We start from the raw sequence: 115343 nt of genomic DNA, 5'->3' as shown, positions 1-115343 counted from the left end.
CTCTTTAACTGTTCCTCTTTACTTATATGGTAGAAGAACTTCCCTATTATGTAATGGTCATCTGTTAGTAGTTTTTCAAAATCATTAATCTCATCATATGCTCTCATCCACTCTTCCTTTGTAGCAAATCCTTCAACACGCTCAACTAACACACGACCGTACCATGAGCGATCAAAAATGGTGATTTGCCCGTACTGTGGAATTTTGCGCCAGAAACGTTGCAAATAATGGTAACGTTTTTCATGAGGTGCAGGCGCTCCAATTGGATCTACTTGGAACCCACGTGGGTCAAGATGTTCCGTCACCCGCTTAATTGCCCCACCTTTACCAGCCGCATCCCATCCTTCCATAACAAGCATAACCGCGATTTTTTCTTCTTTCAAAATTTGCTGTAATGCTAATAAGCGCCTTTGATATTTTTCTAATTTCTTATTGTACTTAGATTTTGATTCAATTTTTTTCGTTAAGTCTACTTTAGCAAGATGTCCATTTTCCATAAAACAAATCCCCCTTGTTGTATGACAATGTTATTTTAACATATCCATTGGGATTTTTTTCAAATCCAAATTTATTTTGACAAACAATCGCACCTCTTCTTTATATCGATAAATTAATATTACTGATATACTTTTAAGCATCCTTAAGCACATCTATTATTAATTACAAAAACAAAAAAGGAGACTATGCAAAAAATCTCTACACAGCTTCCTTTTTTTAATATATATGTCGCTTAATTAGAAAGATTAACAATAAAAAATAGGAACTCCATCAATTCACTCATACTACAAACGAATGACAGGCGGAATACCTCCTTCTGGTAAAAAATAATCGAATACTGTAAAGCCAATAATTAAAATTGAAAATAATGTTATTATAATTCCACCTGGTAGTGTTAGAAAAAGGGTATTCGGCCTTCTCTTCATAGAGAAAATCATCGAGTATACCCCCAGAAGAAGACTTATTATAGCAATAGTTACATAAGCAACTACTGCATACCATGGATTGAGTTCTAATAAAACACCAGAAATAAATATATACAAAAATAATAATTGTAAAAAAATACTACTTCCCATACTTATGAGTTCTTTCAATATATCCTCCCCTAAAATCGTATGGTATATTATCTCAAAAAGAGAAGATAATAACAAGTAAATCCATTAAAGAATGGGAGCTCTAAAAAAAATGAAACGAAAAATATTAACTCTCTTTACGCTTATATGTTTAGCACTACCAATGCAAGCTAGTGCTTACACATTTCAGTCACTGCCGATTGCGTCAAAGTCTAAACAATGGTATGTCGAAATTGATAAATCCCATAATCCAAACAAGCAAGCAATCCAGCCAAAACAAGGTGTATTTGATACGTATAGTTTACTCGTAAAAAACATCGGTCATGATGTATCAAATGTATCTGTGGAAATACTTGATAACAATCCTACCTCTAAAGCTACCTTTAAACCTTCTACACCTAATGAAAACATTTCTAAAAGTCATACAAGCTTTGACTACATGGTATTCCCATTAGACTTTAATAGTCATAATTTTAAAGTTGTGATCACTTGGGAAGAAAAGAATTTCTCTTATAACGGCCATCCGGTAAATGAAGGTAAAAAAATGAAACAAACATTTGTATTTAATGAAGAATAAGTCCTAATTTCTTTAGGGCTTATTCTTCTTTTTTGAAACCTACTTGTATCGCTTCCGTCACTTCTTTTGTGATTTCTATTTTTGTTGCTTCCATACTAATTTTTTTGTGCCAAATGTGTATGGAAGGCTTTTCATTACAAAGATGTTTTATTAATACTAGTTGATTATATGCTAAGTTATTTTCTATATAGGTCTAGCCCTCTTTTCCCATATAATCAATTAAATCGACGAATACTCGGTACAGACAATGCTATTCCAATTGTTAAAATTACTAAACTAGCTAGTGTTATAATAGTTACCTCGCCACCTATGACAGTAGCTAACCAGCCTACAACTACGTATCCTAATGGCAATAAAGCAAAAGAACCCAACATATCAAGGCTTGCCACTCTTCCGAATGCTTCTTCTGGTACAAGCTCCTGTAAACTCGTTTCCCAAATGAGTCCAAATATCATCATGCCAAATCCTTCAATTGCCATTAAGAATATTAAAGCGGGTGCCCAAGAAATGAATGGCATAATTAATAAAGCAATGCCACTCATTAAAACACCTCCATAAGCCAGTAATCCTCTCTTATGCCACAGCTCTTTCCCACCAAATATTAATGCGGCAATTACAGCCCCACCACCAGAAAAGGCCATGCCAAGTCCATACAAGTAAGCTTCAAAATGATGATGAACATTAAATAACCATGGAATTAATACGACGATAATACCGGCATAACAAATATTTATAAAAGAAAAAACTAAAATTGTAATCCACAGCCACGGATGACTTTTTAAAACTAAAACACCTTCCATAAACTCTTGTTTGTAATTAAGCTTACTCTTTTCAATGGGTTTTACTTTTTTAAACTTAATTTCTTTTAAAAATAATAAACATAAAAATGATAATAAGTACGTTGCTGCATCTAGTCCGAAACCTATCCCTGCAGATGCAACCGATACGATTAACCCACCAAGTGCTGGCCCAATTAATCGTATACCTTGATTACTCATTTGAGTGAGTGCGTTAGCTGCATTACGAATTTCAGGGACGAATACTTTCGCCCTTACAGCAGAATATGCTGGTTGGAATATCCCTTCCATAAGTCCGTATATGGCAACGAGAATATATAAAATCGTAATTGTTAATAAATCCATAAATATAAGCGATGCAAGTAATAGCATTAATATACAGCGGATTATATCCGTAAATAACATTAACCTAACCCGATCAATTCGGTCTACAATTAAACCCGCAAACGGTAAAGCAAGAATATTAGGTAGCATGTACATTGCCATCGTCATCCCCATTACAACTGTTGAACCAGTTAATGAATACACAACAACTGGAAGTATGACCATAGTTATCGAACTACCTAAGGCCGAGAGTAATTGTCCAATCCATAAAAACTTAAAGTGCGTTGATACTTTAACTGGTAATAATAATTTTCCAATATAACCTAAACTTTTCTCCTTTTGTATTTCTCCTTGCATGTCTCTCCCCTCTTTTCGAATGACTATAGAATTTATAATATATAACTGAAAATTTATAACATTCCATTTCTAATTATATAAGAAACAATTATGTTATGGTAAAATTATCAAAAAAATATAAAGGAGAATACATCATTATGCCTCCAAATTCACATAACATCGAACATCAGATCTATACAATGTGTATGATCCAACGTAACAATGAAATTTTACTCATAAAACGCCCCAGCCATCGAGGTTTCCCTGGCTACATCGCTCCTGGCGGCAAAGTAGATTTCCCCGAAAGTATCGTTCAAGCCGCTATAAGAGAAGTAAAAGAAGAAACTGGATTACTTGTTTCCAATTTAACTTTTAAAGGATTAGATGAATATGTCAATCCGAAAGATAATGTTCGATATATGGTATTTAACTATTGGACAGACTCATTTGAAGGTGAACTTCTTTTGAATCCTCCTGAGGGTGAATTATTATGGATACCAATCAATACAGCACTAAAGCTACCTGTGCAAACTTGGTTTAAAGAAAGATTCCCATTATTTTTTGAAACAGGCACTTTTGAAATTCAACGTGTTTGGGATAATGAGCTAAATAAACAAATTTCTATGACAATTACCCATACATAAAAAAGCTTGGAAACCCATCCAAGCCTTTCTTACTTCTGTGCAATTTTTTCAATCTTATAATGAATATGTAAAAATTCAAGTCCAAATAGCCACATGCTATGATGAGCTGTTAACATTTTATCCTTACCCTCTGTAATGATGAAAGTCTCTGCTAACGGTAAACGGATTGTTAAGAACCGAGTATGTAAATAAATCCCCTCATCTCCCTGGCCATTTTCTCTTAACTTACTAGTAATGATTAAATCATGATTATCATTATATAGTTTCAAAATACCAGTCATATTCGAATAAGGTAAAGGTAAGGCGATATTCATATATGTCTCATTCTTATTTGTATGCTTTGAATAAAGAGCTACAAAAATAGATTCACCTGCTTCATTTTTCCTTATCCAAGCCCTTACATTCTCTCTTCCATCTTTCTCATCTATTACACTAATGATAGAGCCATGCATCGTTTCCCAATTGCCGCCCATCCCTAAATGTATTTGTCCTACATGCTTGCTCATTTTCTCATAACAAAATGCAAATAGGCGGAACCAACGAGCCCATTTAATATTTGATTGCAACTCATACTCTGTTGTATTTTCATAAAAACGAATAATACTTAAAGGTACCTTCGTCACGTCAAATGACTCACTATGAAAATCAGTTATTTGATCAACTAAACCGTTGTATTCCTTACTGCCTACTAAATTGCCGCTATATAAAAAAGCCTCACCAATTGCCACACTTCCTCTTAATTTACTCATTGGTTTCCCATAGTATTTATAATTCGGAACACTCTTTTCGATCATCCAGCCGACAAATGCCGGTAACGCTACTCCAATTCCGTTGACAACACCGTGAATCCAAACCATTTGAGCAATTGTAATCGTCATTACATGCTTCAAATTTCCGTATGAATATATAAGTGAGAACATAATTGTAACCATGAGTGTACTAGACGAAACGATTAAAAGAATCTTTGCACTGATAGCATTAAATTTTGCTCTCCAAACGTAAAATCCATATCCATAAATGGCACATAAATATAGGAGCACTGCAAAAAATTCAAATATTCTCGAGTATGTAATTCCTATTGCAACTGTCATAGGTGAAATCATGATGATAAACATAATAGCATCATATACTTTACTTCTCTTTTCTCTTTTTCTCCCTATTAAACCAGCTGATAATGGCAATAGAAACGCCGAATAATGAAAATGCGCTGCTGTGAGTAAAACAATGTCAGAGCTAAAATGCATAATTGAAAGTTTTGCTACTGAAGCAAAAAACCAAAAACCACCTAAAAACAAATAAATAAACGCACTATCTATGGCGATCTCTTCTAACGGCTTCCATCCTCTTTCTAGCAATCTACTTACACCAAATAACGCAACAATTCCTGTATATACAAACCAAACTAGCGCAAATACATTGTAATTTGTGACGAAAGCTAGCATTGCACAAATTGCTGCGATTGGATATAAAAACGATACGAATTTATAAAATAATAAATACGATCCATCTCTTTTTCTTTTATCAATAATACAAAGTGACATTGGTATAAATAATAAAACAGATAATAATATAATTGCTTCAACAGGATTTATATTCAACCACTCATATATTAGAAAAACAACATAACAAGCAAGCCCAAATATTATATTTTTCATATCGTTTATTTCCTTTCCACAAATGTTCCCTTATATGAAAAAAGCGAGCCAATTAACGGGTTTCGTACTTGTACATGAATTCGAAAACACTGTAGTGTTGCATCATAACTTTCAACAATTTTTGCTTCACCATACAAAAATTTTGGTAACGGCATTTTTCTTCCAAACATATAAAACCATTGTTTCTTTGAAGAAATATGCATTGCCCCTAACTCATCGATATGAAAATGCAGTGTAGAAACGAGTAAATGTGGTTCGCCAAAATAATCTACAATTTCATTTTCGTTTCCATCCAATTGCATAACTGCATTAAAATATCTTTTCTTATTATGAAAATAAAAAGTACGGTTCCACCTTACTAATTCTTGTCCATATTCATCTCGCTCAGCTATGTTTTGTATCGTAAATGGAATTTCCTCTCCTCGTTCCGAGAAAAACATTCGAAACTTCGATGCAATTTTTAATATAAATTTCACGAAAAAAGAGCCACCGTAAATTTCATCCATCTTTCCTTCACCTGTAAAACTATTCTCTTCTGTAATCGCATAACGCTTCTGCAATTCAGGATGAAGATTTTTATAGGTATCCCCTAATAATCGTTCATATATATTAACCATACACTTATCCCTTTCTCGCCCTATTGCAATTTTTCGCTCTTGGTAAATCGCAACTATTTATATAACCGACAATTGATAACCCCATTAGAAGAACATTTAATGTAATCGGATTAAACGGCTCTGTAAAGCTTGCAATATTCGTAAATCCTGCCGCTAATGTTAAAACTAGTAATACAATAATATGCAGTATAAATAATTTTCGTTTTGTTATTGGCAACAGCCATACAACACCGAAAATTATTTCTAACACCCCAATTATTTTAAGTATATATACACTATTTTCATTTGAACCGATTAATACAGAAAGCATCTTTACTTCTTCTAAATGAGTAAAAAGTAGTTTTGGCACTATCCCTTGATATATCCATACAAAAGCAAATAAAAAACATACGAGCCAATACGTCATTGTTCTTCTAATTAGTAACCTAGGATGAAGCCCCTTTTCTAACCATAATTTTAAGGCATCAAAACTCCAAGCAGTCGCCCAACCTAATAACGGACGAAAAATATAGGAATCTATCACATTTCCTATACGACCAAATCTTGTATCATAATCATATTGTGTCTCAAAATGGATGTATTCTTTATTCGGCGTATACTTCCAATAACCACGTCCTATTTGAATAAGAGATAATGTATTATCCGTCCAAAATTTTAAAGAGGAAATTCTTTCACCAGTTTCTTTTCTTATTTCACCTATTGATTCCCCTTCTCCAGCTATTTCAAACCCAAATCCAATCTTTGTTTTATACAAAAACTTCTGTGGTTCTCCTTCTTTTTTCTCTAAATACGAAATTTCAGTAAAGCGAGCATCCCACTCTGTATGTATATCTGGTTCTTGCGTATATTCCCATAATTTTCCCATCGTCGTGTTCATTTTTGTCGCAACATAAATAGGCTGTTTCCTTTTCATTCTCCCACCTCCTATGCACTATAAGTTTAATGTACATGCAATGAATTTATTTTGCTACATTTTTCACAAACTTCCTCAGAAAAAAGAAAGAATTTTTAAAATATATATAAAACACTTGATTCCCCGAAAAATTTAAATTATTATAAAACAAATGTTACCAACAACTTCATAAATCAAACACTCTCGCCTAAAACGTGAGATAGAGGTTGCGATACTTATAAGTATTCTAATGGAGACACAGAGATGTCTATGAACTTAGATGAAAGGAAGTATTGCCGAAATTGATAAGTTTCTCTGCATTTATCAATTGGGGCTGTTTTCGAATAGAAACAGAACTGTCATATGTACAGACGTGTACGTATGAAGAGCTATCTACAAAAAAGAGATATCATTTTTTATGATATTCCTTTTTTGGCGGTTTTTTTATTAGCTCCGTTTTCTGTTTCCCTTTTCCTGTAACAGCACCATCCTCACTTATTTGAGATGGTGTTTTTTGTTTGTCTTTCTGGTAACTACAGGAGTATTGGGATTTATATATTTCCTAATCTATTCTTAAAAATAGACGAAAGAAGGAATCTGTAATGGAAACAATTGTTCAAAAATTCGGTGGCACTTCTGTCGGAAGCGTCGAACGCATTCAACATGTAGCAAATTTAATTATTGAAGAATATGAACGAGGTCATAGCATTGTCTCTGTCGTTTCAGCAATGGGAAAAAGCACAGATGAACTTGTCGCACTCGCTAACGCTATCACAGAAAATCCAAGTAAACGTGAAATGGATATGCTTCTATCTACAGGAGAACAAGTAACTATTTCATTATTAACAATGGCACTGCAAGCAAAAGGCTATCATGCAATTTCATTAACAGGGTGGCAAGCAGGTATTACGACAGAATCTGTACATAGTAGTGCACGGATTACTGACATTCATACAGATCGTATTCAATCTTATCTTGCTGAAGGTACGATTGTTATTGTAGCTGGTTTCCAAGGAGTCAGTGAAGATTTTGAAGTTACAACGCTTGGACGAGGCGGTTCTGATACAACTGCTGTCGCATTAGCTGCTGCACTAAACGCAAAAAAATGTGATATTTACACAGATGTGACCGGCGTATATACGACGGATCCACGAGTTGTAAAAGATGCTTATAAATTAGATGAAATTTCTTATGACGAAATGTTAGAACTTGCAAACCTCGGTGCTGGTGTATTACACCCGCGTGCTGTTGAGTTTGCTAAAAATCATAATGTCATTTTAGAAGTTCGCTCAAGTATGGAACAAGAAAACGGAACAATTGTAAAAGGAGAATGTAACATGGAACAACAATCAATCGTTAAAGGTATTGCATTTAAAGATAATATTACACGCATCACAGTGAAAGGATTAGAACAAGGTTCACTTTCAACTGTTTTCTCTACATTAGCAGCGGCACATATTAATGTAGATATCATCATTCAAAGTATTACAAATGAAGGAACTGTTCATCTCTCCTTCTCCATCCATTCTAATGATTTAAGAGAAACATTAGAAGTATTGGAACAAAATCAAGAGGCACTTCACTATGAAGCAGTAGAATATGAAAATCATTTAGCAAAAGTATCAATCGTAGGATCTGGCATGGTATCTAACCCAGGTGTCGCTGCAAATATGTTCACTACTTTAAAAGAAGAAGATATTCATATTAAAATGGTAAGTACATCAGAAATTAAAGTGTCTGTCGTTATTGACCGCCTTCATTTAGTAACAGGCGTTGAGGCGCTGCATCAATCATTTATGGCGAAAATTGAGCCTTTCGTGCAAATGAGCTAATTTGATATGTTTAGTAACGCTTATAAAAAAAACATATTAATCTACTTCCTTCCTATTAATTAAAAAGCTATTCGTTAACAAGATGCTATATGATATATTAAAAAACACCTTGTCACATTTTCCTATACTGTGACAAGGTGTTTTTGACTGAAAGGAATTTGTAACTACTTAGTAGTATAATTATGAGGATAATTAAATAATAAACTTTTATACATAAGGAGATAAGACTATGGCAAAAAACAAATTACTACGAATGGACAATGTCAGCATCGTTGTAGAATCCCTTGATAACGCAATCTCTTTCTTTGAGGAGATTGGCTTGAATCTCGAAGGTCGAGCAAATGTCGAAGGTGAATGGGCTGGTCGCGTAACTGGACTCGGTTCTCAGTGCGTAGAGATTGCTATGATGGTCACTCCAGATGGCCACAGCCGAATTGAACTTTCGCGATTTCTCACCCCTCCTACTATAGCAGATCACCGAACAGCTCCTGTAAACGCCCTCGGTTATCTACGCGTCATGTTCACTGTCGAGGATATTGACGAAATGGTATCGAGACTCACTAAGCATGGTGCAGAGCTCGTTGGCGAAGTAGTTCAGTACGAGAACTCGTATCGTCTCTGCTACATTCGTGGAGTCGAAGGAATTTTAATCGGTTTAGCAGAAGAACTCGGTAATAAATAAGTAATGTTTTATAAAAAAGAGGGAATAGCTCTATATTTAAGCTATTCCCTTACTTCTATTAAAACAGATGAATGTTTTCTTTCTTGCAAGCTTCACGTAAATCGTCAGGCCATACAGAAGATTGAACTTCACCGATATGTGCTTTACGTAAGAAGTACATGCACATTCTTGATTGTCCAATGCCACCGCCGATTGTTAATGGTAGTACGTCTTCTAGTATACCTTTATGGAAATCATACTCACGTTTGAAGTCTTCACCAGTTTTCGTTAACTGCTCATCAAGTGATTTACTATCAACACGAATTCCCATTGATGATAACTCAAATGAAGATTGTAGTACTGGGTGCCAGAATAAAATGTCACCGTTTAATTTCCAATCGTCATAATCAGCTGCGCGTCCGTCATGCTTTTCACCTGAACGAAGTGCATCACCAATTCCGATAATGAAGACTGCACCGTGTTCTTTTGCAATTGCATGTTCACGATCTTTCGGTGTTAATTCTGGATATTTATCTTCTAATTCTTGAGAAGTAACGAAAACAATTTCTTCCGGTAAATACTTTCCAAGGAACGGATATTTTTCAAATAAGTGATCTTCTAAATCTTTGAATATTCCATAAATTGTTTGTACTGTTTTTTGTAAGTATTCAACAGTACGCCATTCTTTTTGAACGATTTTTTCCCAATCCCATTGGTCAACATAAATGGAATGCGTTGCATCAAGTTCTTCATCACGACGAATCGCGTTCATGTTTGTATATAAACCTTCACCAGCTTCATATCCGTATTCATGTAATGCAAATCGTTTCCATTTCGCTAGTGAATGAACAATTTCTAATTCTTCTCCTGAATGTAACATATCAAATTCAATTGGACGTTCTACACCGTTTAGGTGATCGTTTAATCCTGATTTTTTCGTTACGAATAATGGTGCAGATACGCGGAATAGTTCAAGGCGTTTTGCTAATTGGTCCTCGAAAAATGTTTTAACTTCCTTAATTGCAATTTGAGTCTCTCTTACTGTCATTAATGATTGATACATGGTGGTTTCCTCCTAAAATGTTTGGATGTTGTGAAAAGAAGCCAACAAAAAAAGCCCTTCTTTCCCAAAAAACTGGGACGAAAGGCTTTGGTTCCGCGGTACCACCCAAATTAGCAACAGAGGTTGCTCACTTATACAATACGGAGATGAAATATCTCGATACTGTTCTTCTTGTAACGGCGAAGTTCCCGGCTAAGTCTACTTTCCTATAAAGGATTTCGGTTAGCAACTCCAGGAGGTTCTTCATAATAGGCTTCGTATCAGGCTCACACCACCCCTGACTCGCTTAAACTACGTCCTACTACTACTCGTCCTTTCATAGTCGTTTTGTTGTCACATCTCTGAAACATTTTATTAATGATTATTCTATACAAAAAATAAAGAAAGTCAACAAAAAGTTTTAAAATATTTTTCAATTCTTTATTTTACGGCTTTATTGATTGTTGTTAATTTAACATCTTTACTTTTTCTGCCTCGTCAATCCAAAAAATGTTTCACTGACCGAAACTAACGTATACACAATAATTAATGTGATCGTTCGGAATATAGAATCCGCAGTATTTCTTATTATTTTCATTTTCTTTATAATTCCTTTCAGTTTACTTGCAATTTCATGATATACTATAGCATTCAAGCAGTTTGTTTTTACTTAAAACAAACATAGTCATTTATCCAGAATATTTTTCTAAAACATTGGCTATTATTAAATAAGATTTTTTATATAACGGAGTGATCATATGAGTAAAACGAAAGCAAAACCGAAAAAAGGTGTAGGACAAGGTACAGGAAGTAAAGGATGGAACCGTTGGCAATCAAGTGCAAAGAAAAAGGCAGCTGCCAAACCCTACAAAAGTAAAGGTACAAAGAAGTAATTTAAATAACATTTGATTTCTTTACTTTGCACAAAACAAAATATAATTATTACAACAAAAAGCTATGCTTTCACATGTGAAAGCATAGCTTTTTCATATTAAATCATTAAAATATCTCTTATTTCTTCCTCCGTAATGGATGCTAATTTTTCTTCTCCTGGCTCAATCACTTCAGCAATTAAATTTTTCTTACTTTCTTGCAGTTCATGCATTTTCTCCTCAATTGTTCCGTGGGCTACTAGCTTTATAACTTGTACTGTATTTTTTTGCCCCATTCGATACGCTCTATCAGCCGCTTGTTGTTCAACAGCTGGATTCCACCATAAATCGTATAATATTACTGTATCTGCACCAGTTAAATTAAGTCCGGTACCACCAGCTTTTAAAGAAATGAGAAATAGATCCCCTTCTCCTTCGTTAAACCGATTGCACAGCTCTACACGTTCCTGTGCTGGTGTACTCCCGTCTAAATAAAAGTATGGAATTGCTTGGCGATTTAACTCACGACCAATAATGGAAAGCATCTTCGTAAATTGAGAAAAAATTAATATTCTCTTTCCTGTACTTCTACATTCCTCTAAAATCTCTAACAGTTGTTCAAATTTAGCTGAACTTCCTTTGTAATCATCAACAAATAAAGCAGGATGGCAACAAATTTGTCGCAATCTCGTTAAACCAGCTAAAATTCTAATTTTATTTTTACGTAACGTATCTTTGTCTAAATGCTTTAACGTTTCTTCCCTTAACTTCGCTAAATAAGCAGCATAAAGACTCTTTTGATCGGGTAATAACTCCGATGATTGTAAGTGCTCTATTTTCTCTGGCAACTCATTTAATACGTCCCCTTTTAATCGTCTTAATACGAATGGTTTCACTCGCTTCGCTATATCTTCACGCCTTAAATCACCGAACTCTTTTCTTCCTGGTAATAATTCTGGGAAGACGACATGGAAGATAGACCATAGCTCTTCTAATGAATTTTCTACAGGTGTACCCGTTAGCCCAAAACGGTATTCAGCTTGAATTGTTTTCACAGCTCTTGCCGTTTGCGTTGTAGGGTTTTTAAACGCCTGCGCTTCATCAAGGAATAGTGTATGAAATGGTCTTGCATACAATCTTATATCTCTTCTCAGTAATGGATATGACGTAATTACAACATCAAATTCCGTTATATCTTTCAAAATTTTCCGGCGCTCTGCTTGAATTCCATCTGCAATAACTGCTCTAATATGCGGGGCGAATTTTTTCAATTCACTAAACCAATTATAAACAAGAGATGATGGTGAAACGACTAATATTGGCAGTTTCTTTTCTCGAATCTCAGTCAAAACAGAATCTATAAAAGCAATGCTTTGCAACGTTTTTCCAAGTCCCATATCATCTGCTAAAATACCGCCAAAACGGTAATGAGCAAGTGTTTTCATCCATTCGAACCCATATACTTGATACTTTCTCATTTCTGCATTTAAAGTATTTGGCACAGCAAACTTTAATTTTTTCGGGTTTTGAATGTTTTCTACTAACTCTTGAACAGAATCATCCAAACTTAAAACATTGCCTTCATGAAGTCCGTTCATCCATTTTACACTTCGAATAAGCGGAACATTTACCTCTTCTCCATGTAAAAATTCTTTCCGAATACCTGATTCTTTTATAAACTGATTAATTTCATTAAACTCTTTACTCTCTAGCGATAAAAACGAACCATTCGCCAATCGATAATATTTACGTTTCTCTTCAAGAGCCGCTAATACACCTTTAATTTCTGCTTCTGGTATTCCTTTTATATCAAAACGAAATGACAACCAATCAATTCTTTCTTTTCTTCTCACTCTAATAAGAGGAACTGCATCCCCTTTACTAATTCGCAATTTGATTGCTGTTGTCGCATAAATATCAACTAAACCTTTTAATGTTGGCACAACGTGATATAAAAAGTTATACTCAGCTTCTTCATTATGCATAAAGTAACCGCCTTCTGTTTTTGCAAAAGCACTTTCACTCATAATGTCTAAAATCTCTTTTTCCTTTTTCTCATCACGATTAAAAACAGACGGCTGTCCATCCTCTTCTAGCGGATTAATCATGACGTTCCCATAGTGAAATTCAAGACCTGCTAATAAGCGATTTTTCACGCGGTCTAAATACAATTTCGCTTTTAGCGAAGGTGTTTCAACACGATCCGATATTACTTCATCAATGTGTACAGTTCCGAGCTTCATTAATCCTGGTACAACTTTCGCGACGAAATGTTCCATCTTACTTTCTGGAATATAAAACTGATTACTATTTGAGCGACTCATCATCTTTTGTAATTCAATAAGTCGCATACAATCTTCAATGTGTAAGTGATATAATTTCCCACTATAAAGTGCATTGTTATACATATCCATAACTTGTACACGATTTAAACCCTCTATATGAAGTGTAAATCCGCCATTATTTCCCTTCGTAAATTCAAAGTGTAACGGCAACAACCCTTTTGAAACTTGTAATCCCTGAAACAGTTGTTCATTTTGTTTCAGCTGTACATATTCAGCTTTAGAAAGTGAAAAGAGCATATCTTTCCATGAAGCTGGTGGTATAAATATCATACTTTCATCTTGTTTCGCATGTACTTCTAGCGTATTTTCATACATTTTTTCGTTATGATACATTTTAATGAGCTGCTGAATAATTGCATCCGTTTCTTGTTTAAAACTATGTACATCTGGTGTATATGTAAATTCATTTGAACAATGAAAAGACTCTCTTTTCTCCACCTTAGAAAGAAATTCTCTAATATGATTTATGAAATACACTTTGGCAAGTTTCAATTGAATTCCAAGAAGAGCCCCACCACTTCTCGTAGCAACTGGTGTACATATAAACTCAATATCTAATATTTCACGTGTATCAAAACGGTGTTGTTTACTTTTTGGCCTCAGTGGTTTGTCTGCAAACAGCTGAAACATACCACTTGTCAATTGATCATTTCTGCTACTAGTGGAGCTCATTCTACCTGTTTGTTGATTATAGTTTATTTGTATTAATACTGCTGCAACATGTTGACAGTACGTTTGAAAAGACGCTAATGAAGGACAACTACATTTTGCAACAACATCACCCTTTTTGGCTTTTGCTACTGTAACATGGAAATCCTCGTTCCCTTTTACTGTCGCCTCACAAATTTCTTTATTTTCATCGTAATGATCTATTATTACTTTATTTGATTTATAATAGGCTTCACCTCTTTTATATGAGGTCTCTCCGCACACTTCTTTAATAATCGATTTATTCAATGTGAAACTCATCGCTTTGACACTTCCTTAATATAAAACCATTTTCTCTTACTTAACATTTTACATGCTCCACGAGAAAATATAAAATGTTGATTTAACAAAAGAAGATGCTTATTTATAAGCATCTTCTTCACTCTATCTCCATCAACCTCTTCGCCTCAAAATACAACACTTGAATAAACTTTTTTGTATTAATTCGCGTATGACCAGAAGATGCGAGTTCATCTTTCGTCATTTCTGTCATCCGTTTTCTAACTACGGTAAAATCGAAAAATTTTGGAGCATAGCTTTCAAATTTTGGATTTGAAAAGTCTGTTAATCCTAAAGAAGCCAAATGATTTAACGACTGATAAATAGCTCGACGTACTCTTTGTTCAGACGCTTTTTTCTCTTTATCAATATCCGCCTCTAAAGCTAAATCCCCTAATTTTCTTATCGTAATATGATGGAAAATTTCTTTTAACGCAGGAAAGCCAAACTCAAATGTCTGTGCCTTTTCTTGACCATATAAATATTCCAGCATACTAAGTAAATCTTTACTTCCATTCTCTCCCGCAATACCGAGTTCTGATAGTAAAAAGCGCCCTAAATCCCCTATCTTTTTTCCTTCTTGCACTGGTTCAGTACGCAATTGCGGTTTTTCCCACTGAAACACGTTATTCAATGATTTTTGAATATCGTGTATAGAACGCTCCAATCTAATACGCTCCATCACTTTACGTACAACAGATACAACTTCGATTTTATTTAATGGTTTTGTAATATAATATTCTACACCAAGTGTATATGCCTCACCTATAAGCTGCTTCGATTCCACTTGAGAAATCATAATGATTTTCCCCGTGAAAGTTGACGCAATGTGACGAACTGTTTCAATTCCGTCCCTCATCGGCATCAACAAATCAATAAATAAAATATCTACTTTTTTAAAATTTAGTTGATCCGCTTCAATAAAAGCTCCGTCATCCGCCTCACCAATTACTTCTCCAAGATCTCCATCTTCAATAATTTGCGAAAGCATCGAACGGAAAACTTCATCATCGTCTACGATATAATAAAACAAATCTATTCCCCTTCCTGCTTTAAACTATCCTCTGGTAAACAAACGATAAACTTACATCCTCTTTTATTTTCTCGGTCTTCTAATTTCACTTCTCCGCCTAGCTCTGTTACCATTTCATTTATGTAAGAAAGCCCAATACCAGTTGACGGTGTTCCCGTTTGATCATACTTGGAAGTAAATCCTGGCTTAAATACTAATTTCTTATACTTTTGTGTAATACCAGGCCCATCGTCAATTACTTCAAAAAATATATGCTGATTTCTTTTATATAGCTTAATAATAACGAAACCTTTATCTTCAATTGCTTCAACTGCATTTGCAACTAAGTTATTAAAAATTGATAGCACTGTATACACGTGGTATGCAGCATGCTCACCTTCTATATGTTTAGAAAAACGTATATCCTTTTCTAGCATTTCAGCATACTTCTCGTTTATTCTAACAATCATCTCTGCTAACTCATGTCCTTCTACATATTCAGCCACATTTTTATCTAATAACAGTTTAGATAATCCTGCAAATATCCTTTGATTATCCTTTTTTATTTCATGCACTTCCCCCGCTATTTTCAATGCTGTTTTACTACTTGAATCAGCGCTTACTTGTAAATTTCGATATAGTTGATATGCTTCTTGTGTAATTAACTCCGCATTTTGTAACGTCTTTTTCAAATGAACAGATTCCACATATAAATTAGAAAGATGCATTAACATATTTTCATTTTCTTTTCGAACTTGCGATTCTTTTAATTTCGTTTCATATAAATTCATCATATTTAAAAAACCAAGTGCAAAGAAACTACGAAAAATAGCAATAATAATAAGTTTATTCACTTCAGAAATCGTTATTGTTGTACCTAGTACTAACATGTGATAAAACGCAAGTTCTGACATACTTGCAACAATTTCAATTGAAATTCCAAGGCATCCAATAATGATTGGTTTCTGATGGAATTTATTTACCCTACAAAGCGAAAAAAAACTGCCATAAATAAAATAATAGAAGAACACAGGATAACGCAAATAAAATGATTCTGTCATATGAAATGAACCTTGCATGATCCAGTCAAGACATACTCGGAATAAGACTACAGATATACCAACAAGAATACCTGCAACTCCTGCTGGTACTCTTCTTAAAAATAATAATAAAAAGAAGAATAGCGGTGTACCGAAGCTAACTCGAAACGTATCATTAAAGGGATGAAAGTTCAGCTCCCCAGCAATCGGAACAACGACCATTAATATAATTAAAAGGGACATATCTTTCTTCCATAATTGATTCCAATTCAAAGGTGACACTTCCTATACTTTTTTTCAGTAGTAAAAGTGAAAGCCCGCTTATTGTTATAAACGGGCTTTTTTTCTATATTCTAACCTTTTCTACCGCTTTTATTTGGCGATACTCTGGCTTCCACATTGCTTCTTGCACTGCCATCTTGATATCGTTATCACTTAAGTTCACTCTTGCAACACCTTCTGCAACTGCAACTTTCGCTACTTCAATTGCAACCATTTCTGAGATATTACGTAATTCTTCGACCTCTGGTAAAATAGGTGCTCCTGGCTGACTTGTATCTACCATACTTGCAACTGCTTCAGCAGCCGCTGCGAACATTCCATCCGTCATGACGCTTGCTCGTACTACAATTGTTCCAAGACCAAGCCCTGGGAAAATAAGTGCATTATTTGATTGTCCAATCACATACGTTACACCGTTATATGTAACTGGTTCAAATGGACTTCCTGTTGCAACTAACGCTCTTCCTTCTGTCCACTCGATTAAATCTGCTGGTTTTGCTTCAGCAAGTGGCGTCGGATTCGACATTGGTAAAATGATTGGTCTTTCTACGTGAGAAGCCATTTCTTTAATAATCTCTTCTTTAAATGCACCTGCAACAGTAGATGTACCAATTAAAATTGTCGGTTTTACATGTTTCACAACTTCAGCAAGTCCGATCACATCATTTTCTTTCCACTCACTTACTTCTGCTTCTTTTCTTGCGTACGGAATTTGGAAATCAAGAAGATCTTCCATATTATCTGTAACTAACCCGTTACGATCAATACACCAGAAACGCTTATATGATTCTTCTTCAGATACGCCTACGCGAACCATCGCATCTCTAACTTGATCTGCGATACCGATTCCAGCCGTACCAGCACCAAATACAACAACGCGGTGTTCACTTAGCGGTACACCAGAAGCTTTCACTGCCGATAATACTGCCGCAAGTGAAACTGCACCTGTACCTTGAATATCATCATTAAATGTACAAACATCATGACGATATTTATCTAAAATTTTTCGTGCGTTACGAGAGCTAAAGTCTTCCCAATGTAAAAGTGCTTTCGGGAATTGTTTGTTTACCGCTTGTACAAACGTATCAATAAATTCATCGTAAGCTTCACCTGTTATACGAGGGTGACGATTTCCAATATAAAATGGATTGTTTAATAGCTCCTCACGGTTTGTACCTACATCTAAAATTACTGGTAATACACGACTAGGATCGATTCCAACTGCAGCAGTGTAAACAGCTAATTTTCCGATTGCGATGTTAATACCACCAACGCCCCAGTCACCAATTCCTAATATGCCTTCTCCATCTGTTACAACGACTAAATCAATGTTCTCAGCTGTTGCACCGATATTGGTAAATGCTTCTTCGATACCTGATGAATCGTTAATTGATAAATAAACGCCACGTGGTTTACGATATTCATGACTATATCTTTGAATTGCTACACCGACAGTTGGTGTATATACAATCGGTAACATTTCACGTAAATGATCTGTTAATATACGATAAAATAATACTTCATTTCGATCATGTAACGCAGTTAAGTATACATTCTTTAATAAATCATCCGGCTGAGAACTAAATTGTTCGTATGCTCGGCGTGCCTGTTCTTCTAACGTTAAAACCGCTGGCGGTAATAACCCTTTTAAACCTAACTCTTCTCTTTCATTTTGTGTGAAAGCTACCCCTTTATTTAAAAGTGGTGTTGATAATACTTCTGCTCCTCTTAATGTTGTTTCTAATGCACCATTAGAAGCTACTGTAAACTTGCTCATAACATCCCTACCTCTATTCATATATAGCATTTCTATATTGTAAACAAAAAAGAGGGGCTTGTCCCCCCTCTTCTTTTAATTTTTCTTTAAAAGAGTTGCTCCTGCAATCCCTGGGTGTGTCATTTCGAATGGATCTAGAATTAATTCTAAGTCTTCTTGTGACAGTACACCATTTTTCACACAAAGTTCTCGAACGGATTGCCCTGTCGCGATTGCTTCTTTTGCAACGCGAGCTGCTGCTTCATAACCGATATGAGGGTTCACGGCTGTAATAATTCCTACACTCTTCTCAACATACTCTTTTAAGCGATCTTCATTCGCTTCAATTCCTTTTAAGCAATTATCTGTAAAGGCACGGAAACCGTTATTCATAATGCTAATTGATTGAAGTAAGTTGAAAACAAGTACTGGTTCCATAACGTTTAATTCTAATTGTCCTGCTTCTGAAGCAAGGCAAATTGTATGGTCGTTACCAATGACTTGGAACGCAATTTGATTAATTACTTCTGGCATAACAGGATTTACTTTCCCTGGCATAATAGATGAACCTGGTTGACGAGCTGGTAGCATAATTTCCGCTAAACCAACGCGTGGACCTGATGCCATTAAGCGAAGGTCATTCGCAATTTTAGACATATTCATCATACATACTTTAAGTGCTGCTGATACTTCTGTGTATGCATCCGTATTTTGCGTTGCATCTACTAAGTCTTCTGCACCAACAAGTGGCAGTTCACTAATTGCAGCTAAATGTTTTACAACCGCTTCAATATATTCTGGATCTGCATTTAAGCCTGTACCAACTGCAGTTGCTCCCATGTTCACTTCATATAAGTGTTGACGTGATTGCTGAATTCGTTTCATATCACGTTCAAGCACACGAGAGTATGCTTTAAATTCTTGCCCAAGACGAATTGGCACAGCGTCTTGTAAATGTGTACGACCCATTTTAATAACATGGTCAAACTGTTCTGCTTTTATTTCAAATACATCATGCATATAACCCATCGTTTGTAATAAACCTTCTAATGCGTTTAATGTAGCGATATGAATCGCCGTTGGGAATGCATCGTTTGTGGATTGCGCCATGTTTACATGACTATTTGGACTAATATAGTGATAGTCTCCCTTTTCCATTCCTAATAATTCAAGAGCACGATTGGCAATGACTTCATTTGCATTCATGTTCATTGAAGTACCTGCTCCGCCCTGAATTGGATCTACGATGAAATGATCATGCCATTTTCCATCAAGAATTTCTTGAGCAGCCTCTGCGATCGCACCACCCTTGTTCAATTCCAATCTTCCTACATCTGTATTAGCAAGCGCTGCTGCTTTTTTTACAACTGCGAACGCTTTAATTAAACCTTCATGGATTTTGTATCCTGTAATCGGGAAGTTTTCAACTGCACGCATTGTTTGTACGCCGTAGTATGCATAGTTTGGTACTTCTTTTTCACCTAAAAAATCTTTTTCAATTCGAACACCATTTTTAACTTCAGTTAATGTTGCCATGATTATTCACTCCTTAACGATTTCTTATGCTGCTTTTGTTTCTTTGACTGTTTCTACATATTGTTTTGCTTTCTCATTATCGAATTCGCCTTCCCACTTCGACATAACAATGGCCGCTAATGCATTTCCTAATACATTGACAGATGAGCGAATCATATCTAAAATGCGGTCAATTCCCGCAATTAACGCGATACCTTCTAGTGGTAACCCCATCGAACCTAACGTTGCTAATACAACAACGAACGATGCACCTGGAACTCCCGCCATACCTTTGGATGTTAACATGAGAACGAATAATAACGTTATTTGCTCCGTTAGTGACATGTGCACACCGTACATTTGTGCAACAAACAATGCCGCTAACGCTTGATAAATAGCCGATCCAGTCAAGTTAAATGTATAACCTGTCGGAATTACGAAAGAGGCAACTGCCTTTGGACAACCGAACTCTTCCATTTTTCTCATTATATTAGGTAAAACAGCTTCTGAACTTGCTGTCGTAAACGAAAGAATCAATTCTTCTTTTAAAATTTTCATTAATGTAAAAATGTTTACTCCAACCATTCGTGCATTAATACCTAATACAATCACAACGAATAGTATAACAGTTACGTATACAGCTAGCACTAGTTTTCCTAGCGGAAGTAATGTCGCTACACCAAATTTTGCAACCGTAACGGCAATTAATGCGAATACACCAAATGGTGCAAATTTCATAACTTGATTTGTAACCCAAAACATGGCTTCGAGTACGCCTTCAAAAAAGTTAAAAACAGGCTTTCCTTTTTCCCCAATTGCCGCAACTCCTAAGCCGAACAATACTGAGAAGAATATAATCGGTAATAGGTCACCTTGTGCAATCGATTCAAATACGTTTTTCGGTACAATGTGAACAATTGTCTCAGCAAAACCTTTCTTCTCTGTTGCATCTGCAGTTTGTTTATAAGAAGAAATATCACTTTGCTGTAAATTACTCATATCAACGCCAGTACCTGGTTGGAATATATTCGCTGCAAGTAATCCCATTAAAATAGCAATCGTCGTAATAATTTCGAAATAAAGAATTGTCTTACCACCCAGTTTCCCAAGCTTCTTCATATCTCCTACACCAGCTACTGCAACAATTAATGCTGAAATAACAATTGGTACTACAATCATCTTAATTAAGTGAATAAATATATCCCCAATTGGTGTGATATAAGAAATCGCCGTTTTATTGCCATAAAAGACTGCCCCTACTACAATCCCTAAAACAAGCGCGACAAAAATTTGTGTTGCCAATCCGAATTTTTTCATTTATGTTCATCCCCTTCATGCGAACGCTTTCAATTTGAATTTATAAAAGCTACTCACACATCTTATAAGCGAACCTACAAAATCATACAAAAACCTACAAGTTCGTCACAAAAAATTCAAATATTTTTCTTCTTTTTTTCATTGACACCATTTTGTTAAAAAACGATAAAATAAACTTGATAAGTAATCAGATTGTTTCGTATAATCAAAAAGATATATACTTAAAACAAATCAAAATGAAAAGGAGTGGATGTTATGAAAAACTATACAAAGCAATTCGTCCTATCTTCTTCTTTTCTTTTTCATTTTCTTAAAAAGGAACAAAGGCATTCGCCTTTGTTCCTTTTTTATTGCGATCTATATAGGGGGAATTGTTATGAGGCCATATAAACGTGTCTTAATTAAATTAAGCGGCGGTGCACTTGCCGATCAAACTGGAAATAGCTTTAACTCCAAACGATTAGAACATATCGCAAACGAAATTTTATCCATTGTTGATTTAGGTATCGAAGTATCCATCGTCATCGGTGGCGGTAACATTTTTAGGGGGCATCTAGCTGAAGAATGGGGAATCGATCGCGTAGAAGCTGATAATATCGGTACGTTAGGTACAATCATTAACAGCTTAATGCTTCGCGGTGTTTTAACAAGTAAAACAAATAGAGAAGTACGCGTTATGACGTCCATTCCATTTAATGCAGTAGCTGAACCATACATTCGCTTGCGTGCAGTCCACCATTTAGATAACGGTTATATCGTTATCTTTGGAGGCGGAAACGGGCAACCGTTCGTGACGACAGATTATCCAAGTGTACAAAGAGCCATTGAAATGAATAGTGATGCCATATTAGTCGCAAAACAAGGTGTCGATGGCGTTTTTACAAGTGATCCGAAGCATAACAAATCAGCAAAAATGTACAGCAAACTAAACTATAATGATGTCGTTAGACAAAATATACAAGTCATGGATCAAGCGGCATTACTGCTTGCCCGGGACTACAATTTACCAGCACACGTCTTTAACTTTGATGAGCCTGGTGTCATGAAGAAAATATGTTTAGGCGAACATGTGGGGACGTTGATCAATGATGATGTTACGATGCTGGTGCATGAAAAATAATGATTTCCCACCAAAAAAGGGTGCCTTTTGTAGGCACCCTTTCCTAATTCATCATCACAAATAGAAGTCAACCAATCCCGCCACTTTCTCCTTACAACGCTCCCAAAAAGATAACTTTTCAAAAAACTCTTTCGTCATTTCTTTCGAATCATGAAAATCCTCTGTTAACGCCTTATTAACTTGTCCTACAATAGGACCACCATAAATATAAAAATTCATTTCATCATTTATATTGAAGCTACGCGAAGTAAAGTTTGTTGTACCAATAACGGTTAATTCATTATCAATAAGCATTAATTTACCATGGAACATTCCTTTTTTATAACCATATACAGTAATTCCATTATTAACAGCTTGACGTATGTATGGATACGCCGCTTCTTTTATAAGAGGTAGATCCGGTTTATATGACCAAAGTATTTTTACTGTAACACCACGCTTTTGCGCCGCGATTAAAGCATTCATAGATTCTTTATTTTTCGCTATAAAATACGGTGTTGCAATTACAATGGAGTGCTGAGCTTGTTTTATGAGCTCTATATATTTTTCAGCAACGTAATGCCCATTGTAACTAGTCATAGTATGTAATGTATTCCCTTTACTAGCTTTATTCGTACTTCTCTTTATCTCTTCTTTCGTATCTCGTTTCCAGTCTAAAGCGAATTGCTGTTCTAAATCTTTTGCTCCTTCTCCTTTAAGTCGTACATGATAATCACGCCAATATCCAAATCGCTTATCTTTCCCTAAGTACTCATCTCCTATATTAAATCCGCCTGTATAGCCAATCTCCCCATCAATCGTCGTAATACGGCGATGATTACGATGATGAAGAGAATAAAAGCCGAATGGTAATTCAGGTTTTCTACTATATGTAAAATGCACACCATTTTCCTGCAATTCATTTTTCATCTTTCTTTCAAATGATAAATCATTAATGCGATCAACGGATAAATAGACGTTTACTCCTTCTTTTGCCTTCTCTTTTAATAAGTTTAAAAAAGTATGGCTACTTTTATCATCCGACAAAATGAAGAAATACGTGTAAATGGAGCTTTTCGCTTCTCTTATATCAGTAAATAATTGTTTATAAAAAGACTTCCCTTCTACATATAATTGAAAGTCACTATAATGAGGCGCATACTCTGTCGGCATGTTTTTCCCAGCTTCCATTTTCCTACCTAAGGTAACATCGATATGCATCCATATTAAAATAAAAACGAAAATAGCAATAACAATAGAAGTAACTCGCAATATTTTTTTAATCATTTTGATTTCCTTCCGATCATTTTCTTTCCACCTTTCTATTTTGTCATTCAAATTTAGATTTCATGCTTCATACAAAAAAGGATGTGACTTAACGTCACATCCTTTTCACATTAAACAAAATTTCTCGCATCATTATTTCTTCCAAACTTATAAATCGCAATTAAGAAGAATGCAATTGCGAAAGCGAATAAAATTAAAATGTTTAAATACAACTCCGAGAATGGTATTCCTTGTTGTAGTTTCGATACTGTGTCTAACAACCAGCGCTGTGGAAGAAAATTAGCTACTTTTTGTACTGCACTTGGCATAATGTCATATGGGAAATAACAACCCGCTAGTAAGCATGTTGGTACAATGACCATGTTTTGCATCGCATTTGCCGATGATGAGTTTTTTGAAAAAGCAACAATTACTAACGACATTCCAATCGCTATTAAAGCAAATATCATCAGTACACCAACCATAACGATGAAGGGCATATTGATATTCGTATGAAAAACATTCGTTAAGAATAGGATTGTAATCATAATTTGTACTGTTAATATAATCATATTTACCCCGACGTTAGATAATATAAATTTCTTTCCATCTATCGGCGTGGATAATAATCTAAAGTACGTTCTATTCTCTTTTTCTTTTAAAATATAGCCTGATAAGTTCACTGCTGAAAATAACATAAACATAATAAGATAACCCATGGTTTGGTTCGTCATATCTTTATTTTTCGAAGTATCTTCTAACGTCTCAGTCTTCACTTTAAATGAACTTTTTTGATATCCTGCGTACATCGTATCAAATACACTTTGATCTGTTCCTGCTACTTTACTTATCGCTGCTACATTATCAATATAATTGTACAAATATGACTTAATAAACGCTGTTACTTGATCACCTTTAATCGATGAAATTTCAATATTGCTTGGTTTTCCTTCTCGGACACTTTCTGAAAAACCAGACTGTAACGTAATCACTCCATCAAGTTTTTTTGAAGTGAGTTTATCTTCTACTTCAGATTCTTTCACTTTACTTACTTTTACATGATTGATTTCTTCTAAAAATTTCACCGTATCATTTGCTATCGACTCATTTTCTTTATTTATAACTCCGATATTTAACGTCCCTTGCCCCGCATTTCCATATATTGAAAAGGAGATTAACGTTCCTATTATCGGCAAGCTAATAATAATGAGTAACCCTTTTTTATTTTTCAAAAGGACTGATAATGTTTTTTGCATAAGCCATAAAATATCTTTCATACTATAGCCCCTCCCGTCTGCGTAATGCGATAATCGATATGAATAAAAAGAGTGCTGAGATTCCGATATTTAAAGAGATGACTGGTAGTGCCGCCCCTACATCATTTGCATAAATAATTTTCATAACGGCAGTGTTTGCCCACGTTAATGGTGATAAATTCGTAATGAAATTTTCTTCTACTACGAAGTATGCCCCGCCAAAAATAGAAGCTAGTTGTACGATAACTAAAATAATTGCTCTAGATGCTTCACCTGTTTTTGTAATATATCCGATGCCGAGGCCGAAGCTAGTTGCTAAAAGGACTTCTGTTAGTAAAATAAGTAAGACAACTCCAAGATGATCGCCCCAGTTAGCTTGAAAAACAAATTTACTAAATAAAACGACAAGTAGTATGCACAGTGCATTCGCCACCATATTACCCAATATTTTCCCGATAAAAATTTCCGCTTTCGTTATAGGTGCAGCAATGAGACGATCTCCTGTTTTACGTATTCGTTCTCCTCGAATTAAAGAACTCGCTCCCATCGCAGCATATAGTGCAATCATCGTTGTCATTACAACCGCATAGTAATCCATAGAACCTGGTTTTTTCGCAGCTTGTAAAGATGTTTCTTTTATATAATCATTATGATTTCCGTTTGAAATAACCGTACTAACCTTAGTAGGATCTACTTTTGCAACTTCGACCGCTACATTGTACTTATCAACAAATGTTGTAAGCATTCCTTCCACAATACTTCCCTCAATACTACTTTTGTCACTCCCATAAAATTTTGCACCATCTTTATTTAACTCTACATAAGCGGCATATTTATTTTGCTTCACTTCTTCTTTCCCATCTATACTGCCGGAAGCTTTTTTAAAATGAATACCTGATTTATCCACTTCTTTCGTAAATGCTTCAAATGATTGAGAAAACGTGCTACTCGCTTCATCTTTATATAGCACTTGTATATCTTTAATCGAATGACTATCACTATTAAATGCGTTGGTTAACGCTGTTCCTAACACAAGCATAAGCACAATCGGAAATGCTAACATAAAAACTAAAGTTCTTACGTCTCTGAAATCTCTTTTAATATGCATAATTGCAATATTGAAGATGTTCAATTGATGAACCTCCCTTTACCTTTTCTTCATTTACTTTTTATTTATCTCGTAAGTTTCTTCCTGTCAATGTAAGGAATACTGTTTCTAAGTTGGGAGCCTGCTCCTCTAATGAACGAATTTCAATATCATGATTGATACAGTGTTGAATGATTTTATTTAAATTATTTAATCCCGCATCAGAATTCACTTTAATTACGTTTTCTTCAATTTGAACTGCTTTCACACCGTTTATCTCTTTTAATTTTTCTACATCTAAATTCTCTACCGATTTCACTTCAATCCAAATATCTTTCGTGTCAGTAATAATTGCTTTTAACTGTTCTTTCGTACCTTCTGCAATTACTTTACCGTGATCTACTATCGCTATTTTCGTACAAATCTCTTCTACCTCTTCCATGTAGTGACTCGTATAAATAATTGTACTTCCCATTTCATTTAATTTACGTACTGACTGCAAAATGTAGTTTCTTGACTGTGGATCAATTCCAACTGTCGGCTCATCCATAATAATTAACTTCGGTCTATGAGCAATTGCACAAGCGATATTCAGTCTTCGCTTCATCCCACCAGAAAAGTTCTTCGGATAGCTTTTCTGTTTATCACTAAGTCCTACAAATTGAAGAGCTTCCTCTACCCTAGCTTTTAATTCGGCTCCTCGTAACCCGTACAATCCAGCAAAGAATTTCACATTTTCATAGGCAGTTAACTCTTCATAAATCGCAATATCTTGCGGAACAATACCGATATTCATTTTCGCAAATCGATTATGTTTCTTTATATTTTTTCCTAGTATGCTAATCTCACCTTCATTACTTCTTAACAAACCAGCAATCATATTTATCGTTGTACTCTTACCAGCACCATTTGATCCTAAAAAGCCAAATATTTCTCCTTCTTTAATAGATAAAGACATATTATCAACTGCGATGAAATCACCAAATTTTTTCGTTAAATTTTTAATTTCTAATGTATTCATCATTTTCACCCCTATTTCGGTTTCTCTGCTTTTAGTATAAACAAAAAGAATGAACCTGCTCAGTGCAGAAGTTCATTCTTTTCACATGAGAATATTCACTTTTTTCATATGAGATGGTTCATCCTCGTACCATTCTCTTTATATTGGCAACAACATCGTTACTGAAAAACCACTTGTCCCATCTACAATAATTTTTCCGTTTACAGACGCCGTTCGCTCCTCCATCCCCATAATACCGAGACCTTTTTTAACAAGAGCTACCCCTTTTCCGTTATCCTTCACTTGCACCTTAACCATCTTGTTAAGTACATGAATATCTATAGAAATAACTGTCGCATCAGCATATTTCATTGCATTTGTTAGTGCTTCTGTAACATTCTCACCGATAATTTTCCACTGAATGGGAGAAATCATATCTAAGTTCCCTTTGTATACAAAAGGAATATTCACATCATTCTTACCGGCAAATTCCTCTATGAATAATTTCATACGATGAATGCCAATTTGCTCAGTTGGAGGCTTCATATTTTTTAATGTAATGCGAATACTTTCAATTCCATCTTTTGAAATGTGAATTGCATTTTGTAATAACTCCGCAGATTTTTCTTTATCTATTTCCATTAACCTTTTTGCTGCTTCCATTTGAATAAGTGCACCCGTCATCGAGTGACCAATTTTATCATGAATTTCTTGCGATAACCGATTTCTCTCTTCTAGCTTAAATGTGTATTCAGATTGTCTTATGTACTCTTTATTTTCATGTAAGCTTTTCGTAAGTCGTTGCATATCTTTTCGCATCTTATCATTTTGCGATTCAAGCTTTACTACACGCGATATATATCGATCTGCTATAGTTAAAACGAGAAAAGAAAATGCAACAATTAATCCATAAGTCATTCGAATACTTTCATCTGCAATCGTAACTGGGAGCATCATAACAACAAAGCGTGGCCAATTCTTTTCTATGTAATGGAATGTAATTTCGTATAAGTTCAAAGGTAAAAACAAAATAAAAAATGGATGAACCCTCCATGTAAATAACATAATTATGCCAATTGACATACAGATTAATAATTTTTTATACGTATCTTTTTTAAATATAGAAATCATTACGTTTACAGAGAGGTAAATAAGTAAAGTAAATATAACCCAAGGTAAATTTACTACATTTGCGTAAATATAACTAAACACAATATATAAAAAGACAATTAATTTACTTACAGTTAGCCAAAATTCCATATCACTAATCTACTTTCCCTGTTAAGTAATAAATCGCAATTTGTGTGCGATGTTCAAGTCCAGTTTTCCCTAAAACTGACGTAATATAATTTGCAATTGTTCCTTCAGATATAAAAAGCTGTTTCGAAATTTCTTTATTCGAGAAACCTTTTGCAATTAATGCGATAATACTAAGCTCCCTTTCTGTGAAAAGGCTCTTATCAATTTTACATTCTTCCTCTTTACTTTCCATTAAATTAGACTTAATTTTATCGAGGACAACATCTTGCATAACAGTTTGACCGTTATATACTCCTTTTATCGCATCACGAATACGCTCCGGATCGTTATTTTTTAACAAATAACCTTTCGCTCCGTTTTTTACTGCATCCAAAATATATTCATCATCATCAAACGTCGTTAAAATAAGCGGTTTTGTTTTCGTCTCTTCACAAATGAACTTCGTCGCCTCTACCCCGTTCATATTTGGCATGCGAACATCTAAAAGAGCAATATCAACTTCATGCTTTTTACAATATGCTACAGCTTCTTCCCCATCATTTACAGTATCTACTACTTCGAACTCTTCGTATGTATTTAAAATAATTTTCATGCCCTCTCTAATAAAAGAGTTATCATCCGCTATTAATATTTTAATTTTCATGTTTGTTAGTATGGCCCTTCCCCTACTAACATTCACATCCTTTCTCCGTGTAACATTTCCTACTTGCTCATTATATACTTCTCTTTACCATTTTTTCACACCTTTTTTCATCTAGCTCTCCTGCAAAAAATATATTATTCTTTTTTTTACAATATGTGTAGGGTGACTTATCATTCTTTACGTCTATATAATAGAATGCGTCAAAAAGGAGGGAGAGACCCATTGAGGAAAAACAATTAATTGAAAAAGCACAGCAAGGAAGCGAGCATGCTTTTCGTATCCTTGTACAAACATATCGTCATTATATTTTTCAAGTTATCTTTTCTATTTTAAGACATGAAGAAGATGCGAAAGATGTTACACAAGAAGTATTCGTAAAAATTCACACCTCTCTCCCAAATTATCAATTTCGCGGATTAAAAACGTGGATGGCGCGTATTGCCACCAATCACGCTATTGATTATAAGAGGAAGAAAGCTAGAGAAAGTGAAGAACTCTCCTTATGTAAAGAAGCTGAGGAAAATATAAAGTCCTCTCATAATATTGAGGCTTTATTATTGACGAAAGAGCAGAAATTACTCATTGCTCAAAAACTGAGAGAACTTCCCGAAAATTACCGTGACGTCGTTCTCGCACATTACTTAGAAGAAAAAAGTTATCAAGAAATTGCTTTACAGGAAAACATCGAAGTAAAAACAGTCGAAATGAAACTGTATCGGGCACGAAAATGGATTAAAAAACATTGGAAGGAGGAAGAGTTTCTATGATGCATTATTCAAAAGAAGATTGGCGCAATTATACATTAGATTTTATAGAAAACAATAAACGTGAATCTATGGAAGAACATCTTTACGAATGTGATCATTGTTTAACACTTTATATGGAAAGTATTGATGAACAACATGAAAACCTTCCAATGATAAATGATGATTCATTTACGAACGAAGTTATGACGCAAATTAATTTTGAAACGCTACAACCTAATGAAAATATAAAAACAAACTCACTAAAACGCACAATTATTCACTACATAATTGCGACTGCAGCTACAATTATTTTTATGGTAAGTGGTTTATTCCAATATATTTTTACAGCGACATCAAATTTCGAGAAATCTTCAAAACATAACGATTCTTCTATCTCACAACAAATTGTAAACAAATCGGTAGATACATCAAAAAAGGACGGAGGTTTAAAGCATGAATAAAAACCCCTTTTTAGCACTTGTATTAGGGCTAATTCCTGGGCTTGGACATTTATACTTAAAAAAGCTAGGACGGTTTATTTTATATAGCGGAGGATCTTTATTTCTATTCTCCTTTGCAGTATTTTGTACCATAGTAGTAAGAGAACGTGATATTGCTTTTCTTTCTCTATTTTTACTAGCTGTTCTATGGGTAATTAACTTACTAGATTTAGTTATCACCATTATAAAACAAACGAAAAAACAAGAAGCTGGAGAATTGATAAATTCCTCTAAAGAGAGCGAACGATTTTATATCATTCTCCTATCCATCATCCCTGGACTTGGCCATTTCCAATTAGGACTTATGCAACGCGGTCTTACGTTTTTAGTCGCTTGCGCTGGCTTAGGCAGCATGATTATATTTGTGACATTATTAACATCTCAAGGAAGTTTCCTTATCTTTCTTATTACGTTACCTGTTTTATGGATTTATAATTTCTTTGACGTTGTTCAGCAACTACAGAAAAAAGAACGCGACGAGCAATTAATTGACCGTACTATTTTCGAAGATTTTGAAGAACATCGAGAGCAAGGAAAGAAAAGTAAAACATTTGCTTCTATTTTAGCGATGTTCCCTGGAGCAGGTCATATGTATTTAGGTTTACAACGCCGTGGTCTTCAGCTTATGGCAGCCTTTTTACTATCTATTTATTTACTCGACTTATTAAGACTTTCTGCGTTTTTATTTTTAGTACCAATCATTTGGTTCTATAGCTTTTTTGATGCGTTACAGCAAACAGCAAAATACGGAAAAGAACGAGTACAAGACGAACCCATTATCGATTATTTTATAAATCATCAAAGATGGATCGGTATCGGATTAATTACACTCGGTGGTTATTATTTATTAAATCAAACAGTCCTTCCTATTTTGAATGATTATTTTGTAACTATATTTAATATTCATCTTAGTGAACTATATTATCGCTATTTCCAGACATCTATCGTTGCGCTCCTTTTAATTGGCGGCGGCTTTAAATTGTTACTTGGAAATAAAGAAAACAAAGGTGGGACAAGCGAATGAGGACTTGGCGTGTTGGAACATTCTCAATGGGGCTTTCTATTATATCGTTAGGGTGCTTTTTACTATTTTCAGTCGTAAAAGGAATTCAAGTATTAGATACACTAACTGCATGGTGGCCAGTTTTACTTATCATACTTGGAGCTGAAGTTTTACTATACCTTCTATTTTCTAAGAAGGAACAATCATTTATTAAATATGATATTTTTAGTATTTTCTTTATCGGTGTTTTAGGAAGCGTCGGAATTGCTTTTTACTGTTTATTATCAACTGGATTACTAGAAGAAGTTCGTCACTCTATTAACACAACGAGGCAAACGAGTAATATTCCAGACGGACAATTTGATATACCTGAATCTATCAAAAAAATCGTAGTAGATGCAGGCCATCAACCTCTAACGATAGAGGGAAATAATACAAATCAAATTCATCTTTTGGGAACTTATGAAATGACAACGAAAGCAAATGAAAAACTCAATTTAAAACGAGATGATTTCCTTTCAGTTCAAACGGCTGGAGAAACGATGTATATCACTTTAAAATCATTACCTGTTCAGCATACGTTATTTAATTCAGCACCACAGGTGAAACCAACGCTTGTTCTTCCGCAAAATAAAAATGTGGAAATCCGTGCTTCCAATAACGAACTATCTCTTTATCCAGGTCAATTACAAAATAATTGGTTTGTACAGGAAAGCTCAAGAGTGTCTGTCCATCTTGCAAAAGAAAGTGATGTATCTTTAACAGCAGTAACGAATCAAAAAGAAACACATGGAAGTACACCTTGGGAACAAGTAGAAGATTTAACGAAAAACGAAAATACTTCTTCAGAAGAACATCCAGAATTAAACACCCAAGAACATTGGTATAAAAATTCGATTAAAACTGGAAATGGGACGTACAAGTTAAATATTGAGAAAGCTTATAATTTGAATATGAGTGTTCTCGAAAAATAAAAAACCTTCCGCAATTGCGGAAGGTTTTTCTCATATAATCGCTTTAATTCCTTCTAACACTAATCCAATCATAAATCCGCAAACCGCCCCGTTTACTCGGATCCACTGTAAATCTTTACCGACGTTATTTTCAATCATTTCGATTAACGTCTTATCATCTAACTTATCAAGATTTTCTTGTACAAGCTTACCAATTTTCGAATGGTTCTTCTCAACAAGACTTACAACTTGTTTTTGTAACCAATCTTCTATTTTTTGAACTGTCTGTTCATCTTCTTTTATTTTATTCATTTGTTTTTGTAAAAATGGAATAACATATTTATCAGCAAATTCTTCATTATTTACAAAAGCAACTGCTCTTTGCTGTACTTGCTCTAGCATCTCTTTTATTTTGTCAGTAGCATTCCAATTGGCAATCCATTTTTCTTTCCAATTTTCTAATTCTTGTAGTAACGCTTCATTTTCTTTTACATTTATAATTTCTTGACGAATTTTCGCTAATATAAGTTGTCTCGTGCTATTATCTGCATCTTGTAAGCTGTTAATATTGCTAATAATAAACTTCTGCAAAATGCCGCCAATTTTATCTTCATCTACAATATTCATAAACGATTTCAATGTAAACTGTAAGAATCCATCTACTTTTATATTTTCCATCGCCTTCATACCTAAACTACCGAGCTGGTAGCGTGCTTCATCTTGCGCTGTCCAATCTTTCACTTTTACTAAAATGTAATCAAGTGTCTTTTCATCATATTCTTGCACAACTAATTGATCAACAAGCACTTGTAAAATGTTACTTGTATTAATTGTATGCAAATATGTTTTTAATTCTTTTTCAATAATAACAGCTAACTTTTCTGTATCTATTGTAACAATTGCTTTCTCTGCAATCGTTACAATCCCCTTTTTCACAGCATCAGACTGCATTTCTCTCTCAGCAATTTGCAGTACCATTTGTGCTAACTGCATCTCTTTTACTTTATTCGTAATACTTTCTTTCGTCAGCCATTCATTTTCTAACGTATTGATGAGCCCTTTCGTTACTCGTTTACGATTTTTAGGTAACAAAGCTGTATGCGGAATTGGTATTCCCATCGGGTGACGGAATAATGCTGTAACTGCGAACCAATCTGCAAGCCCGCCAACTAACCCAGCTTCAAATCCCCCTTGTATAATCTCTCCAGCTATCGTTCCTTGAAAAGGGATAGAAGCCGCAAAGCCGACACCCATAGCCCCAAGCGAAATACCCGCTATATATTTAGTCTGTAATGACATCGTATACACATCCTCTTATTATGTAAAATAAAGCTTTTTGTTGTATTTATTCAATATTAGTTATCCTTTATATATACTATAAAGAACTATTGTGAAAATAACAAAGATTTTTATGTACATGAAAAAATGAGGCTACAACTAGCCTCATTTTTCTTATATCGTTAATTCCAAACCTTTCCTATAATATTCATCCATTATATCGTTTGGAACCATACTTCCACCCGTTCCCCACACAATATGAGTACCTTTTTTCACCTTCTCTGTTAACTGTAGCTTTTGTAAATACTCATCTTCTTTACATACTTTCACTGGCCCTATCATACCTGCTAGTGCAGAAGGCTCTAAATAAATATTCTCCGTATCAGCTAGCTCTTTTAACAATCTATATAACTCTTCATCGCTTACTGTGTAATTCCCACTCAAAAATGGTTCCATCGTTTTACCGACAAATCCAGATGGCCTTCCTACCGCAAGTCCATCCGCATCTGTTACATTATCAATTCCGATATCTTGAACGGAAATTTTGTCATGAAGGCCTGTCATTAAGCCGAGTAACATACAAGGAGAATGTGTTGGCTCTGCAAAGTAACAATGAACATTATCTTTATACAATAACTTTAAACCGAATGCTACTCCGCCAGGTCCTCCTCCTACTCCGCACGGAAGATAAACAAATAAAGGATGATTTTCATCTACTACAACCTCTAACTCTTCTAATTGCTTTTGTAATCGTGATGCTGCTACTGCGTATCCTAAAAATAAATCATGCGAGTTTTCATCGTCTACAAAATAACAGCTAGGATCCGCATCCGCTTGTCTTCTTCCTTCTTCTACTGCTTTGCTATAATCATCTTCATATTCAATAACGTTTACACCTTTACTTCTTAATAAATCTTTCTTCCATTCTTTTGCGTCTGCTGACATATGAACAGTTACATTAAAACCTAGATTCGCACTCATAATCCCTATGCTAAGTCCTAAATTCCCTGTAGAACCTACTGCAATTGAATATTTCGAGAAAAACTCTCTACATGTATCACTATCTAAAACGGAATAATTATCTTCTTCTGTTACCATTCCGTGCTGCAATGCTAGTTGCTCAGCATGTTTCAACACTTCATAAATACCGCCCCTAGCTTTAATTGATCCTGATATTGGAAGATGACTATCACATTTTAATAATAATTCTCCTAAAATAGGTTGCTCATATTTTCTCTCTAAAGCTTCTTTCATAGAAGGTATTTTCACTAAAGGTGATTCGATTATGCCGTTCGCCCCTTTCGTTTCAGGAAAAACTTTCGCAATATATGGTGCAAAACGCTTTAATCTCTCTTCCGCATCTTTTACATTCTCTTCATTAAGTGGTGAATCTTTTATTGCTGTTTCATACTTTTCTATGTTTGGATTTATCCAAAATACTTCTTCTGTTGCAATAAGCTTATTCACTAATGGATATTCTGCTTGTAATGCCCCTATTTCTTTCATTTTGTTTCCTCCTTATATCCTTGTAGCTCACCATACAATAAATTATAATTAAATTAATTTTAATATAGTTTAACACAAATAATCCCATTAAGTTAATTTTAATTTAATTTATTTAAATATAATTTAATAATTATTAAGGAGATTTTCATTATGGAAAATATAGATATTGGTAAAAAAATTGAAAAACAAAGAAAAGAAAAAGGTTTAACTAGTAAAGAACTAGCAAAAATGGCCGATATTACACCATCAATGTTAAGTCAAATTGAGCGCGGGTCCGCTAACCCTTCTATCCAAACATTAAAAGTGCTTGCTAAAGCTCTTGATGTGCCAACATTTAGCTTTTTACTTGAAGATACAAATACAGACGATTTAATTGTACGTTCCCATAAACGAAAGAAAATGATTATTGATAATTTATCATATGAAATGCTTTCACCTGATTTCACTGGAAATTTAGCAACAGCAATTATGACCGTCCCGCCTAATACAGCTTCATCAGAAAATGTGCTAGAACATAAAGGAGAAGAATTAGCATTTGTCTTAGATGGGAAAATCACATTATATTTAAATGAGGAAGAATACGTATTAGAAACTGGCGACAGTGTAAAAATACCTGCTTATTTAAAGCATAAATGGGTGAATCATTTTGAGAAAAATGCGGTAGTCTTATTTTCTGTTACTCCGCCGATTTTTTAATATATGTAATAAAAAAATAGCCATGTACGGGGAATATCCGTTAATGGCTATTTTTTATTTTTTAGGCACCAACAAAATCCCTAAACTAATAATACAAAAGCTCATTATTTGCTGTGCTGATAGACCAAACAGAACCGAATTTTGTTCACTAACAAGCGAAATAATAATATGAGCAAACCCCTCAACAATTAGAAAAATACTTATATTCTTTCCATTTCCGAGCCTTTCATTTTTCATCCATAACAAGCCCATTATACAAAGAGCAAGGATGATCTCATATACGAAAATAGGATGATATAAAAATTTAGATTCATATATATTCATTCCCCATGGTAGTGTCGTTTGTACACCTACTTCATGATGGAATAGAAAATAAAAGATAATGCACACACACAATCCAAAAGGGAGTACATCAAGTAAAATACGAAGCAAAAATTGTTCCTTTTTACTTTTCCAAACAATGTATACACTCGCAATTACGCATCCTACTACAATATGTTGCATACTTCCAATAGCTAATATTGCTTGCACCGGCGCCCCAAAAGCCCATACAGGATTTAAAATTGCTGGTGCAAACTTCCATACAAATACGATGATAAGAAAAGCATTTGTTACGGCATCCATCATTTTTTCATATGATACATTTTGATACTTCATCTTTCGTTTCATCAACATAAAACCAAATAGACTTCCAATTATAAGAGATATGGGTTGTAACCTCACAATCCACTCCATCGTCACCAAATCTCCTTTTAATTCTCAATCAATTTCTTAAATTTCTTTTCTAATTGATCTGGTGGTAATACACCTCGTACATGATCTACTATAATTCCATCTTTATTAACAAAAAATGTCGTCGGTAAAGAGAATACTTTATAATCTAGTCCAGCTACTCCGTCCATATCTAGTAGAACAGGAAACTCAAAACCATAACGATTAGCAAATGCGCTTGCTTCTTGTACTGGGTCACTAACAGTTGCATTCACCGCAAAAATTTCAACATCCTTTTTATATTTATCATACATATGAACTAAGTCAGGTGCCTCCATTTCACACGGCCCACACCATGATGCCCAAAAATTAATAATATACGGTTTTCCCTTGGCATCATTTAACGACTGTAACTTTCCGTCTAATCCTTTTAATGTGATGCTAGGTGCTTTAAAACCGACTTGTGGTAATACTTCTTTCTCCTGTAACTCTGCTTGTTTCGCTTTTCTTTCCTTCTCTTCTTTCTTTGAATTATAAAAGTTAACCCCCGCCCAAACGAGTGCCCCTACTAATATAATAGCAATTATTTTCTTCACTTTTCTTCCTCCTCATTTTTAAAAACCTGTAAATCCACCGAATAGACGAATAAAGAATGCTGTAATTTTCGTCATTTGATTTGTATACAATAAAATACCTGTTACAATCATCATTACACCGCCAATTTTCATCATGACATTGGCATATGTAACAATCCATTTTACCTTCCCAATAAAGAATGCCATCACGAAAAATGGAACCGCAAACCCAAGAGTATACGCTGTAATATAAAGAAGCGCCCCTTCAGGATTCGTCGCGCCAAGCATGAGTATAGCTGAAAATATCGGTCCAACACATGGCGTCCAACCCGCTGCATATGTCATACCGACTAAAATCGAGCGAATATATCCAGTCGATTTACTTCTATACTGCACCTTTTTCTCTGCCATAAGCCACTTAGGCTGAAACAAGCCCGTCATAAATAGCCCCATTAAAACAATAAAAATCCCACCAATTTGTTGAATCAATTTTTGGTTAGATGAAAATGTTATTCCAATCCAGCTTACCGATAAACCTAACGCGTAAAATATAACCGAAAATCCGATCATAAAAAATACTGTATGTATAATCGCTGATTTTTGCATAATCCCACGATTTTCTTTTAAATCTTGGATAGACACACCTGTAATATAAGATAAATAAGATGGATATAGCGGTAAAGAGCACGGTGATATAAATGACAATACTCCCGCCCCAGCCACAAGCCAAATTGTTAAATCTGCTGCATTCATTTTATTCCCCCTTAAACACTACGACGAGTAGTGTTTATTCTTAAAAAAAGAGGCTATATGCACTCTCCGACAATAAGTACAACCGACATACAGAATAAACCTACTGTTCCATATACCGAATTCGTATGTAACGGAATAGTAAGCTTAACAACCTTTTCATTTAACACTTGCTCGATTCGTAAATTTATTGCTGTTTTTGCAAATGAAGCTGTAACACATCGATTTTCCATTTTCTTTATTTTAATTAATTTTAATAACGCGCTACCTAACTCAAATGAAGATTCCATTTTTTGCATCGCATATTTATCAGCAGCTAGCTCCTGATACGTATGATATCGCTGTAACAACCCTTTTAATATCGGTATGTACATCATTCCTTCTGCTAATAGCGTAAAACAAAATAATTTTAGCGGATCCCAATTCTTTTGATGATATTCTTCATGGAAAATAATCGCATCAATTTCTTCATCTGAAAATGTTTGAAGCAACCCTTCCGACATGACAACTTTCGGACGAAATAGCCCAATTGTAAATGCCGCAACTTCCGTAGTCGGCAATATATATATTTGTTTTCTTTTTCGGACGAAAGGGATAAGTACTTTTTGTAATTTTTTACTATAGAAAAATTGTCGCCAAATTCTTTTGCACACGATTAATACAGTAAGTAGTAATAATCCAGCGATTATAATACGAATCAGCGATAATTCTTTCATATGTTTTTCTAACTGGAACAAGCAAAAATTTGAAAGAAGGAACATCTTATTTTGAAACAGAAATGGATATGTAACGTAATACACTAACATACTGAAAAAGAGGATACTAACAATTACTGCTAACAATACGATTTTACGCATTTGCCATTTCATTTCATTAATCCTCTCTTTTTAACTGACTCAATTTGTCTTCTAACTTTTTTATTAAAGTCGGATCAGCCTGCTCTAACTCATCTAACATATGATTTACAACTAAATCTCCAAATTCCCCCATCAATTCCTGTGTCATTTTCTTCGTTTGATTGGATAAGAATTCTTCTTTTGTTTGTACAGCACGATATATACCACTTCTTTTCACAGTCTGTTTTTCTAAGTGTAATTTCTCTACTAACCTGTTCATAACTGTCATAACAGTGTTAAAATTCACAGGTGATTCTTCACTTAATTTCTGCTGCACTTCTTTAATAGTAATACCATCGCTAGACCAAACAATCTCCATAATTTTCGCTTCAAGCGGTCCAAAGAAATGATTTAACCCGTGCTCATTTAACTTATAGTTTTGAGTAAACATTGTACAACTCCTTTCACACTACGAATTGTAGTATAAATTAAATGAAAGGTCAAACGTAAATGATATATATGAAAATTAACTACCCATAAATACATAGGCTATTCCATTCATTTTAAACCTAATTTTTCTCCAAATGTATCAAAAAGATACTGCTCTAATATTTGTACACTAAACTTCTCATTACGTCCAAGTGCAAATAATTCCCGATCTTTCGCTACGATAGTATCTAACGGAATAGCTACATTATCCACTATTTTTGTAATTTCAATTATATTACTTTTTACATTTACTTCTGTTTTAAATTCAACGTTTTCTAACACTATATGTGAACGTCTTCCTGATGCAAAAAAAGTAAAATTAGGATTTTTAACAACGCCAATTTCAGTCTCTAACGCATATAAATAGTGAAAAATTACATCTCTGTGTCCATCTTTTATTATTTTTTCATCCTTCTCATCGTCTAAGTATTCTTTCAGCTTCGTTGTAAATTCAAATCGAAAATCCACTTTTTTCACTCTCCTTCTTTGTATTTCATATTAAATAAATATATTGAAATAATTTTAACATATTGTAATACAACTTCCTATTAAAAGTAAAAACTGTTTTAAAAAATCGCTATTATTTCCGATACCCTTTTAAAATATAAGTATAAATTCAATATGAATCAATGCGTCATTATATCTATTTAAACATATTTTTTCCATATTTTGAAACATTAGTATGAAATATTATATATCAATGTATGGTTTCTAATGCATTGGTATATATAGTCAGTAGTTTCTTTACTATTCCGATATACTTAAGCTACATTTTCTAATTATTGATTACATTACGGAAGGAATGTAACTCTCTTCTATCGAATTTTTATATAACAAAAATAATTAGGTGGTGCTTTACTATGAAATTAGCTGTCATTGGTGGCGGTGATTTACAAGATTCAAATCACTTGCCTATTAATGAACGCCTTATAGAATTAACAAATAAACAGTACCCAAAAATATTGTTTATTCCAACGGCTAGTCATGATGATGAAAGCTATATAAAATTATTTTTAGACACTTTTGAAAAACAATTACATTGTGAAGTACAAATTTTACGTACTACAACAGATTCACCTTCAAAGTATGAAATAGACGAGATAATTCATTCAGCCGATTTAATTTATTTAGGTGGCGGGAACTATATTCACATGCTTACGCAATGGAAAGAACATAGACTCGATGAAAAATTATTATTGGCTCTGCAGCAAGGAACACTTATTGCTGGTTATAGCGCTGGTGCTATGTGTTGGTTCACGTCTAGTATCCGATCAGATTATGAAGGTTCTGGTTATATAGAGAGTAACGGATGGGGTATTGTTAATAAAAGATTTTGTCCACATTATAATCAATTAAACAGAATGAACGCCTTCCATTCCTTTTTACAAAATCATCAAGGGAATATAGAAGGAATTGCACTGGAGGATAATTGCGCTTTATATATTACAGAGGAATCCTTTGAGATTATCGGTGAACCGGAAAGAGCGTGGGAGTTTTATATGAGTGATAAAACACTCATTAGACAACATTTTGATATAACTTTAAAAAGCTATTTATAAACCTGAACTTACGAAAAAATGTCCCTAAGTCTAATAACTTAGGGACATTTTTCTATTTAACTAACTAATCGTGTAATTCGTTTCTTTTGCCATGAAAGCTTATAATATGCATACTGTAATATTAAGCTGACAATAAATGCTGCTGGATACCCGATCCAAATGCCTTCTATTCCAAGACTTGTATGGTAAGAAAGATAATATGCTACGGGTACTTCTACAAGCCAAATTGAAACAACTCCAATAACAGTTGGCCAAAGTACTGTACCGCTCGCTCGCATTGTCGCACTAATAATTTGTGCATGACCGAAAATTAAATAACTCCATAATGTAATCATAACTAAGCTATGAGCAATTTCAATTGTAGTTTGACTCGTTAAAAATAGTGATAAAATGTCTCTTGAGAATACGTAAATAAGAGATATTAACACACCACCGATGACGTAGTTCATAATAATTCCGGCCTTCACAACTTTCTGTAATCGATCAAATTGATTCGCACCAATCGATTGTGCCGCAAAAATGGAAACTGTAATACCAAGGCTAACTGCTGGCATTTGTACATAACTTGCAACTTGATTCACAACGCCGTAAGCAGCTGTTGCATCCGAACCGTAACGATTTACAAATGCGATTACGGCAATTTCAGATAATGAAACTAATATCATATTAATACTCGCTGGAATACCGAGCCTTAGTAATAGCTTTAATAACTCCCCATCCATTCGAAGGTATTTTCTAACCGTTCCATCTAGTTGTAATGGGTGATTTTTCTTCTTTAAATACACAAGCATGACAATAAACGTAATAACTGTAGATATAACAGATGCATAGGCCGCTCCATACACATCTAATTTCGGAGCTCCTAACCATCCAAAAATAAGAATCGGTAATAAGATCATATTTAGCGCTGTACTTACAATTAAAAAGTAAAATGGCGTTTTAGAATCTCCTGTACCTCTCATAAATGTTGTATATGCGAAATATAAAAATAATACTGGCATCGATATAAATAAAATCCGTGCATAATGTACACTTATTTCAATAATATTTTCTGGCGTTCCCATTAGACGCATAATATCCATTGCAAAAATACTGCCTATTATCGCCAACACAACTCCAATAATAAAGGTAAACGTCAACGTCGTACCAACGATAGCTTTTAAACGATCTTCGTTTTTAGCACCAAACGCCTGACCAATTAAAATAGAGCTTCCTGAACCGATACCAATTACAAATGAAACGAGCAAGAAAAATAATGGGAAGAATGCTGATATAGCCGCTAAATCATTAACTCCAAGCCATCTTCCTACTACTACCATACCAAATAATTGTCCAACTGATTGTAGTACATTACTTAATAATAACGGTACTAAAAACATCGACATCGATTTCCAAATCGGTTTACTCTCACTTTCCAACTTATGTGACTCCGCACCTTCTTTATTGTTATCTGCAGGTGGTTTCAAATTTCATTTCTCCTTTTATTAAACATCTATTTTCAATCTCTATCTCTTTGTATAGTTGTTATAATACTGTGCTTCTATTCATTTTCTTTTCGTATGATTATAACTTCACCCAATATTGACTTCCATCAGCTGTTCGATCTAAAAATCCATATTCGATTAAATATCTTCTTAAAGTTACAAAATCAGGGTATACATTTTCTATCACTGTATTTACTTCTTTTTCAGTATACTTTTTATTACTATCAAACTTCTTCACTAAATGGCGCAATATAATTAATTTACGCTTTTGTTTCTTCGGAAATTTAGAGAGAGGTCCATCTAATCCTTCTGTAAAATGAGCTTTTAATACTTCATCATTTTCTTCTTCCGTAATATTGTATCGATCATCCACCATCGTTGCTGTTCTATGAATTGGCACAAATTTCGTTTGTACTTTTGATTTTTCTTCTGATAATTCCATTAGCGCTAAAAATACTTTTGCTTGCTTCATTTTCTCTCGCAGTGTAAATCGATGATTACGAATTGTTGATGTACTTCCGCCATCCATCTCTTTTACAATTTCTTTATCATTCAGTCCCATATGGAAAAACTGAACCATTTTCTTTTGTAAATCCGTTAAACCAGTAAATTTCTTATCCATATTTAACAAATAATCAAACATAGACGTATGCTCATTTTGAATATGCAATTGGACGAACTTCTCTGCTTCATACAAAATTTGGTTATCTTGATAAATAACACCTTTAATAAATGTTTCACCACAAGCTAAGCAAATGTACTCCTCTTTTTCTTCATCAAACACATACCCTTTCTTTAATTCCTCTATTGACGCATCCCAAAACTTCTCTGAAATATCACTCATACTAAACACTCCTTCAAAATGTTTATTTAAAACCAAACAAATCAATATATCGTTTATTATCACTTCATCATCTTATCACAACACAAACAAACATTTCAACGTTTCGTTTGCCCATTTTATAAACTTTTATAAAAACATCTAACAAAAGGGTTTAATACAACGAAAAGCGAATATGTTTATACAAATTCATTTTATAGGATGTGAAATAGAACATAAATATTCTTTAAGACCCTTAGTTTACCGTTAAACAAATTGCACAGAATACATATGCGATTAGTGAATATGGAACTGGTATTCACTCATTCCAAAACTTCAGTATTCAATTTTAACTACAAAAAAGATGTTTTCGTATAAGAAAACATCCTTTACTTTTTATATATTCTATTTACAGTCTCTACTAAAACCTTACTTGCTTGTACAAATGTATGCTTTCGATTTCTATCTTCAACAAATTTATTAGCACAACTACTCATAATGATCATACAACTAATTATGACTAACGCTATCTTTCTATTCTTGTAAGTCACTTTATGCCACTCCACTATTACAAAACTTCTTTTGAATTTATCCCATCAAGAAATTTTACATGAATAATAAAACGCGCGAATATGCAATTCTGCATATTCACACGTTTTATCACAATGTTATGATTTAATTTAGTTAAAGAACAAGTATACCGAGGTGACTAACTTGAAATTTAAAGCGAAAAAAAATCCATTCCACGTCATTTTCATTACATTATTTATAATTATTTTTTTCGTTTCGTTATTCTTCCAAAATGAAAATTCTATTTTTTTCACTCTCATGATGCTATTAAATATCGTGAATCTTTCTTCATTCTATTTCTCTCACTACAACATAACGGAATCATCTCTTGTTGTAAAACACGGTTTCATTTTTCATACTGAAATTCCATTTGAAGATATTCGTCACGTTAAATACTCTGGTAAAAAACTTCATTCAAAAAAATGGACTAGACAACAATTAGAAATCCATTACAATTTATTTGACTCAGTGACCACTTTCGTACCACTAGAAGAAGAAAAATTCATTTCACTCTTAAAAGAGAACTGCCCACAGATGAAAGTAATGAATACGCCTGCTAACAAATAATATATTTTGAAGCTTGTAGTATTGCAAGTAGATGAAACATAAAAATGAACATCAAAAAAGCCAAGATTCTATACTAAGAACCTTGGCTTTCTCTATTACTCTTTTGGAGCAATCATTTTCTTTGGATCTACAATTTCATCAAATTGCTCTTCTGTTAGTAGCCCAGATTGCAATGCTGCTTCTTTTAAAGTTAACCCTTCTTTATGAGCATGCTTCGCAATTTTCGCTGCATTTTCATATCCGATATGTGGGTTTAGCGCTGTTACAAGCATTAGTGAACGATTCACATTTTCATTAATTACTTCTTCATCTGCTTCAATACCAACTGCACAATTGTCATTAAACGAAACAATTGCATCCGCTAATAAGTGAGCTGATTGTAAGAAGTTATAAGCAATAACAGGTTTAAATACATTTAACTCAAAGTTACCTTGGCTCGCAGCAAATCCGATTGTTGCATCATTCCCCATCACTTGCGCTACAACCATCGTTAATGCTTCACTTTGCGTTGGATTTACTTTCCCTGGCATAATAGAGCTTCCCGGTTCATTTGCTGGAATAATAATTTCTCCAAGACCACTACGTGGACCACTTGCAAGCCAACGTACATCGTTAGCGATTTTCATTAAATCCGCAGCTAATGCTTTTAATGCACCGTGAGTATATACAACTTCATCATGGCTCGTTAATGCATGGAACTTATTTGGTGCAGAAACAAATTGTTTACCTGTAAATTGACTAATTTCCTCTGATACCATCTCACCAAATTTAGGATGAGCATTGATACCTGTTCCAACCGCAGTTCCACCAATTGCTAACTCTTTCATATATGTATTGCTCTCTGCAATCATACGCTCTGTTTTTTCAAGCATACGGTGCCATCCGCTAATTTCTTGCCCTAAAGTTAACGGCGTTGCATCTTGTAAATGTGTACGACCAATTTTTATGATATGTTCAAATGCAGTTACTTTTTCTACTAAAGTTTCTTTTAATTTCGTAATTGCTGGTAATACGTGATTTTCTACTGCGATTACACAAGCTACATGAAGCGCCGTTGGAAATGTATCATTTGAACTTTGTGACATGTTCACATCATCATTCGGATGAATATGTACGTCAGATCCCTTCTCTTTCAAAATTTGATTCCCACGATTTGCAATTACTTCATTCACATTCATGTTTGACTGTGTACCACTACCTGTTTGCCATACGACAAGCGGAAAATGTTCATTCCATTTCCCTGCAATCACTTCATCCGCAGCTTCTACAATTGCTTCTGCTTTTTCTTCTGATAGCTTTCCTAATTTTTGATTGCTAAGCGCTGCACTCTTCTTTAAAATTGCAAATGCTTTTACAATTTCAAGTGGCATTTGCTCTGTTCCAATTGGAAAGTTTTCTTTACTACGTTGTGTTTGTGCTGCCCATAATTTATCAGCTGGAACTTTTATTTCTCCTAATGTATCTCTTTCAATTCTGTACTCCATGTTTTCATCCCCTTGAAAATATAATACCTACATCTCTTATAATAACAGACTTTCTCTTAAATGATAAGAATTCTCACTCTTATATATAGATATTCTATATTTATTTTAAAAAATTCCTCTTGACCTAAACTTAAGTTTAGGCTGTATCCTTTCCATTGTAACCTACTATAACACTACTGGAGGAATTCAATATGAAAAAATATGCTTTTATAACAGGTGCAAATAAAGGAATTGGATATGAACTTGTTCGTCAATTAGCAGAAAAAGATTATCACGTATTTTTAGGTGCTCGTAATGAACAACTTGGACAACAAGCCGTAGAATCTTTAAATGTTTCAAACGTTTCCTATATTCAAGTAGATATTTCAAATTCACAATCCATTCAAGAAGCAATAAAGAAAATTTACGAAATGACTGACCACTTACATTTATTAATTAATAACGCAGGCATAGCGCTAGACTTCAATACACTACCTAGTGAATTAAATATTGAAACTTTACGCCAAGGATTTGAAGTTAATTTTTTTGGAACTTTCCAAATGATGCAAGCCTTTTTACCATTATTAAAGAATTCAAGCAACAGTAAAATAATAAATGTAACAACTGACATGGCCTCACTAACAATGTTTGCTAATGGTGAAACACATCCAATTAATACACTAGGATATAATTCTTCCAAAACAGCTATTAATGCTTTAACATTAGCTTTTAGTAAAGAATTTGCCACTAACGGTCCAGAAGTATTTGGGGTAACTCCTGGTTTTACAACTACGGATCTTAATGGAAATTCCCCTGGTGGCCATACAACCACTGAAAGTGCTAAAATTATTATTAAATATGCATTAAGTGAAACAAACTATAATGGTAAAATACTTAACAAAGATGGCATTATACCTTGGTAATAAAAGGATGAATGATATGTATTATACAATTGGGCAAGTCGCCAAAATGCAACATTTAACTATTTCTCAAATACGTTATTACGATAAACAAGGACTGTTTCCTTTTCTGCAAAGAAACGAAAAAGGAGATCGAGTTTTTGATGAAGAAGCACTGAAATATTTAGAAATGATTTTGTGTTTAAAAAACACCAGTATGCCAATTCAAAAAATAAAACAATTTATCGACTGGTCTATGGAAGGAGAATCTACCATCCTTCAAAGGTTAGCATTAATGAAACAACAGGAGACCAATGTCTTACAGCTCATGCAAGACACTGAAAAAAACTTAAAAAAGATACAACAAAAAATTGCTAAATATGAGAATGAAATAACTTCAGCAAATGCTATTAAAAAATAAAAAAATCACCTTCTACATATTGTAGAAGGTGATTTTTATTTTATGATGCTTGCTTTCCTTTATCTGCATCATCTACATACCAGATGAATTTGCCTGTATATCCGTAAATAACTGCTAAAATTAACGATACGAAGCTTAACCACATAAACGGAACGTATGAGAACGTTGCTACACCTAAAATACCAGCCATAAAAATACCATTATCAGACCATGGAACCATACCTGAAGTTAACGTTCCACCTACTTCTGAGTTACGCGCTAATACACGACGGTCTATTTTTAATTTATCATAGCTATCTTCCATAATTTTTGGTGTTAAAATTAGTGATACATACATCGCACAACCAAATATATTAGCTAAGAATGCCACGATTAATGTAGATAATGTTACATTACCTGCAGAATTTAATTTCTTCTCAAATTTTGATACGATTACTTTTAAAACACCTAGTTTTTCAAGTAATCCACCAAATCCTAAACCGAAAATAATAACGGCTACTGAGCCAAGCATGCCGTTAATTCCACCACGGTTTAATAACTTGTCAACAAACTCAACACCAGATTGAATTGAGAATCCGTTATAAGCTGTTCCAATCGCCTCTCCAAAGTTCATCCCTTGGAAAAGAGTTGCCCAAATTGCACCAATTAAAGCTCCCATTGCAATTGTTGGCATAGACGGTTTCTTCATCGCTAATAGAACGATAACAATGACCGCCGGAACAAGCATCCATATTTTAATATCAAATTGCTTTAATAAAGCTTCTTTTAAAAATTCTACTCGATTCAAATCTACATTATCGCCGCCATACATCCAACCAGCTACAGTAAACATAATACTAGTAATAATATAAGCCGGAACATCTAATACGAGCATAGCTCGAACGTGAGCAATAACATCTACTTTCGCCATAGAAGCTGCAAGAACTGTGCTATCAGAAAGTGGTGATAATTTATCGCCGAAATAAGCTCCTGAAAGAACTGCACCAGCAACAAGCGGAAGTGGTAAACCAAGTCCTTCACCAATCGCCATCATAGCAATACCTGCTGTTCCCACTGTTCCCCAAGACGTTCCTGTTGCGATAGAAGTTATAGAACAAATAATTAATGTTGCTAATAGGAATATGCTAGGGTGAATAAATTCTAATCCATAATAGATTAATGTTGGTACTACCCCACCAGCAATCCACGTTCCAATTAAAGCACCTACTGCAACTAAAATCAGTATTGCTTCTAATCCGTTAGAAATCCCTTTCGTAATTGCATCTTGCAATTCTTGATAACGAAATCCTAATCTTAATCCAAGCGCAATTACTAAAAACCATGAAATAAATAGCGCTAATTGAATTGGGAGATCAAAAATCGTTTGGAAGGAAAAGACAACAGCAAGAAATAGTAATAAAAGAACTATGATTTCTAGCATCGATGGTAATCTTACACTTTTCATTTTTTTCTCTCCTTACAAGTCGATAACATGACGTATGTCGTCTTACATGTATGTAATATACAATTAGCGAAGACAAAACAAAATTTTCATATTATTTCGATTTATTTTTCCAGTATAATATATTCACAACCCTTTCTATTGTAAAAGTAGATTACGTTTTTCGCAATGAAAAATATAAAAAATGTTGTATTTTTATTTATCCCGATATTTTCGGCCAATAAGACCTCCGCCTTAAAATTCAGTAAGTGCAAAGCACTTAGGTAAGAAATTAACTACTGTAAAATTCCGAATCGATATGAACATATTAAAGCTTCACTTTATTTACAAGGAACAATCCCATACTAACTTTTTTAATATTTGCTGCAACAAAACTTTTTACAACTATCTTAACTTTTTAATTCACACCATTATTTTCTACGCAAAAAATAGGGCACACATCCTTAAAATGATGTATGCCCTATCTTTATTTATACATATTTTGTATTTCTTCTTTATTTTTAAGTATTTCCTCAAACTTATCACTACAACCCTTCGGAAATAACACTCCCAGTCCATATGAATGCGCAAATTGAAAATGAGGGCACTTCGCTTTTACCTCATCCCAAAACTTATACACGCCGAAATCACCACTTCTAACTTCAATATCATGAAATAATACAATACCGTTTTTCGCGACTTTCGGTAGCCATGTATTATAATCGTGAGAAACAGCTTCATACGTATGATAGCCATCAATATGCAACAGATTTATCGTTTCATCTTGAAACCGGTCTACAGCATCATCAAAAGTAGATCGAATTAAATTTCCTATATTAAGGTAGTTATCGCTCACTACTTTTTCTACTATTTGAAAAACCCCTTCTCCATATGGACCTGTATGCCCATCTCCAGCCCAAGTATCTACTGCAAAGCATTTAGTCGATAACCCTCCATCTTTTACTCCTTGACAAAAACTGAAGAAAGAAGCACCTAGATGTGTACCTAACTCAACTAAAGTTTCCGGTTTTTCAAATCGTACTAAGTCATATGCAAAATCTAAATGTCCACTCCACGCAGATTGTGACCGAATAATAGGACTAAATGTTTCAAATTCAAATGATGGTTTATGAGTAACCCAGTTCATCGCATAACTCCTTCTGCACATATTTTTAACAAACCAAATTACTCTTATCTTTATTTTTTTATTGCCATGATTATGATTCTATTTCATGAAAATATGAAGAATTTATTCTTTTCTATTGAGGTAAAGCATCATATACATATGGGTCAGTTGGCTTATTAATTTTCTCGATTTTGTTTACTTTTACAAGTGGAAAGACTGTTCCTTTATATGTCGTTTCATCTAATAATCCTGTTATTTTCACCCATGTTTCTTCTGGAATTTTTTCAATATTTTTCCCGGTAACAATCATCCCCCAGACTGATGCATCCGCAATACAACAAGTTATACCATATCGAGCCACTACTGCTTTATTACCCGTCACATCTTTATCCTTATATATAAACCCTAAGAATGTAATTTCTTTCCCTTTAAACCAATTGACATTTTGACCAATTACATTCATTGTTTGAACATAATCCTTATCCTTTACTTGTAGTTTACGCTGTCCTAACATACTTTTTACTACTTGCTCTTCCGTTTTATAAGTCGTTGCTAAATTTGATGTTTCTTCTGGATCAACTGATACTTCTCGCCCATCAAACTTAACCTGTTTCCCCTCTTTTTCGTTCCTTTCTAGACTTCTCGACTGTACACTTTGATTCATACCCCTTTTTCCTGCTAAACTTCCATCAATTGTTACACTTCCAAAGAGAAAAGCACTAACTATCGGAACGACAAATAAAACATATACAAAGAAACTTTTTATCCCTGATTTTGATGTTGTATGATGTTTACAACAATTACAATCATGCTGTTTTTCTCTTCCATCTCTCCAAACTTGTACAATACCAAAAATTAAAATTACTACAAAAGCTATATACGTAAATTTGATCATTTTTGGAGCGATAAAATTATAAATATTCCCTGTTACAAGTAGTTTAAATAAGAGCATTGCTAAACCAATTAAAATAATGCCACGAATATAGCAATGATATGCCTTCTGCTCCTCTTTCCCCATTCTTTCTCACCTCCTATAACATTATGATTTGCAGGATGGTATACACAGATATAATGACAATTCCTATCAAAAAGAATACAAATCTCTTTTGAAAATATGCAAATAGCATTAACGTATTTTTCATATCAAGCATAGGCCCAAACACAAGAAATGCGAGAAGTGCCTTTACCGAGAAAACATGTCCAAAAGATGCCGCTATAAAAGCATCGGCTGCAGAGCAAATTGATAAAACATAACCAAATCCCATCATAATAAAGGGGGCAATTACTTCGTTATGTGCTACTGCATCCAGTACATTCCGATCAAAAAACGTTTGAAATACACTTGCTAAAAAAGCACCAATCAATAAATACTTACCAGTATCAAAAAACTCATCTACAATGTGATTCATAACATCTTTCCAACTCTTTTTATTGCTTGTTTGAACTGAAACCTCTACATCTTTTAAAACATTTCTTTCGCGATAGCAATAATACACAATTAGACCTATGAATAGAGCAACTAAAATTGTTATCCCAAAGCGTGCATATACAACGTAATCATTTTTTGGAAACGCATATACAGTAGATAAAAGAACAACTGGATTCATAATGGGTGCACTCAGTAAAATAACAATGCCTACATGAAGTGGTAACCCCTTTTGAATGAGCCTTCTTACAATTGGTATAATGACACATTCACACATTGGAAAAAGAACTCCCACAAATACTGCCGGAATCATTGCAACAATCGGAGATTTCGGCAGTACTTTTTGAATCATATCTTCCGTCACAAACACTTGAATACATGAAGAAACAATTACCCCTAATAAAATAAAGGGTATTGCTTCAAAAATGATACTTAAAAATACTGTATTCACATTCAACCATTCCTGTGGCATATTTTTGTGCAAATTTGCTAGACTTGTAAAATCTACAAAAAATAATAAAAAGAGAAACATAGCGATAAGAGCTATGCCTACTAATTCTTTTGAAACTCTATTAAAGACCAAGCTTCTCGCCTCCATTTTATTTATATGTAAACATGTGCTTGTCCAAATGCTCCATACTACAGCACAAATTTTATAGTCTATTTCTATTCTTAAATCGTAATCATTATGATTTATTCTTGCTTTTTCTTTTCCTATCGTTTAACATAAAACGTAATCATTACGATTTAAAGGAGAGATCATTTCATGAAAAAAGTACCTATCACTGTATTAAGTGGTTTTTTAGGATCTGGAAAAACTACCTTACTACATCACATTTTGACTAATAAGAATAACTTAAAAGTAGCTGTTATCGTTAATGATATGAGCGAAGTAAACATTGATGCATCTCTTATAAAAAAGGGTGGTTTTTCACGTACGGAGGAAAAACTAGTAAAAATTCAAAATGGCTGTATTTGTTGTACACTACGAGAAGATTTAATGATAGAAGTGAATCGTCTTGTGGAAAATGGTGATATTGACTATATTATTATTGAATCTTCTGGTATAAGTGAGCCTATTCCAGTTGCTCAAACGTTTACTTATACAGACGAAGTTCTTAACATTGATTTAACGAAAAATTGTCGCCTCGATACGATGGTTACAGTTGTAGATGCAAACAGATTTTGGGATGATTTTGCAGATGGAGAAAGTTTATTAGACCGAAAACAAGCAATCGATGAGAATGATACCCGGGAAGTTATTGATTTATTAATAGATCAAATTGAGTTTGCAAACGTAATTATTCTTAATAAGATAGATTTGCTAGAAAAAGAAGATGTGATAGAGCTTCATCATTTACTAAAAAAATTAAATCCTAATGCAAAAGTTCTTGAATCTTCGTTTAGCAAAGTACCATTACAAGAAATTTTAAACACAAATCTATTTAATTATGAAGAAGCCAGTCAATCGGCCGGCTGGATACAAGAATTAAATAGTGACTATCATACACCGGAAACGGAAGAATACAGTATCAATTCCTTTGTTTACCGCCGCAAATATCCTTTCCATCCCGAGCGCCTTATGAATTGGCTAGAAAAATGGCCTTTAGATGTTGTAAGAGCGAAAGGATTCTTCTGGCTGGCATCTCGTAATAATATGATAGGGCTTCTATCTCAAGCAGGTTCCTCTATTACAATTCAAGGAGCCGGTGAATGGATAGCCGCATTACCTGAAACTGAAAGAAATCAAATGATTGCAGAAGAACCAGAAGTATTAAAAAACTGGGACGAGCGATATGGAGATCGAATAACTGAGCTCGTATTTATCGGTATTGATATGAATCGTTCTGTGATTGAACAATCATTAGATGATTGTCTATTAACAGAAAAGGAAATGGGACAAAAGTGGAATACATTTATTGATCCTATTCCGGCTTTTACTTATACTTCATAATAATTAATAAAAGGCTTCAGTAGAATGAAGCCTTTTTACTTTATAGCACTCTTATTTAATAGGTTTGCTTTAATTATGAATACAATTGTACCTAAAACAATTAATATAGCATATACGATACCAACTACATTACCTATTTTTTCTAAGCCAAGCGGTAATATTATAGTAGCAACTCCAACTATATAAGAAAATGCTCCTGAAAGCTTCGCTAATTTATTTTTATCTCCAACAAACGTTTCTTCTTGATATCCTGCTAACAAAAACAACCTCTTTTTCACATGTATTTGATACCCTAAAAAAATGATAAGTAACCCAACAAATAAACAAACTAAAAATCCAGCTAACATATACTCCCCCTCCTCTACAATATTTTACTATACATAAAAAAAATAAAATTAGAAATTTCAGTTTATTAACGAGTTATTCTGTGATATATTGCATATTGTATTCAATTTATATTTTTAGAAAGGAGAATTTTAAATCATATGGATTCAAATCGATTAAAAGGAATTATAATGGTCATAATCGGTGCTTGTTTATGGGGCTTGTCTGGTACAGCTGCACAACAGCTTTTTCAATATGACAATGTTTCAACCGAATGGTTAGTTACGATCCGCTTACTTATATCTGGAATTATTTTGCTCATTATTTCCTCATTCGGAACGAGAAAAAAAGAGATATTTGGCATTTGGAAACAAAAATCTGATGCTATTAAAATGATTTTGTTTGGTCTATTCGGTATGCTTGCTGTACAGTATACGTATTTCGCTTCAATTAAAGAGGGAAATGCTGCCGTGGCAACATTATTACAATATTTAGCTCCTATATTCATCACTGTATACTTACTTTTCAAATGGAACGTTCGTCCATCAAAAATTGATTTCATTTCAATTACCCTTTCATTAGTAGGCACTTTTCTCTTACTAACAAACGGGTCTGTTCATAACTTGGCTGTTTCTACACCAGCTATTATTTGGGGTATTTTATCTGGATTATCTCTCGCTTTTTATAGTTTATATTCAAAGGAATTGTTAGAAAAATGGTCTTCCTCCGTTATCGTTGGATGGGGTATGATTATTGGGGGTATTGGTGTAACGATTGTACACTTTATTTCTACAAACGAATTCATTTTATTATCAACTATGAAATATGTAAAACTAAGTACCCTACCGCTCATCATATTTGTCGTCATTTTCGGGACACTTATTGCCTTTTATTTATACTTAGACAGCATACGATACCTGACTCCGAAAGAAACAACATTATTTGGTTGCACAGAACCACTCGCAGCTATTATTTCTTCTGTACTTATATTGCACGTGCCATTTCAATCTTTTCAGTTATTAGGCGCTTTTTGTGTCATTGTAATGGTGCTCATCTTAAGCCAAAAACCGGATGAAGGGAAACAAAAATTAAAGCTTGTTCATGCAAAAAAGGAAAATATACAATGAAAGGATTGAATTCACTATGCCTGTCCCTCAAAATTATAAAAAACCAGGAAGAATTTCAGCAAAATCACTCGTTTTAAATCAACTACAAAATTGGATTATTGAAGGTGTACTGAAGCCCAATGAAAAAATTAATGATGGGGAATTGGCTGAGGCACTAGGAGTAAGCAGAACACCTGTAAGGGAAGCACTTCAAATATTAGAGCTTTCTGGATTAGTGGAAATGGTACCAGGGCAAAAAACGAAAATTGCTCCTATTAAGTTAGACGACGTATCTATCATTTATGAAACGATGGCTGGTCTTCACTCTATTATAGGAAAGCAAGCTCTTCAAAACATTACAGACACTGATATTCAAATACTTTCTGAAATAAATGATCATTTTCAGCACTCTATAGAGAAAAAAAACGCAAAACAAGCTTTAAAATTAGATATACAATTCCACAATACAATTTCTTCTATTGCTAAAAACCAATATATTGAACCCTTTCTAGAAAATATGCAACTTCACGTTTTACGTCTTGAATATTTGTTTTTCCAAAACTTTGTTCCAGCAAGTCAATCTATTGAAGAACATCACTCTATCATTCAAGCATTACAGAAGCAGGACGAAAAACAAATGGAACAAATAATGACCCAAAACTGGCTCCGTCCCATGAAAGAAATACAAAAAATAATTTCTACGAAATAAAAAGAGAGCTGGTTACACAAAATCGTAACCAGCTCTCCTTTTACTAATCTATATAGCTACGCCTGAATATTTGCATAATCTTCCATATCTTCGTACTCTTTTTCCAATTCCTCTAAAGACAGCTCGTATAATTGTCGGTCGCGAATCTTAAACACACCTGCTCCAATTAACTCATCAATTAAATGCCTCTTACGATTTTCAACAGCAAAACGGAGTTGACTACTCATCTTTTAAAAAACTCCTTTCTACGATCATTGAAAATGATAATCTTTATCAATTACCACTTTTGATTATAAAAGATGACTCTTTATAAGTAAAGTAATTTCATGAAATATTTACCTTGCAAAGTATTTGTGGCCACATTATATATATGTATGCCGTGCGAAAAATGTTATGACACTTTTTCTTATCCTTTTTCTTTCATACTTTGCAAGTTGTCTCATCGTGATGAAATTCACCATCTATTTCTACTTGAATGGTGACATGTTCTACATGAAACTTCTCCTTTAATACATACGTAGCCTCTTTTAATACACTTTGCGTTTCATTCCCTTTAATAATCAAGTGGCAAGTTAATACTTGAAAATCCGATGTGACAGACCATATGTGCAAATCATGAACTTCTTTGACAATCGGAATATTTAATAATGTACTTTTTACCTCTTCAACATTTATGTGCTGTGGTGCACCTTCCATTAATATATGAACCGTATCACGTGTTACACGCCATCCACTAATAATGACTAAAATAGACACAAGAATACTAGCAATCGCATCTGCAGCAGTCCATCCGAAAAATTTAATAAGTAACGCAGCAATAATCGCTCCGACGGAACCCAATAGATCGCCTAGTACGTGCAGGAAAGCACTTCTTAAATTCAAATTACCTTTCACATCTCCGCCTCTCATTAATATCCAAGCTGATAAAATATTAATAAGCAGACCAAGGACTGCAATAATGAGCATCCCATTACTAGCAATCTCAACTGGTTCTTTAAAACGACGGATTGCTTCAATAAAAATGTATACCGAAATGACAATAAGAACGACACCGTTACATAATGCTGCTAACATTTCGACTCGCTTATACCCGTATGTTTTCGCAGTTGTTGCTGTTTTTTCTCCGAGTTTAAACGCAAGTAAACTTAAAGCTAAAGATACTGCATCACTTAGCATATGCCCCGCGTCAGATAGTAGTGCTAAGCTATTTGTTACAAATCCCCCAACAACTTCTGCAATCATAAAACTTGTTGTTAGTAGGAAGGCAATTAGTAACGCCTTTTTATTTTTTGAATGACCATGATCATGCGAATGTCCCATACTTATACTCCTTTAAGTACAATATCTGTATGTTAGTATGAAACAAACTCCCCGTGTTTATCCCGAATCGACTGATTGTAAACGCCCGCTTCCTCTGTATACACACTTCGCTATTTTTTAAACAATCCCTTTTTCTCAAATAAAACAAGACTACTTCTTTTTTATTTTCATATTGTTTACTAATGAAAGAATTTTTAAGGAGGTTACTTAAATGAAACGTTTATTTCTCTGTATGGAACGTGAACTTGTTGTAGTGAAAGAACACAATGATAACTATGAAACGACTTATCACTTACAAAATATGCAACCTACCTGTATCGCTGTTGATCCATTTCAAAAGAATCGTGTATATTGCGGAACATTTGGACGAGGTCTATGGTTAAGTGACGATAGTGGGGATTCATGGAGACCAATTGGAGATTCTTATCGTTACTTTGATTTCCCTAAAGAAGATGGTATTTTGCACTCCTCTATCACTTCCATAACAATAAGCTCAAATGAACAAGTTAACGGATATGGGGTCGTTTATGTCGGCACAGAACCGAGCGCTTTATTTCGCTCTGAAAATGGTGGTGAAACGTGGACTGAACTTAAAAATATGAAATCATTATTATCTTCTTATACATGGGCTTTCCCGCCTAGACCTTTTACCCATCACGTACGCTGGATTACAGTTGATCCAAACAACCCTAATACAATACACGTTTCAATCGAAGCTGGTGCTGTTATTCAAAGTAATGATAAAGGGCATACATGGATTGATAAAAAATTCGGTGCTCCTATCGATGCTCATCAATTACTTATGCACCCTGAAGCACCAAATCGCCTTTATGCATCATGTGGTGACGGATTTATGGGCGGACCTGATCGTGCTTATCTTGAGAGTTATAACAATGGAAACAGCTGGATCTCATGTAGTGCAGGACTTGAACATCATTATTTATACAGCATGGCTATTGATCCAGCTGATTGTGATACGATTCTCGTTTCTGCCGCGCCAAGTGCTGATCTCGCTCATCATCGTATCCCTTATGAGTCTTATATTTATCGAAAAACGAAAGATACTCCTTTCCAGCAAGTACAACAAGGACTACCATCTGCAATCGGTACAGTCATTTCGATGTTTGCTACAAACGAAGCCGAACCACATACGTTTTACACGTTAAATAACAATGGCGTCTTTCAATCCAATGATAGCGGCGAATCGTGGGAACAACTAAACATTCCGTGGAAAGATGAGTATAAAACGCAGCATCCGCATGCACTATTCGTCACTAGTTCTTAACGAAAAAAGACTGCCTAAATGATTTTAGGCAGTCTCTCTTTTATTTCTTTAAATCAATGACAATATCATCTAACACAATATCTTTGCTCTTCGCTTCTTTTTTCGGCACTTCTATTTTCTTCTCTTTCCCATTCACATACTCTACTCCACCATGATTTTCAGGTGTATGTACTCGCAAGTGCACGCGAGGTGTAACGATAAGCTTTGTTGCATTTTCGTTTAGTTTTTGGAAGGTGGCACTCCAATGGATATTGTAAGGATCGTTGCCACTTCCCCCATTTCCTTCACCCGAATAAATATTCCCTAAATCATCCTTAACCGTCAATTCAACATCTACACTATCCCATTCTTTCCTCGCGCCCTTAGAAACCTCTTGATTGTAATAAAGAATAAATGAAACTGGCGATATTGCGACCTTTTCCATATTTGCTTTTATACCTTCTTTTTCCGAACTCCCACCAATTGTTCTCTCTTTACTATCCACTGATTTTACAGTTAACGCGAAATTCCAATTACCTTGTATTGATTTTTTCCTATCTGGCATCTCTATTCTCTCTATATTCCATCTAAAGTTTACTTTGTCCTTTTTATTGCTATCATGATGCGTCGTTGTTACCATACCTACATACTTTTTTTCAGTAACTTTAGTCATTTTACCACTGCCTGAACTACCATGAGCGTCCATTATATCCAATCCACCTAATATGATAGGATCCTCCCCTAAGTCCTGCTCACTTTCCAGTGAATACGTTATAGATAATGTTCTGCCATCAGAAATTACATCATTAATTGTAACCTTAACCCCATTACTCTCTTTTGTCATATTCAACTCAGTCGAAAATTCCTTATAATTTTCATATAACCCCGTTCTACCATTATCTAAAAATCGGAATATGTCACCGACAATTGGCAATCCCCCGGCATATGTAGGAAAACCGATACCAAGAGTTGCAACCGATAACCCTACTAAAATTGATGCAGCAGCGACACCCTTCTTCCAACTTTTCATCTTTTTCTTCGTACGTATCGATTGTTTTACATTTCGTTTTACTTTTTCCTTTTCAATTTCAGAAGCCTCAATTTCTTCTAGTTCTTTTTCATCTATATCAATATCATTTAATAGTTCATAAATGTCTTTCATATTGCACTACCTCCAAAACTAATATTCGTAGCATTTTGTTGTAGTTTCTTTTTCCCCCGGTACACTCGATTATCAATTGCTGCCCGAGTTAATCCTAACTTGTCACCTATTTCCTCTGTCTTCATACCAAGTAAATATTTCATAATGAACACCTTTTGATCTAGCGGTTCTAATTGATTAATGAGCTTCAATAATTCTTCCCTATCTTCCATAACGATTAATTCGTCTTCTGCTGATTTTTCTGTACTGATATGAAACTCATCTGAAATGATTTCTACTGTTTTAGTCGATTTCCGGTAATAATCAATTGCTTTAAACTTCGCAATCGCTGCAATCCACTTTTTAAAATCACTCGGCTCTCCATGGAATTTATTTGCGTTATTCCAAATGGAAAGAAATATATCGTTTATACATTCCTCTATGAGTCCATCATTTTGAATGGGAAGTAGAACTTTATGTGTGATCCCCTTTATGAGTGGTAAGTATGTATCGACAACGAATTCTAACGCGTCTTCTTTTTGCCGCTGTAATCTTTTTATAAACTTTTTCTCATTTGATTTCATGTAGCGATTCCCCTTATTGTTTTGTAAAAGCTTTTACACCCTATATAACGTCTGAGAAATTTTTTTCTCTCATCTTTTTTATTTTTTGGAATACTTTCCCTTAACCATTGTCTCACATAACTATGCGTTCAAAGAAAATTTTCTCAAGTCTGTAATTTAATTCATGTAGTACACTATTTATATAGTCACTTTTTAACTTGGTGTACATTTTATTTCATTAATCTACTATTTTAATTTAGGAGATGAGATGTGTATGTGTGGAATTACAGGTTGGGTAGATTGGAAAGAAGACCTTTCAAATCAACATGTTATTTTAAAAAAGATGGCAAATAGTATTCAGCATCGTGGTCCGGATGCTGAAGGATTTTGGTTTTCACCTCATGCGGCCTTTGCACACCGGCGTTTAATTGTAATTGATCCAGAAGGCGGGACACAGCCTAAGACATTTCGTGCTGGTGATTATACGTATGCTCTTACTTATAATGGAGAAATTTATAATTTCCGTGAACTGAGAGAGCAGCTTCAAAAATGTGGGCATGCATTTGAAACCCATTCAGATACAGAAGTATTACTACATGCTTATTTAGAATGGAAAGAAGACTGCGTACGACATTTAAACGGAATTTTCGCTTTTGCCTTATGGGATGATCAGAAGCAACAATTGTTTTTAGCACGAGATCATTTAGGTGTAAAACCACTCTTTTTTACAGAAAGAAATGGCAGTATTATTTTCGGCTCTGAAATTAAAGCATTATTAGCGCATCCATCTGTCCCTGCTGAAATTGATGCGAATGGAATAAATGAAATATTTGGATTAGGCTTATTTCGCACTCCAGGATGTGGCGTCTTTAAACATATTCAAGAAGTACGTGCTGGACATTCTATAACATTTACACGTCATAAAAAAGTAGTTACGAAGTATTGGAATTTAGAAAGTAAGTTCCATACAGACTCTATAGAAGATACATCTTCGCATATTTTATCTATTTTACAAGATACAGTAAAAAGACAATTAATTGCCGATGTTCCTCTCGTTTGTATGTTATCAGGCGGATTAGACTCTAGCGGTATTACTGCACTTGCGGGTAAAGAATTTGCTGCTGAAAATAAAACACTTCATACGTATTCTGTTGACTTTGTAAATAGCGCAAAAGATTTCGAACTGACATTTGCTCGCACTGGTTTAGACGCTCCTTGGGTAAAACGCGTTTCTGAACATGTCGGGACAGCGCATCATGATATTATTGTGAATGCTGAAGAATTAGCAAATCACTTATTCGTTCCCCTTCATGCAAAAGATTTACCGAGTGCTGGTGAAATGGAAACTTCACTATATTTACTATTTTGCGAAATGAAAAAAGATGCGACCGTAGCTTTATCCGGCGAATCGGCTGATGAAGTATTCGGTGGATATCCTTGGTTTCATCAAGAAGAACTACTATATGTAGATAAGTTTCCTTGGCTAACAAATTGGAAAAATACATCTCCTCTTCTACTAAATGAAGTAAGCAACCAATGTAATTTAGAAGACTATATTGATACACGATTCCAAGAGGCGATACTTGAAGTACCTACCCTTGAAGGCGAAAGTAAAAAATTCGCGAAACAACGTCAAATGTTTTATTTATTTTTAACAAGATTCCTTCCTTTCTTACTTGACCGTAAAGATCGCATGAGTATGGCTGTTGGATTTGAAGTTCGTGTACCGTTTTGTGATTATAGATTAGTTGAATATTTATGGAATGTTCCTTTCAACATAAAAAGTATTGATAATATTGAAAAAGGCATTTTACGTAGAGCACTACAACCAGCTTTACCTGACGATGTACGCAATAGAAGAAAAAGCGCTTATCCAACTTCACAAGATCCACTCTACTTACAAACAATCCGTAATTTAACACTTGATATGTGTAACAATAAAAACAATCCTATTTTCTCACTTATTAACCATTCCATCTTACTTTCAATTGCTGATCAAAGTAATAAAGAGATTAACAATTTTGAGGCAAGAAGTGCCATGGAGTATATGCTACAAGTAAATGAATGGTTAAAAACATATCACATCCATATTGCTTAACAAAAAGGAGTTCAAGGATAAAAACCTTGAACTCCTTTTATATTAATTAGCACATTGTTTATTATCAGTATCAATAGACCATCCAATAATCGTGGCACAGTCTCTACCTTTCCACTGCAGTACATTTGTTAATACGGGCTCAATCTGCAAGCTATTTCCGTCGTGTAATATTTCTACTAAAGATTGATCATCATCAAACCTTCGTTTGTCACACTCTAAAATACCGTCCGTTGCCATTACAATGTGATTCATTCCTTTTTCTAATCCTCTTACACCTGACGTAAAGCAAGGTGTATTTGCTGCAAAAATATTTTTCCTGCCAATATATTCGTAATTCTTCCGTTTATTTAATCGTCCTTTTCCATTTTTCGTTTTCTCAGAATGGAATAAATACGCGAAACAATCACCAACTGATAACCAATATAAAAATTCGCCTTTTCGTAAACAAATTAAGCAAGCGAGTTCCTCATCATCTTGATCACACTTTTTAATAAATAACTCATCTGTAAATAACGCTAATAAGTACATATGTGTATGATGGAAAGCTAAATGTATTGGATATGAGAATAACTCTTTTAGTTTTTCTTTTCTTTCCGAAATCGCTTCTATTATATAATCTATATTTTTTGTTTTGTGATGTGTATCAAAAATCATAACAAATTCAAATTGTAATTCAGGATCCCACCAAGCCAGCACCGCATCTCCTCGTTCATATGCATCACTCTCTTGATTTCCCCCATATACGCCGACTGAAAGAGGACCACATTTTTCAACATGTATTTCATCTACATACATCTGTTCATGACTAATCCATTTGAATGTATTCACAGCTATCATCCTCTCTCTTGCTAAATGTATACCTTTACACATAGATTACCTTATATTTCAATAAAAATAAACTTTTTCAACATTTTTTATCCAAATAAAAGGGTTTTATTTCTGAAATCACGAATATATCTTACTATACGATATAAAAAGGAGATTTATTATTATGTACAACATTAATCAACATTGGGAGAGCATTTATTATCACTTACGATACGAATACGAGGACAACCTTTCCCACCAAGCAATTCGTATTTTACAAATCGTTTCTTGTGAGAAAGATATAACAATTGGAAAAGTCGCTACTGAGCTTAGTCTTTCTCATAACACAGCATCTGAACATATAAAACGCCTTATTCAAAAGGGTTTCATCGTTAAAGAGAGAAATAAAAAAGATGAAAGAGTGGTAAACCTTACATTAACAATTGAAGGAATTGAAGTATTAGAAAAACATACTTTACTAGATAAAGAAAAGATAAAAATATTAGAATCACAGTTATCAACAGAAGAACAACAATTAATTGAAAAAGCATTTTCCTTATTAGCGAAGGAGGCAAAATATGCATTTCCTCGTTAAAATAATCGTTTCGGCACTTATTATCGGCGTTATCACTGAAGTCGCTAAACATTACAGTACGATAGGTGGCTTTATTGCTTCCCTTCCTCTCGTGAGTTTACTTAGTTTATTTTGGATTTCATTCGAAGGCGGAAATAAACAAGAATTGAGTCAATTTGCTTTAGGGGTATTATATGGATTCCCCGCATCAGCACTACTATTATTTATTGTCTATATTGGTTTAAAAAATTCATTTACACTTAGTACATCTGTCCTACTTGGTATAGGTGTTTGGTGTATCGTTTTTGCTTGTCAAAAATTATTTCAAGCTTAGGAGGAATTAACATTCATAAATTTGTAGAAATAATGGGGCAAAATATAGAAGTACATATAAAAGGAGATGATAAACAAACTGTAGTCATTCAAACCGGAATGACTTGCTCATTTTATGATTGGTTTCCTATTATAAAAAAGCTTTCAGAGCACTTTACAGTTGTTTCATACCATCGCCCAGGTTACGGAAAAAGTGATTTAGGCAATCAGCCGCGTACAATAAGGCAAGTTACAAAAGAGCTACATATGTTACTAAACAAACTAGCTATTCAAGAACCATTTATTCTAATCGGTCATTCCTATGGAGGATTATGTGCACAACATTTTGCGATGTTACATGAAGATAAGCTGCAAGCACTTATTTTAGTTGATTCTACTTCGATGAACTTACACCGTTTAGATGAACTTCATTTACCAATTTCTGATCAAACTGATTCTGATGATGTTTGGTTTCAAAAATATAATATGTATTCAAAAATGGATGTAGACACACTTTATAACGAACTAAAACCTATTCTCACCGATCAATCAAAACAGCAAATTGAATTCTCTACCTCGCCTTCATTATATAAAGCGACAGCTTCTGAACTATCGGAGTGGAAAAACTGTGCTCTCTCACTAAAAGAGCTATGTAAAACATTAGAAATACCATTAATCGTTATCGGTAGAGATCCTCAATATTCTATTACTCAATTGACTAATGGTGGCATGCCAAAAGAGGAAGCAACACAACTTGAAGCAATGTGGCAAGAACTAATTCACGAACAATTACACCTCTCAACTAACAGCCAATATATTCTTGCCGAACATGCTAGTCACGGTATAGAAAATGATCGACCAGATATTATTATTGAGGCGATTCATTTCTTACAAATAAAAAAAGGAAGCAACTAAAGCTGCTTCCTTACTTATCTATTCATAATCTTCTTCATCATCGATTTCTTCGTAATATGAACTTCCATTACTTACATATATAGGGCCATTCGCAACATCAATACGTAGTACCCACGCCCATGGCACAGCTAAACGTTTATGTATCGCTCGCCAAAAGCTCATTGATTTTCTTTCGTACTCCTGGAACTCCTGAAGTAACTCTTTGTAGGAGGAACCGTCTAACTGAATATTTGCTTCTAACAAACGAGAATGGGCATAGTACTGTAACTCTAGTTCAGCAGCAATTTCCATTTCTTCTTCCGTTGCCATACCAATGATTGTTCCATCTTCTGGTGCAATTTCATATACGTTTTGAACTTCAATAAGCCCTTCTTTCTCTTTCTCAAACATGTAAACAGCCTCCTTTAACATATATTTTTTATGTTACAAAGTCATACTTCTACAATAACTTCTCTCTTTCCTCTTTTTTTGATAAACTTTTACAAAATATTTAACCGATGACCTGTTTTCTCTATTCTTTCAGCAGAAATGAAACGATTTTTATCAAAATTTAATTTATACACATCAGGCATATGAAGTGTTTTCCAAAACTCAAAATCATATTTCCAATTAAAATAATTCATGAGTAATACCATAATATTTCCATGCGTACCTATTACAATATTCTTACCTTCATATTGTTTTAATATATTTTGCATACATATTACAGCGCGCCTTTGTGCGATATCATTCGATTCTCCGCCTTCGTATGCAAAACTCCAATCTTCCCACACATTCTGCATAGCATCATTAAAATTTGATACTGGCTCTGTGCTCAATAATCTTTCACGCAAATCTTCTTCTGTTTGTATTGATAATTTATATGTATTCGCAATTCCTTGTACAGTTTGGATTGCTCTTTTGTACGGACTAGAAATAACAACATCAATATGTTTATCTTTTAATAAATGTGTTACATTCTCTGCATCACAGTGCCCTTTTTCAGATAAAGGTCGTTCCCGTTCTTCTTTTGTATATGTAGAATGGGCATGGCGAACGAAATATATTGTTGTCATTTTTCAACCTCCTTTCTTATTTTCCATCTATATTCAATAATAAGATTGGAAAATCCTGTATTACAAAAGAGCACTTTTCATAAGTGCCCCTTTGTTTACATAATAAAATTATTTCATTATAATTTATTTCTGAATTCCTCACTTATGACAATATCTCGAATAAAGTAATCCATATTACTTAGAAGTTTTTCAAATGCTTTTTCACTCAAATTGTTCATCATAAAGACAATCTCAATCTTATTCCCTTTTTTATCAGTACCATAGAAACTATTTGTTAATACAAATGCAGTAGAACCACCTTTCTGTCCAGCAAATTCGAACATACCCTCTCCTACGGTTCCTTTAAATATATTCTCAACCTCACCTTGCATTTGTGGTGTAAAATAATTTCTGCTATTTATCTTTTCCAGTAAACTCATGTAATCCTTCGCATTTGCACCTATAAACCGATCTGACCAAATACGCTGAAAGTCCATATCGGCTTTTAAAGATATCTCGCGTTTTGTCCATTCTTTCTCGTCTTTCATCCATTCATGTATTTGCCATACATGCTTAACATATTCATCATTAGACATATTACGTAGCTTGTCCAATGCTTTATTTTGAGGAATATGCAGTTCTTTTTCAACATAGCCCCTCATATATAATGCCCCTGTATACGTTGGATAAAATTCATCGTGACTATTTAAGCCTAACTCTTTCAAACTTTCATTTATCCGCGCTGCTCCAAGCTTGTCTAATAAATATGATGCATTCGCATTCGAACTATAATGGATCATTCCTTTCACTACTTCTTCTAAAGAAGTTTGACCACCCTTCACTAACTCTTTAACTTTTACATCATCTAGCCATGCAGGGTGTGCACCACCATCAGTATTTTTCTAATTCTTTCAATGAAATTTGCTCGTCTTTTCTTATTTTCCCTTCAGCTACTTGCTTAGCATATTCAATTGCTATAACGATTTTCGACATACTTGCTAGCGGTAATTTTTCTTTTTCATTTATTGATGTCAATGTTTCACCATTTCTTTTAACAATTAAAGAAGTTGTTTTATCATCCTTATGTTCTTTTATGTAATTTAGCACATAATTAGAGTCTTCTTTGGAATTGACATATTCCTTCACTGAAAAGAAAGCTATACAGCCTACTATAGTAATTCCAGCTATAATTCCAACAACTTTTAATCCCCTCATGATACTCCCCCTAAAATAAACATATTATATATTATACTAAATAAATTTCCCTTTTTAAGTAATAATTAGATTATTTATACAAAAATACTTCTTTTCTTAAACAACAAAAAAACATGCCTTCATTAGGAAAGCACGTTTTGTGATATTCTTCACATTGTTTAGTTAAAAAATAAATGTTTACTTACCATGATGTAACATTAAATCACTAAGTTCTTCTTCAATGTGATTTAATTTCGCAACGCCTTCTTTCCATTTATGAATATAACGTGAAACCCCAACGAAAAACAAAACAATAATTGTGGAAAGAATAATACCATATACGATTGCTACAGTACCCATAGTTACACTTCCTTATAATTAGTAATGTGGTTATTAGTTATATTTTTATTATAAACCTTTTTCTTTTAAAATACTTCGATTTCAACTTTTTGTAACAAAATTGATTTTTCTAACATTTCGTTCGTGAAAATGGCATATTTTTCACAAATTATACAAAACTTCACCATATGTACTATTACCATATGAGTTATATTATTAAATAGAATAAAGGGGATGATATACTATGACGACTTGGTTTATTGTAATGTTAGTTGTATTTGGAGCATTTAAAATTATCGTTTCTAGCCTTCCTAACACTGTTATTGAATCCATTATTAGCAAGTACGAAACACATCCAAAACTTGAAGAAGAGAATGTGACTATTACAATTCATGGAAATAACGTAGAAGGCGAACAGAAATCAAAAATTATTCATGATTTTAACGAAGGTTTATTTTTAGATCGCTATTATGCACCACCCCATAATGAAGGCACTCCTTTAATTATCCATGCAAAACGTGGTAAAAAAGATTTTACATTTTATATTTATAGTCATGAAGAGCATGTTGATGTTGTAAAACAATATAAAAAGAAGGTAGTTGCTTATAGTTTACGCTCTAAAAACCTTCAAAATAGTGATATGTTCGTGTCAGCTGATTTAGCTTAATACTCATATATAAAAAGGAATCCATGGCATATGGATTCCTTTTTACTATTTACTGAAAAATAAGCTCTGTCTTCAAACTATCTTTCGGTAACAACCAGCCTTTTTTCTCTAAACTCGCCATTAATAATTCCCTTTGTTTTGTCGCAATACTTTCTTCATTTGTTTTAAATGACACTTCTATTACGAAGTCATCTTCTAATTTTCCTGTATTACTTAATGGCCAAATTTCAATATTTGCTTTTATGTTTTCAAACTCTCCTGTATATCGTTTCATTAATACAGGACCGTAAATACGGGAATTCTTTAACATCTCTTCTCCCCAATTTGTATACAACCATTTGTTCATTTTCCCTGGTAATTTTTCTATTAACATGTTTTGAGCAGCTTGTTTATTTGGTAAATCAAGTATTCCATATCCTTTAGCACTGTAACTTTTCTTATTTGAAATGCTTAATGTTTTCTTCTCAAATCCCCAATCTATTTCCGCCTCATAACTATCCGTATTACTATCGAATCCTTCTTTTTTAGCTACTTCTAGTGCATCTTGAATTACACCATTTGGAATAGGATATCTTTTTTTATATGTTAGTTCAAAATCTTTACTAAATTCTTTCTTTCGAATTCTAGCAAACCAACCTTCCTCGCTTAAACTTTTATTCGCAGTATCTAAAAATTGCACTTGTATTCTTTCATATTTTGTACCAGCCTGGAAATGTTCTAACACCTCTTGCTTCATCTCTTTGTTATCACCTAATACTTGTTCTGGCTTCAATAATAACTTTACTTCAAAACTAGGTTTCATTGGACTAGCAGCAAACCCTTCCTTAACGTTATAAAGGAAACAACAAAAGAAAATGCTTACGAATACAAATACTTTTTTCATATACCTATCCCCTTTGCATTTTAAATGACTTCTATACGTTCCATTGCAAGTGAATATACATTTTCATATCCTGCTGTACTTAGCTTTTGTTGTAATCGATCCGTATCCTCTTTCAAAGCGTGCACTAGCACCGTATGTTCTGGTAATAATGTATTTAACATCTCTTTAACGTCTCTTATACTTTGGTGAACTTTATATGGAACTCGCTTCACCCTACATTCTTTACCTACATGCTCTTTCATAACTTTTTCTGCAAAACTCCCTTTCGCAATATGCCCAGTAAAAATAACGGCATTTCGCTTTTCATTCCGAAGTTGTTCATAATATAACTGCGCTCGTTTCGTTTGCATATTCGCATCACTCATTACAACTATTCCGTAACTATTTTGCATACTAATGTCATTATCCATCACTATTATGTTTCTTTTTAAACTCTCCATAATCCATTTAAATTCTTCATTATTTTTTATCCAATCTTTATATACGAACATCTCTTCAAATCCAGCCAAAATTTCTTTATCTACTATAAGCGGAAATTCTTTATATCGTTCATATAAATACAATACTATATCTTGCGCCCTACCAAGTTGTGGAAGCGGTAATAATGCTATTCCTTTATTTTGCATAACTCGTTCAATTTCTGCACATAGTTCGTTTACACGTTCATTTTGCGAAACATCATCTGTGTGATAAGCGGCATCCACAATTGCGATTTTTATATTGTGGCCTAATTTCTCAGGTAAATTAGCTCGTAGTATATTAGACTCTGCTGAATAGTCACCTGAATAAAATACGTATGTATTACACATATCAACTAAAAACCAAACAGCTCCCAATACATGGCCACTATATCCCCATTGAAACCGCAATGTAGGAGTAATTTGTACCCATTTATTTGGATTGCTAATCTCATCAATACATACATAATTTAAATCTTTTATATGTTGGTCGCTATAAGGTAAATTCCACCCTTGCAGCACATTATAGTTTCTCCATTTTTCATAATATAACGGCAGTTGCTCCTTCGTATAACGAGTCGTCCAAATTTTTTTCTTATAGCCATACTTCGCTAATAAAGGTAAACCCATCGTATGATCTTCATGAATATGTGATAAAAATACCGCATCTAAAAATGGAACAGCTTCTCTCTCTATTTTTGGATAACTATCCTCATAAGATCGATTAATACCACAATCAAATACTATTTTCGTCTCTTTATTTTTTACAAAATAGCAGGAGCGACCGTATTCTCCTGCTCCTCCCCATACTTCCACTCTCATCATGCTACCCCTTTTCGTTTTTGCTCCATATGTTGTAGCAGTAATAAGCATATTGTTGTAAGTCCAACAGAAACAACGGCCATCGCCATGCCTATAGATACTTCACCCTGTTCAAATTGAGCAAAAATAAACGTTGCTGACGTTTCTACTGATGGAGGTAATACGAGAAGCGATGCTACTAACTCTCTTATCGAAATTGTAAATGTCATCGCCCATCCAGCAAGAATGCCTGGGATAATAAGAGGCAATATTATTTTTCTGAAAATATAAATATAATTTCCAGAAAAAATACTTCCTGCCTGCATGAGAGAATCATCAATTTGTCCGAGTGATGATTTTACATATTGCACCGTGTAAGGTAAAAACAGCACAACATACGTTACGATAACCATGACTGGTGTATTGTAAATTGACATAGGCATATATGGTGAATTCCAAAATAGAATAAGACCTATAACCATAACGATTCCTGGTACCATATTCGGTAACATACCGCACATATCAAGCCATTTTTCAGAGGTTTTTTTCCCCTTTCGAATCATAAGTGCCCAAAAGACTCCAATCATTACCGCTATAATCGCTGTTACGAGTGAAAAAAGAAAACTATTCCATAAAGCCTCTAATCCCGGAGATCCCATTGTAAACAATGCCTCATAATGGCTTGTTGTAAAGTTATTTACATGTAAACCGCCGCCTCTTAATTTTGACAAAGAAGCAATAAGTATAGAAAAGTATGGAATTCCAATTGATACGATTAATAAACCAATTACATACATCCATGCTACAACGCGCGTAAATATAGACAAAGTATATCTTTTAGATTTCACACCTTTTCCACTAACTATTGCATATGAATACTTTCGATTCAATACATTTTGCATATACCAAATAAGCATACAAGCACTAAGTAATAAAGAAGATAATGCTGTTGCACTACTAAAATCAATTGGCCAACTCGAAATAAATTTATGGATTTCTGATGTTAACACGTGGAATCCTATTCTACGTCCGAATGTAGCCGGTGTTCCAAATTCAGCAATCGTCTTTACGAAAATGAGTAAAGCACCCATTACATAACTTGATACTAATAACGGCAATATTATTTTTCTTAAACGATAGAAAAAACTTCCGCCATGAACTGCTGCAGCTTCTTCTTTACTACTCCCAATCTGAAGTAACGTGTTTTTCAGCATGAAATAAAGGAATGGGAATAAATGCAGACTCATAATTAATACCATACCTCCTAAACTAAAAAACGATGATGAAACTGTCTTTAGCATCGGGAAAAATTGTTCAAAATAGCCGTTAGGTTGCATGAACAAAATCCAGCCCATCGATCCAATATACGGCGGTGTCATAAATGGAATCATAAAAACAATATCTAACTTACTATACTTTCCTACATCTGTTTTGCTCATAATAAACGCTAATGGAAATGCAAATATTGTAGCTCCTATTACAACGAGTACACCTAGAAGCATCGAATTTAGAAAAGTTCCCGCTAATCCACCACTCTGCATTACTTCAAAAGGCTTTAAAAAATTCCAACTGCTATTTTCATATACACTAGAAAATAAAATAAGAAAAAGTGGAATGACGATTAACATCGCCACAAGTAATAACGCTACCGTCATTCCAACTTGTCTTACTGATACGAATCGATTTACCATGGAATCACCATCTTATTGAAATACTTTCTTAAATTGTTTTCCTATTTCATCTTGCTCTTTCTCAACTGTTTTCCAATCAATATTTAATACTGGAATCTCTTCTACATTTGGTCTATTTTCAGCTTTTATATCTGTTCTACCAGGCAATAAATACGCTTTAGAAACTTGTTTTTGTACATCATCGGATAATAAATAATTAATAAACTCTTTTGCACCTTCAACATTTTTACTATCCTTCATAATCCCCGCTGCACGCGGACTAATAACTGTTCCACTCTTTGGATATACGATATCAACAGGTTCACCCTTTGCTTTTGCGCTATACGTCATATAATCAACACCCGCAATGACCATATCTTTCGCACCTGTTACAACTGGGTCTAACGCTTCCTGGTTTGCTCCTGCTACTGTAACTTCATTTTTCTTAAGCTGCTCAAATAAATTCCATCCATCTTGTCCATTCTTTTTCACGTATCCTGTTACAAAGTCTAAAGCTGAACCTGAAAGTGCTGGATCTGGAAGATTCACTTTCCCTTTCCATTCTCCTTTCGTTATATCGCTCCAATCTTCAGGCGCTGTCTTCACATTTTTTGTATTGTACACAATCCCTAATGCTGAAGCACTATACCCGAAATAATGTCCTTTATCATCTGACCATTCAGAACGCAGCTTATCAGCTTGTTTCGCTTCTTTATAAGCTAACGTTTGACCCTCTTTCTTTAATCCTTCCATCGCTGGTAATGATGCAAGTACGACTACATCAACGACTGGATTTTTCTTTTCAGCTTCCATTCTCGCTAAAATTTTACCAGTTGTCCCTTGAAACATTTCCACCTTTATACCAGTTTTCTTTTCAAAGTCTTTTTGAATTTTTTCTGCTAACCCTTTTGGCCCTGCACTATATACAACAATTTTCTTTTCATTCGTATTTTTACTTTTTGCATCTGCATTACCTGTCTTTGAACTACACCCTGTTACTACAGCCGAAAATAATAAAGTACATACAAATAAAGACTTAAGCGAACTGAATTTCTTCATACGATTCTCCCCCTATATGATGAATACATTTTTTTGGCACATATAACGATACTGGTTTACCGATGCTTAGCTTACTATTGTGATAGGCTGTCCAGATGCCTAAAGTCCCCATATTTACTTTCACTTCATAACGTTCTCCTACATATGTAACGTGCTGAATTTCACCTGTATACATTTCGCACACATCATTTTTTATCCAACTCACATGCTCTGGACGAATCATTTTTTCACCCTCTACAAGCCAATTCGCCTTACCAACAAATTTGGCAACAAATTCATGAGACGGTTTCACATAAATATCTTCCGGTGTTCCTTTTTGTAATACTTCTCCTTGTTTCATGACAATAATTTGGTCTGACATTGACATTGCTTCTATTTGATCGTGAGTGACATACAGTGCAGTTAAACCAATGGAATGAACGATATCCATAAGCTCTATTCTCATTTCTTCTCGCAAAATTGCATCGAGTGCACTTAGCGGTTCATCAAACAAAATAAAGTGAGGTTTTGTTACAATTGCTCTAGCGAATGCGACACGTTGTTGCTGTCCACCAGAAAGTTCGTGTGGATACCGTTTCTCCATACCTTGCAGGCGAACTCGCTTTATCGCATCTTCTACTTTTTCTCGTAAATGATTCGTTTGCTTTGTAGCTCTTAAACCAAATGCAACATTTTCAAAAACAGTCATGTGCGGCCATAAAGCAAAATCTTGAAATACCATACCGATATTCCGTTCATGAGGAGATGTCTTTATCTTTTTTGTAGCAGAATACATGCACTGGTCTCCAAAATATATTTCTCCTTTATCCGGTTCTTCAAGTCCTGCTATCATTCTAAGCAAAGTCGTTTTCCCACACCCCGAAGGTCCTAAAAGTGTAGTGAATTCCCCTTGTTTCATTACAATCTGCAACGGCTTTAACGCCTGTATTTTTCCAAATGTCTTTTCTAATCCACTAATTGTAATATCCATTGCTTCACCTCTCTCCCCTCATTCTTAACCTGCTTTCATTCTATATGGAAGATTTATACTCAATGTTAATGTACTGTAAAGATTAAATTAAAAAACTTCTAATAAACTATTTATTTCTATAGATTTTTTCTATAGTTAAAATAAAAAAGGCGGCAATTCATAATGAATCTCTTAAAATTAGAAATTGTAGTACTTATTAAGAAATACAAAAAGCTTACAATCGTTGCAGAAAAACTTGGCGTTAAACAACCAACTATTACATTTCATATAAAAAGCTTAGAAGAAGAACTCGGTGTGTCTTTATTTGAATTACGTTCTGGAAGGTATTTCTTAACAGAGGCTGGTGAGGCTTTGCACCATTATGCTTGTAAAATAGATGCGCTTATGAAAGAAGCTAGACGTGTCACGCAAGAGTTTAAAGATTTTCATAAAGGTGCTATAACAATCGGCGCTAGTTATGTACCAGCGACTTATCTTTTGCCAGAAGTCGTTCATCAATTTCAATGCGAATTTCCCAATATAAAAATAACGCTACTAGTGAAAACAGCCCCTGAAATTCGAATGATGCTACAAAATCACGAAATCGATCTTGGGATAATTTCCGCTGCTCCATTTGATGAACCACTTTTAAAACAAACGAATATAATGCCCGATACACTTGTTCTTGCCTTTTCCAAAGAACATCATTTTTCAAAGAAAGACAATGTATCGTTACAAAATATCGAAAAGGAACGCATACTATTGCATCGTAATCCATCTACAACGAGAGATTTACTTACACAATGGACGTTGGCGCACAACATTACATTCCAATCTGAAATTGAATTAGACTCATTAGAAACGATGAAACAAATTTTAAAATATGGTAATGGAATTGCCTTTATTTCTAAACTTGCTATCGAGCAAGAAATACAACGAAATGAGCTATGCTATATACCAATCCCTGAATTTGAATTTCAGCGTAATATTTATACGATTCATCATGAGGACAGATGGAATTCTAAAATCATTTCTTTTTTACTACAAAGCATCACTTCATTTACAACAAAAAATTAAAAGGCTGTCGTTATGCACGACAGCCTTTTAAACTATAAATCTATTTATTTTTCTTTGCCTCAATTTTTGCTTGCGCCTCTTCAGCCTTATCTAATGCTTCTGATACTTTCTTCTCTTTTTCTTTCACTTCATCTATACTATCGACAGCTTTAATAAGTTTATCGATTCCTTCTTCTTCTACCTTTCTACGCTTTGCCACTCTTTCATTTACTTTCTCTTCCACATCTTTTGCTTTTTGAAGCATATTCTCTGCATTTGATGTTACAGCTTTTTCAAGTTCATCATCTTTTTTCTTTTGTAACACTTCATTTGCAATGTCTTTCGCTTCTAAATACTTACCGTCTTTTAATGCTGTTGCTCCGTGATCCATTTTCTCAGCAACTTCTTTATATGATTTCGCTTCGTTTCCTGATTTCTCTTTTTCTGCTTTTTCGAACCACATTGTTGCATCACTATACTTTTCATCTTTCAATGATTGCATACCTGTTTCAATATATGTGTCATAATTGCTACATCCAGCCATTACGACTAATAGAAAAAGCATAACAAAACTTAATTTTTTCATGCTGTTGTCTCCTTTTCTTTGCCTGCTCACTATACTGTAACATACATGAAAAAGAGTTTCAAAAACTAAAATACTAATTCGGTCATTTTTATTTTATTAAGTCAAATTGCCTTTTAGACAGACACATCCACTTGCTTTTTCATTACATGCTTCTTTATTCCTACTAATACAACTAACAATAAACCTCCGCCTAATGTCATCATAACAATGCTAGTTGGCAACATATCTAATAATAATCCGTACACAATCATACCGAGCGGTGCGATTGCAGTAGAAATTGTTTCAAGTAAGCCGAAAACGCGTCCTAAATAACTTGGATCTGTCGTCTTTTGCAAATGTACTTGCATCGGGATATTTACAACCATCATTGATATACCAGTTAACATCATAAAAGCGATATAGTAAATAAAACTTGCTACTTTCGGGATGGTGACTACTAATGGAAACACTGTACATAAACTCAAGCCCGCAAATAAAAGCAACCCAATATAAACAGAACGAAACGGATTATTCACTTCTTTACGTACTGATAACGCAATTGCACCAATTAACATCCCAACTGCTAACATTCCCTCTACAACACCGAGTTGCTTCGAAGATAGATGCAAATTTTGAACAATAATATATGGAAGTGAAACGAAAAGTGCACTCGCAAAAAAGTTTACCCCTACTGCAATTTTCATTAAACCATATATTTCATGCTGTCTTTTTACATATGAAAACCCTTCTTTTATACTCGTCAAGAAATGCTCTTTACTTTCAGCCATTTCTTTTTTGTATAAATCAAATACGATAAATAATTGCACAACAACCGCTAAAAAGAATGTAATGCTATTTAACAAAAAGAACGTCTGAATTGAAAAGAAACCAAATACAACTCCGCCAATAATCGGCCCTAAAATATTTGATAAAGAAGCTGCCGTCTGGTTCAAAGCACTCGCTTTTTGAATACGCCCCTCATCTACTAAACTTGGAATAGACGAAGTTAATGCTACAGAATAAAAACTGGCACAAATTGATAATAATGCTGCTGAAATATAAATAAAAAGAAGTGACGGTCCAAATATAGTAGCAAGAATAAACATAATAAGCATCGTTAAGCTACTTAATAAATCAGTGCCAATAACAAGCCATTTTCGATTGACGCGGTCAGCTACAGCACCAGCAATCGGTCCACAGATTAGCCTTGGAATCGATCCGCAAATAAGCGTAGTTGCAAACCCCATTCCTGAACCCGTAGTCTTTAATACGTATAATCCCATTGCAAACGTATAAATACCGGCTCCTAGCAAAGACGTCATTTTCCCAATCATCATTAAAATAATATTTCTCGTTGCAATCTTCATTCTTGAATCATGTTGTCCTATACTTATATCCCCCATTTTTGACACTCTCCCCTTAAAAGTTAAATTGTGTTAAACTTATTATATAATTAACTTTCCAATTTTTACAACAAAAAGTTTAATGACATTTAACTTTCTAACTATAAAGGAGCAATTATATGGCTACTCTCGGTGAAAAAATTAAAACGTTACGAAAAGAAAAAAAGCTTACTCAAACTGATCTAGCAGGTTCAGAACTCACAAAAAGTATGCTAAGTCAAATTGAAAATGGAAAAGCTACACCTTCTATGAAAACACTACAATATATCGCTGACAAACTTGAATGTGAAACAAGTTTTTTATTAGAAGATGATGATGTAGAAATTGTAGAACTCATTCAACAAACGGAGAAACTAATAAAAGCAAACAAGTACGATGAAGTATATGAGGTTTTACTACCGATCGTTCAAAAAGAGCTACCTCCCACTTTGAATACTGCTCGTTTATATAAACAGTTTGTAACAGCTGCGGCTAAAATGAAAGATTACAATATTGAATATTACGTTGAAAAGGCTACTTCTATTTTTGAGAAATATACGTTATACCGGGATAGTACGGAAACAAAATTAAAATTATCCTTTACGATATTCACACGTAAAAAATATGCTGAATGTTTACAACTTATAGCTAGTATCCGAAATGACTATGAAGAGAAACATTTAGAAATGGATCTCATTATACATATCGAATTATATTTATATGAAGCAATTATTTTTCTTGCATGTGGTGATTACGAACAATGTGAAAGTGTCATTTTAGATGCACTTGCATTTTCAAAAAAGCATCAAGTGTATTATAAAACAGATGAATTTTATCGTATTTTATCTTATCAAAAAGTAATCACGGCTGATAAAGAACAATATTTACATTACATAAAAAAATCAGAGCAATTCGCCATTTTTACAGAAGATAATTTCTCTGCGGCGGTTATTGATCTTTTAAAAGCTTTCTACTACAACACAATTGCTAATGAATATACAGTTGCATTAGAACATTTAGAACAATTTCGAGAAAAATTAAAAGATGAGCCAATTTTTCAAGATGATGGATCATATTATCTTGAAAAAGGAAAAGCTTTGTATGGTTTAAAACAATACGAAGAAGCTTTAAAAACATTGCAACGCGCTATCATACCAGATTATATAAACCATCCACTTGATCACGCACGACTTACAACAGCTGGGGCATATCGCGCTCTTTGTTATGTGAAACTTAATGATAAAAAAAGAGCTCTTGAAGAAGTAACAGAAGCATATGAAATCGTACAGTCCTATCCTGATTCCATCTTCACTTCATTTATTAAAGAAACATTACAAATAATACAAAAACTTTAAGAATGTCTCTAAATGGTATATTATTCCTCTTTTTTAGCAAAGATAATAATGATGGGAGGAATATAAATGAATATACAACGTGCAATAGAGCTTTCTGTGTCAGCAGAGCAAGCCAATGTCAGTTTTCAAGGCATGCCTGTTATGATTCAACACGTCGATGAAAGCAATGAAACCGCCCGCATATATGAAGTAAAAAACCCAGAACGCGAATTAACTGTTCCAGTTAATAGCTTAGAGGAAATATAAGAAATGCCACTTCTCTTTTGAAGTGGCATTTTTCTTCTTTCAGATTACTTACTATAAATTTCTTCAACCCTTTATTTTACATGAGCTGAAAAAATAAGAATTTTCTACTTCTTTTCTTTTTGTGACCTGCTAAAATACAAACTATGGATTAATTATTCGTACTATACATTAAGGAGGAAAAATAATGGCATCTACTTTAGAAAAAAACAAGCCTTATTATGCAGTTATATTCACTTCTAATTTATCAAATGATACAACAGACTATAATACCGTTGCCGAAGAAATGGAGAAACTTGCAAAGCAACAACCTGGATTTTTAGGTGTAGAAAGTGCAAGAGGTAATTCTGGACTCGGAATAACAATTTCTTATTGGGAATCACTTGATGCGATTGAAAATTGGAAAAAGAACACCTTACATAAAGAAGCGAAAAAAAGAGGTCGTGAGCAATGGTATGAAAACTTCCACCTGCGTATTTGTCTTGTTGAGAAAGAATTTAAGTTTCATAGAGGTACTTTATAACTATGAAGGAAAAATTAGCTCTCGTTATTGTTCATGAAATATATGGTGTGAACGACCATATGCATCACGTTACCCAGCACTTTACTTCATCTCATATAGATGTATTCTGTCCTAATCTGCTACAATCGCAACCTGCATTTCATTATATTGATGAAGAAAAAGCATATCATTTTTTTATGAATCATATTGGATTTGAAGATGGAAAAAAGCAAATTGAAACATTCATTACTCATCTTTCTAGTCGTTACACACATATTGGACTTATCGGCTTTAGTGTTGGAGCTACCATCTCATGGCTATGTAGTAACAATCCGAAAATAGATTTTATTATCGGATGTTACGGTTCTCGTATACGCGACTATGTTCACATAAAGCCTACATGCTCTACATTACTTATATTCCCTGAAAAAGAAGCTAGTTTTTCAGTATCCTCTTTCATTCACACATTGCAGCAACAAAAGAATCCTTTATTAGAAATAAAACAACTACACGGTGAACATGGATTTCTAAATCCGTACACTGAAAAATATAACGGGCACTCTACAAAAGAAGCATACAATTTAATAGATTCATTTCTTGTAAAAAACACTCTTATAAAGGAGATGTAAATGACACTTACATTACTCTTATTTATTTTCATATTCATTGCCTTTTTCTCAGTGCTAACTATTATTTTCGTAACCGTAAAAAAAGGGGAGTTTTCCAAACGGCCCTACTTACAATCTATTATCGTTTGCATTTTATTTTTTACAAATTGGATTTTATATTTATCAACTTTTTATGCGTTACTTCCCGAGAAAATTAGTGAGTTCCTATTCCTACCCATTTGGTTTTTCCTTTGTATTTTAGGTTTTATAACTTTCTGGCTCGAATGGAGAAATAATCGTGTATTTTCCATATGTATCGTTCTTCTTTCCTTTATTAGTTTTTTATTTGGGTTATTGTTGTTAGTTCTTTTGGGGATGTAATAGAAGAAGGAAGAAAAGCCAACTTTCAACTTTTCTTCCTTCTCTGTTTACCTTTAGTTTTCACTGTCACTGATTCACAAGGTGTATAATATATTTGAGGTGTCGCCTTATCAACAAACATCATAAACGTAACGAAACCGATAATAAAGAAAATAAACAACGTTAACAAAATTGCTCCTATCGTTAAAAGTATCATAACACCACCCCTATATTTTTCATGTTATTACACTTTTCGCTATTATATGAGCGTAATCCTTTTTAGAAAAAGAAACGTAACAAAATAATCACAACCACTCCCGTTAATACTGTACCTAATAAACTACGAGTATATATCGCTACAAGAAATGTTGGAATTGCTGCGATCAGGTAATCCCATTGCACCGTCTCATGCATAAATAATACTTGTGCTAAAAGTGCTGCTAATATTGCAATTGGTATGTAATTTAACCATTTTAAACCCCAGTCTGGAATTTGTAGTTTGCTAAATACGAGTAGAGGTAAAATACGTGGCACGAGTGTAACAGCTCCTGCTGCTAGTAAAAGTAATAATACATCTAACCTCATTTCCATTTTTCAATCACCACTCCAATCGTCGCAGCTAGTAAGGTTGCGATAATAACCGCTATACTATCTGGCATAAATAGGTGTGAAACGTATGCGATAATAATCGCTACAATTGCAACACTTAAATGAATTGCTAGCTTTGGTTTACTACTTATGAGCTGAAGTACAAATAATCCGATAAACATCGCTGGTAATGCATAATCCATCCCGTATGTATGCGGGTCTGGTATCCACTCACCAAATAGCCCGCCAATAATGGTAGCAAGTATCCAATTTAAATACGCTGTTACGTTAAGCCCAATCATCCATCTTTCGCCTAAATATCCTTTTTGCGCTGCATGCTGCACTGCAACGCCGAAAGTTTCATCTGTAATTTGAGAACCGATAATGACGTTTTTTAATAGAGGTAGTTTCGTAAAGTGCGGTGCGAGGGCAGCACTCATTAATAAATGGCGTAAATTAACAAAAAATACAGTAAAAATAATTGCGGAAGCAGGAGCACCGGCTGCATACATACCAGCTAATATAAATTGGGCAGAACCTGCATAAATTAAAGTGGACATAAATGCAATTTCAATGATAGAAAAACCTGCTGTTTTTGCAATTACACCAGCTGCTATACCGATGCTCAAATAACCAAATACAGTTGGTAAACAATCTTTTACTCCTTGCTGAAATGTATCATCGCTCTGCAAAGCTACATGTGCCTGAGCTTTACTCATCTCTATCATCCTCCATTCCTTCTAAAGTTCGTTTTCCTGTTACGACATGAACTAAATCTATATTTTCACGCCATAACGTATCTAACTTATCAGCTCCAAATTCCTTTGTGATTTCTTCAACCATAATATCGTGCCGCACATACTCTGTAGCAACGAGAACTAGCGCTGGGTCATACGTTGTAACGGCCCATGAAGTGCTATCATTTGAGAAGTTCGCAATTAATACTTCCTCTCCATCACGAGCAATAACAGTTAAATGACCACCCATTCTCTTTTCAACAACGTGGGGCGTCATATAATTATGATGAAATGTCGCTCCTATTTTTGTTTCTGGAGCTCCAAATAAGATTGAGAATATATTCACGCCTTCCTCTTCCTTTTGATGAATGTATGGCTCAATTTCATGCACTTGATCTTCCCATACAGAAATCCATAACTCCTCCTTTGCCCTATTAATTATATTGCATATCTCTTTTAAAACACGATCATTTGAGCGAATATGCGAAATTACATCAATCTGTCTTTCTTGTTCTAAATGATTTAATTTCTGGTCTAAAAACTCAAAGGACTTTTCAAAGTCTTTTCGCATTCGATTCATTAATTCCGTAGCTGGTACTGGTACATATTTCACTGGTTCAGAAGGTACAATGTGCACCGCTCCTTTATCCATTAACTTACCGAGTACCTCGTAAATCATAGAACGAGGTACTCCTGTTTGTTTACTCACTTCATAGCCTGTTACTGGGGAATGTTTTAACAATCCAATATACGCTTTACATTCATACTGGGAAAATCCTAACTTTTGTAACTCCTTTATAATTTCATCCATCGGTAACCCCTCACAATCTAAATCGCCCTTACTTCAAAACGACGATTTTGCTTCCCTTTACTTTTTACTTTATCAATAACAAGTGTTCCTATTTCACTCGTATTTTTCACATGTGTGCCTCCACAAGCTTGTTCGTCTAAATTTTCAATTGTAACAATGCGGATTTCTTGGATAGTAGTTGGCAGGAGATTTATTGCTGTTTTAATCATTCCTACAGCATTTTCTGCTTCTTCGCGGCTCATATAACGAGTGGAAATTTCTTTATTTTGCTTAATAAGTTTATTCACTTCCTCAACAATTTCTTCTACTTCCACGCTCGATAACTCTTGTAACTCATTAAAATCGATACGTGCTTTATCAGGATAAATTTGATTTCCGGTGCATAGAGCTCCATACTTTTCATAAACAACAGCTCCGATAAGATGCAGTAAAGAGTGATGACGCATTAAATTATGACGTCTTTCCCAATTTATCTCTAATTTAACTGGACCTAATTTTACTTGAGCTTCATCTTTTATATAGTGAACTATTTCTCCTTGCTCCTTCTTTACTTTTTCAACTTCAAATACAGACCCATCTTGTACAATGACACCCGTATCACATTCTTGCCCTCCACCAGTTGGATAAAAAACTGTTTCCTTTACAAATACTTTATTCCCTTCTACTTTTATCACTTCTGTTTCGCAACTCGTTTTGTATGCATCTTCTAAATATAATGCCGTTGTCATACTCTCACCTCTTTAGTAGTTATAGTTATACCTACTAATATAAAAAAGAAGCTCCTTAAAGTCAAATGATAATTCTGAAATTTAAAATTAATAAAAGACTCCTTTATTAGGAGTCCACTATCTCAATATTTCATTCGCTTCTTTTTCATAAATTTTATCAAATGAAGTCATAACGCGCTGTGATGCTTGAATCATCTTTTGATCTGTCATAAGATCTGCCATCTCTTTCGTCATATCTACATTTGAATTTTCTAGCATATGATTTTTTACTATTCCTGTTCCGTTCGGTAAATTAGCAATGTTTCCTTCTGCTAGTGTAAAGCTTTTGTTTTCACGTTGCACGAGACGTGCATTCGTTTCTGCATCTACTGTTTTTGTTTGCAAACGAGCAATATTATTTTGTGTTACTTCATCATATAATGTACCGTCTGCTTGTACAGCAACCTTTGCTCCTTCTGGAATACGAATACGCTCATTATTCTCTCCCATTACGAAAGCACCTGAAGATGTTTGTAAATATCGATCACTATTTAATGTGAAACTACCATCTCTCGTTAAAAACGTTTCATCATTTTTAGAAGTAACAAAAAATGATGTTGTACCGGCCGCGCCGTCATCTAAAAAGAAATCTGTAGCGCTATTTGTCATTTGTATATTTCCTTGTACTAAATTCACATGCGTTGCAGCTGGTACTACAGCGTAATCGACCGAACCGATATTTGTTACCGCCCCATCTCCGCGGCGATATGTGTCTTGTACATCAAATACTTTAGACGTCATATTTTCTGCTTTAAATCCTGTCGTTTGAGCATTTGCAACGTTATTCGAATGAACATTAATGCGCTGCATGTAATTCATCATGCCCATAGAACCTATATAAAGACCGTTCATATTCGTTTGAATAAGGCAAGCGCCTTATTCTTCACCTCTTTTCTACGATGTTTGTAACATTTGTTTTGCTAAATGTTCAGCTGTAGCGATATGTATATTTTTCTTTATGTCTTGGCCATCTGTCATTAATACAATAGGAGCTGATGATACTGCTGGAATTTTCAACAATTCGCCACTACTTGCTGTTTCATCAAATTTCGTAAACACAATACCATCTATATGAATATCTTTAAAGTTTGTAATAATTTCAATCATATCTTTACTTTTCATTGAAGCTGATAACGTTAAACAAATATAATCTGGTTCTACTTGTCCCATCGTTTCAATCATTTCTTCCACTGTTTCTGACGTACGATAATTTTTCCCTGCTGTATCAATTAAAATATAATCGACGCGTGCTTCTTCTTTAAAATACGTAAGCGCTCTTATCATTGCAGCTTCATCACGTACAGCAATTACTTCAGATCCAATTGTCTTTACGTTATCTTGCAATTGCTGCACTGTCCCTATGCGCGAATGATCTGTCGTTATAAAACCAACTGTTTTGTTCTTACCGTGAAATTGCCATGCCATTTTCGCAAGCGTCGTCGTTTTACCAACACCAGTTGGACCGATTAATGCAATTGTTTGTACTTCTTTTTCAAAGACGTTTTCCGTATTGAAATGAGATTTCATATCTTCCAATATGTACCTGATAACTTCTTCTTCCGTAATCATCGTTGCATTTTCAAACTTTATTTTTAACTTTTCAGCATATGCATGAATGAAATATTGTTCCACATCGTTTTGTTCTAGCATCCGAATTACTTTTTGAATAATAAACGGTACAGATTCTTGATTTTCTTTCTTTGGAACTACTTCTTCTTTCTTTAGTGGAACGACTTGTTTCACAACTTTTTTCTTTTTCGTTACTTCCGTTTCTTTCATCGGTTTCACAACGACGATTCCTTTTTCAAACAGCTTTAATAGTTTCTCTTTTTTTCTTGCCCATTCTTCACTATTTCCTGTTTGCATCGCCGCGTATGACATAGGAGTCGTTACGTTTTCTAAATTGTGCAGTACTGATTGAATTCCATTCGCCTTCACAATTTGTTCTAAAGGATCATTCACAACATCCATTAACTGTTCATGAAATTGAGCTGTACCTTCATTCACTTCTTCCTGTTTTTCTTCTGGAAAAGCAACTAACATTTCATAATCCTTTTTCCAAAAAAACGGTATATTTCGTTTTACACTTTCATCGACAACGTAATAATAATCTGTACCATATTGGTCAAATAACTTTCGATACAATTCATTTTTCGAAGCTGCTTTTATTCGCATTAAAGCTTCTTTCTTTTCTGTACTTTCCATTACTTCACCCCCTACTATTCAATATAGGCAATTTGATCCACAACAATTTCTGGTGCTAATTCGCTAATACAAAGTACTTGTGCTTCCACTTGATAACGTTCTAGCAGTCTTACAATCGCAAATCTAAAATCTTTTCTACGTGTTAATAACACTGGCTCTCTTCCCATTAAACGTGCTTGCTTAAAGACGCGCTGCACTTGCTCAACGACACGTGTTTCTAAATCTAAATCCCAGTTTAATAAGTAACCTTGATATGAATTATTCACAACATCCGCATCTAACTCAATTGAATCAGAGAAGAGCGCTGCATATATTTTTCCGTCTGGATTTTTCGCATTTTCACAAATAACTTTTGAAATACATTCACGAACAAATGATGTTACACCATCCACGTGGTTTTGATAAATTTCTTTGCCGTCAATAATACCTTCAATAATTGTTGGTAAATCACGAATAGAAATACCTTCTTTTAGAAGTTGTTTAATAACATTTTGAACGAGTGATAAATCAATTTCTTTTTTCTTAATCTCTTCTAATAGAACGCCATTATCATTTTCAAGCGAGTTAATTAAGTCTTTTACATGTTGGCGCTGAATTAATTCATGAAGATTACGTCTAACGACAACATCTAAATGTGTAATTAATATGCTAAGTGGCTCTAACACTTGATAGCCTTTCATTTGTGCATCTTGCACCATATGCTCTAAAATCCAATATCCATCTTCACCGAAAATTGGATCTTTCGCTGGCTCTGCATCTAAATCAGCCATTACATTCGGTGTTTTCAGTGCTAATAAATAACCTGATTTTAAAACACCTTCAGCCGCCTTCGCACCTTTAATTCGAATAATGTAACGTCCGCGTGGTCTAAAGCTCGTATTATCTTTAAAGTTAATTCCAGGAACGTTAATACCAAGGTCAGTAATTATTGACTTCCTCATAAGAACAACTTTATCACGCGCTGTTTCCCCGTTAATTTTTTGCTTTACAAGTGCTGCTAAATCTAAACCGAGTTCTACTATAATTGGATATTTATCCGTAAATACTCCGAATGAATCTTCCACTTGTTGCAGTTGCTCATCTTCGCCTTGAATCATTTCTATTTCTTTTTGAAGCTCGTCTTCTTTTTCTTTCTTTATTCGATTTTTATTACGAATACCTAAGAAGATAATTGTTCCGCCAACGAGTGCGAATGGTAGAAACGGTAGCGGAGTAAAAATACCCATTGCGATAAATAAACCACCGAGCGCATATACAACGACTTCATGCGCTAATAACTCTTTAAAGATACCTTCTGTTACTGTATCCGGTGAACCGTCAAATACACGAGTTACGATAATACCAGTTGAAATCGCAAGCATAAGCGATCCAATTTGGTTTACGATTCCGTCACCGACAGTTAGCTGCGTGTAATGAAGAGCCGCTTCACCAAAGCTCATGCCTTGCTGCATCATGCCGACAATTAAGCCAAAAATAATGTTTACGAATAAAATGACGATCCCGAAAATAACGTCCCCTTTAATAAACTTTCCGGCACCATCCATCGCTCCGTAAAACTCTGTTTCCATATTTAATTTTTTTCGTTTTGCTTGTGCATCTTTTTCTGAAATAATACGCTGGTTTAAATCAGCATCGATAGACATTTGTTTCCCTGGTAAAGAATCAAGTGTAAAACGAGCTGCAACTTCAGCTGTACGAGACGCACCGTTTGCAACGATAAACTGGAATATGATTAATACTGTAAAAATAACGATACCAATTAATAAGTTTCCGCCAATTACGAACTGGCCGAACTCTTCAATAACATGACCTGCATTTCCATCTGTCAAAATCGCTCGCGTCGTCGAAACGTTAATCGATACGCGGAAAATCCCGATTAATAACAACATCGTTGGAAATGACTTTAATTCATCCCACTCGTTAATACTTGTCGCTCGCATATAAATAAGCACTGACATACTTAGTAGAAAAACGATAATGATATCAAGTATAAATGGTGGAAGTGGAATTAAGAGCGCCACTACGAATGACGCTGCTAAAAAGATAGAAAAATAGGTTCTTGCAGACTCTATCTTAAACAAAGAGATCTCCTCCAAACGCGCTATTATACTTCAAGTTCGTTCGTCTGAATTAAATAGCGCATAACTTCAATTACAGCTACGTATAAATCTTCTGGAATCGTCTCATCTTCCTCGACTTGATAATATAAAGAACGAGCAAGCGGACGGTTTTCCACCATTGGTATTTCTTGTTCACGGGCAAGCGTTCGTATATATAACGCGAGCTCATCTTCCCCTTTTGCAACGACAATTGGTGCTGCATCAACATGTTTATTGTAACGAAGTACGACCGAAATATGAGTCGGGTTGTTTACAATAAACGTTGCGCCATCCATCTTCTTCGCAATTGTTCCTTGCAAGATTGCATGCATAAAGTTTTTTCGTTTCCCTTTAACTTGCGGGTCCCCTTCATTATCTTTATGCTCTTGTTTCACTTCTTCTTTTTTCATCTTAATATCTTGTTCATACTCCCATTTTTGATAAATGAAATCAATAATAGAAAGAACGATTAAAATAATTAAAATTGCTAAGAAAATAAATTTAATTTGCCTAATAATTTCAGTAAGTGACGCAGTCCAGTTAAATCCGATCATGCTCACGATTTTCTCTAAATTCTTTTTAAAAAGAACGTAAGCGACGTAACCGATTAATCCCATATAAAACAGTGATTTCAAAATATCTACTAAACTTTTACGACTAAACAGTCTCGTGAAATAGTTTTTCGGATTAATACGTGATGCTTTCGGCTTAATAACTTTTGAAGAAAATAAAAAGCCGACTTGAATCATATAATTGAATAAATGAAAAGCGTATACGAGTATTAATATTGGAGCCGATACTTTCAGTAGTAAAATCCCCATTAAATAAAAATACTCGGTTGAATCTGTATTTTTTCCAATTTGATTAAACAGTACCGCTACGGAATTCGCAATCTCAAACCCTAGCCAATCTCCGAAGAAATAAACGACAACTGCTAATACGAGAATGGAAAATAAATTATTTAAATCTTTACTCCGTGCAATATTCCCTTCTTCACGCGATTTTTTACGCTTCTGCGGGGTGGCCTTTTCTGTTTTATTATCCTTTGCCATGCGCGTCCCCCTACTTCGTTAAGAAAAAGTTAAATAGTTTCGTATATTCTTCAAGTAATACATCCGTCATATTTTTAAACACATAACCAAGCATCGGTACACTCATCGCAATAAACAAAATACCACATGTAATTTTAATTACGTATGCATTCATAAAAACGTTTAATTGCGGAGCGTTTTTTGCAATTAAAATTAGAACAAAGTTAATGATGAATAAACTTCCCATAAGCGGAAGAGCAATTTCAACCGCTGATGTGATCGCAAATAATAGCGTTGCGAGTAGACTATCTAAAAAACTAGTCGTCAACAATTTTGAAATCGCCTCTGTATATTGAAACGACTTTAAAATCGTGGCAACGAAATAATTAATGCCGCCAAGTGAAATAAAAATAATGAGAAAAAATATATCAAAAATGGTTGATAGTAAAGTAGACTGTGAGCCCGCATTTACATCAAACAAACTTGCTTGTGATAAACCGATATCAAAGTCTAAAATATGCCCGGCCATTTTCGGAATGTTCCACAGCATTTCTACAATTTTTGAAAGTGATAATCCAATTACAATTTGCGTTCCTGCATAAGCTGCAACGTCCCAAACTGTCTTGATGTGAGAGACATCCACTTGATCAGCCACTGTAATTGAAAGAGCAAGTCCAACTGTAACCTTCGCCATTGCTGGAATGGATCGTCCTGAGAAAAACGGTAAAAAATATAAAAATGAAGTAATGCGGCAAAACGCAAAAAACGTTGCCGACCATAATTCCATATTCATTTCAGTTCACCTATCTTAGTACGAACGCAATAGCGATGGGATTTTATCAAATAAATCTAAAATAAGTGTCGTTAACTCTTGGAACATCCACGGACCTAAAATGATAATAACGAGGACAATACTCGCCATTTTCGGTAAAAACGTCAGCGTTTGCTCTTGAATTTGCATCATCGCCATAATGACAGCGATGATAATAACGACAATCATACTTACGCCGGCAACCGGCATTAAAATCATAACCCCTTTATAAAAAAAGGTTTGAAAAATATCTATAATTGGTGACGTATTCATTTATATGACTCCTATCACATAGCATCAAACGCTTCAGGCGACCGTTTTAAACATAATGTCGACGATTTTTGTATATCCACCTAAATATACGAAAACGAGTATTTTAAACGGTAAACTTAAAATCATCGGCGGTACCATCATCATCCCGAGGTACATTAAAAGTGTACTAATAATCAAATCTATAAATACAAACGCTAAATAAATGAACATCCCTGTTAGTAAACCCTTTTGAATTTGCGTTAACGTAAAGGATGGTACGAGTGTAAATAAGGAAAGATCTTTCAAATCTTTTGGCAACTCTTCTCCGCGTACTTTCAGCATCATTTTTAAATCATGCTTATACGTATGCTTTGACATATATTCTTTCATAATAGGAGCTGTCGTTTCCGCAGCTTGACTTACTGTTATTTTCTCTTTCGTCATCGGATCCCACACATCACTCTTCAGTTGCCCGAGTACAGGCTGCATCGTAAAGAGTGATAAAAATAATGCAAGTCCAACAAGCACTTGGTTTGGTGGTAAATTCATTACCCCAAGTCCTTGACGTGTAATCCCAAGAACGATCATAAAATAAGTAAAATGTGTAAATAATAGAACGATAGAAGAAGATAATGATAAAAGGGTAACGAGCGCAAATAGTTGTACACTTGAATTACTCGTAAACTCTTTTCCATTTTCGAAATTAATAAAACCGTTCGGGGCCGCATACGCTGGATTTACAAAAATAATTGAAAAAACGATAGAAAATACGAAAATAACGGCTAATAATGATAACTGTTTCTTTATTCTCATGATGGATCCTCTACTTTTTTCGTTTCAGTCTTCACCGCGTCTTCTAGTGCTTGTTGAAACTGATTTCCTGTTCCGGTTAATTGCACAGACTGCACACCGTTATTACTAATAACAGTGAACACTTGCTTTCCGTCCACTTCAAATAAAAAGGCACTCGTTTGATGATTTAAATACACGCCGTCTTTTACTTGAATATGGCCATTTTCACCCTGCTTAAAAAACTGCTGTTTGCGCGTCTTTTTCGTCATATAATATGCACCGTAACCGAGCGCACCAAACAGTAAAACGACTTGAAATAAGGTCGTCATATACGACATATGACTCCTCCTCTACTCTTTATCTTGCATTTGACTTTGGGCTTTCATAAGCGCCGCTTGTTTCTTATCAGCTTCAATTTCAGAAATGATAATACCGAATTTCTCGTCCATTACGATTGCTTCACCGATGCCGACTTTCATATTACTTAAATACACATCTACTTTATGTCCTAAGTTTTTCTCTACTTCCAGAACATCGCCAACTTTTAACTGCTTTACATCACCAAGTGTAATAGATGACTTTCCAAGCTTTACACCGAGTTCAATCGAAATATCTGAAACAGTATCAATATGTGCCTTACCTGCTTCATTTCGCTTTCCTGCAAAATCTTCTAATCCCATTAATGACACGGGAGATACTTCATGCTTCATATGGATCCTCCTACTCTACAAAACTTTTAAATAGGAGCGCCTTACGCGTTCCATCTTTTCCAATAAAACAATTAAATTTATGCTTTCCATCTACATAACCAAGTAATTCATCCGAAACTTTCGTATGAAGCGGAATAATATCGCCTTCTTCAATTTGTTCAATCTCACTCATTGTCATTTTCTGCTCACCAATTGCAACGTGAACAGGTTTGTACACTTGATTTACTTTCATTTCCACTTCAGACGTATACTTTTTACGCTTGTCTGAAGAATGTTCGACAATATTTTCAGACGTTAACTTATCCATAATTTCTTCAACAGATAAGAATGGAATTCCGATACGCACCGTCGTATTCCAAAACTCTGTTTTCATATTTACGTTAAGTAATGAAATGATATCACTCGCTGTCGTAATCTTTAATGCATTCGGATCTGTTTCCGTCGTTACAAATTTCGGTTCAATCGCAACAACACTTTCAAATGATTGCTCTAAATTTTTACAAAGAAGCAAGAATATATTATCAAGCGTTAAAAACTCAAATGCTGTTAACGGTCTGCGCATCGTAAAGTTACGCTTACTATCTCCGCCAAGCCAACATTCATGAATATAAATAACGAATGCTAAATCAATCTCAATAACAATTTCTCCAAGCTCTGGTAAACCGAGATCAATCACGCAATATAAATAATAATCTTTCGGCATTTTCTCCACATACTCACTCGTAAATGGAACTTGCTCAACTGTCGAAGGCTCTAATTCAATTGGAATACGCATACGCGCTGATAACGTCTGTGACGTCTGTTTTCCAAATGTAGAAGCAATCGCTTGCAAACTACGTAAATGCTCAACACCGAACTTCTCTGGTCTATTAAAATCATACTCTTGAAATTTCTCTTGCTTTCCTGCTTCTTGTGCGAAAGCTGGCATTTCCTCGCCTTCATTTACCGCCTTCAGCAGGGCATCAATTTGCTCTTGGCTTAATTTTTCGCCACTCATGACAATCCCCTTCCCTACCTTTTCAATTCAACGATTTCAACGTACATCTTCCCATTCTTCGTCAAAATCTTTCCGGTTCCAATCTCTTCATTCTCAAGCATAAGACGCACCGTATTTTTCGTTGAATTTTCAAGACGATACAATGTACCTTTCGTAATATGAAGCAGATCTTCAATTTTCTTTTTCGTATTTCCGATTTCAAAATAAATTGTTAACGGAATATCATCTTGTAATTTCAAATCTAGCCAACTCCCATATCATGTTCACGAAAATTTCATGTTCTCTCTATATATGAAACTTCTTACTTTGAAACGTCGATATTTAATATTTTTTTAATATATCCTTGCGTTTCTTTAAATGGCGGTACGCCTCCGTACTTTTTCACATTACCAGGACCAGCATTATAAGAAGCAAGCGCCAATACTAAGTCGCCGTTATTTTTCTTTAAATAACCGCTTAACTCTTTCACGCCACCTTCAATACTTTCAGCTGGTGAAAAGGGATTCTTCACACCCATCTCCTTCACATTCGCTGGCATAAGCTGCATAAGTCCCATCGCACCGGCATGTGACACCGTTTTCGGATTAAAATTAGACTCTACTTCAATCATTTTTTGAATTAACGTTTTCGGAATTCCATATGTACGACTTACACGATCAATAATATCCTCATACTTCCCTTCATTGGAAGAACGTATTTTTTGAATATTATACTTCTTCGTTAATTCCCACGTATCAGCAGCCTCATTTTTCGTTTCTGGAAAACGTCGTTCAAACTCTTTTTGCGCAACTTGCACTTCATCTGCTTTCTTCGTTTCAGCCTTTTCTTCAGGCTTACTCGCTTCCTCTACTTTATTAATAGTTTCTACCGGTTTATTAACAACCGCTTCTATTTTCGTAGATTGTACCGGCTGACTCATATCTTCTATGTTTGCCGGCTGCGTAGTAGCCTTCGTCTCCTTCGCAGGTTCACTCTGCAACTTCTCTTGAAAACGACTACTAACGAATGCTTGTGGACTACTTAGCTTTTGCTGAATTTGTCCTTTCTTATATGCAAGCACTTCTTTTACTATATTTCCAACTATCATAATATCACCTTTTCGGTAAACAAAGATAATCTAATATTAGAGTTTTTTTTTAAAGTTTGCAATAATCCTTTTAATAATTATGTAATAAAAAAATGAATATATTGTTAAACTGTTATTTTTTTATATTTATTAATTCGAATTTTTAGTTGACACCCGCTATGACAGGGATTACAATAAATCTCGAAATTGATTTTTTCGCATATTACCGTTTTTCAATTTGCAGAAAAGTCAATATAAAAAAATGGGGGTTTCTTAACATGAGAATTAATACAAACATTAACAGCATGCGTACTCAAGAGTACATGCGCCAAAACCAAGCTAAAATGAGCAACGCTATGGACCGTTTATCAAGCGGTAAACGTATCAACAATGCTTCTGACGATGCAGCAGGTCTTGCAATCGCAACTCGTATGCGTGCACGTGAAAGCGGATTAGGTGTTGCAGCTAACAACACGCAAGACGGTATGTCATTAATCCGTACAGCTGACTCAGCTTTAAACTCTGTATCTAACATCTTACTTCGTATGCGTGACATCGCTAACCAATCTGCGAATGGTACGAACACTAGCGATAACCAAAAAGCATTAGATAAAGAATTTTCTGCATTAAAAGAACAAATTGATTACATTTCTAAAAACACAGAGTTTAACGATAAGAAATTATTAAATGGTGATAACAAATCTATTGCTATTCAAACTTTAGATAACGCTGATACAACGAAACAAATCAATATTAATCTAGCTGATTCATCTACTACAGCTTTAAATATCGATAAGTTATCTATTGAAGGCACTGGTAATAAAACAATCACACTTACAGCAGCAGATATTGCTAAAGATAAAGCAAATATTGATGCTGTAGGTACTGCTAAAACAGCATTAGCTGGATTAACTGGTACTCCAGCTGCAGCAGCAATTAATTCAGCAGTTGCTGACTTTAAAACAGCATTTGCTAAAGCTGACAAAAACTTAATGAGTGATGCACAAATTAAAGCTGTTACGGATGCAATTACAGCTTTCGAAGCTGATGCTACTCCAGATCTTACAAAAGCTAAGGCAATCGGAACTGCTTATACTGCACCTGCAGCAGGTGATATTACAAAAGCTTCACCAAACGCTTCTGAAGCAATTAAATCAATTGATGCTGCATTAGATACAATCGCTTCAAACCGTGCAACTCTAGGTGCTACATTAAACCGTCTTGACTTTAACGTAAACAACCTAAAGAGCCAATCTTCTTCTATGGCTTCAGCTGCTTCTCAAATCGAAGACGCTGACATGGCAAAAGAAATGTCTGAAATGACTAAGTTCAAAATCTTGAACGAAGCTGGAATCAGCATGCTTTCTCAAGCAAACCAAACTCCACAAATGGTTTCTAAATTATTACAATAAGCCATTTGAGTTAGTTTCCTGAATAAACCTCTCTGCTTGCGGAGAGGTTTATTTTTTCTATATAGATAGATTATTTATAAAACTTTCTTTTTTATGTGAAAGAGAGTATCTGCCATGCATAGAAGCGGTCAGTGCTTATCTTGATCCCCTCTTATGCTAAAACACAAATAGCAAATAAGCATAAGCCTTTTATCTTTTCATAACCGTTTATTAGCTTTAGAACACTGACTATATCAATCTATAAGGAGTGTCTATTATGCGTATTGGTACGAATGTTTTGAGTATGAATGCTAGGCAGTCGTTGTATGAGAATGAGAAGCGTATGAATGTTGCGATGGAGCATTTGGCGACTGGTAAGAAGTTGAACAACGCTTCTGATAATCCCGCTAATATTGCAATTGTGACTCGTATGCATGCGAGAGCGAGTGGCATGCGTGTGGCGATTCGTAATAATGAGGATGCGATATCGATGCTTCGCACGGCGGAAGCTGCCCTTCAAACTGTGACAAATATTTTACAGCGTATGCGTGATTTAGCCGTTCAATCCTCAAACGGTACAAATTCAAATAAAAACCGTCATTCGCTGAATAAAGAGTTTCAGTCTTTAGCAGAACAAATTAGCTATATTGGCGAGACGACTGAATTTAATGATTTATCCGTATTTGACGGTCAAAACCGCCCTGTTACATTAGACGATATCGGTCATACAATAAATATGACGAAACATATTCCCCCTTCCCCTACACAACATGACATCAACATTTCAACAGAACAAGAAGCAAGAACGGCGATTCGTAAAATTGAAGAGGCTTTACAAAATGTATCACTTCATCGTGCCAACCTTGGTGCTATGATAAATCGTTTACAATTTAATATTGAAAATTTAAATAGCCAAAGTATGGCGTTAACAGATGCTGTATCTCGAATTGAAGATGCAGACATGGCGCAGGAGATGAGTGATTTTTTAAAGTTCAAATTATTAACTGAAGTTGCCCTTAGTATAGTTTCACAAGCGAACCAAATTCCGCAAATGGTTTCTAAACTACTACACTCGTAAAAGTTCATCTTCCTTCTTTGGAACGATTCCATAAAAAATAAAAGGGAAATACATATAAACTATGTATCTCCCTTTTATTTTGTACCCAAATTTTATTACTGTGTTACGGTCATAACTTGTCCGCTACGATCAACCATAATTTTCATTTTACCGTCTTGTGCATTATATAGCCCTAGTTTATGTAATTCCATTTTACAATCCTGTACGAAAGTTGGTAATTTACGAATTTGATCGATATCAGAACTTGTAATGAAATGAATTAAAAGCTGCGTCATGCCTTTAATATCTTGTACAAGCTCTTCTTTCTCTCGTTTTAGCCTTTCATTTTCTAGTTGTAACGACTGCAATTCACCTTCTAGACTACGTGTATTCTTTGCTTCTCTAGAACGCCCTGCTGCCATGCTAGAAAGCTTATAAATACCTTCCATAAACTGATGTAGTTCGTCTTCTTTCCTTTCACTACATTGATTAATTGTTTCAAAGTTATCAACGATACCAGATATAACTGTTACAAGATTTTTTTCATCTTCTTTATGCTGGATTTCTTCTTTTAATTCGTACTCATTTTCTTGTTTTCTTGCAACGATTGTCTCTTTTACTGGTATATATTTTCTCTTTCGTCCTGGTTTTTGTTTTTCAATATTTTCAAACGGTATTTCACGTTTTTTCAATTTATAATACGTATTTTGCAATTGACTTTCTGTTTTTGGAAAAAGATTTAGTTCATTTTTACTTACGTATTTTGAAATATTTAAAATGTTTAAACCGTGACGCTGACAAAATTGATACACTTCATACAGTAGCTCTAGTTCAGATTTCAGCCATGTAATTGCTGATTTTTCGTACGCTCGCATCCCGCCATTTTTTTCTATATCTATTTGAAATAATACCATTCTATTATGTAAATCAACTAATTCTTCATACTTTACTTGGAATTCTTTTTCTATTTTTTTAAATTCCACCTCTAGTTGCATATCGTTCATTTTATTATTTGACATGTTTTGTAAAAGACCTAATACATTAATTGCTGTGTGGTGATACATAATCTGTGCCACTCCCCCTCATCCTTTCACAATTCTCATCTGACTCCCATGTCTTTTAAGAAAATAGCAATTTTTACATATCCATATTATAACAGTTCGAAATTATCTGTCAAATAATTAACATACAAAAATGTATAGAAAGTATAAAAATTTGGAAAATGTTTTTTATTAATATGCAAAATTGCATATTAATTACATTTAATTATATTATATGGTATTTTGAATATTTTTTCACCGAAAAAATTTGCGCTACCACGAAATATTAATAAAATAACCATTGAAAATGCGTTTGCTTATATTTTTAAATCAAAAATCTTCAAATGAAGAATTTTCATACATACAGCACCAAACACCCCAGAAACCTTTCATTTTTCTACCAGCTTAAAGTATAGAATACTAAAAAGGAATTAGCCAATGCTACATATGGCTAATTCCTTCCTCTCTCTAACAGAATAGAGTTATAAACCTAGTTTTCAAATCCTCAATCGAAGTCTCACTTCTTCTTACCTAAAACTACTTCATACCTCTGAACTCACATCACATGAGACTCTATTAAGCACTGAAAACTTCCTTACATAAGTAGTTCCTCTATTTCTACTAAATAGAAAAATGTTATACACCAGCTCTTCTAGTTACCTATAACCACTCCATATGTCTGGTCTCAACATCGCATAGGGCTCTATTAAGCACTGACTGCTCAACACTTGGCTAGAGCTTCTATTTCGGCTAAATAGAAACTTTTAAAGTACTAACTTATCAACTAAACCAATTAGCTCTTGAATATCTGGCTTACTTACTTGAGCATTTGCTCCTACAGCTTCACCTTTATGGAATAATTCATTTGTAATTAATGAAGAGAAAATAATGACTGGTAAACGATTCATTACTTCACTATCCTTAACCACTTTCGTTAAATGATGTCCATCCATTTTTGGCATTTCAATATCCGTAATTAGCAAGTGAATATGTTCAAACATTTTTTCGCCTTGCTCTTTCGCTAATTTTTCAATTTGGGCTAACGCTTCTGCACCATTGCTAAAGAAGTTCATTTTCGTATATCCAGCTGATGATAATGTTTCTTCTAATATTTGGCGAAGCATCGCTGAATCTTCTGCAATGTAAATTACTTTTTCAGCTCGATCTGTTTTTTGTTCTAATCCTGCAATTGATTTATTGTCATAACCAGTGCCGCTAATTTCACATACAATTTTTTCATAATCTAATAGTAAGATGATTTTTCCATCTAGTTTTACAATACCAGATGTCGTTTCTTCTAGTCCCATAGATAATGAAGCAGGTTCATCAATTTGTTCCCACGAAATACGTTGAATACGATGCACTTCATCAACGCGGAAAATAACTTTCATTTGGTTTAATTCTGAGATGATAAATTTCGTTTGATCAAGTGGCTTTGTTGACTTTAAATTAAGAGCCATTGCCAAGTTAATAACAGGTAAAATTTCACCACGTACTTGAACAACACCTTCAACTGCATGATGAGATTCTGGCACAGTTGTAACAGGGAATGGATTAATGATTTCACGTACTTTCATTACATTAATACTAAATAGGTTTTCACCAACAGTGTACGTAACAATCTCTAATTCATTTGTTCCGCTTTCTAATAAAATACTTTGTGCTTGTGACATAAAGGTGTCGCTCCCCTTCCATTAATTCCGTATATCTAATTATTAAGCTTTATAAAAGCGAAAAAGTCAACTACCTATATAAAAAATATAGATAGTCGAACGATTCATTTTATAAAAAAACAATTAATCTTGTATAAACGAAGCAAGTGCCTCTAATAACACTTCTTGTGCTCCTACAATTTCCGTCGGCATTGCTTCCCATTTTTTCGAAAGCTCCGTCTCTACTCTTATTCTCAGTTCAGAATTCATTTCTGCTAGCACATATTCTTTCGTTGCTATATCAACATCAAGTAGCGCAAGTGCATATAATTCTGGGTCATTTATTTTTTCGAATAATCGTTTTAATACTACCGGTGCTATATGTTTTAATTTTTCAATATGAATTTCCTTATCCGAAAATAGTAACTCATATTGAATAAACGTAACATTTTCTTTAATCACTTTAAAATAACAATTATTTTTTTTATCATTCACAAAATAACCGTTTGGATCTGCGATAATACTCTCTACTTTACGAATTAAATCTGGCAAACTATTCGCCGCCATTACAGTTCGCTGCTCAACCTCACTCGGCGAAATGAATGTAACGCGATACTTATTTTGCGCCATCCTCCTCACCTCTCCTTTTATAGAAATTCAGTCTAATTGTATATACAACTACCTTAAATTAACTTAAAACTATTTTATATTACCACTTCTTACACTACCACACTACTCTAGTAACGCTACATATCTCTGGTCTTACACATCGGTCGGGACTCTATTAGGCACTAACCGCTCCAAAACATCACCAGGTCCTCTCTCAAAACCTAAAAAGTGCTTTTAAGAACCTTTCAATAACTCTATGTTATTAAACCAAAACGCTATCTGCTGATCCGTAATATTTGGCAACATAACAAAAAACTCACGACACTTCATCTCATCCTTAAACAGTTGATACTTCCAAACAGTATCGCTGCCAACACTTATGAAATAAAACTCATGGATACGGCCAATGATTGCTTGTTTTTCGCCAAATGAATACGGTGGCACTTGCTTAATTTCAAATTGATCTGGTAAATATACATGCTCTTCTCGTTCTATTTTTAATACTTGCTCGGCAAGTTCACGTTTATTTTCGAAAAAAGGCAATTGTAAAATTCGTTCTTGTCTTGTCATACGAATAAAAAACCCTTTCTACTCCATTACATTTTTTCCATGCGATATATTATCGAATTAAGTTTACAACTTCATTTAATACTTCATCTGAAACTTTAATTACTTTCGCATTTCCTTGGAATCCGCGTTGGTATAACATTAAGTCAACGAATTCTACAGATAAATCTACGTTAGCACCTTCTTGTGCACCACCGCGTACTTTACCTGCACCGTTTTGACCAGATGTACCAAGAGCTAAAATACCTGTTGTATTCGTTGCTGTATAGTTACCATTACCTGTTTTCATTAGTCCGCCTTCGTTAGGGAACATTGCAACAGCTAATTGACCTGCAGATTTCATACTTCCATCAGAATATTTTACCATTACGTATCCACCGTCAGCAATGAAGCAATCTTTAACCGTCGCTGCTGCTCTACCATCTACGTCTGTTACTGATAATGTTTTATCTGTTGGATGATTTGTTAAATGGCTTAAGTCTAATTTTATAGAACCGCCATCAAATGGAATATTGGCTCCTTGCTCTTTCGGATTTGGATTTCCAACAGCATCAAATGTCATATTACCACCTGCACCTGGAACATCTTTAAACTCTGTTTCTTTTTTCGAGTCATTGCGCATTTGTACTTTATATGTATAGTTATGTTCACTCGTTTGTTTAAACTCTACACGCATTGTCCATGTATTCCCCGCATTATCATATACAGGTAAATCTTGTGTAATTTGTTTTTCTCCAGTTGGAATATTCCCTTTAATTGTCCCTTTTGATGTTCGAATACCACCAATTGCTGTTCCCATTGGAATTTGCAACGGTCCTGGAATTCCAGATAAATCAACTTCACCAGTTGCCTCATTTGCAGGGTATGCAAACACGTATTGACCTTCGGTATTCGTAATATAGTAATCTGAAGATATCCCAAACGTACCTTTACGAGTAAATTCCATATTTCCGCCTTTTGAATCACCTACAACGAAGAAACCATTACCTTCCATTGCTGCTTGTGTTTTGCCACCTGTTAACGTAATTGTACCATCACTATAATCCGTAACCGTACCACTCATTTTCACACCGTTACCAATACTTTTCGGATTCGTTCCTGCGTATTTACCGTCACCTTTTGCACCAATCGAATTGTTATATAGTAAATCATCAAACATTGCTTTTTGTTTTTTATAACCTACTGTTTGTGCATTGGCAATATTATTTGAAGTTACACTTAATGCATTTTGTGTTGCATTCATCCCTGTAATACTTGTATATAACGCTTTAATCATAACGTATGGACACTCCTTATGAATTTGTAGTTTTTACTTCTTCAGTTACTTTTTGATCGTCTTTCTTTGCGTCTTCTGGGTTCGTTTCCCCAATCGGTTTATCAGACACTCTCTCAACGAAACGAAGAGAGACAACTTTATTATTAATAACGAGCTGTACATCGTTATTTTCCGCAAGACGAACCGTTTCTACTTGACCGGTTACTTTGTTTCCGTCACCGTCAACACCTCTTACGTATTTCCCTAAAAACTTCATTCCACCATCAAGTGCTGTTGAATACATCGTTGATTGCAGCTTATCTACTGCTTTCGTCATATTCTGTACTTGTTCCATAAGAGATAACTGCGCTGTCTGATTCATCATTTGATTCATATCCATCGCATTAAATGGATCTTGATGTTGGAAACTTGATAAAAACAATTTTAAGAAATCATCTTTCCCCATTACCCCAGGAGTCTTTTGCGCTCCTGCTGAAACTCCATTACTTTGTTGCACTGGCGATTGTACACCATTAACAGGTACATTACTTTTTTGCGCTCCTGCTTGTAACGGAATATGATTTGTACTCGTTGTATTTAATCCAACTGTTGGCACGCTTTATTCCTCCAATAATCCCGCAAATTCTGTTGATTGTTGTTTTTCATGATTTGTATTTGCTAATTTTTGTTTTTGCCTTTGCTCTTGTTCTCGCTGTTCTTTACGATTTTCATCTTTATCTGAATAGCTAATTTGAATATTGATTTCTTTTTCTTTTAACTTTAATCTCAATTCATCAAAAATGATTTCAACACGTTTTTTCGCATCGTGTTTTTCCATTTCTACGTGAACGTCAATTTGATCTCCGTGTTTTTTCATAAACACTGTTAATGTACCAAGTTTTTCTGGATTTAACTGGAATAAAACACGTTCTTGTTTCACTACAAATTTTTGCAGCGCTTCTACTTGCGCTTCCATTTTCTTTCCTAAGTCAGGTAATGAAACTTTCTCAGCACCACTATTTGATTTCCCTACTTGTTCGGTACTCGTCGTTTTATTTAATAATTCTGCACCTGCAGAGCTCGAATCATTTAAGGCATCAACTTCTGGCAACTCTACCTTTGCATCATCGCTCTCAAGTTTCGGAAGATCTACCTCTTTAGACTCTTCTTGTTCCTTTGCAATATTACAAGTTTCTGTTTCTACAACCTTCAATGCTTGCATCGTTTGCTCTGGCATATTCATTTTGTCTAATACCATTTGCATTGTATCTTCTAAACATATAGCATTTTTGATATTCATATTTGAAAGAAGTTCTTGTAATTGTTGTAATTCAGCTGCAGGTAATTCATTAAGTTTAATATTGCCATATTCTTTATATAGCTCTTGTATTTTTTGTATGTATTGATATAACAATTCCGGTTGCACATGTAATTGCTCAATTGCAACCATTTGCTCAGATACAGCTAATAACAACTGTTCTGTCGCTTTTTTTTCTTCTTTCTTTACAATTGGTTCTTCTTTCGTTACCGATGGTTTAGAAAGGTTATATTCTTTTTTCTCTTCTTTTGGTGCTTCTTCTCGTTTCGTTTTCTCCGTTTTCGGCTGCTTTTTATTTTCGATTCTCATCGTACGATCGAATGAAGAATCTTCATTTTTCGATTGTACTTCTAGCCCTTTTTCTTTTTGCGGAGGTAAACTTTGTTGCACCGGTAATACAGACTGTATCACTACATTCACCTCATCCATTCATACACATTTTCAAATCCAGAAGCATTTTTTCTTCCAGCTTTTCTTGTGCTTTCGCAAGCTTTCTGCAATCTTCTTGATACATCTCATCAATGACACGTTCTTTTTCTTTTACTTGCTCTAAAAGGCTTTCATTTTTTTGAATAAAACCTTCTGTTTTTTTAATTTTTCGATTCCATTCTTCTATTCTTTCAGGTGAAAACGTATGTGAAGAAAGCATGCCAGCCATAATACGTTGCCCAGTTTGTACGACTTTACTACGCGATTTCACAACATATAAATCATATTCTTTTTTTTGTTCTATTTTTCTTTTTTCAGCTGTTAATTCATACACTTCTTTTAAAATATGCTCTTTTTCTTGATTTATTTGCAATTTTATTGTGTCGTACTGCTGTTTATCCACCTGTTTTCATAGCCCCTTCCTATTATAACGTTCTCTTTTTCTATTATATAGTTTTTTTCCAAAAAAATCTGTGAAATATTAAAAAACAAAAAAATAAGACCTCTTGGGCAGAGGCCTTATACTATATGGTGTATCGCTTCAACGATATCATCAAATGGGAAACTATCCGATCGGCCTTGCTTTAAAAATGTATTTATGCCTTCTACTTTATTTTTACATTCAAAAATATAAGCATTTTCTTCATTTTCTTGAATCGTTCCTAACTTAAAATACAATTCATTTTCTTTATAAATTGATAAAATCTTTCTCATTTCATTTGCAAGTTGCCAATGATGTGGTGAAACGATTTCTTCCATAATCCTACTTACTGAATCTAATACTGAAATTGCAGGATAATGACTAAGCGTTGCAAGCTCACGCTTTAATACGATATGTCCATCTAAAATACCACGTGCTAAATCTGGTACAGGACCATTTAAATCGTCCCCATCAACAAGCACCGTATAAATACCTGTTATAGATCCCTTTTGTGTTTTACCGGACCGCTCTAACAGCTTCTTCATATAACTTTCCATTAATAGTGTTTTACCACCAATCGGTAACTCTTTAACAGCAATATCAACACTTCTTCGTGCATCGGCAAAACGAGTAACAGAGTCCATCATAAGTAATACGTTATTACCTTGATCACGGAAGTATTCAGCAATAGACGTTGCGAGTTTCGCTGCACGAAGTTGCATAAGATGACTTTCATCTGACGTCGCTACAACAACGACGCTTTTTCGCATACCTTCCTCGCCTAACTCTTTTCGAATAAAGTCTTTTACTTCCCGGCCACGTTCTCCTACTAAACTAATAACGTTTATATCAGCTTTTGCATTTTTTGCTATCATTCCAAGTAAAGTAGATTTACCAACACCTGACCCAGCAAAAATACCAATCTTTTGACCGATACCAATTGTTAGCATAGAATCAATTGATTTTATTCCTGTTTCAAATACATCGGTAATCTCTTCACGTTCAAATGCATGTATAGGCGGTGCATCTAGTTTTATTTTCTGTAATGGAATGTTTTCAGCTTTCTCATTTAACACTTCACCATTTGCACTTAACACTTTTCCGAGCAAGTGATTACCACGTGGTACAACAACATCTTCTGAAACTAGTGTCACTGAATCTCCATAACATACTTTTTCTGTCTGTTCAAATGGAAGTAGCATATTATTTTCTTTTTCAATGGCAATCACTTCACATAAGACGTTATGTTCTCCAACGAAGCAAACATCTCCGATCTTCGCTTTCGGCCCTTTTGCTACGAAAAACTGTTCTTGTACACTATGAACTTTGCCTACTTTCGTATACAGCGGTGTTTCAATGAACTTATTCCATTTTTCGTTCTCATTCATTAACAGGCGGCTCATACATTTTGCTCCTCAAATAACTTCTCTTCTTCCCATTTCTGACGAAGTTTCGCAAATATAGGTGCAAATTTAAATTCAAAGAACTCTTTCTCTTCTTCCAGAACAAATTCACCAAACTGCAGGGAGAAATCATATTTCCATTCTACTAATTGTAGTAACCAATATTCTTTCGTATTCTCCTTCTCTTCTTGAATACGTTCAAACGTTTCTGGATGTACTGTAATGATTAATTTTTCAAACGAAGTTGGCAATGTTTGCACGATGCCAGTTAAAATAGGTAGCACATCAAGCAATCGTGAATCTACCGCTTGATTCACGATTTTTTCTGCTAAATGAAATGATTGATCCCATAATAACTCTGTCCATTCATATGCTATTTCTTGTTGTTCTTTTTGAAACTGCACACGCGCTGCTTCCATCTGTTCCATTTGTTCATGAATATGCATTTGAAATTGTTCTTTATCTTGTAATAACTGCTGACGCTCTCGTTCTAGCATTTGCTGCTCTTGCCTTAGCTGATTCATTTCCATATGTAATGATTCTTGCTGGGCGCGAAGCTCTGCATGATCTGCTTGTAATTCTTCCTCTTCTATTTGGACTGAAGCTGGTTTTGGAAATTGTAATTCATACGTTTCTTCAGAAAAAGAAACAGAATTCTTCGGAATTCTGTTTTTAAATAAGGACATCCTCTTCACCTCTTTGAACGATAATTCTTCCTTCTTTCTCTAGCTTTTTCACTGTACCAGTGATCGTTTGCTGCGCTTTTTCAGCATCCGTCATCTTAAGCGGTCCTAAGCCATCTAATTCTTCTAGAATCATCTCTTTACGGTTTGAAGACATACATGTAAATAATTTCTCTTTAATTTCTTCTTTTGCAATTTTAAGTGCTTTCGCAAGAACACCGTTATCTGTAATTTCTTCTAATACACGGCGAAGCGCAAGATCTTCAAGACCAAGTAAGTCTTCAAAGACAAACATATTTTCTTTAATTTTCTCAGATAACTCATAATCGACTTCATCCAGTTTTTGAAAGACTGTTTTTTCAACACCTCGTGAAACATTATTTAAAATGTTTACGATTGTTTTCAAGCCATCAGTTTTATTAATTGCACTAAATGCCATATTATTTAATTTCGTTTTTAACAACTCACCAATTTGATTAATTAATTCACCATCAACTTGTTCTAGTTTCGCAATACCCATTACCGTTTCTACTCGCTTATGATCTGGCAATCTCTCAATTAATTGAGACGCAAGTTGCGGTTTAATATAAGAAGCGATAATTGCAATTGTTTGTGGTGACTCATCATTAAGCACTGTAAGAAGTGGTTCTAAATCTGTAAGTGAATTTAAGAATTCAAATGGATTATCTTTGTTATACCAAAGGTCTTCCAATAATTTTTCCAGTTCGTCTTCTGGCATGTTTTTAAATATACGACGAATATACTCTTTATCTGGAGTGACTAAGTTCAATTCTTTTACATTTAGTTCATATAAGAACTCTCCTAGTACATTCTCTAACGTTTCTGGTTTATATACACGAAACTTCGCAATTTCACGAAGTAATACTTCTTTTTCCTCAGCTGTCATATATTCAATGACTTTTGCTGCCACCCCTTCGTCTAATGTACGAATGAGGATGGCAGCTTTTTCTTTGGAGGAGATTTCATCTAACATCGTTGTTCCTCCCTTACTGTCCGTTTAACCATTTTTTAATTACTTTTGCAGTACCTTCTACATGTTCTTTCGTAGCATCCTGCACTTGTTCATCTAACGTTGGTTCTTTCGGTTCTTCTGGTTCAGGTTTTGGCTCTGGCACTATTTTTTCTTCAGGAATTTCCAAGATGCTTTCATTACTTGCAGCAATTTCATCTTCTGCTAAGTATTCTTCATATTCCTCTTCTTCTTTCTTTCTCTTACGTCTTGCTAATAAGAACCATACTAGACCACCGATTGCTAATAAGCCAGCTGTAATTCCACCGAATAACCACCAGTTCATACCACTTTTTTCTGGCTCTTTCTCTTTTTCAGCTTTCGGCTGATCGAACTGAACAGTTACAACGTTAACTTGACCATTTATAAAGTTACCGTTCGGATCAGCTTGAAGTCCTGCCGCTGTTCCAATTGCTTCTTTGAAAGTAGTCATATCAATTCTTCGTTTTACTAACGTATCATTATCTACCCATACAACAACATTTGTTTTCGTTAATTCTGGGTGTTTCTTAATTGTTTCAACTGTTTTATCTATTTCATAGTTTTCGATTTTGTTGCCATTTTTATTATCGTAGACAACTTTGCCATTTTGATTATTGTTCGTACCGTAGTTTGGCACTTCACCGTTCGCTGTAATACCAGCACCTTGCTTCGTATCTGCCCCTTCTTGCGCAGTAGAGCTTTCTTCTTGCTCTTGTTTACTACGAAGTACACCTTTATCACCATACTTCTCTGACTGACGTGTAACTTCATCGTAGTTTACAGATACTTTCGTATTCACTTTATATTCATTCGGTTTAAACATCGTCATTAACGTTGCATCAATATCTTGCTTTAATTTACCTTCAAGTTGGTGCTGCATCTCTACTTCTTTCTCATAAGAAGAGGAACTACTAGAATGTGCTTCATCTGCTCCTTTTGAGATAACACCTTTTTTACTATCAATAACACTTACTTCTTCTGCTTTCACACCAGGAACCGCTGCACTAATCATTTGCTGTATACCTGCAACTTGATCAGCCGTTAACAATTGTCCACGTTTCACTCCAACCGTAATCGCCGCTGTTCCTTTCGCTTTTTCTTCATCAAAAATCGTCTCTTTTTCAGGCAATGTAATTTGAACATTTGCCGTTTCAACTGTCGCAAAGTTTCTTACAATATCTTGTTCCAATTGCTTCTTCGTACCGACAATTTGCTTCATTTTTTTATCTTGTTCACTTGAACCGAGAGAGCTTTCTAATAAAATTTCTTCACCGCTTTTCGAATTAAACGGTAAGCCCATCCCATTCATTTCTTTTCGAACCCATGGAGCATCATTCTTTTGCACACGAATTGAACCATCGGCCGCTAATTGGTAATCGACACCTAACTTCGATAATTCTGCTGTAATCTCTTGTTTATCTGCATCATTTAAATTTTGATATACAACAACATATTTATCTGGCAAGGTGAAGTATAAAAGTGCTCCTGTTACAATCGCTAAAAGCGCAGCACCGATTACTAACTTATGCCACGTTTTTAACGATTGGATAACATTTTTCATCTTTTCCATTTAAACACACCCGTCCACTTTCCTAAATTTGCATATTAATTAGTGACTTATAATTTTCAATAAGATTATCACGTACGAGAGCAGCCGTTTTCATTTGAGACTCAGCTTTCTTTTGCTGAATTAAAACGTCATGTGTTTCTCCTACCCCTTTAGTTAGTAAATCATATACTGCTGTTTGTGCATTGTTTTGCGTTTGATTCATATCTTCCAATAAATCAATAAACTTTTTCTCCGGAGCTACCGATGTTTGAGAAGTTTTCGGTGCACCAATTGACTGAATTGCTCCAAATGGTTGTGTATGTAACATTGGTTGAATTTTCATATTACGATTTTCCCCCTTATCCTCGGCCGATTTCTAAATCTTTATCAAGCATTTTTTTATTCGCATTTAATACACTCGTATTCGCTTCATACATTTTTTGAGCAACCATTACATTCGTCATTTCAGCAGTTACATCAATATTTGGATAACGTACATATCCTTCTTCATTTGCGTGTGGATGCGTCGGATCATACACTAAATTTTCCGTTTTGTCTGCTTCAATACTTTTTATTTTTACTCCATTAGTAGGAGCCCCATCTAACATACTTGCAAAACTATTGTTTGATTCTAACACCACACTACGACGCTCATATAAATCTGCCCCCGGAGCCGCCGTCGTATTTGCATTTACAATATTGTTAGAAGTAACTTCCATCCACTTTCTCGCTGTCGTTAGCCCTGAGCCACTTGCATTAATTGCCTGAAACATCCGTTGTCTCTCCTTCTACTTTTAACGTCCGCGTGCCGCTTGGTTAATTGCATATTGTGTATTAATTGCGTTTATTGAAATACCGTATAACTGATTTGCTTTCATTAAATCTAGCATTTCTGTCGTTACATCCACACTATTTCCGTCTTTATTCGTTTGCATTGATTTTGTTTGAATCTTTGCATATGTATTTTTCGTATTTACTGTCGGTAAGTGCATTTCATTCGTTTGATATAAATCTGGATTGCTCTTTAAATCAGCCGCATTATTTTTATATAAGGCACTACTTTTATTCATCTGCTCAGCAAATGTTACATCTTGTGCTTTATAGCCAGGTGTATTCGCATTTGCAATATTACTAGAAACAGTATTTCGTTTCGTCACTAAATAATTCATATAATGGCTTACATCACTCACTAAATCTGGCATATTCCACACCCTTCCTTTTCTAACGTAATGATCCACTGATAGAAGTTTCACTTCATTATTTATTTTCTTATATGCGTTTATTAAAATATTTACTATTATGTACCCTTACATATTTTATTCCATTTTTTCATTGTTGTCTTTAGAAAAATACAAAAATATAAAAAAGAATGCGAAAAACTGTATACACATAGTAATCTATAGAACATTTCAATATATAAACTACAAACTAAAGTCCATTTTTCTATTATTTAGATTACTATTATTTTTTCATCACAGTCATAAAATGAAACCTCAATCAGCGGAGTTCTTTATGTAAACGAAGGAATAGACCCCCTTTTAAAAGGGGAATCTGTTTCCAAACGTTATTATTAATATTTACCGTAAAATGAATTAGCCTTCATTCGCCCATCATTTGTCATAATCATTTCTTCCAAAATCTTTTGCTTATCCCGAATATGCTGTGCTGCCTTAATAATGAACGGGCTTACTTCTGCTGCAACTTGTGCACGCGTTTCTTCATCCAATGTCATCATCCAGCGATTTAACATCTCACTCTTCTCAGCAAACTCTCTGTCTGACACTTGCAATTCACCGATTTCATTAAAACAGCTGACAAACGTCCGATAAATATCATTGTTCATTTTCAAGTGCTCCGCGGTAACCGTCTATTAAATCTTGTAACACTTTCACAATTGCATCAATATCTTTCGCTTCACGCGTTACTTTCATCGTTTGAATTTGAATGCTAATCCAATCATATAAACCATAGAGACTATCATATAAATCTTTCGTAATCTCAGGATTTAATTGAAGCTTTAGTTCTTCAAAAATACGTTCTAATTTTTCAAGAAGTGCGTCCCCTTCTTGAAGTTTAAAAGTATGTAAAAGTTCTTCTAAATTACGAAACTCTACAATACATCTTTCATAAATAAAAATTGTATTTTTAATCGGATTACTCGTCATAATATCATTTTGCATATAACGTTGCCATGCTTGCATACGATCACTTCCTCAACTTTCATTAATCATCACTTTTTTGTTTTGTCATTGCTTTAATTGTTTTTAGTTGGCTATCAAGCGCCGCCAATGTACTCTCTAGCTTTTGATACTTCTTCACGATTTCATCTTGCTTTTGCAAGTTTTGCGTCTCAATATCTTTAATCTTTTTATCTAAATCACTTACACGTGAGTCAATGTTTTTAACTCTCTCGCCGACTACACCTTTATCACCGAATAGTTTATCAAGCGGTTCTTCCATCATTTTTCCTAAACCGTTAGAACTAAAGAAAAATTGCTTCGCTGCATCGGGTTTTTCTTTTAATGCTTGTGTTAATTTTTCATCATTAACTTCCATCGTTCCATCTTGCTTTAATTGAATACCAAATGTGAATAAATAATTACCATCTTGAGAAAATGTTACGACATTGTTCATTGCCTGACGTACACTTTGCATAATAGCTTGACCTTGGAAAGCTCCACCTTTTCCGGCAAAGATATCTACTGTAGAAACAGCTTTATTATAATCAGCTACCATCTTTTTAATAACATTCGATGCATCTGTTACGTTTGAATCACTTACTGTAAATTTCAGATCTATACCTTTTGCTTTTGGATCTGTTGTTGTACCAGCATCTGGCGCTCCTTCTACTTTCGGCTCAGTTACCTTTAACAACTCAATTTTCACACCAGGAAGAGCTTCAATTGTATTAGTAGAACCTTCCCCTTTGATACCATTAATAGTATACATAGCATTTTGTGCTTCATTGATTGTATTGAGCGCTGTGCCATCCGCCTTAGCTAAACCCATATCTTGAAATAGTGTAGATGTGTTCGCCTCAAACTTAATCTGTCCATCTGTTCCCTCTTTTTTCGAGGTCATGAAAATTTTATTTCCAAGTGTATAAGCTGATACGCCATAATCTCCATCATTAATCTTATTAATTAAATCTTTATATGTCATATCAGTTGTTACTTTTAGTTCTTTACCACCTAGTTTTAATGTTTCATCTTTAGGAAGCTTTGCATTTATATCTTTAATTTCATTTGAAGCTATTTGATGACGCTGTGCAAGCTGTGTAATCGTCATATTAAAAGTTCCTGCAATCGCACCACCATCAGCTTTTACATTAATATAACCGTCTTGTGTTGTCATTACTTTTTTCTCATTTCCTTTAAAAGCCGCTAAGTTTTTAAAAGTTTGTGTAAAAGAACTAAATTCTGATTTTAAACTTGTATATAGTAGTTTATCATTTGTAAGGTCATTCTTTTCTTTCGTATATGGTGTTTTCCTCATATCTAAAGCATTCATTTCTAATTCGACGAAGTTAGAAGTATCGATCATATTATTTCCGAGGTTCCAAATTTGTTGTCTACCACCAATACCTGTCATCGTTGTTCCTGCCATTTTTCTCACTCCTTATAGATTACATGTAGTCTAAAATACTCGTTTTACTCATCGTACTAACCGCTTTAAGCGTCGCTTCATACGTTGCATTTATATATGCCAAGTCAGAAATTGCGACCGCTAAATCAACATCCTCAATTTCTTTACGGTTTTCTTGAAGCGCTAAATTTTGCTCACTTAAAATTGTTTTAAACGTCTCCATTGTGTTCATTGTTGAACCAACTTCAGTTGTACGGTTAATGATGCCATCTAAGTTTTTCTTATTTTCTCCTAATAACGGTTGTAACGCTTTTTGGTCACCTTTTTGCATCGCTTCGCTCATCTGTTTTAACGTTTTTATAACCGGGGATAACAATGCTTCTCCATTACGGAATGCCTTTAATTCATAACCATCATTTAATTGCCAGTTCACATCATTTTTTCCGCCCTGGTACGTACCATCTTCTGTAAATGGTGACTTTTCTGCACTATCACCACCGAAAATATAACGACCTTGCTCTTTCGTATTCGCTAAATATACAACTTGTTTTAAAATTTGATCAATCTCTGCACCGATGGCTTTCAATTCTTTTTCACCATTTGGCTCATTTAATGCCTGTACCGTTAATTGATCTGCTCTCGTTAAAGATTTAAAAATACCTTGTAAAGTATTCTCAGTTTGTGTTAATACATTTTTTGAGTCAGCTAAATCTTTTTGCATTTGTTCAATATTCGCCAATGAATGTTGAATCGCAAATGATTTACTCGCTGCAAGTGGATCTTCACTCATAAGAAGATTTTTCTTCCCTGAAGTTACTTGGTTTCTATGGTATTGTTGTTGCACATTCAAATCCATTAACTGATTCTTTGCCCAGTTTGCATTTTGAAATGTAGATACTCTCATTTCTATCTCCTCCTTATATATTTCCAATCAATTATTATCACTTATCGAATAATCGAAAATAGACTATCAAACACTTCATTCATCGTAGTAATAGCTTTAGAGTTTGCGACGAAATATTTTTGGAAGGCCATTAAATTTACCATTTCCTCTTCCATATTTACACCTTCAACGCTCATTTTTTCTTGTTGAATACCTTCTAGTAAGTCGCCATGAATTTTTTGATAACCATTTACTGCACTTTTATCAGATGCAACACGAACTATAAATTGGTCTAATGCTTGTTTATAAGAAAGACCTTCTTTATAATCGTCATCTGTAACTGCTGCTAGTTTATTTGCTGTTTCAGCAGACATTTTCATTTTCGAAACATCTTTTTGGAATTCTGGATTTAACTTCATATCCTTCGCATAATCTCCAACGAAGAAATCTTTTCCCATCACTGTATTCACTTGATTTTTCATCGAACTCATTAAGTCTTCGAGATTTTTTTTATATTCAACAATCTTCGCTTTAGTATCAATCGCTGATTTTATCGCCCCGCTAGTTACAGAGATCTCTGAACCGTAAATCTCAACTGACATTGGGTCTTTTTCTTTATTTAATTGAAGTGGATATGTATCTTGTCCATTTACTGTTAAAATACCATTCATTCTAACACTCGCGATATTAGGATTCATAGATTCATAAGATACTTCGATGTTTGCATACTTAGACATCTCTGTAACGATGCGATCTCGTTCGTCTAAAAGTTGATTCGGCACTTGTGTACCCGCTTGTCCAATTTTATGATTCGCTTCTGCTAAACTAGCAGCAAGACGATTAAATTCATTAACATGCGCTTCAATATCTTCTGCTGTCTGTGCTTCCACTGTATCTAAGTTTTTCGCAAGACGATTCACTTGACTTGTGAACTTCCCAGTTTCAGAAATTAATGTATCGTAGTAGTTTGGTTGTTCTGGATTTTTTGCTACTTCACGAAAGGCATTAAAGAAACCGTCCATTAAACTAGATAATGAATTCTTCCCTGTCGTTCCAACCATAGACTCTACACGGGATAAAGTCGAATTCATGTAGTTATAGTAAGAGAGCTGAGATAATTGATCATTAAACTGCTTCGTTTTTACCTCATCAGTAATACGGTCAACACCTAGCGTTTGTACACCGTAACCAATCCTCTGTTCTGGCGTATGACCATTGCTTGCTCCAACAGATCCGTAATTCACCATTTGACGCACATAACCCGGTGTATGAATGTTAGACAAGTTTTGTTTCGTTGTTTGTAACCCCATTTGAGCCGCTAACATGCCCGATAGCGGTGTATTATAATCAGATAATCTCATAAAGCTTCACTTCTCCTTTACAATAGTTCGTTCATAAAGATTTGCGAATTATTGTTTCGCTCTAAATTATATTCAGAAACAGAATCCACAATACTTTCTGTAGTTTTTAATAGTACGTTTAAGTAATATTGATTTTTCAAAAGAATCATTTTTACATTCTCTTCTAATTCAGTTACGTTTTTTTGTAATTCTTCCATTTTTTCAATTTCTTCTTGAGAAAAATACGAAAATAACGCACTTACACGAAACGATTCAACTCCTTGTTCTTTACAGAACTGAACAACCATTTCTTCAAATGAGCTTGATAACCCTTTTAAACCATCAATGTACTGCAATTGCTCTACTTGTAACTTTTGAACTGCATTTACATTTTTATTTTTTAAATTCTCATATATTTGCTCTCCAAGCGCTTGAATATTTTCATACGCTTTTTGTATAATAACAAGCTTTTCATATAATTGTATGTACATATAGCTTCCTTCCTTTTACAAGACTAAATTTACAATTAAGCCATGGATTTCTCCAATTTGATTTAACATTTCTAAATGTCCTGTTTTCGTGTTAATTAAATTCATAACATCTTCTAATTCATTCAATCCCATTTCTGCCTGTTTCACAATCGTCATTTTCTGTGAATATCCGTAACGTGGGTGACGAGACATGACATCTTTATACTGCAATACATTATCAACGTAGAAATTCAAAAATGATTTTACTGTATTTTTGTATTCCATTACATTATCAAGCGTTAATTCCATTTCAATTTTCTCTTTAATTTCTCCAATATTATCGACAAACGCTTCCATTTGTTCTAGTAATTTATCTTTTTTCGGATCTGCATGCAAATTATCCGAAAATGCAAGTCCTGTTCTGACATTTGCTTCTTTCGGCATTTGAGTAGCAGGCGGTATATGCGATAAAATTGGATTATGCGAGATAGAACGTAGCATATATATCACCTATTTATTTTTTTATTTCTTCCTAAACTTAATCGTAAAATCCAGTTATTTATAATTATACTCTGAACAGTAATATTTTGCAGTTATTTTTTATAAAAGATATGTTACAATTTAGCATGAGGTGGCACAATTCTATGAATATTTTCCTTTGTGGTTCAAATCAATTAACAGCATTAGATCAAGAAGAAATTAAAAAATTTTTAACTGACTATGCTCACAAACATAAAATTTACATATTATGTTATAAAACTATTGAAAATGAGGTTCTTCGTTTTTTCGTTGAGAATGAAAGACTCGCTCAAAATTTATGCCTTTACACGCTGCAACCATTGCAAGCAATTACAGATGAATTCCAAGAAGTCGTTGATTACTTAAAAAAACACGGAGCCGAATATGTTGCTTTTGATCATCCTTCTGACTCCATTTACCGATCAGATTATATGTTTTTTGTTAAACAAATTATTGAAGACACTGATTTAGTTCTCTGTTTTTATAATGGGGACAAACATACATCTGTCATCCCTGTCGATGTTGCAAAAGAAGCAGGTATTGATGCTGTCATTTATGATTTACCAGGATTACATGAAAAGCAAATGAAAAAAAGCTTTGAACAAAAAATTCGTATGATGTAAAGGGGGAGGCACAATATCATTATTGTGCCCATTGTAAATATGATAATTGAACAAGATTATGATCATTTTATCGCGAGTTTTAAACAACAATTCAATATGGACATCGCTTCATATAAACAAGATAGAATGCGCCGTAGAATCGATGCTTTCATTTCGAGAAAAGGCTTCGAAAACTACACTAATTTTTTAAACAAATTACGCGCTGATCAAAATTTATTTTTAAATTTTATTGACTATATTACAATTAACGTTTCAGAGTTTTTTAGAAATAAAGAACGATGGCAAACTTTAGAGTCGAAAGCACTACCAAAATTACTCGAACAAAATAGCGGAAAATTAAAGGTATGGAGTGCCGCTTGCGCTGCTGGTGAAGAACCGTATACACTCTCTTTAATTTTATCGAAGCATCTTGCTCCATTTCGTTTTGAAATTCAAGCAACAGATCTTGATTTTCATATTTTAGAAACCGCAAAACGCGGTCAATATACAGAACGTTCTTTAAAGGAATTACCTACTGATTTGAAAGAACGTCATTTCACAAAAGAAAATGATCTATATTCATTGCATCAAAACATTAAACAAAACGTCTCGTTTAAACAACATGACCTTTTAATGCAGTCATTCGATACAAATTATGATTTGATTATTTGTCGCAATGTAATGATATATTTCACAGAAGAAGCAAGAGTAAAACTTTACGAAAAATTTAGTCGTTCTTTACGAAAAGGCGGTGTACTATTTGTTGGTAGTACGGAACAAATTTTAACACCCGAGCGTTACAATCTTCAGCGATTTGATACATTCTTCTACGAAAAAATATAAAAGAGGTCGTCACAATGGAGTGACGACCTTTTTACATAACTCGAATTAAAATAATACCGACAATCCATATAAAGAGAAAAAGAAGCGTCATAGACCATTTATGTTCTTGCATCGTTTGTTTCAATGCCTGTGATAATTGTGTCATGTTCATTTCCGCAAGCGCTCTCCATACACTTACATCCCGATCTTTAGCAATGCGGTCTGTAACACTAATTAAAATCGTTTCGTTAGACAATTTCGTTATATAAGCAGTAATAACCGTTACCATCAAATTTATATTTCCTTCTGAAGAATCACTTTCCACTCTAGAGATAAGTGCACTCACATCTAGTAACGGAATATGTACTTTTCTACCAAATGATAGTTGTACTTCAGCGAAATCATATGTTCCATCTAACAAAGGAAGTTCTTTTATATGAGCCTGCTTAACAAGCCCTTGTAGGCTTCTAATTACTTGTTCAAATATTTTTTCTGTTTGCTTACCTTCTCCAGATAACGTATGTAACTTTTTAAAAAGTTGTAACACTGTATCCATCTCTTTAGAAAGCATTTCCTTCATAATCTTTCCATCACTTAAACTTGCAAGTAAAATACCTATTTCATTATTTTTCGAAATAATTTTAGACTGTCCAGTAAACACTAAATTGCTACGCTT

Annotated in this window: 125 protein-coding genes, 1 pseudogene, 1 riboswitch and 1 other annotated feature (2 of these 128 cut by a window edge); of the genes and pseudogenes, 34 read left to right on the top strand and 92 right to left on the bottom strand. The window is 34.4% G+C overall.

The window, feature by feature from the left end:
- Both DN401_RS03050 and DN401_RS03045 read right to left on the bottom strand, forming a co-directional pair.
- Nucleotides 1-497, bottom strand: partial view of a polyphosphate kinase 2 family protein gene (locus DN401_RS03050; protein WP_000427312.1) — the 5' portion only. It extends 307 nt beyond the left edge of the window; only the first 497 of its 804 coding nucleotides appear in the window; its start codon is at nt 495-497; the stop codon falls past the left edge of the window.
- Between the two features lie 285 nt (nt 498-782).
- Nucleotides 783-1091 carry a hypothetical protein gene (locus tag DN401_RS03045; RefSeq protein WP_000661243.1) on the bottom strand — a complete coding sequence of 103 codons (309 nt, stop codon included), beginning with the start codon at nt 1089-1091 and terminating at the stop codon, nt 783-785.
- 91 nt (nt 1092-1182) lie between these two features.
- Here DN401_RS03045 and DN401_RS03040 point away from each other — a divergent pair, with 91 nt between their 5' ends.
- Nucleotides 1183-1647: a hypothetical protein gene (locus DN401_RS03040; protein WP_000823331.1), complete on the top strand. Its 465-nt coding sequence runs from the start codon at nt 1183-1185 to the stop codon at nt 1645-1647.
- A gap of 215 nt (nt 1648-1862) precedes the next feature.
- Here the strand turns inward: DN401_RS03040 and DN401_RS03035 are convergent, their stop codons facing one another.
- The gene (locus DN401_RS03035) at nt 1863-3125 is read right to left on the bottom strand and encodes an MFS transporter (RefSeq protein ID WP_001161163.1); all 1263 of its coding nucleotides are present in this window, start codon (nt 3123-3125) and stop codon (nt 1863-1865) included.
- 137 nt (nt 3126-3262) lie between these two features.
- Here DN401_RS03035 and DN401_RS03030 point away from each other — a divergent pair, with 137 nt between their 5' ends.
- Nucleotides 3263-3748, top strand: coding sequence for an 8-oxo-dGTP diphosphatase (locus DN401_RS03030; protein ID WP_001134944.1), 486 nt, complete (start codon nt 3263-3265; stop codon nt 3746-3748).
- 29 nt (nt 3749-3777) lie between these two features.
- On the opposite strand, the gene DN401_RS03025 is transcribed toward DN401_RS03030, so the two are convergent.
- The 3 genes from DN401_RS03025 to DN401_RS03015 are packed head-to-tail and all read right to left on the bottom strand — an operon-like array spanning nt 3778 to nt 6933.
- A complete protein-coding gene (locus DN401_RS03025; RefSeq protein ID WP_000789380.1) occupies nt 3778-5403 on the bottom strand; it encodes a YndJ family protein in 1626 nt (541 codons plus the stop codon).
- A 5-nt stretch (nt 5404-5408) separates the two neighbouring features.
- A complete protein-coding gene (locus tag DN401_RS03020) occupies nt 5409-6020 on the bottom strand; it encodes a DUF4166 domain-containing protein (protein ID WP_000247278.1) in 612 nt (203 codons plus the stop codon).
- 4 nt (nt 6021-6024) lie between these two features.
- Nucleotides 6025-6933 (bottom strand): DoxX-like family protein, encoded by a 909-nt coding sequence (locus tag DN401_RS03015; protein WP_000823954.1) that lies wholly within the window; start codon nt 6931-6933, stop codon nt 6025-6027.
- A 192-nt stretch (nt 6934-7125) separates the two neighbouring features.
- Nucleotides 7126-7312: riboswitch (Lysine riboswitch) on the top strand.
- A gap of 202 nt (nt 7313-7514) precedes the next feature.
- On the opposite strand from DN401_RS03015, the gene DN401_RS03005 reads away from it, so the two are divergent.
- Nucleotides 7515-8744: an aspartate kinase gene (locus tag DN401_RS03005; protein ID WP_149287508.1), complete on the top strand. Its 1230-nt coding sequence runs from the start codon at nt 7515-7517 to the stop codon at nt 8742-8744.
- A 229-nt stretch (nt 8745-8973) separates the two neighbouring features.
- Nucleotides 8974-9426, top strand: a complete 453-nt coding sequence (locus tag DN401_RS03000; RefSeq protein ID WP_001107259.1) for a VOC family protein — start codon at nt 8974-8976, stop codon at nt 9424-9426.
- A gap of 58 nt (nt 9427-9484) precedes the next feature.
- Here the strand turns inward: DN401_RS03000 and asnA are convergent, their stop codons facing one another.
- Nucleotides 9485-10468, bottom strand: a complete 984-nt coding sequence (gene asnA, locus DN401_RS02995; RefSeq protein WP_000284917.1) for an aspartate--ammonia ligase — start codon at nt 10466-10468, stop codon at nt 9485-9487.
- 70 nt (nt 10469-10538) lie between these two features.
- Nucleotides 10539-10797 (bottom strand) — a binding site (T-box leader).
- A 408-nt stretch (nt 10798-11205) separates the two neighbouring features.
- On the opposite strand from asnA, the gene DN401_RS02990 reads away from it, so the two are divergent.
- Nucleotides 11206-11340 carry a DUF3934 domain-containing protein gene (locus DN401_RS02990; protein WP_000047588.1) on the top strand — a complete coding sequence of 45 codons (135 nt, stop codon included), beginning with the start codon at nt 11206-11208 and terminating at the stop codon, nt 11338-11340.
- Nucleotides 11341-11438: 98 nt separating this feature from the next.
- Here the strand turns inward: DN401_RS02990 and DN401_RS02985 are convergent, their stop codons facing one another.
- The 6 genes from DN401_RS02985 to DN401_RS02960 form a co-directional block, all read right to left on the bottom strand.
- The gene (locus tag DN401_RS02985; protein ID WP_000011045.1) at nt 11439-14633 is read right to left on the bottom strand and encodes a DEAD/DEAH box helicase; all 3195 of its coding nucleotides are present in this window, start codon (nt 14631-14633) and stop codon (nt 11439-11441) included.
- Between the two features lie 118 nt (nt 14634-14751).
- The gene (locus tag DN401_RS02980; RefSeq protein WP_000500302.1) at nt 14752-15684 is read right to left on the bottom strand and encodes a response regulator; all 933 of its coding nucleotides are present in this window, start codon (nt 15682-15684) and stop codon (nt 14752-14754) included.
- 2 nt (nt 15685-15686) lie between these two features.
- Nucleotides 15687-16985 (bottom strand): sensor histidine kinase, encoded by a 1299-nt coding sequence (locus DN401_RS02975; RefSeq protein WP_002023846.1) that lies wholly within the window; start codon nt 16983-16985, stop codon nt 15687-15689.
- 64 nt (nt 16986-17049) lie between these two features.
- Nucleotides 17050-18762, bottom strand: a complete 1713-nt coding sequence (gene malS, locus DN401_RS02970; protein ID WP_002195357.1) for an oxaloacetate-decarboxylating malate dehydrogenase — start codon at nt 18760-18762, stop codon at nt 17050-17052.
- Nucleotides 18763-18837: 75 nt separating this feature from the next.
- Nucleotides 18838-20277: an aspartate ammonia-lyase gene (gene aspA / locus DN401_RS02965; protein WP_000224188.1), complete on the bottom strand. Its 1440-nt coding sequence runs from the start codon at nt 20275-20277 to the stop codon at nt 18838-18840.
- 24 nt (nt 20278-20301) lie between these two features.
- On the bottom strand, nt 20302-21573 hold the full coding sequence (locus DN401_RS02960; protein ID WP_000713293.1) for a cation:dicarboxylate symporter family transporter: 1272 nt from the start codon (nt 21571-21573) through the stop codon (nt 20302-20304).
- A gap of 376 nt (nt 21574-21949) precedes the next feature.
- On the opposite strand from DN401_RS02960, the gene pyrH reads away from it, so the two are divergent.
- On the top strand, nt 21950-22693 hold the full coding sequence (pyrH, locus tag DN401_RS02955; protein ID WP_001248059.1) for a UMP kinase: 744 nt from the start codon (nt 21950-21952) through the stop codon (nt 22691-22693).
- 54 nt (nt 22694-22747) lie between these two features.
- Here the strand turns inward: pyrH and DN401_RS02950 are convergent, their stop codons facing one another.
- The 6 genes from DN401_RS02950 to DN401_RS02925 form a co-directional block, all read right to left on the bottom strand.
- Nucleotides 22748-23959, bottom strand: a complete 1212-nt coding sequence (locus DN401_RS02950) for a phospholipase D-like domain-containing protein (protein WP_000591939.1) — start codon at nt 23957-23959, stop codon at nt 22748-22750.
- 110 nt (nt 23960-24069) lie between these two features.
- Nucleotides 24070-25215: an ABC transporter permease gene (locus DN401_RS02945; protein WP_127063901.1), complete on the bottom strand. Its 1146-nt coding sequence runs from the start codon at nt 25213-25215 to the stop codon at nt 24070-24072.
- Nucleotide 25216: 1 nt separating this feature from the next.
- Nucleotides 25217-26326, bottom strand: coding sequence for an ABC transporter permease (locus DN401_RS02940; protein ID WP_001020157.1), 1110 nt, complete (start codon nt 26324-26326; stop codon nt 25217-25219).
- A 37-nt stretch (nt 26327-26363) separates the two neighbouring features.
- Nucleotides 26364-27302 (bottom strand): ABC transporter ATP-binding protein, encoded by a 939-nt coding sequence (locus DN401_RS02935; RefSeq protein WP_001093818.1) that lies wholly within the window; start codon nt 27300-27302, stop codon nt 26364-26366.
- Nucleotides 27303-27440: 138 nt separating this feature from the next.
- Nucleotides 27441-28541, bottom strand: a complete 1101-nt coding sequence (locus DN401_RS02930; protein ID WP_000397694.1) for a sensor histidine kinase — start codon at nt 28539-28541, stop codon at nt 27441-27443.
- A gap of 4 nt (nt 28542-28545) precedes the next feature.
- On the bottom strand, nt 28546-29184 hold the full coding sequence (locus DN401_RS02925; protein WP_000694093.1) for a response regulator transcription factor: 639 nt from the start codon (nt 29182-29184) through the stop codon (nt 28546-28548).
- Between the two features lie 221 nt (nt 29185-29405).
- Here DN401_RS02925 and DN401_RS02915 point away from each other — a divergent pair, with 221 nt between their 5' ends.
- The 4 genes from DN401_RS02915 to exsE are packed head-to-tail and all read left to right on the top strand — an operon-like array spanning nt 29406 to nt 32407.
- Nucleotides 29406-29951: an RNA polymerase sigma factor gene (locus DN401_RS02915; protein ID WP_256737415.1), complete on the top strand. Its 546-nt coding sequence runs from the start codon at nt 29406-29408 to the stop codon at nt 29949-29951.
- Nucleotides 29948-30391: a hypothetical protein gene (locus DN401_RS02910; RefSeq protein ID WP_000972340.1), complete on the top strand. Its 444-nt coding sequence runs from the start codon at nt 29948-29950 to the stop codon at nt 30389-30391. Before DN401_RS02915 ends, DN401_RS02910 begins: the two co-directional genes overlap by 4 nt.
- The gene (locus tag DN401_RS02905) at nt 30384-31454 is read left to right on the top strand and encodes a hypothetical protein (RefSeq protein WP_001039115.1); all 1071 of its coding nucleotides are present in this window, start codon (nt 30384-30386) and stop codon (nt 31452-31454) included. Before DN401_RS02910 ends, DN401_RS02905 begins: the two co-directional genes overlap by 8 nt.
- The gene (gene exsE, locus DN401_RS02900; RefSeq protein WP_001261429.1) at nt 31451-32407 is read left to right on the top strand and encodes an exosporium protein ExsE; all 957 of its coding nucleotides are present in this window, start codon (nt 31451-31453) and stop codon (nt 32405-32407) included. The genes DN401_RS02905 and exsE overlap by 4 nt, the downstream gene beginning before the upstream one ends.
- Before the next feature lie 30 nt (nt 32408-32437).
- On the opposite strand, the gene DN401_RS02895 is transcribed toward exsE, so the two are convergent.
- Both DN401_RS02895 and DN401_RS02890 read right to left on the bottom strand, forming a co-directional pair.
- Nucleotides 32438-33685, bottom strand: a complete 1248-nt coding sequence (locus tag DN401_RS02895) for a DUF445 domain-containing protein (protein WP_000058282.1) — start codon at nt 33683-33685, stop codon at nt 32438-32440.
- 153 nt (nt 33686-33838) lie between these two features.
- On the bottom strand, nt 33839-35170 hold the full coding sequence (locus DN401_RS02890) for a D-serine ammonia-lyase (RefSeq protein WP_000658538.1): 1332 nt from the start codon (nt 35168-35170) through the stop codon (nt 33839-33841).
- A gap of 150 nt (nt 35171-35320) precedes the next feature.
- On the opposite strand from DN401_RS02890, the gene DN401_RS02885 reads away from it, so the two are divergent.
- Nucleotides 35321-35866 (top strand): helix-turn-helix domain-containing protein, encoded by a 546-nt coding sequence (locus DN401_RS02885; protein ID WP_000427638.1) that lies wholly within the window; start codon nt 35321-35323, stop codon nt 35864-35866.
- 54 nt (nt 35867-35920) lie between these two features.
- Here DN401_RS02885 and DN401_RS02880 read toward each other — a convergent pair whose 3' ends face one another.
- The 6 genes from DN401_RS02880 to DN401_RS02855 form a co-directional block, all read right to left on the bottom strand.
- Nucleotides 35921-36601 carry a prolipoprotein diacylglyceryl transferase family protein gene (locus tag DN401_RS02880; RefSeq protein WP_000454848.1) on the bottom strand — a complete coding sequence of 227 codons (681 nt, stop codon included), beginning with the start codon at nt 36599-36601 and terminating at the stop codon, nt 35921-35923.
- 17 nt (nt 36602-36618) lie between these two features.
- Nucleotides 36619-37173, bottom strand: coding sequence for a TlpA family protein disulfide reductase (locus tag DN401_RS02875; protein ID WP_000719879.1), 555 nt, complete (start codon nt 37171-37173; stop codon nt 36619-36621).
- An 18-nt stretch (nt 37174-37191) separates the two neighbouring features.
- Nucleotides 37192-37905: a cytochrome c-type biogenesis protein CcdA gene (gene ccdA / locus DN401_RS02870; protein WP_149287507.1), complete on the bottom strand. Its 714-nt coding sequence runs from the start codon at nt 37903-37905 to the stop codon at nt 37192-37194.
- A 53-nt stretch (nt 37906-37958) separates the two neighbouring features.
- Nucleotides 37959-38771 carry a M56 family metallopeptidase gene (locus DN401_RS02865; protein ID WP_000871938.1) on the bottom strand — a complete coding sequence of 271 codons (813 nt, stop codon included), beginning with the start codon at nt 38769-38771 and terminating at the stop codon, nt 37959-37961.
- Nucleotides 38772-38775: 4 nt separating this feature from the next.
- Nucleotides 38776-39189 carry a BlaI/MecI/CopY family transcriptional regulator gene (locus DN401_RS02860; RefSeq protein ID WP_000495053.1) on the bottom strand — a complete coding sequence of 138 codons (414 nt, stop codon included), beginning with the start codon at nt 39187-39189 and terminating at the stop codon, nt 38776-38778.
- 107 nt (nt 39190-39296) lie between these two features.
- Nucleotides 39297-39695 (bottom strand): DUF3942 family protein, encoded by a 399-nt coding sequence (locus DN401_RS02855; RefSeq protein WP_000347525.1) that lies wholly within the window; start codon nt 39693-39695, stop codon nt 39297-39299.
- Nucleotides 39696-40087: 392 nt separating this feature from the next.
- Between DN401_RS02855 and DN401_RS02850 the strand changes: the two genes are divergently transcribed.
- Nucleotides 40088-40786 carry a peptidase E gene (locus DN401_RS02850; RefSeq protein ID WP_149287506.1) on the top strand — a complete coding sequence of 233 codons (699 nt, stop codon included), beginning with the start codon at nt 40088-40090 and terminating at the stop codon, nt 40784-40786.
- A gap of 56 nt (nt 40787-40842) precedes the next feature.
- On the opposite strand, the gene DN401_RS02845 is transcribed toward DN401_RS02850, so the two are convergent.
- Both DN401_RS02845 and DN401_RS02840 read right to left on the bottom strand, forming a co-directional pair.
- Complete coding sequence (locus DN401_RS02845; protein WP_000804124.1) at nt 40843-42252, bottom strand: MATE family efflux transporter; 1410 nt, start codon at nt 42250-42252, stop codon at nt 40843-40845.
- A gap of 97 nt (nt 42253-42349) precedes the next feature.
- On the bottom strand, nt 42350-43114 hold the full coding sequence (locus DN401_RS02840; protein WP_001280271.1) for a DUF2087 domain-containing protein: 765 nt from the start codon (nt 43112-43114) through the stop codon (nt 42350-42352).
- Nucleotides 43115-43804: 690 nt separating this feature from the next.
- On the opposite strand from DN401_RS02840, the gene DN401_RS02835 reads away from it, so the two are divergent.
- Complete coding sequence (locus tag DN401_RS02835; protein ID WP_000669069.1) at nt 43805-44227, top strand: PH domain-containing protein; 423 nt, start codon at nt 43805-43807, stop codon at nt 44225-44227.
- A gap of 95 nt (nt 44228-44322) precedes the next feature.
- Here the strand turns inward: DN401_RS02835 and fumC are convergent, their stop codons facing one another.
- Nucleotides 44323-45711 (bottom strand): class II fumarate hydratase, encoded by a 1389-nt coding sequence (gene fumC / locus DN401_RS02830; RefSeq protein WP_000456610.1) that lies wholly within the window; start codon nt 45709-45711, stop codon nt 44323-44325.
- A 191-nt stretch (nt 45712-45902) separates the two neighbouring features.
- Here fumC and DN401_RS02825 point away from each other — a divergent pair, with 191 nt between their 5' ends.
- Nucleotides 45903-46613 (top strand): SDR family NAD(P)-dependent oxidoreductase, encoded by a 711-nt coding sequence (locus DN401_RS02825; protein ID WP_000759544.1) that lies wholly within the window; start codon nt 45903-45905, stop codon nt 46611-46613.
- A gap of 16 nt (nt 46614-46629) precedes the next feature.
- The gene (locus tag DN401_RS02820) at nt 46630-47010 is read left to right on the top strand and encodes a MerR family transcriptional regulator (RefSeq protein ID WP_000291863.1); all 381 of its coding nucleotides are present in this window, start codon (nt 46630-46632) and stop codon (nt 47008-47010) included.
- A gap of 40 nt (nt 47011-47050) precedes the next feature.
- On the opposite strand, the gene nhaC is transcribed toward DN401_RS02820, so the two are convergent.
- The 4 genes from nhaC to DN401_RS02800 all read right to left on the bottom strand — a co-directional run bounded on the left by nhaC (nt 47051) and on the right by DN401_RS02800 (nt 51580).
- The gene (nhaC, locus tag DN401_RS02815; RefSeq protein ID WP_000843992.1) at nt 47051-48454 is read right to left on the bottom strand and encodes a Na+/H+ antiporter NhaC; all 1404 of its coding nucleotides are present in this window, start codon (nt 48452-48454) and stop codon (nt 47051-47053) included.
- A 463-nt stretch (nt 48455-48917) separates the two neighbouring features.
- Nucleotides 48918-49577 (bottom strand): class I SAM-dependent methyltransferase, encoded by a 660-nt coding sequence (locus DN401_RS02810; RefSeq protein WP_001104669.1) that lies wholly within the window; start codon nt 49575-49577, stop codon nt 48918-48920.
- A gap of 112 nt (nt 49578-49689) precedes the next feature.
- Complete coding sequence (locus DN401_RS02805) at nt 49690-50574, bottom strand: TIGR03943 family putative permease subunit (protein ID WP_000513979.1); 885 nt, start codon at nt 50572-50574, stop codon at nt 49690-49692.
- A 13-nt stretch (nt 50575-50587) separates the two neighbouring features.
- The gene (locus DN401_RS02800) at nt 50588-51580 is read right to left on the bottom strand and encodes a permease (protein ID WP_171287437.1); all 993 of its coding nucleotides are present in this window, start codon (nt 51578-51580) and stop codon (nt 50588-50590) included.
- A 168-nt stretch (nt 51581-51748) separates the two neighbouring features.
- Between DN401_RS02800 and DN401_RS02795 the strand changes: the two genes are divergently transcribed.
- Nucleotides 51749-52936, top strand: a complete 1188-nt coding sequence (locus DN401_RS02795) for a GTP-binding protein (RefSeq protein ID WP_149287505.1) — start codon at nt 51749-51751, stop codon at nt 52934-52936.
- A gap of 35 nt (nt 52937-52971) precedes the next feature.
- Here DN401_RS02795 and DN401_RS02790 read toward each other — a convergent pair whose 3' ends face one another.
- Nucleotides 52972-53283: a DUF3784 domain-containing protein gene (locus tag DN401_RS02790; protein ID WP_000879375.1), complete on the bottom strand. Its 312-nt coding sequence runs from the start codon at nt 53281-53283 to the stop codon at nt 52972-52974.
- Nucleotides 53284-53421: 138 nt separating this feature from the next.
- On the opposite strand from DN401_RS02790, the gene DN401_RS02785 reads away from it, so the two are divergent.
- Both DN401_RS02785 and DN401_RS02780 read left to right on the top strand, forming a co-directional pair.
- Nucleotides 53422-54387 carry a DMT family transporter gene (locus DN401_RS02785; protein ID WP_000378077.1) on the top strand — a complete coding sequence of 322 codons (966 nt, stop codon included), beginning with the start codon at nt 53422-53424 and terminating at the stop codon, nt 54385-54387.
- Nucleotides 54388-54403: 16 nt separating this feature from the next.
- Nucleotides 54404-55075, top strand: coding sequence for a GntR family transcriptional regulator (locus DN401_RS02780; RefSeq protein WP_149287504.1), 672 nt, complete (start codon nt 54404-54406; stop codon nt 55073-55075).
- A 56-nt stretch (nt 55076-55131) separates the two neighbouring features.
- Here DN401_RS02780 and fbpA read toward each other — a convergent pair whose 3' ends face one another.
- Together fbpA and DN401_RS02770 are read right to left on the bottom strand one after the other, a co-directional pair.
- Nucleotides 55132-55302, bottom strand: a complete 171-nt coding sequence (gene fbpA, locus DN401_RS02775) for a Fur-regulated basic protein FbpA (RefSeq protein WP_000098302.1) — start codon at nt 55300-55302, stop codon at nt 55132-55134.
- Between the two features lie 193 nt (nt 55303-55495).
- Complete coding sequence (locus DN401_RS02770) at nt 55496-56395, bottom strand: cation diffusion facilitator family transporter (RefSeq protein WP_000510034.1); 900 nt, start codon at nt 56393-56395, stop codon at nt 55496-55498.
- 211 nt (nt 56396-56606) lie between these two features.
- On the opposite strand from DN401_RS02770, the gene DN401_RS02765 reads away from it, so the two are divergent.
- Nucleotides 56607-57680 (top strand): WD40/YVTN/BNR-like repeat-containing protein, encoded by a 1074-nt coding sequence (locus DN401_RS02765; RefSeq protein ID WP_000825299.1) that lies wholly within the window; start codon nt 56607-56609, stop codon nt 57678-57680.
- Between the two features lie 40 nt (nt 57681-57720).
- Here DN401_RS02765 and DN401_RS02760 read toward each other — a convergent pair whose 3' ends face one another.
- Entirely contained in the window at nt 57721-58821 is a 1101-nt protein-coding gene (locus tag DN401_RS02760; RefSeq protein WP_003312848.1) for a DUF4179 domain-containing protein, read from the bottom strand.
- Entirely contained in the window at nt 58818-59384 is a 567-nt protein-coding gene (locus DN401_RS02755) for a sigma-70 family RNA polymerase sigma factor (protein ID WP_086692841.1), read from the bottom strand. The genes DN401_RS02760 and DN401_RS02755 overlap by 4 nt, the downstream gene beginning before the upstream one ends.
- 253 nt (nt 59385-59637) lie before the next feature.
- Here DN401_RS02755 and asnB point away from each other — a divergent pair, with 253 nt between their 5' ends.
- On the top strand, nt 59638-61461 hold the full coding sequence (gene asnB / locus DN401_RS02750; RefSeq protein WP_086692843.1) for an asparagine synthase (glutamine-hydrolyzing): 1824 nt from the start codon (nt 59638-59640) through the stop codon (nt 61459-61461).
- Nucleotides 61462-61503: 42 nt separating this feature from the next.
- On the opposite strand, the gene DN401_RS02745 is transcribed toward asnB, so the two are convergent.
- Complete coding sequence (locus DN401_RS02745) at nt 61504-62331, bottom strand: PP2C family serine/threonine-protein phosphatase (protein WP_002040904.1); 828 nt, start codon at nt 62329-62331, stop codon at nt 61504-61506.
- A gap of 121 nt (nt 62332-62452) precedes the next feature.
- On the opposite strand from DN401_RS02745, the gene DN401_RS02740 reads away from it, so the two are divergent.
- Genes DN401_RS02740 through DN401_RS02730 form a run of 3 tightly spaced genes read left to right on the top strand, consistent with a single transcriptional unit; the run spans nt 62453 to nt 64069 of the window.
- The gene (locus DN401_RS02740; RefSeq protein ID WP_149287503.1) at nt 62453-62863 is read left to right on the top strand and encodes a MarR family winged helix-turn-helix transcriptional regulator; all 411 of its coding nucleotides are present in this window, start codon (nt 62453-62455) and stop codon (nt 62861-62863) included.
- Nucleotides 62847-63176, top strand: coding sequence for a DUF3147 family protein (locus DN401_RS02735; RefSeq protein ID WP_000545609.1), 330 nt, complete (start codon nt 62847-62849; stop codon nt 63174-63176). Before DN401_RS02740 ends, DN401_RS02735 begins: the two co-directional genes overlap by 17 nt.
- Nucleotides 63137-64069, top strand: coding sequence for an alpha/beta fold hydrolase (locus tag DN401_RS02730; RefSeq protein WP_149287502.1), 933 nt, complete (start codon nt 63137-63139; stop codon nt 64067-64069). Before DN401_RS02735 ends, DN401_RS02730 begins: the two co-directional genes overlap by 40 nt.
- Nucleotides 64070-64087: 18 nt before the next feature.
- Here DN401_RS02730 and DN401_RS02725 read toward each other — a convergent pair whose 3' ends face one another.
- The 5 genes and pseudogenes from DN401_RS02725 to DN401_RS02705 form a co-directional block, all read right to left on the bottom strand.
- Nucleotides 64088-64459, bottom strand: a complete 372-nt coding sequence (locus tag DN401_RS02725) for a hypothetical protein (RefSeq protein WP_000461779.1) — start codon at nt 64457-64459, stop codon at nt 64088-64090.
- 89 nt (nt 64460-64548) lie between these two features.
- A complete protein-coding gene (locus DN401_RS02720) occupies nt 64549-65124 on the bottom strand; it encodes a histidine phosphatase family protein (protein WP_146718391.1) in 576 nt (191 codons plus the stop codon).
- Between the two features lie 116 nt (nt 65125-65240).
- A pseudogene (locus DN401_RS02715) lies at nt 65241-66318 on the bottom strand (serine hydrolase).
- A gap of 177 nt (nt 66319-66495) precedes the next feature.
- Nucleotides 66496-66657: a hypothetical protein gene (locus tag DN401_RS02710; RefSeq protein ID WP_000537554.1), complete on the bottom strand. Its 162-nt coding sequence runs from the start codon at nt 66655-66657 to the stop codon at nt 66496-66498.
- 65 nt (nt 66658-66722) lie between these two features.
- Nucleotides 66723-66839 (bottom strand): hypothetical protein, encoded by a 117-nt coding sequence (locus DN401_RS02705; protein ID WP_001987133.1) that lies wholly within the window; start codon nt 66837-66839, stop codon nt 66723-66725.
- 41 nt (nt 66840-66880) lie between these two features.
- On the opposite strand from DN401_RS02705, the gene DN401_RS02700 reads away from it, so the two are divergent.
- On the top strand, nt 66881-67303 hold the full coding sequence (locus DN401_RS02700) for a YfmQ family protein (RefSeq protein WP_000214586.1): 423 nt from the start codon (nt 66881-66883) through the stop codon (nt 67301-67303).
- 49 nt (nt 67304-67352) lie between these two features.
- Here the strand turns inward: DN401_RS02700 and DN401_RS02695 are convergent, their stop codons facing one another.
- The 5 genes from DN401_RS02695 to DN401_RS02675 are packed head-to-tail and all read right to left on the bottom strand — an operon-like array spanning nt 67353 to nt 73144.
- Nucleotides 67353-68186 (bottom strand): hypothetical protein, encoded by an 834-nt coding sequence (locus DN401_RS02695; RefSeq protein WP_000755315.1) that lies wholly within the window; start codon nt 68184-68186, stop codon nt 67353-67355.
- Between the two features lie 20 nt (nt 68187-68206).
- The gene (locus DN401_RS02690; RefSeq protein ID WP_033685076.1) at nt 68207-69469 is read right to left on the bottom strand and encodes an MBL fold metallo-hydrolase; all 1263 of its coding nucleotides are present in this window, start codon (nt 69467-69469) and stop codon (nt 68207-68209) included.
- Nucleotides 69466-71136, bottom strand: a complete 1671-nt coding sequence (locus tag DN401_RS02685; protein WP_149287501.1) for an ABC transporter permease — start codon at nt 71134-71136, stop codon at nt 69466-69468. The genes DN401_RS02690 and DN401_RS02685 overlap by 4 nt, the downstream gene beginning before the upstream one ends.
- A gap of 12 nt (nt 71137-71148) precedes the next feature.
- Nucleotides 71149-72174: an ABC transporter substrate-binding protein gene (locus DN401_RS02680; protein ID WP_000714685.1), complete on the bottom strand. Its 1026-nt coding sequence runs from the start codon at nt 72172-72174 to the stop codon at nt 71149-71151.
- Nucleotides 72152-73144: an ABC transporter ATP-binding protein gene (locus tag DN401_RS02675; RefSeq protein WP_000355538.1), complete on the bottom strand. Its 993-nt coding sequence runs from the start codon at nt 73142-73144 to the stop codon at nt 72152-72154. Before DN401_RS02675 ends, DN401_RS02680 begins: the two co-directional genes overlap by 23 nt.
- 162 nt (nt 73145-73306) lie before the next feature.
- Between DN401_RS02675 and DN401_RS02670 the strand changes: the two genes are divergently transcribed.
- A complete protein-coding gene (locus tag DN401_RS02670) occupies nt 73307-74200 on the top strand; it encodes a LysR family transcriptional regulator (RefSeq protein ID WP_001050612.1) in 894 nt (297 codons plus the stop codon).
- A 40-nt stretch (nt 74201-74240) separates the two neighbouring features.
- Here DN401_RS02670 and DN401_RS02665 read toward each other — a convergent pair whose 3' ends face one another.
- Complete coding sequence (locus DN401_RS02665; protein WP_000736438.1) at nt 74241-74765, bottom strand: COG3014 family protein; 525 nt, start codon at nt 74763-74765, stop codon at nt 74241-74243.
- 113 nt (nt 74766-74878) lie between these two features.
- A complete protein-coding gene (locus DN401_RS02660) occupies nt 74879-76147 on the bottom strand; it encodes an MFS transporter (RefSeq protein WP_000502478.1) in 1269 nt (422 codons plus the stop codon).
- Between the two features lie 119 nt (nt 76148-76266).
- On the opposite strand from DN401_RS02660, the gene DN401_RS02655 reads away from it, so the two are divergent.
- The 5 genes from DN401_RS02655 to DN401_RS02635 all read left to right on the top strand — a co-directional run bounded on the left by DN401_RS02655 (nt 76267) and on the right by DN401_RS02635 (nt 79215).
- Nucleotides 76267-77481: a transcriptional regulator gene (locus DN401_RS02655; protein ID WP_000212380.1), complete on the top strand. Its 1215-nt coding sequence runs from the start codon at nt 76267-76269 to the stop codon at nt 77479-77481.
- A 66-nt stretch (nt 77482-77547) separates the two neighbouring features.
- Complete coding sequence (locus DN401_RS02650; protein WP_001025733.1) at nt 77548-77727, top strand: H-type small acid-soluble spore protein; 180 nt, start codon at nt 77548-77550, stop codon at nt 77725-77727.
- A gap of 184 nt (nt 77728-77911) precedes the next feature.
- Nucleotides 77912-78247, top strand: a complete 336-nt coding sequence (locus DN401_RS02645; protein WP_000168851.1) for an antibiotic biosynthesis monooxygenase family protein — start codon at nt 77912-77914, stop codon at nt 78245-78247.
- Nucleotides 78248-78249: 2 nt separating this feature from the next.
- Nucleotides 78250-78855: a dienelactone hydrolase family protein gene (locus tag DN401_RS02640; protein ID WP_025687748.1), complete on the top strand. Its 606-nt coding sequence runs from the start codon at nt 78250-78252 to the stop codon at nt 78853-78855.
- Nucleotides 78856-79215 carry a hypothetical protein gene (locus DN401_RS02635; RefSeq protein WP_149287500.1) on the top strand — a complete coding sequence of 120 codons (360 nt, stop codon included), beginning with the start codon at nt 78856-78858 and terminating at the stop codon, nt 79213-79215.
- A 25-nt stretch (nt 79216-79240) separates the two neighbouring features.
- On the opposite strand, the gene DN401_RS02630 is transcribed toward DN401_RS02635, so the two are convergent.
- The 17 genes from DN401_RS02630 to DN401_RS02550 form a co-directional block, all read right to left on the bottom strand.
- Complete coding sequence (locus tag DN401_RS02630; RefSeq protein WP_086384950.1) at nt 79241-79411, bottom strand: DUF3951 domain-containing protein; 171 nt, start codon at nt 79409-79411, stop codon at nt 79241-79243.
- Between the two features lie 62 nt (nt 79412-79473).
- On the bottom strand, nt 79474-79785 hold the full coding sequence (locus DN401_RS02625; protein WP_000425946.1) for an AzlD domain-containing protein: 312 nt from the start codon (nt 79783-79785) through the stop codon (nt 79474-79476).
- Nucleotides 79776-80501 (bottom strand): AzlC family ABC transporter permease, encoded by a 726-nt coding sequence (locus DN401_RS02620; protein WP_149287499.1) that lies wholly within the window; start codon nt 80499-80501, stop codon nt 79776-79778. Before DN401_RS02620 ends, DN401_RS02625 begins: the two co-directional genes overlap by 10 nt.
- Nucleotides 80494-81330, bottom strand: coding sequence for a TrmB family transcriptional regulator (locus DN401_RS02615; protein WP_075677448.1), 837 nt, complete (start codon nt 81328-81330; stop codon nt 80494-80496). The genes DN401_RS02620 and DN401_RS02615 overlap by 8 nt, the downstream gene beginning before the upstream one ends.
- 17 nt (nt 81331-81347) lie before the next feature.
- A complete protein-coding gene (locus tag DN401_RS02610; RefSeq protein WP_000205380.1) occupies nt 81348-82058 on the bottom strand; it encodes an alanyl-tRNA editing protein in 711 nt (236 codons plus the stop codon).
- 117 nt (nt 82059-82175) lie between these two features.
- Nucleotides 82176-82949, bottom strand: coding sequence for a flagellar basal-body rod protein FlgG (locus DN401_RS02605; RefSeq protein WP_001013934.1), 774 nt, complete (start codon nt 82947-82949; stop codon nt 82176-82178).
- 42 nt (nt 82950-82991) lie between these two features.
- On the bottom strand, nt 82992-84302 hold the full coding sequence (flhF, locus tag DN401_RS02600; protein WP_149287498.1) for a flagellar biosynthesis GTPase FlhF: 1311 nt from the start codon (nt 84300-84302) through the stop codon (nt 82992-82994).
- Between the two features lie 14 nt (nt 84303-84316).
- Entirely contained in the window at nt 84317-86383 is a 2067-nt protein-coding gene (gene flhA / locus DN401_RS02595) for a flagellar biosynthesis protein FlhA (RefSeq protein WP_000472589.1), read from the bottom strand.
- 23 nt (nt 86384-86406) lie between these two features.
- Entirely contained in the window at nt 86407-87453 is a 1047-nt protein-coding gene (gene flhB / locus DN401_RS02590; protein WP_001030096.1) for a flagellar type III secretion system protein FlhB, read from the bottom strand.
- Between the two features lie 10 nt (nt 87454-87463).
- A complete protein-coding gene (locus DN401_RS02585) occupies nt 87464-88225 on the bottom strand; it encodes a flagellar biosynthetic protein FliR (RefSeq protein WP_149287497.1) in 762 nt (253 codons plus the stop codon).
- 15 nt (nt 88226-88240) lie between these two features.
- Complete coding sequence (locus tag DN401_RS02580; RefSeq protein WP_001098085.1) at nt 88241-88516, bottom strand: flagellar biosynthetic protein FliQ; 276 nt, start codon at nt 88514-88516, stop codon at nt 88241-88243.
- A gap of 33 nt (nt 88517-88549) precedes the next feature.
- The gene (locus tag DN401_RS02575; RefSeq protein WP_001220582.1) at nt 88550-89308 is read right to left on the bottom strand and encodes a flagellar type III secretion system pore protein FliP; all 759 of its coding nucleotides are present in this window, start codon (nt 89306-89308) and stop codon (nt 88550-88552) included.
- On the bottom strand, nt 89305-89625 hold the full coding sequence (locus DN401_RS02570) for a hypothetical protein (RefSeq protein WP_000121178.1): 321 nt from the start codon (nt 89623-89625) through the stop codon (nt 89305-89307). The genes DN401_RS02575 and DN401_RS02570 overlap by 4 nt, the downstream gene beginning before the upstream one ends.
- A 12-nt stretch (nt 89626-89637) precedes the next feature.
- Nucleotides 89638-89997: a flagellar motor switch protein FliN gene (gene fliN / locus DN401_RS02565; RefSeq protein WP_000680010.1), complete on the bottom strand. Its 360-nt coding sequence runs from the start codon at nt 89995-89997 to the stop codon at nt 89638-89640.
- 10 nt (nt 89998-90007) lie between these two features.
- Entirely contained in the window at nt 90008-90994 is a 987-nt protein-coding gene (gene fliM, locus DN401_RS02560; protein WP_016117526.1) for a flagellar motor switch protein FliM, read from the bottom strand.
- A gap of 14 nt (nt 90995-91008) precedes the next feature.
- Nucleotides 91009-91233, bottom strand: a complete 225-nt coding sequence (locus DN401_RS02555) for a flagellar motor switch protein FliN (RefSeq protein WP_000775712.1) — start codon at nt 91231-91233, stop codon at nt 91009-91011.
- Between the two features lie 62 nt (nt 91234-91295).
- Complete coding sequence (locus DN401_RS02550) at nt 91296-92081, bottom strand: lytic transglycosylase domain-containing protein (RefSeq protein WP_149287496.1); 786 nt, start codon at nt 92079-92081, stop codon at nt 91296-91298.
- A gap of 257 nt (nt 92082-92338) precedes the next feature.
- Between DN401_RS02550 and DN401_RS02545 the strand changes: the two genes are divergently transcribed.
- Both DN401_RS02545 and DN401_RS02540 read left to right on the top strand, forming a co-directional pair.
- Nucleotides 92339-93472 carry a flagellin N-terminal helical domain-containing protein gene (locus DN401_RS02545; RefSeq protein ID WP_001222351.1) on the top strand — a complete coding sequence of 378 codons (1134 nt, stop codon included), beginning with the start codon at nt 92339-92341 and terminating at the stop codon, nt 93470-93472.
- A gap of 256 nt (nt 93473-93728) precedes the next feature.
- The gene (locus DN401_RS02540) at nt 93729-94529 is read left to right on the top strand and encodes a flagellin N-terminal helical domain-containing protein (protein ID WP_149287495.1); all 801 of its coding nucleotides are present in this window, start codon (nt 93729-93731) and stop codon (nt 94527-94529) included.
- A 95-nt stretch (nt 94530-94624) separates the two neighbouring features.
- Here DN401_RS02540 and DN401_RS02535 read toward each other — a convergent pair whose 3' ends face one another.
- The 22 genes from DN401_RS02535 to DN401_RS02430 all read right to left on the bottom strand — a co-directional run bounded on the left by DN401_RS02535 (nt 94625) and on the right by DN401_RS02430 (nt 113225).
- Complete coding sequence (locus tag DN401_RS02535; RefSeq protein ID WP_000274682.1) at nt 94625-95572, bottom strand: DNA-binding domain-containing protein; 948 nt, start codon at nt 95570-95572, stop codon at nt 94625-94627.
- Nucleotides 95573-96312: 740 nt separating this feature from the next.
- On the bottom strand, nt 96313-97221 hold the full coding sequence (locus DN401_RS02530; protein WP_000075943.1) for a chemotaxis protein: 909 nt from the start codon (nt 97219-97221) through the stop codon (nt 96313-96315).
- Between the two features lie 123 nt (nt 97222-97344).
- Nucleotides 97345-97830, bottom strand: coding sequence for a hypothetical protein (locus DN401_RS02525; protein WP_000068301.1), 486 nt, complete (start codon nt 97828-97830; stop codon nt 97345-97347).
- Nucleotides 97831-98043: 213 nt separating this feature from the next.
- Nucleotides 98044-98379, bottom strand: a complete 336-nt coding sequence (locus DN401_RS02520; RefSeq protein WP_000198169.1) for a DUF3964 family protein — start codon at nt 98377-98379, stop codon at nt 98044-98046.
- A gap of 49 nt (nt 98380-98428) precedes the next feature.
- Nucleotides 98429-99652, bottom strand: a complete 1224-nt coding sequence (locus DN401_RS02515; RefSeq protein ID WP_000588321.1) for a flagellar hook protein FlgE — start codon at nt 99650-99652, stop codon at nt 98429-98431.
- Between the two features lie 16 nt (nt 99653-99668).
- Nucleotides 99669-100247, bottom strand: coding sequence for a flagellar hook assembly protein FlgD (locus DN401_RS02510; RefSeq protein ID WP_001143462.1), 579 nt, complete (start codon nt 100245-100247; stop codon nt 99669-99671).
- Between the two features lie 3 nt (nt 100248-100250).
- Nucleotides 100251-101360: a flagellar hook-length control protein FliK gene (locus DN401_RS02505; protein WP_149287494.1), complete on the bottom strand. Its 1110-nt coding sequence runs from the start codon at nt 101358-101360 to the stop codon at nt 100251-100253.
- Nucleotides 101361-101370: 10 nt separating this feature from the next.
- Complete coding sequence (locus DN401_RS02500; RefSeq protein WP_000360859.1) at nt 101371-101781, bottom strand: hypothetical protein; 411 nt, start codon at nt 101779-101781, stop codon at nt 101371-101373.
- A gap of 116 nt (nt 101782-101897) precedes the next feature.
- Entirely contained in the window at nt 101898-103202 is a 1305-nt protein-coding gene (gene fliI, locus DN401_RS02495; protein WP_017672970.1) for a flagellar protein export ATPase FliI, read from the bottom strand.
- Nucleotides 103199-103888, bottom strand: a complete 690-nt coding sequence (locus DN401_RS02490) for a FliH/SctL family protein (protein ID WP_000051695.1) — start codon at nt 103886-103888, stop codon at nt 103199-103201. Before DN401_RS02490 ends, fliI begins: the two co-directional genes overlap by 4 nt.
- Nucleotides 103875-104879, bottom strand: coding sequence for a flagellar motor switch protein FliG (gene fliG, locus DN401_RS02485; protein ID WP_000883356.1), 1005 nt, complete (start codon nt 104877-104879; stop codon nt 103875-103877). Before fliG ends, DN401_RS02490 begins: the two co-directional genes overlap by 14 nt.
- Before the next feature lie 13 nt (nt 104880-104892).
- Entirely contained in the window at nt 104893-106467 is a 1575-nt protein-coding gene (locus tag DN401_RS02480; RefSeq protein WP_000413931.1) for a flagellar M-ring protein FliF C-terminal domain-containing protein, read from the bottom strand.
- A gap of 22 nt (nt 106468-106489) precedes the next feature.
- Nucleotides 106490-106789, bottom strand: coding sequence for a flagellar hook-basal body complex protein FliE (gene fliE / locus DN401_RS02475; RefSeq protein ID WP_000701670.1), 300 nt, complete (start codon nt 106787-106789; stop codon nt 106490-106492).
- 16 nt (nt 106790-106805) lie between these two features.
- Nucleotides 106806-107219 (bottom strand): flagellar basal body rod protein FlgC, encoded by a 414-nt coding sequence (gene flgC / locus DN401_RS02470; protein WP_000484680.1) that lies wholly within the window; start codon nt 107217-107219, stop codon nt 106806-106808.
- 21 nt (nt 107220-107240) lie between these two features.
- Nucleotides 107241-107699, bottom strand: coding sequence for a flagellar basal body rod protein FlgB (gene flgB, locus DN401_RS02465; protein WP_370445031.1), 459 nt, complete (start codon nt 107697-107699; stop codon nt 107241-107243).
- Between the two features lie 317 nt (nt 107700-108016).
- Nucleotides 108017-108289 carry a hypothetical protein gene (locus DN401_RS02460; protein ID WP_001058088.1) on the bottom strand — a complete coding sequence of 91 codons (273 nt, stop codon included), beginning with the start codon at nt 108287-108289 and terminating at the stop codon, nt 108017-108019.
- Nucleotides 108279-108647 (bottom strand): flagellar export chaperone FliS, encoded by a 369-nt coding sequence (locus tag DN401_RS02455; RefSeq protein WP_001149516.1) that lies wholly within the window; start codon nt 108645-108647, stop codon nt 108279-108281. The genes DN401_RS02460 and DN401_RS02455 overlap by 11 nt, the downstream gene beginning before the upstream one ends.
- A gap of 22 nt (nt 108648-108669) precedes the next feature.
- A complete protein-coding gene (locus tag DN401_RS02450; protein WP_149287493.1) occupies nt 108670-110052 on the bottom strand; it encodes a flagellar hook-associated protein 2 in 1383 nt (460 codons plus the stop codon).
- 19 nt (nt 110053-110071) lie between these two features.
- Complete coding sequence (locus DN401_RS02445; RefSeq protein ID WP_001266403.1) at nt 110072-110935, bottom strand: flagellar hook-associated protein 3; 864 nt, start codon at nt 110933-110935, stop codon at nt 110072-110074.
- 41 nt (nt 110936-110976) lie between these two features.
- Nucleotides 110977-112275 (bottom strand): flagellar hook-associated protein FlgK, encoded by a 1299-nt coding sequence (gene flgK, locus DN401_RS02440; RefSeq protein ID WP_001239715.1) that lies wholly within the window; start codon nt 112273-112275, stop codon nt 110977-110979.
- Between the two features lie 17 nt (nt 112276-112292).
- Nucleotides 112293-112745: a hypothetical protein gene (locus DN401_RS02435; protein WP_000275878.1), complete on the bottom strand. Its 453-nt coding sequence runs from the start codon at nt 112743-112745 to the stop codon at nt 112293-112295.
- A gap of 15 nt (nt 112746-112760) precedes the next feature.
- Nucleotides 112761-113225 (bottom strand): YaaR family protein, encoded by a 465-nt coding sequence (locus DN401_RS02430; RefSeq protein WP_000946323.1) that lies wholly within the window; start codon nt 113223-113225, stop codon nt 112761-112763.
- 143 nt (nt 113226-113368) lie between these two features.
- On the opposite strand from DN401_RS02430, the gene DN401_RS02425 reads away from it, so the two are divergent.
- Nucleotides 113369-113866: a hypothetical protein gene (locus DN401_RS02425; protein ID WP_006922662.1), complete on the top strand. Its 498-nt coding sequence runs from the start codon at nt 113369-113371 to the stop codon at nt 113864-113866.
- Nucleotides 113867-113905: 39 nt separating this feature from the next.
- The gene (gene cheR, locus DN401_RS02420) at nt 113906-114688 is read left to right on the top strand and encodes a protein-glutamate O-methyltransferase CheR (protein ID WP_000582879.1); all 783 of its coding nucleotides are present in this window, start codon (nt 113906-113908) and stop codon (nt 114686-114688) included.
- 31 nt (nt 114689-114719) lie between these two features.
- Here the strand turns inward: cheR and DN401_RS02415 are convergent, their stop codons facing one another.
- Nucleotides 114720-115343, bottom strand: partial view of a hypothetical protein gene (locus DN401_RS02415; RefSeq protein ID WP_000403950.1) — the 3' portion only. It continues 93 nt past the right edge of the window; only the last 624 of its 717 coding nucleotides appear in the window; the start codon falls outside the window, past its right edge; its stop codon occupies nt 114720-114722.

The organism is Bacillus sp. BF2-3, from assembly GCF_008368795.1.
Lineage (GTDB): Bacteria > Bacillota > Bacilli > Bacillales > Bacillaceae_G > Bacillus_A > Bacillus_A cereus.
This window is presented reverse-complemented; position numbering and strand designations above follow the sequence as displayed.

Coding starts and splice junctions, on each gene's coding strand:
- DN401_RS03040 (WP_000823331.1), top strand. CDS start 1,183: ATGAAACGAAAAATATTAACTCTCTTTACGCTTATATGTTTAGCACTA.
- DN401_RS03035 (WP_001161163.1), bottom strand. CDS start 3,125: ATGCAAGGAGAAATACAAAAGGAGAAAAGTTTAGGTTATATTGGAAAA.
- DN401_RS03030 (WP_001134944.1), top strand. CDS start 3,263: ATGCCTCCAAATTCACATAACATCGAACATCAGATCTATACAATGTGT.
- DN401_RS03025 (WP_000789380.1), bottom strand. CDS start 5,403: ATGAAAAATATAATATTTGGGCTTGCTTGTTATGTTGTTTTTCTAATA.
- DN401_RS03020 (WP_000247278.1), bottom strand. CDS start 6,020: ATGGTTAATATATATGAACGATTATTAGGGGATACCTATAAAAATCTT.
- DN401_RS03015 (WP_000823954.1), bottom strand. CDS start 6,933: ATGAAAAGGAAACAGCCTATTTATGTTGCGACAAAAATGAACACGACG.
- DN401_RS03005 (WP_149287508.1), top strand. CDS start 7,515: ATGGAAACAATTGTTCAAAAATTCGGTGGCACTTCTGTCGGAAGCGTC.
- DN401_RS03000 (WP_001107259.1), top strand. CDS start 8,974: ATGGCAAAAAACAAATTACTACGAATGGACAATGTCAGCATCGTTGTA.
- asnA (WP_000284917.1), bottom strand. CDS start 10,468: ATGTATCAATCATTAATGACAGTAAGAGAGACTCAAATTGCAATTAAG.
- DN401_RS02990 (WP_000047588.1), top strand. CDS start 11,206: ATGAGTAAAACGAAAGCAAAACCGAAAAAAGGTGTAGGACAAGGTACA.
- DN401_RS02985 (WP_000011045.1), bottom strand. CDS start 14,633: ATGAGTTTCACATTGAATAAATCGATTATTAAAGAAGTGTGCGGAGAG.
- malS (WP_002195357.1), bottom strand. CDS start 18,762: ATGAGCAAGTTTACAGTAGCTTCTAATGGTGCATTAGAAACAACATTA.
- aspA (WP_000224188.1), bottom strand. CDS start 20,277: ATGGCAACATTAACTGAAGTTAAAAATGGTGTTCGAATTGAAAAAGAT.
- DN401_RS02960 (WP_000713293.1), bottom strand. CDS start 21,573: ATGAAAAAATTCGGATTGGCAACACAAATTTTTGTCGCGCTTGTTTTA.
- pyrH (WP_001248059.1), top strand. CDS start 21,950: ATGAGGCCATATAAACGTGTCTTAATTAAATTAAGCGGCGGTGCACTT.
- DN401_RS02950 (WP_000591939.1), bottom strand. CDS start 23,959: ATGATTAAAAAAATATTGCGAGTTACTTCTATTGTTATTGCTATTTTC.
- DN401_RS02945 (WP_127063901.1), bottom strand. CDS start 25,215: ATGAAAGATATTTTATGGCTTATGCAAAAAACATTATCAGTCCTTTTG.
- DN401_RS02935 (WP_001093818.1), bottom strand. CDS start 27,302: ATGAATACATTAGAAATTAAAAATTTAACGAAAAAATTTGGTGATTTC.
- DN401_RS02930 (WP_000397694.1), bottom strand. CDS start 28,541: ATGGAATTTTGGCTAACTGTAAGTAAATTAATTGTCTTTTTATATATT.
- DN401_RS02925 (WP_000694093.1), bottom strand. CDS start 29,184: ATGAAAATTAAAATATTAATAGCGGATGATAACTCTTTTATTAGAGAG.
- DN401_RS02910 (WP_000972340.1), top strand. CDS start 29,948: ATGATGCATTATTCAAAAGAAGATTGGCGCAATTATACATTAGATTTT.
- DN401_RS02905 (WP_001039115.1), top strand. CDS start 30,384: ATGAATAAAAACCCCTTTTTAGCACTTGTATTAGGGCTAATTCCTGGG.
- exsE (WP_001261429.1), top strand. CDS start 31,451: ATGAGGACTTGGCGTGTTGGAACATTCTCAATGGGGCTTTCTATTATA.
- DN401_RS02895 (WP_000058282.1), bottom strand. CDS start 33,685: ATGTCATTACAGACTAAATATATAGCGGGTATTTCGCTTGGGGCTATG.
- DN401_RS02890 (WP_000658538.1), bottom strand. CDS start 35,170: ATGAAAGAAATAGGGGCATTACAAGCAGAATATCCATTAGTGAATAAG.
- DN401_RS02885 (WP_000427638.1), top strand. CDS start 35,321: ATGGAAAATATAGATATTGGTAAAAAAATTGAAAAACAAAGAAAAGAA.
- DN401_RS02880 (WP_000454848.1), bottom strand. CDS start 36,601: ATGGAGTGGATTGTGAGGTTACAACCCATATCTCTTATAATTGGAAGT.
- ccdA (WP_149287507.1), bottom strand. CDS start 37,905: ATGAATGCAGCAGATTTAACAATTTGGCTTGTGGCTGGGGCGGGAGTA.
- DN401_RS02865 (WP_000871938.1), bottom strand. CDS start 38,771: ATGAAATGGCAAATGCGTAAAATCGTATTGTTAGCAGTAATTGTTAGT.
- DN401_RS02860 (WP_000495053.1), bottom strand. CDS start 39,189: ATGTTTACTCAAAACTATAAGTTAAATGAGCACGGGTTAAATCATTTC.
- DN401_RS02850 (WP_149287506.1), top strand. CDS start 40,088: ATGAAATTAGCTGTCATTGGTGGCGGTGATTTACAAGATTCAAATCAC.
- DN401_RS02840 (WP_001280271.1), bottom strand. CDS start 43,114: ATGAGTGATATTTCAGAGAAGTTTTGGGATGCGTCAATAGAGGAATTA.
- fumC (WP_000456610.1), bottom strand. CDS start 45,711: ATGGAGTACAGAATTGAAAGAGATACATTAGGAGAAATAAAAGTTCCA.
- DN401_RS02825 (WP_000759544.1), top strand. CDS start 45,903: ATGAAAAAATATGCTTTTATAACAGGTGCAAATAAAGGAATTGGATAT.
- DN401_RS02820 (WP_000291863.1), top strand. CDS start 46,630: ATGTATTATACAATTGGGCAAGTCGCCAAAATGCAACATTTAACTATT.
- nhaC (WP_000843992.1), bottom strand. CDS start 48,454: ATGAAAAGTGTAAGATTACCATCGATGCTAGAAATCATAGTTCTTTTA.
- DN401_RS02810 (WP_001104669.1), bottom strand. CDS start 49,577: ATGAACTGGGTTACTCATAAACCATCATTTGAATTTGAAACATTTAGT.
- DN401_RS02805 (WP_000513979.1), bottom strand. CDS start 50,574: ATGGGGAAAGAGGAGCAGAAGGCATATCATTGCTATATTCGTGGCATT.
- DN401_RS02800 (WP_171287437.1), bottom strand. CDS start 51,580: ATGGAGGCGAGAAGCTTGGTCTTTAATAGAGTTTCAAAAGAATTAGTA.
- DN401_RS02795 (WP_149287505.1), top strand. CDS start 51,749: ATGAAAAAAGTACCTATCACTGTATTAAGTGGTTTTTTAGGATCTGGA.
- DN401_RS02790 (WP_000879375.1), bottom strand. CDS start 53,283: ATGTTAGCTGGATTTTTAGTTTGTTTATTTGTTGGGTTACTTATCATT.
- DN401_RS02785 (WP_000378077.1), top strand. CDS start 53,422: ATGGATTCAAATCGATTAAAAGGAATTATAATGGTCATAATCGGTGCT.
- DN401_RS02780 (WP_149287504.1), top strand. CDS start 54,404: ATGCCTGTCCCTCAAAATTATAAAAAACCAGGAAGAATTTCAGCAAAA.
- fbpA (WP_000098302.1), bottom strand. CDS start 55,302: ATGAGTAGTCAACTCCGTTTTGCTGTTGAAAATCGTAAGAGGCATTTA.
- DN401_RS02770 (WP_000510034.1), bottom strand. CDS start 56,395: ATGGGACATTCGCATGATCATGGTCATTCAAAAAATAAAAAGGCGTTA.
- DN401_RS02765 (WP_000825299.1), top strand. CDS start 56,607: ATGAAACGTTTATTTCTCTGTATGGAACGTGAACTTGTTGTAGTGAAA.
- DN401_RS02760 (WP_003312848.1), bottom strand. CDS start 58,821: ATGAAAGACATTTATGAACTATTAAATGATATTGATATAGATGAAAAA.
- DN401_RS02755 (WP_086692841.1), bottom strand. CDS start 59,384: ATGAAATCAAATGAGAAAAAGTTTATAAAAAGATTACAGCGGCAAAAA.
- asnB (WP_086692843.1), top strand. CDS start 59,638: ATGTGTGGAATTACAGGTTGGGTAGATTGGAAAGAAGACCTTTCAAAT.
- DN401_RS02745 (WP_002040904.1), bottom strand. CDS start 62,331: ATGTGTAAAGGTATACATTTAGCAAGAGAGAGGATGATAGCTGTGAAT.
- DN401_RS02740 (WP_149287503.1), top strand. CDS start 62,453: ATGTACAACATTAATCAACATTGGGAGAGCATTTATTATCACTTACGA.
- DN401_RS02735 (WP_000545609.1), top strand. CDS start 62,847: ATGCATTTCCTCGTTAAAATAATCGTTTCGGCACTTATTATCGGCGTT.
- DN401_RS02725 (WP_000461779.1), bottom strand. CDS start 64,459: ATGTTTGAGAAAGAGAAAGAAGGGCTTATTGAAGTTCAAAACGTATAT.
- DN401_RS02720 (WP_146718391.1), bottom strand. CDS start 65,124: ATGACAACAATATATTTCGTTCGCCATGCCCATTCTACATATACAAAA.
- DN401_RS02710 (WP_000537554.1), bottom strand. CDS start 66,657: ATGGGTACTGTAGCAATCGTATATGGTATTATTCTTTCCACAATTATT.
- DN401_RS02705 (WP_001987133.1), bottom strand. CDS start 66,839: ATGGTAATAGTACATATGGTGAAGTTTTGTATAATTTGTGAAAAATAT.
- DN401_RS02700 (WP_000214586.1), top strand. CDS start 66,881: ATGACGACTTGGTTTATTGTAATGTTAGTTGTATTTGGAGCATTTAAA.
- DN401_RS02695 (WP_000755315.1), bottom strand. CDS start 68,186: ATGAAAAAAGTATTTGTATTCGTAAGCATTTTCTTTTGTTGTTTCCTT.
- DN401_RS02690 (WP_033685076.1), bottom strand. CDS start 69,469: ATGATGAGAGTGGAAGTATGGGGAGGAGCAGGAGAATACGGTCGCTCC.
- DN401_RS02685 (WP_149287501.1), bottom strand. CDS start 71,136: ATGGTAAATCGATTCGTATCAGTAAGACAAGTTGGAATGACGGTAGCG.
- DN401_RS02680 (WP_000714685.1), bottom strand. CDS start 72,174: ATGAAGAAATTCAGTTCGCTTAAGTCTTTATTTGTATGTACTTTATTA.
- DN401_RS02675 (WP_000355538.1), bottom strand. CDS start 73,144: ATGGATATTACAATTAGTGGATTAGAAAAGACATTTGGAAAAATACAG.
- DN401_RS02670 (WP_001050612.1), top strand. CDS start 73,307: ATGAATCTCTTAAAATTAGAAATTGTAGTACTTATTAAGAAATACAAA.
- DN401_RS02665 (WP_000736438.1), bottom strand. CDS start 74,765: ATGAAAAAATTAAGTTTTGTTATGCTTTTTCTATTAGTCGTAATGGCT.
- DN401_RS02660 (WP_000502478.1), bottom strand. CDS start 76,147: ATGGGGGATATAAGTATAGGACAACATGATTCAAGAATGAAGATTGCA.
- DN401_RS02655 (WP_000212380.1), top strand. CDS start 76,267: ATGGCTACTCTCGGTGAAAAAATTAAAACGTTACGAAAAGAAAAAAAG.
- DN401_RS02650 (WP_001025733.1), top strand. CDS start 77,548: ATGAATATACAACGTGCAATAGAGCTTTCTGTGTCAGCAGAGCAAGCC.
- DN401_RS02645 (WP_000168851.1), top strand. CDS start 77,912: ATGGCATCTACTTTAGAAAAAAACAAGCCTTATTATGCAGTTATATTC.
- DN401_RS02640 (WP_025687748.1), top strand. CDS start 78,250: ATGAAGGAAAAATTAGCTCTCGTTATTGTTCATGAAATATATGGTGTG.
- DN401_RS02635 (WP_149287500.1), top strand. CDS start 78,856: ATGACACTTACATTACTCTTATTTATTTTCATATTCATTGCCTTTTTC.
- DN401_RS02630 (WP_086384950.1), bottom strand. CDS start 79,411: ATGATACTTTTAACGATAGGAGCAATTTTGTTAACGTTGTTTATTTTC.
- DN401_RS02625 (WP_000425946.1), bottom strand. CDS start 79,785: ATGGAAATGAGGTTAGATGTATTATTACTTTTACTAGCAGCAGGAGCT.
- DN401_RS02620 (WP_149287499.1), bottom strand. CDS start 80,501: ATGAGTAAAGCTCAGGCACATGTAGCTTTGCAGAGCGATGATACATTT.
- DN401_RS02615 (WP_075677448.1), bottom strand. CDS start 81,330: ATGGATGAAATTATAAAGGAGTTACAAAAGTTAGGATTTTCCCAGTAT.
- DN401_RS02610 (WP_000205380.1), bottom strand. CDS start 82,058: ATGACAACGGCATTATATTTAGAAGATGCATACAAAACGAGTTGCGAA.
- DN401_RS02605 (WP_001013934.1), bottom strand. CDS start 82,949: ATGAACGGTCTTTATATAGGTTCTATGGGCATGATGAATTACATGCAG.
- flhF (WP_149287498.1), bottom strand. CDS start 84,302: ATGGAAAGTACAGAAAAGAAAGAAGCTTTAATGCGAATAAAAGCAGCT.
- flhB (WP_001030096.1), bottom strand. CDS start 87,453: ATGGCAAAGGATAATAAAACAGAAAAGGCCACCCCGCAGAAGCGTAAA.
- DN401_RS02585 (WP_149287497.1), bottom strand. CDS start 88,225: ATGAATATGGAATTATGGTCGGCAACGTTTTTTGCGTTTTGCCGCATT.
- DN401_RS02580 (WP_001098085.1), bottom strand. CDS start 88,516: ATGAATACGTCACCAATTATAGATATTTTTCAAACCTTTTTTTATAAA.
- DN401_RS02575 (WP_001220582.1), bottom strand. CDS start 89,308: ATGAGAATAAAGAAACAGTTATCATTATTAGCCGTTATTTTCGTATTT.
- DN401_RS02570 (WP_000121178.1), bottom strand. CDS start 89,625: ATGTCGTATATGACGACCTTATTTCAAGTCGTTTTACTGTTTGGTGCG.
- fliN (WP_000680010.1), bottom strand. CDS start 89,997: ATGAAGCATGAAGTATCTCCCGTGTCATTAATGGGATTAGAAGATTTT.
- fliM (WP_016117526.1), bottom strand. CDS start 90,994: ATGAGTGGCGAAAAATTAAGCCAAGAGCAAATTGATGCCCTGCTGAAG.
- DN401_RS02550 (WP_149287496.1), bottom strand. CDS start 92,081: ATGATAGTTGGAAATATAGTAAAAGAAGTGCTTGCATATAAGAAAGGA.
- DN401_RS02545 (WP_001222351.1), top strand. CDS start 92,339: ATGAGAATTAATACAAACATTAACAGCATGCGTACTCAAGAGTACATG.
- DN401_RS02540 (WP_149287495.1), top strand. CDS start 93,729: ATGCGTATTGGTACGAATGTTTTGAGTATGAATGCTAGGCAGTCGTTG.
- DN401_RS02535 (WP_000274682.1), bottom strand. CDS start 95,572: ATGTATCACCACACAGCAATTAATGTATTAGGTCTTTTACAAAACATG.
- DN401_RS02530 (WP_000075943.1), bottom strand. CDS start 97,221: ATGTCACAAGCACAAAGTATTTTATTAGAAAGCGGAACAAATGAATTA.
- DN401_RS02525 (WP_000068301.1), bottom strand. CDS start 97,830: ATGGCGCAAAATAAGTATCGCGTTACATTCATTTCGCCGAGTGAGGTT.
- DN401_RS02520 (WP_000198169.1), bottom strand. CDS start 98,379: ATGACAAGACAAGAACGAATTTTACAATTGCCTTTTTTCGAAAATAAA.
- DN401_RS02515 (WP_000588321.1), bottom strand. CDS start 99,652: ATGATTAAAGCGTTATATACAAGTATTACAGGGATGAATGCAACACAA.
- fliI (WP_017672970.1), bottom strand. CDS start 103,202: ATGAGCCGCCTGTTAATGAATGAGAACGAAAAATGGAATAAGTTCATT.
- DN401_RS02490 (WP_000051695.1), bottom strand. CDS start 103,888: ATGTCCTTATTTAAAAACAGAATTCCGAAGAATTCTGTTTCTTTTTCT.
- fliG (WP_000883356.1), bottom strand. CDS start 104,879: ATGTTAGATGAAATCTCCTCCAAAGAAAAAGCTGCCATCCTCATTCGT.
- DN401_RS02480 (WP_000413931.1), bottom strand. CDS start 106,467: ATGGAAAAGATGAAAAATGTTATCCAATCGTTAAAAACGTGGCATAAG.
- fliE (WP_000701670.1), bottom strand. CDS start 106,789: ATGAAAATTCAACCAATGTTACATACACAACCATTTGGAGCAATTCAG.
- flgC (WP_000484680.1), bottom strand. CDS start 107,219: ATGTTTCAGGCAATTAATGCAAGTGGCTCAGGGCTAACGACAGCGAGA.
- DN401_RS02460 (WP_001058088.1), bottom strand. CDS start 108,289: ATGAACAATGATATTTATCGGACGTTTGTCAGCTGTTTTAATGAAATC.
- DN401_RS02455 (WP_001149516.1), bottom strand. CDS start 108,647: ATGCAAGCATGGCAACGTTATATGCAAAATGATATTATGACGAGTAAT.
- DN401_RS02450 (WP_149287493.1), bottom strand. CDS start 110,052: ATGGCAGGAACAACGATGACAGGTATTGGTGGTAGACAACAAATTTGG.
- DN401_RS02445 (WP_001266403.1), bottom strand. CDS start 110,935: ATGAGAGTATCTACATTTCAAAATGCAAACTGGGCAAAGAATCAGTTA.
- flgK (WP_001239715.1), bottom strand. CDS start 112,275: ATGAGATTATCTGATTATAATACACCGCTATCGGGCATGTTAGCGGCT.
- DN401_RS02435 (WP_000275878.1), bottom strand. CDS start 112,745: ATGTACATACAATTATATGAAAAGCTTGTTATTATACAAAAAGCGTAT.
- DN401_RS02430 (WP_000946323.1), bottom strand. CDS start 113,225: ATGCTACGTTCTATCTCGCATAATCCAATTTTATCGCATATACCGCCT.
- DN401_RS02425 (WP_006922662.1), top strand. CDS start 113,369: ATGAATATTTTCCTTTGTGGTTCAAATCAATTAACAGCATTAGATCAA.
- cheR (WP_000582879.1), top strand. CDS start 113,906: ATGATAATTGAACAAGATTATGATCATTTTATCGCGAGTTTTAAACAA.